We start from the raw sequence: 112,560 nt of genomic DNA, 5'->3' as shown, positions 1-112,560 counted from the left end.
GAAAGCACCTTCATGCCGAGCGACTTCGCCGTCTTCTCGAACTCGTTCGCGAGGCCCTGGCCATAGGCGGTCGAGTCGTCGACCACGGCCACGGTCTTCACGTTCAGGCTCTTCGCCGCATAATCGGCGAGCGCGGGGCCTTGCTGGGCGTCCGTCGCGACCACGCGGTAGGTGGTCTTGAAGCCCTGCTGCGTGTACGAAGGATTGGTCGACGACGGCGAGATCTGCACGATCCCGGCGTCGCTGTAGATCTTCGATGCCGGGATCGACGCGCCCGAGTTCAGATGGCCGATCACGGCCACGACCTTGTCGTCTACCAGCTTCTGCGCGACCTGGGTGGCCTGGCGCGGGTCCGCGGCGTCGTCCTGGGCGTCGAGCGCGAGCGTGATCTTCTGGCCGTCGATCGTCAGGCCCTTGGCGTTGATTTCCTCGATGGCGAGGCGCGCGCCGTTCTCGTTGTCCTTGCCGAGGTGGGCCGAACCGCCCGTGAGTGGCCCGACGTGGCCGATCTTGACGACCTGATCGGCCGCCGCCGTATTGCTAGCCGACAGCGCTGCGAGCGCCATGACCGCTGCGCTCACCGGCAGCAGCTTGTGAAGCTTGAACGTCATTGAACTTTCTCCTGCGTGTTTTTCTGGGAATACCCGTTCGTATCGCGACCCTGGGCACGCGGCCTCGCGCTTGTCATGCGCGCGCGTCCCTCTTCAACGCAGGGCCGGGCGTGGAGCCCGGTGGCCAGAGCACCCAAAGGTCGGACAAATGTTAGCAGGACGCTTAACTTTGTGGTTGGGCTTTGGAAAGAACCCGCAAGCGAGCGGAAAGGAAATCGATGGGGCCGCAACGTTGGCGAGGGACGGGAGCGGCGCAGGCAGGGGAAAGGCAGGAAGAACGAGACCGCGCGGCCAGGCACCGCGCTGCCTGAAAAGACAGGTTAGCGCCCCGCCTCGGGCGTGCGCTTGAAACCGTCGTCGGCGCTGACGCCGCCCAAGTGCGTCACGTCGCCCCATGCGACGACGCGCGCCTGCGTCACGTAGTCGCCGCGTTCGAAATCGACGACGTTTACGCTCGTGTTGAGGAGCGGCCACGCGCGCGGTGCGTCGAGCGCGAGGCCGTTCGCGAAACGGTACACGCAGTCGAGCACGCCGCCGTGTGCGACACACGCGATACGGCCGCCCGGATGCATGGCCAGGATCGGCTCGAGCGCGTGCAGGACACGGTGGTAGAACTCGCGCTGCGACTCGCCTTCGGGCGGAGCGAAGCCAGGATCGCGCGTTTGCCAGTGCGCGTACTCATCCGGAAAACGATCGGCGATTTCGTCGCTGTCGTGGCCCTGAAACGCGCCATAGTTGCGCTCGCGCAGGCCTTCGGTGAGTTGCACCGGCAGACCCAGGGCTTCGGCAATGGGCTGCGCCGTCTGTTGCGCACGCAACAAATCGCTCGACCAGATGGCGTCGAGCCGCGCGCCCGACTGCACTTCCTTCGCGAGCCGCGCGCCGAGTTGCTGCGCCTGCGCCACGCCGCTTTCCGCGAGTGGAATGTCGATATGTCCCTGGATGCGCTTGATGCGGTTCCAGTCCGTTTCGCCGTGGCGGATAAAGAGAATCTGCGTGTTCATGGTCAGAAGCGCATAGTCAAAAACACATGGTTCAGTTGCGCACTTGCAGCCAGAACGTGACGGGGCCGTCGTTGACGAGCGACACCTGCATGTCGGCGCCGAACTCGCCGATCTCGACGGTCGTATGCTTCTCGCGCGCGGCGGCGACGAAATAATCGAACAGACGCCGCCCCTCTTCGGGCGGCGCGGCCGGCGTGAAGCTCGGGCGCAGACCGCTGTTCGTGTCGGCCGCCAGCGTGAACTGCGAGACGAGCAGCAGGCCGCCGGGGGCGCCGTTGCCGTCGATGTTCTGCACGCTCAGGTTCATCTTGCCCGCCGCGTCGCTGAACACTCGATATCCGAGCAACTTCGCGAGCAGCTTGTCGGCGTTGGCCTCGGTGTCGCCGCGCTCCGCGCAAACCAGCGCGAGCAGCCCCTGGCCGATCGCGCCGGTCACGCGCTCGCTGCCGCCGTGCGCCACGCGCACCTCGGCGCGGCGCACGCGCTGGATCAGCGCAATCATGCCGTGAGCGTCACGCGCGCAAAGCGGCGCTTGCCCACCTGCACGACGAACTCGCCCGCTTCGACCTTGAGGCCCTTGTCGGAAACGGTGGCGCCGTCGATCTTCACGCCGCCCTGCTCGATGTTGCGCAGCGCTTCGCTCGTGGAGGGCACGAGCCCCGCCTGCTTAAGCAACTGGCCGATGGCGAGGGGCGCGCCCGCGAGCGTGATCGACGGAATGTCGTCCGGCACGCCGCCCTTGGCGCGATGGTTGAAGTCTTCGAGCGCGCGCTCGGCGTCGGCCTGCGAGTGAAAGCGCGCGACGATTTCCTGCGCGAGCAGCACCTTGAAGTCGCGCGGGTTGCGGCCCGCTTCGATTTCGCGCTTGAATCCCTCGATTTCGTCCATCGGCCGGAACGAGAGCAGCGTGAAGTAACGCCACATCAGCAAGTCGGAAATGCTCATGAGCTTGCCGAACATGTCGTTCGGCTTCTCGCTGATGCCAATGTAGTTGTTCTTCGACTTCGACATCTTCTCGACGCCGTCGAGGCCTTCGAGCAGCGGCATCGTGAGAATGCACTGCTGCTCCTGGCCATACTGCTTTTGCAGCTCGCGGCCAACGAGCAGGTTGAACTTCTGGTCCGTGCCGCCGAGCTCGAGGTCCGCATTGAGCGCGACCGAGTCGTAGCCCTGCATGAGCGGATACAGGAATTCGTGGATCGAAATGGGCACGCCGCTCTGGAAGCGCTTGGTGAAGTCTTCGCGCTCCAGAATGCGCGCAACCGTGTAGCGCGACGCGAGCTTGATCATGCCGTCGGCGCCGAGCGGCATCGACCATTCGCTGTTGTAGCGAATTTCGGTCTTTTCGCGGTCGAGCACGAGCGCGGCCTGCTCGAAATACGTTTTCGCGTTCGATTCGATCTGCTCGCGCGTGAGTGGCGGACGCGTGGCGTTGCGGCCCGACGGGTCGCCGATGAGCGAAGTGAAGTCGCCGATCAGGAAGATCACGTTGTGGCCGAGATCCTGCAGTTGGCGCATCTTGTTGAGCACGACCGTATGGCCGATGTGGATGTCGGGCGCGGTCGGGTCGAGGCCAAGCTTGATGCGCAGCGGCTTGCCGGTGGCCGCGCTGCGGGCGAGCTTTTGCTCGAATTCTTCTTCGATCAGCAGTTCGTCCACGCCGCGCTTCGTGACGGCGAGCGCGTGACGAACTTCGTCGGTGACCGGAAAGGCGTCTTTTGCGCCGGTGCTGGCGCCGTTGCTGGAGGTGGACTCGTTGCTCATGCTTCGATCGGTTCTGTCGTTAAGTCTGGGTCTAGAGCGCAATTTTACGTGATTCGACTCGCCGGGCCGAGATTTGGAACTGTTACGGGTCGCGCGCGCGACGTTTGCTCGCGGCGCGTGCCACGAACCCCGCGCTCAGGAACGGGCGGGGGCGCGCTCCACGCGCGGCACGCCTTTCGCGCGGGCCTGCCAAAGATCGTAGGCAACCTGCATGGCGAGCCACAGATCGGCGCGGCCGCCGTTTTCTTCGCCGAGCCATGCCTCGAGGCGCAGCGCCATCTCCGGGGAGATGCCCGCGCGGCCGTTGAGCACGCGCGAGAGCGCAGCGCGGGTGACGCCGAGCTGCGCCGCGGCCTCCGTCACGGTGAGCCCCAGCTCGGGGAGGATGTCGTCGCGCAGCGTTTCGCCAGGATGTGGCGGGTTGTGCATGCGTAGCGTGTCGTTCATCTTGCTCGTGCCTCAGTGGTAGTCGTGATAGTCGACCAGGACTGCGTGGCGACCTTCGAACGCGAAAGTCAGGCGCCAGTTGCCGTTGACGAGAATCGCGTGATGACCGTCGAGACGGCCTTCCAGCGCATGGCAGCGCCAGCCCGGCACGTTCATGTCCCGCGGCGACTCGGCCTCGTCGAGCCGCGCCAGCTGACGCCGCAGGCGCGGTATGTGATCGGGCCGGATGCCCGTCTTGCTACCGGTAAAAAAGAACGCCTTCAGCCCTTTGTGGTTCCACGACTTGATCATGATTCTCCAGACTAGGCAGATCCAGCATGGGTGGTCTGGAGCCACGGTCCGGCTTGGGGTCGGTGTGCGTCACCCGTATAGCGTATAGTCTCACTATACGAACGACATGTTGCGCAGTCAACATAGAGACTCCACAAGTTGACTTCGCGCAAGGCTCCAGCGCCGCCCGCGTTCGAGCAGCGCCGATGAGCGTCCCACGTCGCGCAGGCGGCCGACAGTCAGCCTTTCGGCTTACGCTCGAACGGCATTGCGCCGATAATTCCTTCGCAGGGCACTGAATTGCATTGATAAAGGAGCACAACGTGGCGCCACGCGACGCACGAAACGAGAGCGCACACGCCGCCGACGGCGTGTATTTCGGCCTGATGTCGGGCACGAGCATGGATGGTGTGGACGGCATTGCCGTGCGCTTCGAGGCGGGCCAGCGGCCAGTGGTGCTGGCCGAGGCGTTCGTCGGCTTCGCCCAGGGGCTGCGCGAGGCGCTCTTTTCGTTGCAGCAGCCAGGCGAGAACGAGATCGAGCGCGAAGCGCTCGCCGGCAACGCGCTGGCTGCCCGCTATGCGGTGTGCTGCCACGAGTTGCTGCGCGGGAGCAACGTGCCCCCCGCCGAGGTGCGCGCAATCGGCGCGCACGGCCAAACCGTGCGGCATCGGCCGGAGAAGGGCTACACCGTGCAGATCCAGAACCCGGCGCTGCTTGCGGAACTCACGCATATCGACGTAGTCGCCGATTTCCGCAGCCGCGACGTCGCCTCGGGCGGTCAGGGTGCGCCGCTCGTGCCCGCATTCCACGCGACGCTGTTCGGTTCGCAGGAAGAAACGCGCGTGGTCTGCAACCTCGGTGGCATCAGCAACATCACGGTGCTTTCGGCGACGGGCGCCGTGCGCGGCTTCGACTGCGGCCCGGCCAACGCCCTGCTCGACCTGTGGGCCGAACGGCACCTGGGCAAGCCCTACGACGAGAACGGCAAGTTCGCCACGAGCGGCAATCTGCACCAGCCGCTTCTGAATGCCCTGTTGGACGACCCGTTCTTCGAGCAGCAGCCGCCCAAGAGCACCGGCCGCGATCTTTTCAACGCCCAGTGGCTCGACGACAAGCTCAAGGGCTTCGAGTCGCTCACGCCCGCCGACGTGCAGGCCACGCTAGTCGCGCTGACCGCCGTGAGCGTGGCGCGCGAGATCGAGCGTCACGCGAGTGATTGCCGTGCCGTGTATGTCTGCGGCGGCGGCGCGCGCAATCCGGCATTGATGGCGGCGCTGCAAAAGGCGCTCGAAACGGGCGGTGTGGCGGGCGTACCGGTCATGACCACCGAAGCGCTCGGCGTTCCGCCGCATCAAGTGGAGCCGCTTGCCTTCGCGTGGCTCGCCATGCGCTGCGTGGCGCGCGAGCCAGGCAATCTCGCGGCGGTAACCGGGGCTGCCGGCGAGCGCGTGCTGGGCGCGATTTATCCGCGCTGAGCAAGCGCGCACCAATAAAAAACGGGGCCGAAGCCCCGTTTTTTATTGCAGCAAATCGATCAAACCGAGAACGACGAGCCGCAACCGCACGTAGTGCTCGCGTTCGGGTTCTTGATGACGAACTGCGCACCGTTCAGATCGTCCTTGTAGTCGATCTCGGCGCCGACGAGGTACTGATAGCTCATCGAGTCGATCAGAAGCTGGACGCCGTTGCGGTTCATCACGGTGTCGTCTTCGTTGACCGTTTCGTCAAACGTGAATCCGTACTGGAAGCCCGAGCAGCCGCCGCCCTGCACGAATACGCGCAGCTTCAGCTCCGGGTTGCCTTCCTCGTCGATCAGTTGCTTGACCTTGTCAGCCGCTGCTTCGGTGAAAACGAAGGGACCGGGCATTTCGGTCGCGGTAGTTTCGGTGACAGCGCTCATTCGAACTCTCCAAAAAAGCTTCTAGCCGCTATTGTAGGGCTCTTCCCGATATCGTGCTTAAGCCCGCGAAATCAAGGGGTTTCTCCAGATTGTCGCAGCTTGCGCGCCACACGTGCGACACGCCGACAAAAACGAAAAAAGCCGCCCGGCGCACGAAGCGCGGACGGCTTTTGCAGCAGCGCCGCGCCCCGCGAGGGGCACAGGCGCAAAGCGCCAATGTGAAATTAACGCTTCGAGAACTGCTTGCGGCGACGTGCCTTGTGGAAACCGACCTTCTTACGTTCCACTTCACGTGCGTCACGGGTGACGAAGCCAGCTTGCGACAGTGCCGGCTTGAGCGTTGCGTCGTAGTCCATCAGCGCGCGCGTGATGCCGTGGCGAACTGCGCCGGCCTGGCCGGTTTCGCCGCCACCCGTCACGTTCACCTTGATGTCGAACGTCGCGCCGTGGTTCGTGAGTTCCAGCGGCTGGCGCACGATCATGAGCGACGTTTCGCGCGAGAAGTAGTCGGCGATGGGCTTGCCGTTGACGACGATCTCGCCCTTGCCCGACTTGATGAAGACACGAGCGACGGCGCTCTTGCGGCGGCCCGTACCGTAATTCCAGTTACCGATCATATGGGCTCCCCTTAGATCTCGAGCGCCTTCGGCTGTTGCGCCGAGTGCGGGTGCGTTGCTTCTGCGTAGACCTTCAGCTTCTTGATCATCGCGTAACCGAGCGGGCCCTTCGGCAGCATGCCCTTCACGGCCTTCTCGAGCGCGCGGCCCGGGAAGCGTTCCTGCATCTTGCCGAACGTCGTTTCGTAGATACCGCCTGGGTAACCCGAGTGACGGTAGTACTTCTTGTCGGTGGTCTTGTTGCCCGTGACCTTCAGCTTGCCGGCGTTGATGATGATGATGAAATCACCAGTGTCGACGTGCGGGGTGAACTCAGGCTTGTGCTTGCCGCGAAGACGGCGTGCCACTTCGCTGGCGACACGGCCGAGAACCTTATCCGTCGCGTCAATCACGTACCATTCGCGCTGCACTTCATGTGCCTTGGCGGAAAAAGTCTTCATGATCGATCCAAAAAAAATACTGTGCCCTGTTTTGGTCCTGCTTGTATGGTGACGCTCGTTGACGTCGGCGCAGGCTCTCCCTGGTTCGAGTTTCCCCGTCTCCGCGCGGACATGGATGCGGAGAACCTACGATTATAAAGGGAAATTTGGCCGTGAGTCAAAAATTTGCTTGCGGCGGGGGCAGAGGCGGGGCAAAACGAGGCCGGCAGACGAAAAAAAGCCCGAACGCGTTTGTTCGGGCTTAATCCACTCTTTGGAGGAGGGTGGAGGAGACATGCTGAGGTGTCGTGGAGCACGACAACCAATGAGACCAATTATACGGATGCGCCTTGTGCGGCGCAAGGGGATTTGCATTGCGAAATCTAACACCACAATGTGAAATTCAATGAAATCAGCGCATCGGTAGAAAATTTCTTAAAAATCAGCGCATTGGAAATCCGAGACGCGAAGAGCGTGCAGGACAACTAGAGCGAAACCCCTAATTGCACAAGGGAAATCCGTCTTGTTCACAGGATGTCGCGACGCAACATTCAAGCACGTGGCATAAGGCGCGCGCCGCCGTGTCCCCCCGGACATACCAGTAAGGCGCGGGCTACAATGCCGTCTGAATCAAGAAACCGCGCAGGGGCATACGCATATGGAATGCAAAGTTAGCTGGATGGGTCAGGACGGCATGGCGTTCGCAGCCGAAACGGGCAGCGGCCATCTCGTCAACATGGACGGCGCACCGGAAGGCGGCGGCCACAACCTCGCGCCGCGGCCGATGGAAATGGTGCTGCTCGGCACGGGCGGCTGCACGGCCTACGACGTGGTGCTGATCCTCAAGAAGAGCCGCCAGGAAGTGAGCGGCTGCAGCGTGACGCTCAAGGCCGAGCGCGCGAGCGAAGACCCCAAGGTCTTCACGAAGATCCACTTCCACTTCACCGTGACCGGCAAGAACCTGAACCCGGCCACCGTGGAGCGCGCGATCAACCTCTCGCACGACAAGTACTGCTCGGCGTCGATCATGATCGGCAAGACTGCCGAGATCACGCATACGTTCGAGATCGTCGCCGCTTAAGGCCAGCGGCAAAAGAAAAAGCCGGCGCGTTTCTGCGAAGAAACGCGCCGGCTTTTTACATGAATGAGGCTGCAAAGCAGGCCGATAAGCCGGATTCTGTGCACGCGCCGCGTCCGAAGACGCGCCGCGCGTGGCAGCCATTCCTCTAGGCGCGCCATTGCTGACGCGCTCAAGCTTCCTACCCGCAGACGGAATGGGGGCCCCATCCTGCATCCCGAAGATGCGCGCCTGCCTACTTGGAATTGCTCCGGGTGGAGGTTACCGTGCCGTCTACGTCACCGCAGACGCGGTGCGCTCTTACCGCACCGTTTCACCCTTACCTGATCCCGACCGAAATCGGGCCATCGGCGGTCTGTTCTCTGTTGCCCTGTTCCGCGTGTCGCCACGGATGGCCGTTAGCCATCACCCTGCCCTGTGGAGTCCGGACTTTCCTCGCCTCTTTGGCCGAAACCTCGGAGCCGCGACTGCCTGGCCTGCTTTGCGAGGCGCGATCTTAGCACGTGCGGCCGCGCTGCGCCGGGGGCCGGATCGATTGCCGCCCGCCTGGCTTTTAGCGCGCTCGACGGCCAGTGCGAAAAACTGTGGCGTCGTCGTAGAACGACGGAATCTCGTTTTGCGCCCACCAGCCCGGAATGCCGAGCACCGGCAGCGGCGCGAAGCTGCGCCCGTTGAGCGCGTCAGGCGTGGCGTCGGCGGCGAGCGTGACGCTCACCGTCTCGTCCAGATACGCGTCGCGTTGCGCGCGCGGCCACGTGAAATATGCGTGCGGCACCTCGACCACCCATGCGTGCGCCGTGCACGCCGCATAAGGCGAGATCATCTTTTCGAGCAGCGCATGGCCGAATACGCGGACTTCGCAGCGCGCCTCGCCGATCGTCTCCCCGACAGCCGCTTCCCATCCCGCGCGCTGCGCCACGAACAGCGTGCGCCAGTCGAAGCCGCGCAACGCCGCTGCCAGCATCGCATCCGACGAGGCAAAGAGCACCGCGTTCTCGTCGAACAGCGTGAGCGCGTCGCGCACGCCGCCGCGCGTGCGGCCCACGCCCAGCACGTCGATCGCCGCGGCCTGGCGCGCGTTCAGCGTCGCCTTGATGCGCGGGAACGCGAACCAGGCGAGCGCGTTGAAAAAGTCGTGGAGGTTGTGGCGCGTCGGCACGCAGCCTGTCGCCGCGATATGCGCCTCGTAGGCAGAGCCCTCGGGCAGGTCGTCCTGGGCGATGAAGCGCAGCGGCTGGCCGCGGCCCGTGCTTTGGGCGGCAGCCAGCGCATCGGCGTTCAGTTCGGCCAGATACGCCGCGTATCCCGCCAGCGCGGCCTGCTGCCAGCGCCGGCCGCGCGTTTCGTGTTGCGCGAACCACGGGCGCGCCCAGTCGATGTCGATGAAACTGCCCAGCGGCATGGTCCGGCGCGGGGCGCGTGCGGGCATCGGTGCGGGCGCATCGACTGCGCCGGCCGCGCCGACCGTTGCGCCCGCAGCCACACCTGGCCCCGCCTCGTTCAAGCGAGTTTCCAGCCGATCGTCTCGCCGCCGCGCAGCGGCACGACGGGCGTGTCGCCGGCCTCGACTTCGGCGGGCAGCGTCCAGTTCTCGCGGCGCAGCGTGACCGTTTCGGTCGCGCGCGGCAGGCCGTAGAAGTCCGCGCCGTAAAAGCTCGCGAAGCCCTCGAGCTTGTCGAGCGCGCCAGCATTGTCGAACGCTTCGGCGTAGAGCTCGAGCGCATGCAGCGCCGTGTAGCAGCCCGCGCAGCCGCACGCGTGCTCCTTCAGGCCCTTCGGGTGCGGCGCGCTGTCGGTGCCGAGGAAGAAGCGATGATCGCCCGAGGTCGCCGCGTCCACGAGCGCCACGCGATGCGTCTCGCGCTTGAGCACGGGCAGGCAGTAGTAGTGCGGACGAATGCCGCCCTGGAAGATCGCGTTGCGGTTGTAGAGCAGGTGATGTGCGGTGATCGTCGCGCCGAGCAGGCCGGGCGCGGCGTGATCGGCGCAGATGTAGTCGACGGCGTCCTTCGTCGTGATGTGCTCGAACACCACCTTGAGACCCGGAAAATCGCGGCGCGTCGGAATCATCACGCGGTCGATGAAGACCTTCTCGCGGTCGAACAGGTCGATGTCGGCACTCGTTACTTCACCGTGCACGAGCAGCGGCATGCCCACTTCCTGCATGGCTTCGAGCGTCTTCGCACACTTGCGGATGTCGGTCACGCCGGCGTCCGAATTCGTCGTCGCGCCCGCCGGGTACAGCTTCACGCCATGCACGAAGCCGCTCGCCTTCGCGCGGCGGATTTCCTCGGGTGGCGTGTTGTCGGTGAGATAGAGCGTCATCAGCGGCTCGAACGTCGAGCCCGCCGGCAGCGCCGCGAGAATGCGCTCGCGGTAGGCGGCGGCCTGCTCGGTCGTCGTAACCGGCGGCTTGAGGTTCGGCATGATGATCGCGCGGCCGAACTGGCGCGCCGTATGCGGCAGCACGGCCGCGAGCATCGCGCCGTCGCGCACGTGCAGGTGCCAGTCGTCGGGACGGGCGAGCGTGAGAGTCGTGAGGGAAGAGGCGTTCATGGCAAGAGTCAGGCGCGGTAGTGAAGCAACAGCGGTATGAATGAACGGCGGCAAGTTCGCTTGGAACGCGCCCAGGCTGCCGGAAATTCCGGGCATATCACGGGAAAAACCGCGGCGTCGATCGATGCTGGTCGATGCTAGCCCAACGCGCGCGCGTTGCCCGCACCGTCGCGTGCGCACGACAATCCGCGCTGCATCGACGCCGGCACGCGCCCTTCTGCGCAGGCCTGCAATGCATCCGACAAATTTCGTATTGGCGACCCGCAGGCCGGTGATATGCTTGGGAAATCATTATTGTAACGGGTCGACGGCGGGTCCCGCCTACCACTGCAGCCGCCGTCCCAGTCGCATTACGCACCATCAGCACCATGTGCCAACTTCTCGGAATGAATTGCGCCGCGCCGACGGACGTCACGTTCTCCTTCACAGGATTCGCGGCGCGCGGCGGCGCCACCGATCACCACGCCGACGGCTGGGGTATCGCGTTCTTCGAGGACAAGGCCTGCCGCCTCTTCATCGACAACGAGGCCTCGGCGCGTTCGCCGATCGCCGAGATGGTCAAGCACTACCCCATCAAGTCGCGCAACACCATCGCCCACATCCGCAAGGCCACGCAAGGCAACTGCGCGCTCGAGAACAGTCATCCGTTCCAGCGCGAGCTGTGGGGCCGGCACTGGATCTTCGCGCACAACGGCGACCTTCAGGACTTCAATCCGGTGATGTCGGGCGTCTACCAGCCGGTTGGCACGACCGATAGCGAGCGCGCGTTCTGCCTGCTGCTACAAGGCTTGCGCAAGGCGTTCCCCGGTGCGCAGCCGCCGCTCGCCGAGCTGTTCGCCGCGCTGGAGTCGCTCACGCGCGAAGTCACGCAATTCGGCGTCTTCAACTTCCTGATGTCGAACGGCCAGGCGCTGTTCGCGCATTGCTCGACGCACCTCTACTATCTCGTGCGACGCTGGCCGTTTTCGACGGCCCATCTCGTCGACGCCGATGTCTCCATCGACTTCGCCAAATACACGACGCCCGAGGATCGCGTGGCCGTGATCGCCACCGCGCCGCTCACCGACAACGAGGTCTGGACGCGCTTCGCCCCCGGCGACCTGCTGATGTTCCAGCACGGCGACGTGATCGCCCAGGCGAGCGTGCCGGTGCCGCAGAAGGTGCTCGACAAGCTCGCCAACCCTTCGCTCGACGCTTCGGCCAGCTCACCGTGCGCCGCCCAGCCGGGCGAGATCGACCCGGAAGCCGTGGCCGCCCTGCAGACCTGGGGCGAGTAAGCCGGGCGACGCCCAAAACGAAAAAGCCGCGCATCGAGCGCGGCTTTTTTTCGACGCGTGCGAAGCCTCAGTGCAGGATCTTCGCCAGAAAGTCCTTCGCGCGATCCGATTTCGGGCTCGCAAAGAAGGCTTCCTTCTGGTCGTCTTCGACAATGGCGCCCTTGTCCATGAAGATCACGCGGTGCGCGACCTTCTTTGCGAAGCCCATTTCGTGCGTCACGCACATCATGGTCATGCCTTCCTGGGCAAGCTCAACCATCACGTCGAGCACCTCGTTGATCATCTCGGGGTCGAGCGCCGAGGTCGGCTCGTCGAACAGCATGGCGATGGGGTCCATCGACAGCGCGCGTGCAATCGCCACGCGCTGCTGCTGGCCGCCCGAGAGCTGACCCGGGAACTTGTCGGCATGCGCGCGCAGGCCCACGCGGTCGAGCAGTTTCAGGCCCTTTTGCGTGGCCTCGTCCTTGCTGCGGCCGAGCACCTTGATCTGCGCGAGCGTGAGATTCTCGGTAATCGACAGATGCGGGAACAGCTCGAAGTGCTGAAACACCATGCCCACCTTCGAGCGCAGCTTCGAGAGATTGGTGCGCTTGTCGCCCACCGACTCGCCGTTCACGAGAATCTCGCCCTGCTGGAACGGCTCGAGCCCGTTGACGGTCTTGATGAGCGTGGACTTGCCCGAGCCGGAAGGCCCGCACACCACCACCACCTCACCCTTCTTCACTTCCGTCGTGCAGTCGGACAGCACCTGGAACTGGCCGTACCACTTCGAAACGTTCTTAATTGAAATCATCTTGCGACCTTTTTCTGAAGACCTTTCACAAGGCTCGACGCGATCACACAAATCACGAAATAACACGCGCCCGCGAACAGTACCATTTCGACCATCGTCCCGTCACGGTCGCCGATATTGGTGGACGTGCGGAAGAAGTCGGCGAGGCTGATCACGTACACGAGCGAGGTGTCCTGAAACAGCACGATGGCCTGCGTAAGCAGGAGCGGCACCATCGCGCGGAACGCCTGCGGCAGCACCACGTATTGCATGGCCTGGCCGTAGCGCATGCCGAGCGCGAACGCCGCGTTCACCTGCCCGCGCGGCACCGCCTGAATGCCCGCACGAATGATCTCCGAATAATACGCGGCCTCGAACAGCGAGAACGCGATCATCGCGGAAGCGAGGCGAATGTCGATGTCGGGGGAGAGACCCAGCACGTTTTGCAGCACCTGCGGCACGATCAGGAAGAACCACAGCAGGACCATCACGAGCGGGATCGAGCGGAAGATCGTGACGTAGCCCTTGGCGAACCATTCGAGCGCCTTCACGCTGGAAAGCCGCATGAGCGCGAGCAGCGTGCCCCAGAGAATGCCGACCACGATCGCGCACAGCGTGATCTTGAACGTGATGATCGCGCCCGTCCACAGCGTGGGCAGCGCGCCCGGAATGCCGCTCCAGTCGAAGTGATGCATCACTTGCCTCCGATGTAGCCGGGCAGACGCGACTTCGCCTCGACCCAGCGCATGAGCGTCATGACGACGAGGTTGATGAGCACGTAAGCGAGCGTGACGGCGATGAACGACTCATAGGTCTGCGCCGTGTAGTCGACGAGCTGACGCGCCTGGGCCGACAAATCGAGCAGGCCGATCGTCGAAGCGACCGCCGAGTTCTTGAAGATGTTGAGGAACTCGGAGGTGAGCGGCGGCACGATGATGCGATACGCCACCGGCAGCAGCACATAGCGGTACGTCTGCCACTGCGTGAAGCCCATGGCGAGGCCGGCTGCGCGCTGGCCGCGCGGCAGCGCGTTGATGCCCGAGCGCACCTGCTCGCACACGCGCGCCGCGGTAAAGAGCCCGAGACACACCACCGACGCCGTGAAGAACTGCAGGCCCGGCGGCGACTGCTTGAACGCATTGCCGAGCGCTTGCGGCACGATTTCCGGCAGCACGAAATACCAGATGAAGAACTGCGCGATAAGCGGAATATTGCGGAAGATCGCCACATAAACTGTGCCGACGGCGGCGAGAAACCTGTTTGGCACCGTGCGCAGCACGCCGAAGAACGACCCGACGATGAGCGCGATTACCCACGCGCACAGCGACACCGAGACCGTCACCCAGAGGCCGGAGAGGATCCAGCCGAGGTACGTGGTGGGTTCGCCCGTCGAGACCGGGCTGAGCAGAATGCCCCAGTTCCAGTGATAGGACATCAGAGACTCCAAGAAAAAGAACGGAAGAAGCGGCGCTTCTTCCGTTCCGTGCTAAACGCTAAATGCGGGTCGACCGGCCGGGGCCGTGTTAATCGATCGCCTTGTCGTTCGGATTCTTGAACAGCGCTTTCATGTCTTCGCTCATCGGGAAGTTCAGGTTGAGACCCTTCGGCGGGATCGGCGATTCGAACCACTTCTTGTAGATCGTTTCGCCTTCGCCCGAGGTCTGGACCTTGGCGATGGCGTCGTCGGCGACCTTCTTGAACTCGGGGTCGTTCTTGCGCATCATGCAGCCGTACGCCTCACGCGACTGCGGCTGGCCGACGATCACGAAGTCGCCCGGATTGTTCGACTTGGCGCGCTCGCCCGCGAGCAGCGCATCGTCCATCATGAACGCCACTGCGCGGCCCGTGGAGAGCGTCATGAACGACTCGCCGTGATCCTTCGCGCTGATGATGTTCATGCCCATGCTCTTGTCCTGGTTCATCTTGCGCAGCAGGCGCTCGGACGTCGTGCCCGCCGTCGTCACGACGGTCTTGCCCTTGAGGTCGGCGAAGTCCTTGACGCCCGAATCCTTCTTCGTCATGAGGCGCGTGCCGATCACGAAGATCGTGTTCGTGAAGGCGGCCTGCTGCTGACGTTCGGCATTGTTCGTGGTCGAGCCGCATTCGATGTCCACCGTGCCGTTTTGCACGAGCGGAATGCGGTTCTGCGACGTGATGGGCACCATCTTGACCTTCAGGTTAGGCATGTTCAGCTTCTGCTTGACTGCCTCGACGATTTTCATCGCGTAGTCTTGCGAGTAGCCGATCACATTCTGCTTGTCGTCGTAGTACGAAAAAGGAATGGACGACTCGCGGTGCCCCAGCGAGATGACGCCCGTGTCCTTGATCTTCTTGAGGGTGCCCGCGTCCTGCGCGAAAGCGCTGGTGGCGACGAAACCAAGGAGTGCGAGCAGAGCGGCGGTCTTTTTGATTTGCATTGTTTTCTCCGGTACAAGAACCGCCGTCAGTTTATCAAAGTAATTTTTTTGAAAGAATCAAGAGTGACCCTGGCGCAACGCCTGAATGTGCGAAGGCGGACGCCCCCTTGTGGAGAACGTCCGCCTTCTATGCGCCTTGATGTGCGGCGCAAAAACCTGTCACGGCGCGGTCATGCTTTCGTCACTTCGCGGCGCGCCTTGCGTGGCAAGGCTTGCAGCGTCGCGACGCCTGCCAGCCGGGTGCAATCAGGGATACAGACCACGCATTTCGCGCGCCATCAGGATGCGCTTACATGCCACGATGAACGCCGCGGTACGCATCGAGACCTTCTGCTCGCTCGACACTTGCCACACCGCCGTAAAGGCTTCGCGCATCACGCGTTCGAGACGTTCGTTAATTTCGTGCTCGGTCCAGAAGAAGCTCGAGAAGTCCTGCACCCACTCGAAGTACGAAACGGTCACGCCGCCTGCGTTCGCCACCACGTCGGGGATCACGAGCACGCCCTTGTCGTGCAGGATGTCGTCGGCTGCCGTCGTGGTCGGGCCGTTCGCGCCTTCCACGATGATCTTCGTGCGGATCTTGCCCGCGTTCTTCTCGGTGATCTGGTTTTCCAGCGCGGCCGGAATGAGGATGTCGGTTTCGACGGTCCAGAATTCGTCGTTCTCCATCACCTCGGCGCCCGCAAAGCCCGCCACGCCGCCCGTCTTCGCAACGTGCTCGAGTAGCGCTTCCGCGTTCATGCCGCTCGAGTTGTAGAGCGAGCCGGAATGGTCTTGCACGGCGACGATTTTCGAGCCGGCTTCCTGGAAGAGGCGCGCGGCAATGCCGCCCACGTTGCCGAAGCCCTGCACCGCAATGCGTGCGCCGTCGATCGAAAGACCCGTGCGGCGCGCGGACTCGCAGCCGACGACGAACACGCCGCGGCCCGTGGCTTCGCGGCGGCCAAGCGAGCCGCCGAGCGAGATGGGTTTGCCCGTCACGACGCCCGTGGCCGTCTGGCCCTGGTTCATCGAGTAGGTGTCCATCATCCACGCCATGATCTGCTCGTTCGTGTTGACGTCCGGCGCGGGAATGTCGGTGTTCGGTCCGATGATGATGCCGATTTCGCTGGTGTAGCGACGCGTCACGCGCTCGAGCTCACCACGTGAAAGCGTGCGCGGATCGACGCGGATACCGCCCTTCGCGCCGCCGTACGGCACGTTCACTGCGGCGTTCTTCACGGACATCCACGCGGAAAGCGCCATTACTTCGGAGAGCGTAACGTCCTGGTGATAACGCACGCCGCCCTTGCCGGGACCACGCGAAACGTTGTGCTGGACACGATAGCCTTCGAAGTGTGCAACGGTGCCGTTATCGAGTTCGATGGGGCAGTCGACGATCAGGATGCGCTTCGGACGCTTGAGCGTTTCGAGCCAGCGCGAGAGCGAGCCGAGATACGGCGCCACGCGGTCGACCTGACGAAGATAGTTGCCCCAGGGGCCGAGATCATCGGCGTGGAGATAGGAAGGAACCGACTGCTGTTGGGATGACATGAACGCTCCGATCGAACAAGTGGTGCCATTGTCAGAAAACGCCCACGTGAAATCCAATGCCGTTTGATCATCCCGTTATGCTTTTCGTGCATAACGCCCACGAAGTCGAAAAAACGTGTCGCGGGCTCCGTGCCCCAGGCCTTACAGACTGAAATAGCCTGACTGTTTGCGCGGCTGTTGTGAGTCCAGCTTGCCGCTTCGTCAGCGCTTGCCCTGCGCAAGTTCCTCGCTGACCGCTTCCCACAGCTCGCGCACGAGCGCCTGGCGCGCATCGTCGCCCTGGGTCGCGAGCTTGTCGCGATAGAGGCGGATCTCCATATCGAGCGTGAACTGGCCCTCCGGCACGCCGCGCGTGCCGCGGTCGAGGCGGATCAGCTCGCCCTGGGCCACGGCGTCCTCCACCGCGCTGTGCGGCAAGAAGGCGATGCCGTGCCCGGCCAGCGTCATCGCCTTGAGCCCTTCTGCCATGTCCGTTTCGTACACGCGGTCCAGATAGAGCCGCGCCGGTGCATTGGCAACGATCACCTCGGTCATGCGGCCGAGATACGCGTTCGGCGTATACGAGAGATACGGTGTGGGCGCATCGGGCGTGCCGGGCAGCGTGTAACGCGCACGACCCGCGCGCTGCGGCGCCGAATACGGGCTGATCGACTCGATACCGAGCGTCAACGTGTCGTAACGCGCGGGGTCGAGCGTGACGGGGTGGCTCGGGTGGTGATAGCCCATCACGAGGTCGCAGCCGCCCTCCACCAGCGAGAGCACGGCGTCGTGCACGTTCAGCGCGCGCAGCCGCGTGTGGATGCGGCCGAGCTTTGCCTCGATGCGCTGCAGCCAGCGCGGAAAGTACGTGAGCGAAAGGGTGTGCGGCACCGCGAACTCGATCGTCGCGGCCGGCGTGGCCGTGTGGCCGCGCAACAGGGTGCGCGCCTCGTGAAACTGCGAAAGCATCGCGAGCGCCTGCTCGTAGAAGACCTGGCCCGCCGCCGTGAGGCGCGTCGGATAAACCGAACGATCGATCAGCTCGGTGCCGAGCCACGCCTCGAGCGCCTGGATGCGGCGCGAGAAAGCCGGCTGCGTCACGTGGCGCAGCTCGGCCGAGCGACTGAAACTATGCGTCTCTGCAAGCGAGACGAAGTCTTCGAGCCATTTGAGTTCCATGCGGGGCCAGCGAGCGGATGAGAAGTCCGCATTCTAGGCCCGCTGGCGCGCGCCTGGGCGCCGGTGCGGCGAATATCGCGCGGCGCGCCGGCCGGGTTCCTTAGCGGGAAGCCCCGGAAAGCGCGGCTTCCAGTTCGGCGACCACGCCGCGCCAGTCGCCGAGCGTCGATTGGCGGAACACGCGCGCCGACGGATACCAGACCGAATCGGCGCGATCCTTGCGCCAGCGCCAGTCGGGCTGCGCGGCGAGCAGCACCCACACGGGCTTGCCGAGCGCGCCGGCGAGGTGCGCCACCGAAGTATCGACCGTGATGACGAGGTCGAGCGCCTCGATGAGCGCCGCTGTGGCCGCGAAGTCGTGCAGATCGTCGCCGGGCGCGTCCATCGGCCAGCGGCCCGCGACCGCCGCAAGCTGCGCGGCCGCCGGGCCTTTCTGGAGCGCGAACCAGGCGTTGCCGGCGAGTGCGGACAGCGGCAGAAGCGACTTGAGCGGCACGGAACGGAAAGCGTCGAAATGGTGGCGCGGGTTGCCCGCCCAGACGAGCCCGATACGGCGCTGCGCGGCGCCGGCCAGCGCGTTCACGCGGGCACGCCAGGCGGCGGCCTGCACGGTATCGGCGCGCATATACGGCGTGTCGGCGTAGATCGGCCGGCCGGGAAATTTCAGCGGCAGGCTCATCACGTCGCACCAGTAGTCGTATTGCGAGGCGATGGCTTCGTCGCTCGGCGCGGCGTCGAGCACGCCTGCGACGCCCGGCACCGTCGCCGCGAGCGACGCCAGTTCCGGCGCGACCCACGCGTGAACCTGCGCGCCCATCTGCGCCAGCAGGCCCGCGTAGCGCACGAACTGGATCTGATCGCCCACGCCCTGCTCGCGGCAGATCAGGAAACGCTTGCCTTCCAGCGGCTCGCCCAGCCACTCGGGGCACGGCAGCTTGCGGTAGTTGGCTCTGGCGGTCGAGGTGAGCTTGCGGTTCTCGAAGAGCGGCCAGCCGCCGGTATAGTCGTCGCGCCGCAGCATCAGCATGCCGAGCTGAAAGCGCGATTCCGGCAAGTCGGGGTTCAGTTCCAGTGCGCGGCGATAGTCGATCTCCGCTTCGTCGTAGCGCGCCAGCGCGGTCAGCGCGAAGGCCAGATTGTTGACGATGCCCGCCGCATCGGGCTTGAGTGTCGCGGCACGCCGGTAGAGCGGGATCGCCGCTTCGTAGCGGTGCATCGCGTCATAGGCATAGCCGAGTTCGAAGAGCGCGAGCACGTTGTCGGGCTCGCGTGCAATCACAGCCTCGAAGCAGGCGGCCGCTTCGGCGTACTTCTCCATCGCGCGCAGTAGCCGGCCCATGTGGACCAACGTCTTCAGATCGCGGGGATCGAGCGCGGCGGCTGTGCGGAACTGCGCAAGTGCGGCGTCTTTTTCGCCGGTGGCTTCCAGTGCTCGCCCGAGATTGAACGCGAAGTGTGCGGATCGTGGCTCCAGCGAACGCGCACGCCGATAGTGCTGCGCCGCGCCGGCGAGATCGCCGAGTTCCATCAGCGCATTGCCGAGATTGTTGTGCGCGTTCGCGAAGCCGGGCGCGAGCGCCAGCGCCTTGCGCTGCCAGGCGGCGGCGCCAGCATGGTCGCCAAGGCGGTTCGCGACCACGCCGCGGTTGGCCAGATATTCGGCGTTGCCGGGCGCCTGCGCGAGCGCGCGGTCCATCAGCGCGGCGGCTTCCCGCAGTTGGTCGCGGCCGAGCGCGATCACGCCGAGGTAGTGCAGTGCGCCGGGATCGTCGGGCTGCGCCGCGAGCGCGGACTGATAGTAAGCGTGGGCGTCGTCGATCCGGCCCGCGCGGTGGCAAGCCAGGCCGGCTTCGATCAGGTCAGCGGCCTGGCCGGTAGCGAGAATGGGAGCATCGAGAGTCATGGCAGCAAGTATTTGATTAAGCTCAAACTTTTGACGTGATCGCACTCTATATCGGTCTCAAAACGCCCCATCTCGTTAACAGCCCGGTGCGACTGAACGCCTTGGGGTGCGTCACGGGCCTGCGCTCAGCCGTTGCTGACAGCGTCGGCCTCGGCCCCTGTCGGCAAGGTGATAAAATCTCGGGTTCCCGCCGTCTCGAATCTGACTGCGACCGACTGCCAACTGAGCGTAACGCGCCACGTTACGTCCCCATCATGTCCGACACTCGTCCCGATACCCTCTTCGCGCTCAACGCGCTCTCCCCGCTCGACGGCCGCTACGCCTCGAAAACCGAAGCGCTGCGCGACTGGCTCTCGGAAGCCGCGTTCATGCGCAACCGCGTGACCGTGGAAATCCACTGGCTGATCGCGCTCTCGCAGGCCGGTTTCGCGGAAGTGCCGCGCTTCTCGGCAGCCTCGGAGCAATTCCTGCTCAAGCTCGCCGAGAACTTTACGGCGCACGACGCCGCGCGCATCAAGGACATCGAGCGCGTGACGAACCACGACGTGAAGGCCGTGGAGTACTGGCTCAAGGAGTCGGTGAAAGGCCAGCCGGAACTGGAGCGCGCAAGCGAGTTCATCCACTTCGCCTGCACCTCGGAAGACATCAACAACACGTCGCACGGCCTGATGCTCGCGGGCGCACGCGAGCACGTGATCCTGCCGGCGCTGCGCTCGGTGCATCAACGTCTCGTCGCGCTCGCGCACACGCACGCCGAGCAGCCGATGCTCTCGCGCACGCACGGCCAGCCGGCCAGCCCCACTACGCTCGGCAAGGAAATCGCCAACGTCGCGGCGCGTCTCGCGCGTGCGATCCAGCGCATCGAGAAGGTCGAACTGCTCGGCAAGATGAATGGCGCAGTCGGCAACTTCAACGCGCATCTCTCGGCGTATCCGGAATTCGACTGGGAAGCCTTCTCGAAGGAAGTCGTCGAGCAGCGTCTGAAGCTCACGTTCAACCCGTACACGATCCAGATCGAGCCGCACGACTACATGGCGGAACTGTTCGACGCCGTCGCGCGCGCGAACACGATCCTGCTCGACCTCGACCGCGACGTCTGGGGCTATATCTCGCTCGGCTACTTCAAGCAGAAGACGAAGGCTGGCGAAATCGGCTCGTCGACCATGCCGCACAAGGTCAACCCGATCGACTTCGAAAACTCGGAAGGCAACCTGGGCCTCGCGAACGCCACGCTGCGCCACCTCGCCGACAAGCTGCCCGTCTCGCGCTGGCAGCGCGACCTCACCGATTCGACGGTGCTGCGCAACATCGGCGTCGCGTTCGGCTACTCGCTGCTCGCGTACGACGCGCTGATCCGCGGTCTGGACAAGCTCGAAGTGAACCCGCAACGCCTGAACGACGACCTCGACGCCACGTGGGAAGTGCTGGCCGAGCCGGTGCAGACGGTCATGCGCCGCTACGGCATCGAGAACCCGTACGAGCAGTTGAAGGAACTCACGCGCGGCAAGGGCATTACGCGCGAAGCGCTGCAGACGTTCGTGAGCGGCCTGGCGATTCCTGAAGACGCGAAGAAGCGTCTGCTGGAAATGACGCCTGCGTCGTACGTCGGCCTCGCGGTCGAGCTGGCGAAGCGGATTTCGTAATCGCGACACCGCAAGGCCATAAAAAAAGCGCTCGATCGAATCGAGCGCTTTTTCGTTTACCGCCGCACGATCGCGTGATCGTGCGTGGCCGCGAGATCAGGAGGCCTGATTGCGGCGCGTTTCCATCTGCTTCATCACCTCGTCGACGATCTGCTCGGGCGTAAGCTCGATGCTCACCTCGATCGCCTCGTCCGCGCCCGGCGCTTCGAGCGTGTCGAGCTGGCTTTGCAGCAGCGACGGGTCGAAGAAGTGGCCGGTGCGCGATGCGAGGCGCTCGTGCAGCACTTCGAACGAGCCCTTCAGGTAGACGAAGCACACGTCGCGATCGTTGCCGCGCAGGATGTCGCGATACGAGCGCTTGAGCGACGAGCAGGTGAACACGGCCGTTTCGTGGGCGCGCTGCTTCTCCTCGATCGCCGCGCGAATCGTACGCAGCCACGGCCAGCGGTCGTCGTCGGTGAGGGGAATGCCGTCGTGCATCTTCTTTTTGTTGGCTTCGCTGTGGAAGGCGTCGCCGTCGGTGAAGGTGCACTTGAGGCGCTCGGCGAGCAATTCGCCGATGCGTGTCTTGCCTGCGCCCGACACGCCCATCGCTATCAAAATCATTTACTGCTCCTGTCGAACGGAGTTAGCGATTTAGCGCTGACTCCGGTCCCATGCAACATGACTGCAACATAGTTGCGCGTTACACCACCGCTGCGAGGGCGAAGGTCAAACCAAGGCCCAGCAGCGAAATAATGGTCTCCAGCAATGACCATGTCTTGAACGTCTGCACGACGCTCATGCCGAAATACTCCTTGATCAGCCAGAAACCGCCGTCGTTGACGTGCGAGAAGATCAGCGAGCCCGAGCCCGTGGCGAGCACGAGCAGCTCCGGCTTCACGGTCATGGCGCTGGCCGATGCGATCGGCGCGACGATGCCGCAGGCCGTGGTCATGGCGACCGTGGCCGAGCCCGTTGCGAGACGGATCAGCGCGGCGACGAGCCAGCCGAGCAAGAGCGGCGACAGATGTTCGTTCTGTGCCAGCTCGACGATCTGCTTCGACACGCCGCTGTCCATCAGCACGCGGCCAAAGCCGCCGCCCGCGCCCACGATCAGCGTGATGCCCGCGATCGGCGCAAGACAGTCGCCGCAGAACTTCTGGATCTGCTCGCGCGTGAAGCCGCGTTGCGCGCCGAAGGTCCAGAAGCTTACCAGCACGGCGATCAGCAGCGCGACGTCCGAGGTGCCGATAAAGTGCAACAGATTGTTCGGCAGCGTCTTGGGCGCGAACACGAGATCGGCCCAGCTGCCGATCAGCATGAGGATCACGGGCAGCAGGATCGTGAAGAGCGTGACGCCGAAGCTCGGCAGTTCGCTATCGGGCTTGGGATCGGCCTTGCTCACGAACTGGTCGGCAAGCGGATTGCTCTCCGGCAGCTTGATGTAGCGGTGAATGAAGAGCGCGAAGAGCGGTCCGGCGATGATCGCCGTGGGCACGCCCACGATCAGGCCGTAAGCGATGGTCTTGCCGATGTCGGCGTGATACGCCTGCACGGCCAGAAGCGCGGCCGGGTGCGGCGGAATCAGCCCGTGCACGACCGAAAGGCCCGCCACCATCGGCAGGCCGATCAGCAGAAGCGACTTGCCGGTGCGCTTCGCGACGTTGAACGCGATCGGGATGAGCAGCACGAAGCCGACTTCGAAGAACACCGGCAAGCCGACGATGATCGCGACGACCATCATGGCCCAGTGAATGTTCTTCTCGCCGAACCAGCGAATGAGCGTCGTGGCAACGCGCTCGGCGCCGCCCGACTCCGCCATCATCTTGCCGAGCATCGTGCCGAGGCCCACCACGATGGCGATGTGCCCGAGCGTGTTGCCGTTGCCGGTCTCGAACGACTTGACGATCTGATCCATCGGCATGCCGACGGCGAGGCCGAGCAGCAGCGAAACGATGATCAGGACGAGAAATGGATAAACCTTGAAGCGCGTGATCAGCAGGATCAGCGCGGCGATCGCGACGAGCGCGTAAATCAGCAGCATGCTGCCGTGGGCCACTCCCATGAGGCTCTTCTCCAGGTAGTTGTTCGAAATCCTTTTGCCCTGTGCGGCGACGGATGAGCGCAGCAGCGGCCCACGGGACAAAAGTGCCGGCCGTCGCCGGGCCGGGGATTGTAGAGCTTATAACGACTTTTGGTGCAGCGTGCTTGAATGACACGCGAGCCGCGCAAAGCGCGCGCCTGAAAGGCGCCGTTTGCGCGGCTCGCTGCACGCCCTCCATACATGCGGGGCGCGGCATTCCGGTCTTCGTTGCGCCGCAACATGCGGCGCGCGCGTCAGAGCAACAAGCAGACGCGCTCGATTAGCGCACCGGGCGCGACAGCTCGCTCGCGGCGTGCGCAAGGCGCGTGACTTCGTCCCAGTTCTGCGCGGAGATGGCCGCCTTCGGCGTAAGCCACGAGCCGCCCACGCACACCACGTTGGGCAGCGCGAGGAAGGTCGGCGCGGATTCGGCGCTGATACCGCCCGTCGGGCAGAACTTGAGCGTCGGGAACGGGCCGTGGAAGGCCTGCAGCATGTTCAGGCCACCGGCCGGAACCGCCGGGAAGAACTTGACGATCTCGTAGCCCAGTTCCATCGCGACGATGATGTCGGTCGGCGTCATCACGCCCGGCAGCAGCGGCAGGCCCGCGTCGAGCGAAGCCTGATGAATCTCGCGCGTGAGGCCCGGCGAAACGCCGAACTGTGCGCCGGCCTGCTTCGCGAGCGCGCAGTGCTCGGGCTTCGTGATCGTGCCCACGCCCACGACGATATCCGGCGCGATCTTCGCGGCGCGCTCGATCGCTTCGAGGCCGGCCTTCGTGCGCAGTGTGATTTCGAGCACCTTCACGCCGCCCGCGTGGAGCGCGCGGGAAACGTGCTCGCCCTGCTCCGGCGTGTCGAATGCGAGCACCGGGATGACGGGACCGAGGCGAACGATGTCGGCGACTGTGCTATTTGCCATGTTCAGGCTCCTTGATGATGAATTTAGTTCGCGGCGTGGGCCGGCGCATGGGCGGCGGCCGCAGCCGCCGGTGCGGGCGCGGCCTGCTCGCCCACGAGCGGACCGAACACCGTGGCGCCCAGCTCCGCCGGCGCGGCGGTGGCACGGAACACGCCGAACAGCTCGCGGCCAAAGCCCACTTCATTGAGTTCCTGATGCGCAGGCTGCGCGACCGGACGCGCGTCCCACTCGGCGGCATCCACTTCGATGTCGAGCACGCCTTCCACCGCGTCGATCACGATCGTATCGCCGTCGCGCACCTTGCCGATCGGGCCGTGCAGCAGCGTTTCCGGCGAAACGTGGATGACCGCGGGCACCTTGCCCGACGCGCCCGACATGCGCCCGTCAGTCACGAGCGCCACGTGAAAGCCCTTGTCCTGCAGCACGCCGAGCAACGGCGTGAGGCGGTGCAGCTCCGGCATGCCATTCGCGCGCGCGCCCTGGAAGCGCACGACGGCCACGAAATCGCGCTCGAGTTCGCCGCGGTCGAACGCTTCCTGCACGGCTTCCTGCGAATCGAACACGATGGCGGGCGCACGCACCTTGCGGCGCTCCGGCGCGACAGCGGAAACCTTGATGACGCCGCGGCCCAGACGCCCCTGCATCAGGCGCAGGCCGCCGTCCGGCTGGAACGGCGTCGGCAGCGGACGCAGCACGGTTTCGTCGGCGCTCTTCTCGACCGCCGGCACCCAGGTGAGCTTGCCGTCGATGAGCTTCGGCTCCTCGGTGTAATGTCGCAGGCCACGGCCCGCGACGGTATTCACGTCTTCGTGCAGCAGCCCGCCGTCGAGCAGTTCGCGCACGAGGAAGGCGATGCCGCCCGCCGCGTGGAAATGATTCACGTCGGCCTTGCCGTTCGGATAGACGCGCGCGAGCAGCGGCACGGTGTCCGACAGCACGTCGAAGTCGTTCCAGTCGATGATGATGCCCGCCGCCCGCGCCATCGCCACGAGGTGCAGCGTGTGGTTGGTCGAGCCGCCCGTCGCCATCAGCGCGACGATGCCGTTGATCACGGCCTTCTCGTCGACCACATGGCCGATCGGCGTGTAGTTGCCGCGCTCGACCGTGAGCTCGAGCACGCGGCGCGCCGCAGCGGCGGTGAGTTCGTCGCGCAACGGCGTATGCGGATGGATGAAGGCCGAACCTGGCAGATGCAGGCCCATGATCTCCATGAGCATCTGGTTGCTGTTGGCCGTGCCGTAGAACGTGCAGGTGCCGTGGCCGTGATACGCGGCGGCCTCCGATTCGAGCAGCGCCGCGCGATCGCACTGGCCCGTGGCAAACTGCTGGCGCACCTTGGCCTTGTCGTCGTTCGTGATGCCGCTCGTCATCGGGCCGGCGGGCACGAAAATGGTCGGCAGGTGGCCGAATTGCAGCGCGCCGATCAACAGGCCCGGCACGATCTTGTCGCACACGCCGAGGCAGAGCGCCGCATCGAACATGTTGTGCGTGAGCGCGACGGCCGTGCTCATCGCGATCACTTCACGCGAAAAGAGCGACAGCTCCATGCCGGCGTTGCCTTGCGTCACGCCATCGCACATCGCCGGCACGCCACCCGCGAACTGCGCGACGCCGCCGCCTTCGCGGGCCGCCTTCTTGATGATGTCGGGGAAATCCTTGTAGGGCGCGTGCGCCGAGAGCATCTCGTTGTACGCCGAGACGATGCCGATATTCGGCTCGCGAATCGACTTGATCGAGATCTTGTCGCGGCCCTCGAGGCCGGCGAAGCCGTGGGCAAGATTCGCGCAGGAGAGCGCGCCGCGCGCCGGGAACCGGTCCTGAGCCGCCGCAATGCGCGCCAGATAGGCCTCGCGCGTGGGCTTGCTGCGCTCGATCACGCGCTGCGTGACCTTCATCAACTGAGAATGCGGGGAAACCATCGAATCTCCTTCCTTCTTGTCACGGCGGGGACGCTCGGGGCCAGATCGGGCGCGCTTTGGGCGCACCAGACAGCGATGGCGCGATGTTAGTAGAAAAACTACAAGACGACAATCCCGGTAAGACCCTGGGAGCGCAACGTTAAACGAACGCCTAGTCTCATTATTTACAGGCCTTGCGCGTTGATTCACGCCTGGACTGAAAAGAAGCAAACGGCGATCCTGTAGTTTTTGTACATAACGTCCGATCCGTTATAGTCCACGGATCTTTCAGCATAGTGCGAGTTTCCTGATGCTGCTGTCCCAGGTGAAAGCCATGCGCGAGCAATTGCGCCCTTCGGAGCGCAAGCTCGCCGATTACGTGATCCAGGCGCCACGCGAGGTGCTCGATCTGTCGATGACCGAGGTCGCCGAGCGGGCGGGCGTGAGCCAGCCGACCATCGCGCGGTTTTGCCATGCGTTGGGGTTCTCGGGATTCCGCGAGTTCAAGATTCGCCTCGCGCAGGCCGTTGCCGCCGATCTGCCGACCGAGCACCCGGCCGTCTATCGCGACGTGAGACCGGACGAGCCCGTGCCGGGCGTCGCGGCCAAGGTGCTCGACCGCACCATCGGCGCGCTCGTGCAGGTGCGCAACAACCTCTCGACGGACTCGCTCGCCGCGGCGATCGGCCTGCTCGCGCATGCGGCGCGTATCGAGTTCTATGGTGCGGGTGGCTCGGGCATCGCCGCGCAGGACATGCAGCACAAGTTCTTCCGGCTCGGCATGCCGAGCGTCGCGTATTCAGACCCGCATACGTTCCTGATGTCGGCGGCGTTGCTCGGCCCCGGCGATGTCGTGGTGGCGATCTCGAACACGGGGCGCACGCGCGACATCGTGGACGCCGCGCGCACGGCGCTCGATCGCGGCGCGAAGGTGATCGCGATCACGCATGGCACCTCGCCGCTCGCGCGCCTGGCGAGCGTCGGCCTGCACGCGAATGTCGACGAGGACACCGACGTCTTCTCGCCGATGACTTCGCGGACTTCGCACCTTGCGATCGGTGACATACTCGCGGTAGGTGTGGCGCTGCAGCGCGGTCCAGAGCTTGCGGAGAAACTCGCCGATGCGAAGGAGATCATCGCGCGACGACGTCTGGACCCTAACGGCTAACGACAGGCTAACGGCGGATCAGAACGCGCCCACAAAAAAACGGACTCCCGAGGGAGTCCGCTTTGCGTTTCGGCCTGAACTACGCGGCCGAACAACGGGGGAAAGCCAGGCTTACCACTGGTACGACATACCGCCGCCGACCGTGGCACCGCCACCCGATGCATAACCGCCGCCGACCTTCACCTTGAGGTTCTGCGTGATGCGCGCCGATGCGCCGAGCGCCACCGAGTTGACGTTGCTCTGAAGCGTATTCAGGCCGCTCTGCAGCTGCCCCATGTTCACCGCATCGGTAGTGTTGACGCCACTCGCGACGTTGGTGATACGACGCTCATTGACTTGCGAGCCCACGGACACAGCGTTGTCCTCGTCCGCCACTGAGTTTGCACCCAGCGCGACTGAGTTGTCCGTGGCCCTCGCCGAGTCTCCAATCGACGTCGAGTTCGCACCCGAAGCAATCGCACCGCCGCCGGCCGCCATCGAGTTGGTATGCACCGCGAGACGACGGGCACAATCTGACGGCGCTCGCGCAGGAAAGAAGCTGAATTGCGCGCCGCAGTGGCGGCGCCAGAGGTTCAGAACGGCTTGATGACAGCCAACGCCACGGCGGCCAGCATGCCCAGCACTGGCAACTCGTTGAACATGCGATACCACTTGTCGGAGCGGCGGTTTTCGCCGCGCTCGAAGGTCTTGAGCAAACGTCCGCAATACGCGTGATAGCCAATCAGCAGCAGCACCACGCCCACCTTCGCGTGAATCCAGCCCTGGCCGCGCCCGATGCCCACCACGAGCCACAGCCACAGCCCGCACAGCAGCGCGGGCACGGCGATCATTGTCATGAAGCGGTAGAGTTTGCGCGCCATGATGAGCAGTCGCTTGACGGCCGCAGGCTCGGTTTCCATCGCGAGATTCACGAAGATGCGCGGCAGGTAGAACAGGCCCGCGAACCACGAGGCGATCAGTACGATGTGAAACGTCTTGACCCAGAGCATCGACATTATTTTTTCTTCTTCGTGAGCGATCGTCCAACGAGGCGGGGCGCTACGCCGTGCTCCGCCTCGTGCGATGCGCGATTATTGACGGCCTTCGCCGTGGCCGAGCACCACGTACTTCAACGAGGTCAGCCCTTCCAGGCCGACCGGGCCGCGCGCATGCAGCTTGTCGTTCGAAATGCCGATCTCCGCACCGAGGCCGAACTCGAAACCGTCGGCAAAGCGCGTCGAGGCGTTCAGCATCACGCTCGCCGAGTCGACTTCGCGCAGGAAGCGCATGGCGCGGTCGTGATCTTCGGTGACGATTGCATCCGTGTGGTGCGAGCCGTAGGCGTTGACGTGCTCGATCGCGTCGTCGAGCGTATCCACCACCTTCACCGCCAGCACGGGCGCGAGGTACTCGGTACGCCAGTCTTCCTCGGTCGCATCCACCAGCGGACCAACGCCCGCGTCGGCGAGAATCGAGCGCGCCGCAGCATCCACGCGCAGCTCCACTTCCTTCTCGCGATACAGGCGCCCAAGCGGCGGCAGCACGTCGTGCGCAATGCCGCGCGCCACGAGCAGCGTCTCCATCGTGTTGCAGGTGCCGTAGCGGTGCGTCTTGGCGTTGTCGCACACGGTCAGGGCTTTGGCGAGATCGGCACGGTCGTCCACGTACACATGGCAGATGCCGTCCAGGTGCTTGATCATCGGCACGCGCGCCTCGGCCATCAGGCGCTCGATCAGGCTCTTGCCGCCGCGCGGCACGATCACGTCCACGAATTCCGTCATCGTGATGAGCTTGCCCACGGCCGCGCGGTCGGCAGTCTCGACCACCTGCACCGCGTCCTGCGGCAGGCCGGCCGCCGCGAGCCCTTCGCCAATCAGCTTCGCGAGCGCTGTATTGCATTCGAGCGCCTCGGAGCCGCCGCGCAGAATCGTGGCGTTGCCCGACTTCAGGCACAACGCCGCCGCGTCGATTGTCACGTTCGGCCGCGATTCGTAGATGATGCCGATCACGCCCAGCGGCACGCGCATCTGCCCTACCTGAATGCCGCTCGGGCGGAACTTGAGGTTGCTGATCTCGCCGATGGGGTCAGCCAGCGCCGCGACCTGGCGCAGCCCCTCGACCATCGTCTTGAGCGCCTGGTCCGAAAGCGTGAGGCGGTCGATGAACGCCGCGTCGTGGCCCTTCTCCTGCGCGCGCGCGAGGTCGCGTGCGTTCGCATCCTTCAAGTGCTGCGCGTCGCGCTCGATGGCTTGCGCCACCGCTTCGAGCGCCGCGTTCTTCGCGGCCGTCGAGGCCCGTGCCATCGCGCGCGAAGCGTTGCGGGCGCGGCGGCCGAGGTCGGTCATGTACTGGTCGATATCCATGGTGTCTTTCGTCATGCGGCGCGTGAGGCGCAGTCGGATGAGCGCCAAGCACGGTTTGATTCAAAGCGGTTCAGCCCGATTTTAAGGCCAGCCGCCAAGGTCTGCTGGACGTGGCCGGGCGGCGTGGCAGGTGCACCGGCCGCGCAGCGGGCGTAAAGCAGGCGCCGAAGTGCCGGTTCAGGCAAGCGCGGAACGCTTTAGCCTTGCCGGCGCGACGGCCCTGCGGTGCGCGGTCGGGCCGCGGCCGCTGCGGCGGCTGCCGCCGCGGCTGGGCCAGTTGGCTGACCGCCCGGCTGCGCGCGCCCTGGCGCCGCAGCACCACGCGCACCGGCGGCGGCGCGCGCCTGCGGTGCACCGTCGCGCGGCGAGGCCACGGTCATGGCGAGTTCGAACAGGCCATCCCAGGCATCGGGCGGCAGCGCATTGCGCCAGTCGGCGCGCGATTGACCCGAAAGCCCCTTGACCTGGCGGTCGAGGCGCGCCGCGAGCGCGAGACCGCGCTCAAGCGTCGCTTCGCTCAGGCGCGACAGCGCCGGCCCGATGAGCCGCTCGCGCGGCCCCCACACGCGGTTCTCGCGCAGCAGCATGGCGAGCGGCTTGCCCGCCGCCACGCCGCGCTTGATGCGCAGCAGCGTGCGGATTTCTTCGACCACGGCCCACAGCACCAGCACCGAAGCCTCGCCTTCGCCCTGCAGCCCGTCGAGCATGCGCGCAAGGCGGCCAACGTCGCCTGTGAGCATCGCTTCGTTGAGCTTGAATACGTCGTAGCGCGCGACGTTGAGCACGGCGTCGTGAATCTGCTCGAAGCTCAGCACGCCTTGCGGGTAAAGCAAACCAAGCTTCTGAATTTCCTGATGCGCCGCCAGCAGGTTGCCTTCCACACGCTCCGCCACGAATTGCAGCGCGCGCCGGCCGTCCTCGCCGGACGCCACGCGCTGGCCTTGCAGCGCCAGACGCTGGCCGATCCAGTTCGGCAGCGCCGCGCGTTCGACGGGGTCGATCTTCAGCGCGACGCCACTCTCAGCCAGCGCCGTGAACCAGGCAGACTTCTGCGTGGCGGCGTCGAGGCGCGGCAGCGTGACGAGCATCAGCACGTCGGGATTCGAGGCGGCGGCGAGCGTCTTGAGCGCGTCCGCGCCTTCCTTGCCGGGCTTGCCCGACGGAATGCGCAACTCCACCAGCTGGCGATCGCCGAACAGCGACATCGACTGGCTCGCGCCGAGCAGCGAGCTCCAGTCGAAGCCGCGCTCGACGGTAAACACCGAGCGGTCGGTAAAGCCCGCCGCGCGCGCAGCCGCGCGGATGCGGTCGCACGCCTCCTGGGCGAGCAGGTGTTCGTCGCCGTAGACGACGTACAGGCCGGCGAGGCCTCTGGCGAGGTGCGGTTCGAGTGCGTCGGGTCGCAGTTGCATGGCGCTCGGTCGAAGATCGCTCAGTAGAGGGAAACCGCGCGCATCACAGCGGCGGCGGCGGCAGCGGTGCGCGCGGCGCGACACCCGGCACGACCTGATCGGGCGTCGGGCTGATCGATTTCAGCACGGCAAGGCGCCGCATGAGCTGGTCGACAGCGTCGTTCTGCATGTCGGTGAATAGCAGATCGGCTTCCTGAGTCTTGGCGGTCGCGAACTGATCGCTGTAGGTCATCGCGCGGTTCAGCGAAATCACGCTCGGCTGGATCAGCACGGTGCCGTCCGGTTTCATTAGCACATAGTTCAGCGAGTAGTTGACCTGATATTCCACGACCGCGCCGAGCGAATTGAGCGTGAGCGTGCTGAAGCCACGCCCTTCGGAAACGCGCAGCACGGCGTCGGCATTGGCCACCGAGTCGACCACCACCGAATCGCTGCCGCCTTCGACCATACGCGAGAGGCGCCCGGCGAGCGGCGGCGGCGCGCCGACGACGGCGAGGCGCTTGAAGGCGAAGTTCTCCTCGCCGCGCAGCTGGAAGCCGCACGCCGAGAGGGCCAGCGCGCTGCCCGCCACGAGCGGGAACAACCTGAGAAACGATCTGCGAATCACATGGACTCCCTGGGTTCGCGACAGAGTCGCCGGTGTCGGCTGAGCGGTGCCGCGCGGTGCTTCGCGCACTAAGCCGCTCAACATGGCCTGGGTTTGCCTCGTTAGACCACGACGTTCACGAGGCGGCCCGGCACAACGATGATCTTCTTCGGTGCACGGCCTTCCGCGAACTTGACGAACATCTCGTGCGCGAGTGCGGCCGCCTCGATCGCATCCTTCGGTGCGTCCTTGGCCACCGTCACGGCGCCGCGCACCTTGCCGTTCACCTGCAGCACGAGTTCGATCTCGGCCTGCTCCAGCGCCTTTTCGTCGACCTTCGGCCACGGTGCGTCGAGCAGCGTGCCGTATTCGTCGCCGTAGCCGAGCGCCTTCCAGAGTTCGAACGCGATGTGCGGCACGACCGGGTACAGCACGCGCAGCAGCACGCCGAACGTTTCGCGCTGCACGCGCGCACCGGCACCCTTGGCGCCGTCGATGGCGTTGAGCATCTTCATCGCCGCCGAAACGACGGTGTTGTACTGCAGGCGCTGATAGTCGAAGTCGGCCTGCTTGAGCACGCTATAGACTTCGCGGCGCAGCGCCTTTTCGACGTCCGTGAGCGCCGCCGCGTCGAACGAGGCGCGCGACTGGATCGCTTCGGCGTTCGCGTGGCCAAAGGCCCACACGCGGCGCAGGAATCGGCTCGCGCCTTCCACACCGGCACCCGACCATTCGAGCTGCTGCTCGGGGGGCGCCGCGAACATCGTGAACAGACGCGCGGTGTCCGCGCCGTACAGGTCGATCAGCACCTGCGGGTCGACGCCGTTGTTCTTCGACTTCGACATCTTCTCCACGCCGCCCAGCACCACGTTCTGGCCGTCGCTGTTGAGCGTCGCGCCAATCGGGCGGCCCTTGTCGTCGTGCGTGACGGTGACGTCGGCCGGGTTGTACCAGGTCTTCTTGCCTGCAGCGTCTTCGCGATAGAACGTTTCGTTGAGCACCATGCCCTGCGTGAGCAGGTTTTTGGCCGGCTCGCCGAACTTCACGAGGCCGAGGTCGCGCGAGACCTTCGCCCAGAAGCGCGAGTACAAGAGGTGAAGAATGGCGTGCTCGATACCGCCGATGTACTGGTCCATCGGCATCCAGTAGTCGGTGCGCTCGTCGACCATGTTCACCGCATCCGGCGCGGCGTAGCGGTAGAAGTACCACGACGAGTCGACGAAGGTGTCCATCGTGTCGGTTTCGCGCTTCGCGTCGGCGCCGCACGTCGGGCACTTGCAGTTCAGGAAGGCTTCCGACTTCGCGAGCGGGTTGCCCGTGCCGTCCGGCACGAGGTCTTCCGGCAGCACGACCGGCAGATCCTTTTCGGGCACCGGCACGTCGCCGCAACTCGGGCAGTGGATGATCGGGATCGGCGTGCCCCAGTAGCGCTGGCGCGAAATGCCCCAGTCGCGCAGGCGCCACGTGACCTGCTTGTCGCCGAGATCGAGGGCCTTGAGGTCGGCCGCGACGGCATCCACGGCCGCCGCGTAGGCGAGGCCGTCGTACCTGCCGCTGTTCACGCACACGGCGCGTTCCTTGTCGCCGTACCATTCCTGCCAGCCGTCGAGCGAGTACGTCTCGCCTTCTGCGGCGATGACCTGCTTGATCGGCAGGCTGTACTTCTGCGCGAACGCGAAATCGCGCTCGTCGTGGCCCGGCACGCCCATCACGGCGCCTTCGCCATAGCTCATCAGCACGTAGTTGCCGATCCACACCGGCACCTGCTCGTGCGTGAGCGGGTGCGTGACGGTGAAGCCCGTGGGCAAGCCCTTCTTTTCCATCGTCGCGACGTCGGCTTCCGCCACGCCGCCGCGCTTGCATTCGTCGATGAACGCCTGCAGCTCCGGCTTGCCTTGCGCGAGACGCGTGGCGAGCGGATGCTCGGCCGCGATCGCCGCAAAGGTCACGCCCATGATCGTGTCGGCGCGCGTGGTGAACACGCGCAGCAGCTTCTTCTCGCCATCGAGCTCGTACGGAAAGCCGAAGTTCACGCCGAAGCTCTTGCCGATCCAGTTCTGCTGCATGATCTTCACGCGCTCGGGCCAGCCGAGGCCGTCGAGGTCGTTCAGCAGTTCATCGGCGTACTGCGTGATGCGCAGGTAGTACATCGGGATTTCGCGCTTTTCCACCAGCGCGCCCGAGCGCCAGCCGCGCCCGTCGATCACCTGCTCGTTGGCGAGCACGGTCTGATCGACCGGGTCCCAGTTCACCGTGCCGGTCTTCTTGTAGGCGATGCCCTTCTCGAGCATCTTCAGGAAGAACCACTGGTTCCACTTGTAGTAGTCGGGCTTGCAGGTGGCGATTTCACGCGACCAGTCGATGGCGAGACCCATCGACTGCATCTGGCCCTTCATGTACTCGATGTTGTCGTACGTCCACTTGGCCGGCGGCACGTTATTGGCCATCGCGGCGTTTTCGGCGGGCATGCCGAACGCGTCCCAGCCCATCGGCATCAACGTGTTGTAGCCGTTCATGCGCAGGTAACGGTACATCACGTCGTTGATCGTGTAGTTCCGCACGTGGCCCATGTGCAGCTTGCCCGACGGATACGGCAGCATCGAGACGCAGTAGAACTTGGGCTTGTCGGCCTTCTCGGCCGTCCGGTAAGCGTCGGTGGCGCGCCATTCGCCTTGCGCGGCGGATTCGACGTCGGAGGGAACGTATTTTTCGAGCATGGTGTGGGTGGTGAACGCTGGAAACGGGCGGTTTCGGTGCCGGATGCACCGGGCCGGCCGTTCACGATACCGGCAGATTGCGGCGGTTTCGCTGGGCCCGTTTTTTAAAGGAAACGTTGATTATACCGTTGACTGGCGCGCGCTCAGTGAGCGCCGGCGGGCGGCTCGGTCACGAAGCCGAGGCGCGTGAGACCGGCCTGCTGTGCGGCGCCCATCACCTGGGCGATCACGTCGTAGCGCGTCTCGCGCGCGGCGCGCAGCTGCAGCTCGGGCTGCTGCGACTCGGGCTGTTTGCCCGCTGCCGTAAAGCGCGCGCGCAGTTCGTCCAGCGTGATGGGCTGGGCGTTCCAGTAGAGCTTGCCGGCGGCGTCGATGGAAAGCGTGACGGTCTGCGCCGTTTGCTGCGCGGGCTCGGCGGCGACCTTCGGCAAATCGAGCCGGATCGCGTGCGTGAAGAGCGGCGCCGTGATGATGAAAATGACGAGCAGCACGAGCATGACGTCGATGAGCGGCGTCATGTTGATCTCCGACATCGGTGCCGCATCGCGCTTCTTTTCGAGTCCGCCGAATGCCATTGGCGTTGCCTCCTACGACTCGGCGCGCGCGCCTTCGCGCATCGCGCCCTGCGCACCTTCGCGGCGCAGCGGCGCGCCTTCGGGCGCGCAGGCATAGGCGTGCAGGTCGTGGGCGAAGCCGTCGAGATCGTCGCAAAGCTGGCGCACGAGGCGGCCCAGCACGTTGTAGGCGAGCACCGCCGGAATCGCGACGACGAGACCGAAGGCCGTCATGATGAGCGCCTCGCCTACCGGGCCGGCCACGTTCTCGATCATCGCATGGCCACTCGCGGCGATGCTGCCGAGCGCGTGGTAGATGCCCCAGACGGTGCCGAGCAGACCGACGAACGGCGCCGTGCTGCCCACCGAGGCGAGCAGGACCTGCCCGAACTCGAGGCGCCGCTGCGACGCCTGAAGCGCGCCGCGCAGCGCCCGCAGCACGCGCTCGCCGCGATCCACGCGCGCGAGCATCATGCCGGGCGCGTCGGCTTCCTCGGCGGCGAGCGCCGCCTGCGCCAGCGGCAGGAATACGCGCTCGCGGTCGACCGGACGCATGGCGGCAACGCCATCTGCGAGCGTGCGCGCCTGCCAGAAGCGCGCAATGGCGCGCGGCCCCTGGCGCTTCGCGCGCAGGAGGATCCAGCTCTTGATCATGAGGAAACACCAGCTCGCGACCGACATGGCGAGCAAAACCCACGCAACCGCGTGGGTCACCGCGTCGCCCGTCTGCAGATAGTGAATGACTCCGGAACTCGCTGCCATCGGACCTCGCTCACTGTCGGTCCGGCGCAGGCGCCGGACCGTAGGGGAAACGCTCAGCGCAGGCCGAGCACGTCCTGCATATCGTACAGGCCATGGGCCTTGTCCTGCAGAAAGCGCGCGGCGCGTACGCTGCCCTGCGCATAGGAAAGGCGGCTCGAGGACTTGTGCGTGATCTCGATGCGTTCGCCAATACCCGCGAACAGCACCGTATGATCGCCGACGATATCGCCGCCGCGAATCGCCGAAAACCCGATCGTCGAGGGGTCGCGCTCGCCCGTCACGCCTTCGCGGCCATACACGGCGCATTCGTCGAGATTGCGGCCGAGCGCGTGCGCCACGGCCTCGCCCATCGCAAGCGCGGTGCCCGAGGGCGCGTCGACCTTATGGCGATGGTGCGCCTCGATGATCTCGATGTCGTAGCCGGTCTCGAAAAAGCGCGCCGCGTATTCGAGCAGCTTGAGCGTGACGTTCACGCCCACGCTCATGTTGGCCGCAAACACGACGCCGACCTTCTGCGCGGCCGCGCCGAGCTGCGCCTTTTGCTGGGCGTCGAAGCCGGTCGTGCCGATCACCATCTTCACGCCGTGGCGCTGCGCGGCCTCGAGGTGCACAAGCGTGCCTTCGGGGCGCGTGAAGTCGATCAGGCAGTCGCTCTGCGCGAAGACCTGCTCGATGTCGTCAGTGATGCGCACGCCGGTGTCCTTGCCGAGGAACGCGCCGGCGTCCTGGCCGACGGCGGCCGAGCCCTTGCGCACGAGCGCGCCCGAGAGCGTGACGTCGGGCGAATTCAGGACGGTTTCGATGAGCATGCGGCCCATGCGGCCCGATGCCCCGGCGATTGCGATGTTCATGAGTCTTCCTGGCAATGTGTCGCTGGCCGCGGTGCCGGATGCCACCAGGCGCCACGCAGCGCCGCAGCCAAAAAACGCGGCGGCCGGTGGTAGTGACACCCCGGCCGCCGGATCGAAGCGTGGCGCGCCTCGCGCACCACGCCCTGCTTGTGTTACCGGCTGGGTCAGCCGGATCAGTTGCTCGGAGCCGCAGCAGCTCCCGAGGCCGGCACCGTGGGCGGCGCGGCGAGCGACGAATCCCGTGCGGGGCCGGACGGCGCCGCATTGGTGTCGCCGGTGCCTTGCGCGCCGGCGGTCGGGCCAACCGGGTTGGTCGGCGGCACGCCCTGGATTTGCGGCTGCGGCTGACGATGCAGCTGAACCTGCGAGGGCATCGTGCCGACGTTCTGCGGCAGCGCCGACGACTGCGGATTACCCGCGCGCACCGACGGCGTGAAGCCCGACGGGGTTTGCACGGCTTCCGTGGCGCGGTTCGCGGCGGCGGCCGCCTGCGCGTTGGCGTCCTGGGGCAGCGCATTGGTCGCGGTGCCGAGTTCGGACGACGGCGTGCGCGCCGTGTCGCCAACCGTCGGGCCGGTCGCGCTCGAAGCCTGCGCAGGCGCGCCTGCTGCAGCCGCCACCGGCGCCGAAGCGCCCGACGCCGGCGCAGCCGCGACGGCCCGCTTCTTGCCGGAGCGGTCGCCGTCGATTTCGGCGAGCAGTTCCAGGTTCGAAGGCAGGTCTTCACCGCCTGACCAGCTCGCGACGCGGTCGCCTTCGAACAGCACGACAAAGTCACGCTGCTGGACCACGGCGGTCGAGCCCCGCTTGAAATAGAAGATGTAGTCCCAGCGGTTCGCATGGAACATGTCGGTGAGGAGCGGCGTGCCGAGCAGCTGCTTGACCTCGGCGCGCGACATGCCCACCTTCATCTGCGCCGCGGCTTCCGCCGAGACGAAGTTGCCTTGCACGATGGTAATGCGGTAAGGCGTAATGCTCTGGGCGACGCGCTGCGTCACGCTGTCGTACGTTTTACAGCCGGCGAGCGCGGCGAACGCGGCCGCAGCCAGCAGGGTGCACGCCAGGCGGCCGCCATGCATGCGCCGGCCGATCGTTGTGAATTCTGGAATCATTTCCCTCACCGTGCGGGCTTTTCGCGAAGCCGCGCGTATTCTGTAGAAGATCGTTCGAAGTTCTGGCGAAAATGCCCGGAACGGCAAAAACGCATTAACATAACAACCTAGCATTGTACTCCAGGGACTTATCGTCATGACCAATCCAACCGATCTCAAGAACATCGGCCTCAAGGCGACACTGCCTCGCCTCAAGATCCTGGAGATTTTTCAGCATAGCCCAGTGCGCCATCTGACCGCCGAAGATGTCTACCGCAACCTGCTGAACGAGGAGCTCGACATCGGCCTCGCCACGGTCTACCGGGTCCTCACGCAGTTCGAGCAGGCCGGGTTGCTCACGCGCAGCAACTTCGAATCGGGCAAGGCGGTGTTCGAGCTGAACGAGGGTAGCCACCACGACCACCTCGTGTGCCTCGACTGCGGCGTCGTTGAAGAATTCTTCGACCCCGAAATCGAAAAGCGCCAGCAGATGATCGCCACGGAGCGCGGCTTCAAGCTCCAGGAGCACGCCCTCGCCCTGTACGGTGCCTGTACGAAGGAAAACTGCCCGCACCGCAAGCACTGACCGCTTGCGGCTTGCAGGCTGCAGAAAAGGAAACGCCACGGCAGATCTGCCGTGGCGTTTTCGCTTGGGTGAGCCAGTCTTCGCGAAACACTGGCCGGACTTCAGGCGGGCACGAGCGCCGGGTCGGCTTGCGCGAGCCGCCAGGGCCGCGCGAGCGCGATCTCGTCGCAGTTCGGCTGCGTGCCGCCGCGGTCGATCACCACGAAGTCGCTCACGCGCCCGAACGCGAGCAACGGGTGATGCCAGACGCCTTTGGCGTAGTTGACGCCCTGCCCGCACCCGGCCCAGAACGCCCGCAGCCCGGCCGGATCGAACTCGCCCGCGGGCGCGACCACCACCGCGTAGCCCGCGTCGCCGAGCGGCACGAACGCCTGGCTGCCTAGCGGATGCCGCTCCATCATCGCGATCTCGACGGGCCACGCACGCGGCTGGGCACGAAACACGCTGACGATGGGCCGCCCGCCCGCCTCGTTCACGTCGATGGCGGCGAGATCGTGAAAGCGCTCGGTCGTGCCGCCGTTGATCGGAAAATGGCGCGCGCCTTCGAGTTCGATGACGTCGCCGAACGGCGCGAACGCCTTGCGCGTCAAGGGTTCCATGTGCAGGATCTGCATCGCGGCTCCTCGCTCAGACCGGTTCGCCCCACAGGCGCAGGCGCGAGACGCCGCCGTCCGGGAAAATGTTGAAACGCACGTGGGTGACCAGGCCGAGCGCCGCGATTCCGCTCTCGAACACGTGCTGCTTGTCCATTTCGAGCTTCTGCTCGCCGAGCAGTTCCGGCCAGAACATCGCCTGGGTGACGAGCGAATCGTCGGTGCCACCCGTCACGCTCGCCGCCTGCAGCGAGCAGCGGTCCGGGTAGTTGCCCTTGAAGTGCGCCGTGTCGACTTCGATCTTGTGGATGATGCCGGGCCGCGCGAGCGCCACGATCGCCCAGTCGTTGCCAGGTTCGCGGCGGCGGCGCGTCTCCCAGCCGTCGCCCATGTTCACGCCGCGGCCCGGCATGAGGATCGTGGCAGCGAGCCCGAAGTGCTGGTTGTTGGCCGCGACGAGATACGCGCCGTTTTCGATCGCCGCGAGATCGACGAGGCTGCCGCGCTCCACCGTGCTCCAGTCGCGCCGGGGCTGACCGTACACGCGCAGACGCGCGAGGCCCCCGTCGGGATAGAGATTCACGCGCAAATGCGTGAACGCGCGCGTATCGCTCACTTCGACGTAGTGGTGCTGGTTGCCCTGCAAGGTCGTCGCCGGGACGATGGTCTGCCAGTCGGCGTTGTCACCGGGCGTTGCGTCGTCGCCCAACTGCGCGTAGCACGCCTCGATCGAAGCCGCCGGCGGGAAGTTGCCCGTGAAGTGGCTCGTGTCGAGGTCCAGGCCGTAAATCACGCCCGGGCGCGCGAGGCGCACGATGCAGAAGTCGTGGCCCGTCGTGCGCTTGCGGCGCGTTTCCCAGCCGTCCATCCACTTGCCGTGGTCGTCGTACTTGCCGGGGATGAAGACCGCGGGCTGCGGATCGAGCATGCGCTCCTTCGGCGCGAAGAACTCGTCGCTCGCGTGGAGCGCGCGGGCGCCCAGACGCGGATCGGCGAGGTTCATGTAGCGGCGCGTGAAGGCGGGGGCGTTGGGGTCGAGAGTCGGAATGGCCATGATGGTGTCGTTCGCTGGGGTTGCTCAGTTGATCGAAGGAAATGTCAGCAGATGCGGTGTGAAAGATCAGGCGTGCGCGTGCTTGCCGCCGAGCGCACCCTCTTCGCCATGCGCCGTGTCTGCATCGGAGTCGCCTGCCGGCACGTAAAGAAAGCCTTCGTCGAGGTTCAGCACGCGCCTGGCGCGCGCCTTGTCGATGTCGTGCTCCCACACCGCGACCACCACCGTCGCGACGCAGTTGCCGATCAGGTTGGTGAGCGCGCGGGCGATGCCGACGAACCAGTCCACCGGCAGGATCAGCACGAGGCCGAGCACGGGAATCGCAGGAATGGCGGAAAGCGTGGCGGCGAGGATCACGATCGCCGAGCCGGGAATGCCGTGCGCGCCCTTCGAGGTGATGAGCGACACCAGCACGACCACGATGAGATCGTGCATCGACAGCGGCGTGTTGGTCGCCTGCGCGATGAAGATCACCGCGAGCGTGAGGTAGATCGAGAAGCCGTCGAGGTTGAACGAGTAGCCCGTCGGGATCACGAGACCCACCGTGGAATCCTTCACACCCATCCATTCGAGCTTGCGCATGATCTGCGGCAACACGGCGTCGGAGGAAGCGGTGCCGAGCACGATCGAGAGTTCTTCGCGCAGGTAGCGGATCAGCTTGAACACGTTGAAGCCCGCCAGCCGCATGACGATGCCGAGCACCACCGCGACGAACACGATGCAACTGGCGTAGAACACGATCACGAGCAGCCCGAGCTGCTTGAGCGAAGCGACGCCGTACGTACCGGTCGTGAACGCGATCGCGCCGAGCACGCCGAGCGGCGCAAGCTTGATGATGAAGCCCATCACCCGGAAGAACACCTGCGCGAGTTCGTCGATCAGGCTGTTCACGCGCTGCGCCTTCGGGCCGAGCAGCGAGAGCGCGCTGCCGAACAACACCGAGAACACGAGGATCTGCAGGATGTCGCCCTTCGCGAAGGCATCGAAGGCGGTGTCGGGAATGATCTTCAGCAGGAAGCCCGCGGTGTCCTTCAGGCTCTTGGCGTGCTCGGTGTAGGCCGCGAGCGAGGCGGCGTCGAGCGAGTGCAGATCGACGTTCATGCCGGCGCCCGGTCGCGTGACGTATGCGAGCACGGCGCCGATCACGAGCGCGACGGTCGTCATGGCCTCGAAGTACACCACCGACTTCAGGCCGACGCGGCCCACCTTCTTCAGGTCGCCCGCGTGCGCCATGCCGCTCACGACCACGCAGAACACGATAGGCCCGATCACCATCTTGATGAGCTTGAGAAAGCCGTCGCCGAGCGGGCGCAGCGACTGGGCGAAATGGGGAAACACCGCGCCTACCACGATGCCCAGTACGAGGGCGATCACTACGCGGCCAAACAGCGAATTGAAGAACTTCGTCACGACTGTCTCCTACTGAGCAGGGGGGAGCAAGCAACTGTTCTGACTGGTCTGACCAGCACTGTTATGGCGGATAGTAGGAAGCCGATATACCGGAGTCAAGGTTGGGAAGCGCGGTGTTTACCCTTGCGCGGTCTGACCAGTTTGCGGGCCTGAGCGCGACGCCTTATCCCGCGGCGCGCGGGCGTTGACGCGATGCACCATGGGTGTGCGCCGGACGGGGCTACAATACCGGTCAGACCACGCGAATGCCGCCCGCGCCATCCGATGAAGAACGTTCCACACACCGTCACCGACGCCGCCGTCGCCACGATCCGCGAACGGATCGAGGGCGGCCTGTATCCGGTCGGCAGCCTGCTGCCCGCGCAGCGGCAGCTTTCCGAGGAACTGGCGATCAGCCGCGCGTCGCTGCGCGAAGCGCTCTCGACGCTCGAAGCGCTCGGCATGCTCTCGATCCGCGCGGGCAAGGGTGTGTACGTGACGAGCGCGCAGGCCACGACCGCTCACCCATGGCGTTTCGCCGATCAGTCGTCGCTGCCCGACACCTACCAGATGCGCTACGCGCTAGAAGGCTTCGCCGCGCGCATGGCGGCGCTCGCCATCGGCGACGCCGACGTCGCGTGGCTCGAAGCGAACACCGAGGCGCTGCACGAGGCCCTCGCCTGCGAAGAACTCGACGAAGCCGCGCAGCTCGACTTCGAGTTCCACATGCGTATCGTGAATCTCGCGGGCAATGCGGCGATCGAATCGATCCTGCGCAGCAGCGCCGACATCATGAAAGAGAGCCAGCGCATGCCGTTCTACCGGCGCGAGCGCGTGCTCTCCACGCATCGCGAGCACGGCCTGATCGTGGTGGCGCTGAAGGCGCGCGACTCGGCGGCGGCCGGCGAGGCGATCGAGGCGCACATCGCCAACGCGGCACAGCGCGCGGGCGTGTACTTCCCTACGCCGCCCGCATTCGCCGCCGCCTCCCCAAGCGCCATCGAAAAATAAGGACGAAAAAAAACCGCCCGATGGGCGGTTTTTTCAAGCAGCGCAGAGCGTGCTTACTTCGCGTTCGCGAAAGCCACAGCCGTGTCCAGCATGCGGTTCGAGAAGCCCCACTCGTTGTCGTACCAGCTCGACACCTTCACGAGACGGCCCGAGACCTTCGTGAGCGTGGCGTCGAAGGTCGACGATGCCGGGTTGTGGTTGAAGTCGATCGACACCAGCGGTGCGTCGTTGTAGCCCAGGATGCCCTTGAGCGCGCCTTCCGAAGCTTCCTTCATGATGGCGTTGACTTCTTCGACCGTCGTGTCGCGCTTGGCGATGAACGACAGGTCGACGATCGACACGTTGATGGTCGGGACGCGGATCGCGTAGCCGTCCAGCTTGCCGTTCAGTTCCGGCAGCACGAGGCCGACAGCCGAAGCCGCGCCCGTCTTCGTCGGGATCTGGCTGTGCGTGGCCGAGCGCGCGCGGCGCAGGTCTTCGTGGTACACGTCGGTCAGAACCTGGTCGTTCGTGTACGCGTGGATCGTCGTCATCAGGCCGGTTTCGAGGCCGATCTTGTCGTTCAGCGGCTTGACGAGCGGTGCCAGGCAGTTGGTCGTGCACGATGCGTTCGAGATGACCGTGTGTTCGGCCTTCAGCACGTTGTGGTTCACGCCGTAGACGATGGTCGCGTCGACGTCCTTACCGCCCGGCGCCGAGATGATCACCTTCTTTGCGCCGCCCTTCAGGTGCGCGCTCGCCTTTTCCTTGGTCGTGAAGAAGCCCGTGCACTCCATCACGACGTCGACGCCCAGCTCGCCCCACGGCAGTTCGGCCGGGTTGCGGTTGGCCAGCACGCGGATCTTGTCGCCGTTCACGACGAGGTAGTCGCCGTCCACCGTCACTTCACCGGGGAACTTGCCGTGTGCCGTGTCGTATTGCGTCAGATGCGCGTTGGTCTTCGCGTCACCCAGGTCGTTGATCGCAACGATCTGGATGTCGTGCTTCTTGCCGTTCTCGTAGAAGGCGCGAAGCGTGTTACGGCCGATGCGGCCATAGCCATTGATAGCGACGCGAATCGTCATGGTTTATCTCCTAAGGGCTGAAAAATTCTGAAACCAGTGCTGCGCTGGCGTCGACGCCTGGCTGGGGCGGCCTGGTGGAGCGCTCAAGGCAGCGGGCCCGCCAGATCTTGCCGATCAGGCGGGCCCGTTACGCATGCTTAGTTGTCGAGCGCGGCCTTGGCCGTCGCGACGACATGATCGACCGTGAAGCCGAAGTGCTTGAACAGCACGCCAGCCGGGGCCGATTCGCCGAACGTGTCGATGCCGACCACGGCGCCTTCGAGGCCCACGTACTTGCGCCAGAAGTCGGTCACACCGGCTTCGATCGCGACGCGGCGCACGCCCTTGGGCAGTACGCGCTCGCGGTATTCGGCGTCCTGCCTGTCGAACACGTTGGTCGACGGCATGGACACCACGCGGGCGCCGATGCCTTCGCGCTGCAGCGCTTCGACGGCCTTCATCGCCAGTTCGACTTCAGAGCCCGTGGCGATCAGGATGATCTTGCGGCTCGGGATGTCGTCGTTCCAGTCCTTGAGCACGTAACCGCCCTTGGCGATGTTCGCGATCTGGGCGTCCGTGCGCTCGTTGAACTGCAGGTTCTGGCGGCTGAAAATGAGGCTCGACGGACCGTGATGCGAAATCGACTCGGTCCAGGCCACCGCGGTTTCCACGGTGTCGGCCGGACGCCAGAGCGTCATGTTCGGGATCAGGCGCAGGCTTGCGACCTGTTCGATCGACTGGTGCGTCGGGCCGTCTTCGCCGAGGCCGATCGAGTCGTGCGTGAACACGAAGATCGACGGGCACTTCATCAGCGCGGCCACGCGCAGCGCGTTGCGGCTGTAGTCCGAGAACGTGAGGAACGTGCCGCCGAACGCCTTGTAGCCGCCGTGCAGGTTAAGGCCGTTGAGCGCCGCGCTCATGCCGAACTCGCGCACGCCGTAGTTGATGTGGTTGCCCCACTGGATGCCGGTCTCGCCGGCCTTGGCGGCGCGCACCGGCTTCGAAGCCTTCCAGTTGGTGAGGTTCGAGCCGGTCAGGTCGGCCGAGCCGCCGAGCAGTTCGGGCAGTGCCGCGGCGAGGCCTTCGATGGCCTGCTGCGAAGCCTTGCGCGTGGCGACCGTTTCCTTGCGCGAATCCGCGCCGGTGACGATCGCGGCGGCCTTCTGAGCCCAGTCGGCGGGCAGCTCGTGGGCCATGCGGCGCTCGAACTCGGCGGCTTCGCTCGGGTACTTCGACTTGTACGCGGCGAACTGCTCGTTCCATGCGGCTTCGAACTTCGCACCGGCGTCCTTCGCGTCCCAGTCTGCGTAGACTTCTTGCGGCAGCGTGAACGGCTCCCACTTCCAGCCCGCGGCTTCGCGCCACTTGGCAATTTCTTCCGCGCCGAGCGCCGCGCCGTGCACGTCGTGGCCGCCCTGCTTGGTGGGCGCGCCCTTGCCGATGATGGTCTTGCAGCAGATCAGCGTGGGCTTGTCCGAGGCCTTGGCCTTCTGGATAGCCGCGTCGACCGCGTCCACGTCATGGCCGTCCACGTGCGGGATCACGTTCCAGCCATAGGCTTCGAAGCGCTCCGGCGTGTTGTCGTGGAACCAGTTGACCACGTCGCCGTCGATCGAGATGCCGTTGTCGTCGTACAGCGCGATCAGCTTGTTCAGCTTGAGCGTGCCGGCGAGCGAGCAGGCTTCGTGCGAGATGCCTTCCATCAGGCAGCCGTCGCCGAGGAACACATACGTGTGGTGATCGACGATCTTCGCGTCGGCCTTGTTGAACTCCGCTGCGAGCAGCGCTTCGGCCAGCGCCATGCCGACCGAGTTCGCCAGACCCTGGCCGAGCGGGCCCGTGGTCGTCTCGACACCCGGCGTGATGCCGAACTCGGGGTGACCCGGCGTCTTCGAGTGCAGTTGACGGAAGTTCTTCAGTTCCGCCATCGGCAGGTCATAGCCCGTGAGGTGCAGCAGCGAGTACAGCAGCATCGAGCCGTGGCCGTTCGACAGCACGAAGCGATCGCGGTCGCTCCAGAGCGGGTTCGTCGGGTTATGGCGCAGATGGCGCGACCAGAGCGCAACGGCGATCTCGGCCATGCCCATGGGCATGCCGGGGTGACCGGAGTTCGCTTGCTGAACGGCGTCCATGGACAGCGCACGAATGGCGTTGGCCATCAATTGGGTGGTAGCGGGGGAGGCGGAGGACGAGGTCGTCATGTCGAGTCCGGAAGTGTGCAAAAAGCGGCGTGGGCGGCGCAGGTCGCGAACAGCGCAAACGGCGGGCGCACACAGCAGCGCGGGAGTCCGGAAGCTCGGCAAATCGCCCGCTCAGGCGCACATGCGGCGCCAGGAGACGCGAAACGGCCGGAGCAAACGGAGAGGGCTGCAAAGCGGAATATTCTAGCAGATCGTGGGGATGAACCCTGGCCATAGGGCGAGGGGTATGCGCCGTACGCGCCGTCACCCTCGCGTTGGCCTTTGCCGCGTTCGAGGTACGGTTCACACCCCCTATAATGTCTCTGTTGGCCCTATTTCTGGGCGATTCTCGCGCGCTCCGGCGCACCGGCAGCGCCTCTCGACCTCCGTGACCGACTCCCTCCTCTTCCATCCTGTGGCAGACGTGCTCTACGGCTTTCCTGGCGCGCGCCGCCTCGCCGCGGCCGATACGCCGTGGCAGCGCATCGAGGTCTGGGACACGCCGCAACTGGGCTGCCTGTTCACGCTGGACGGCCGCCCGATGACCTCCGCCGGCGACGAGTTCATCTATCACGAGTGCATGACGCACCCGGCCGCGCTCACGCATCCCGCGCCGCGCGCGGCGCTCGTGCTGGGCGGCGGCGACGGCGGCGCGGCGCGCCAGTTGTTGCGCCACCCGGACATCGAGCGCATCGTCGTGGCCGAACTGGACCCGGACGTGGTGCGCCTGACGGGCGACTATCTGCCCCAAGTCCGCGGCAACGCCTTCGAGGATCCGCGCGTGGAACTCGTGATCGGCGACGCGGCCGCGTTTGTCGCCTCCGCGCAGGAACGTTTCGACCTTGTCGTATTCGATCTGACCCCGCCGGATTCACCGGCTGCCGGGCTCTACACGCCGGCGTTCTATGCCGCGCTCAAGCGCGTGATGAGCGCCGACGCACTCGTCTCGCTCCATCTGGGCTCGCCGTTCCATCATGCGCAGCGCGTGGGCGCGCTGCTCGGCGGACTGCGCTCGGCCTTCGCCGTCGTGCGACCGCTTGCCGCCTACGTGCCGCTCTACGGATCACTCTGGCTCATGGCGATCGCGAGCGACGCGCTCGACCCCGCCGGCATCGACGAGAGCACGTTGCGGGCGCGCGCAGCCGGGCGGCAGCTCGAGGGCCTGCGCTACTACGACCCGCGACTGCACGCGGCGCTCTTAAAAAGTTCGTGCACAGCCCGCGATAAACTAGGCGAAGTCCTGCAGCTTTAGGGTCCTGCCCGTGGAAAACGGCCGGTCCCAAGCGCTTTTTCATGCGCGCCTTCGCCCGGAGCGGCACGGCGCTTCATCCGAACCGCGAATCTGGAGAGACTCGATGACCGCACCCCGCCCCGCCGGCGTGCCGTGGCTGACCCCGTATCTGACGGTGCGCGACGCACGCGCGTCGATGGACTTCTATCGGGCAGCGCTCGGTTTTGCGGTACGCGACAGCGTGGAGGACGACGGCGCGATCATGCACGTGGAAATGACGTACCACGATCAGCTGATCGTCATGTTTGCGCCGGAGGGCGCATTCGGTTCGACCGCGCGCACGCCCCAAAGCGCACAGACCGTCGCACCGCAATCTTTTTATCTGTATGTCGACGATGTCGACGCGGTTTATGCGCGGGCGCTCGAAGCCGGCGCGAAATCGCTGAGCGAGCCACAGGACCAGTTCTGGGGGGACCGTTTCGCGCAGGTCGAAGACCTCGACGGTTACCGGTGGGCGCTTGCTCGGCACTTGTCCTGATTCAATGAGAAATAGTTCTATGCCCCGCTTTTTCGTCGGCAGCGCCCTGCAATCCGACGCGGTTGTCACCCTTCCCGACGAAGTCACGCGCCATGTCCAGGTGCTGCGCCTGCGGCCCGGCGACACCATCGTGCTGTTCAACGGTCTTGGCGGCGAGTACAGCGCCGAGATTCTTGGCATGGAGCGCCGCGACACGCAGGTGCGCGTTGGCCCTTACCGCGAATTCGAAGCCGAGCCGCCTTACCGTGTCACGCTCGCCCAGGGCGTTGCCGGCAACGACAAGATGGACTGGCTGATCGAAAAGGCCGTCGAACTGGGCGCGACGAACTTCGTGCCGCTCACCGCCTCGCGCAGCGTCGTGCGGCTTTCAGGCGAGCGCGCCGTGCGCCGCCAGGCGCACTGGCAGCGCATCGTGCAGGCCTCGTGCGAACAATGCGGCCGCAACCGCCTGCCCGACGTCGCGCCCACGCGTGACATCGCCGCGTGGCTCGGCTCCCTGCCCGAGCACCCCGGCGACGGCGAACTGCGCCTGCTGCTCTCACCGCGCGCCGACGTCGCGTTCTCGAGCTTGCCGGTCGAGCCGCCTTCGGGTGAAGTGACGGTGCTGATTGGGCCTGAGGGGGGATTCTCGGAGCAGGAAGAGGAGGCGGCGCTCGGCCACGGCTTCATCGCCGTCGGGCTCGGGTCGCGCGTGCTGCGCACCGAAACGGCGGGCATCGCCGTGCTCGCTGCGCTCGCCGCGCGCTGGGGTGGCTGGTAAGAGGAGCGGATCGAGCGGCGGGTAAAAATGACAAAGCCCGCCGGAAGGCGGGCTTTGTCATTTTCTGTCGCATGCGCGCGACGGAACGTGAGCCGAAGGTCAGGCGAACGAATAAAAAACGCGGAACGGCACCTTGCGCTCGGCCCAGTATTCCGAAGCCTCGCGAAATACGTCGAGCAGCGTCTCCCGCCCGTCCTTGTCGAACTTCTGGGCAATCGGCAGCCCTTCCAGCACGATCACGAAACCCGGCTGCTCGCCGGCCTTCTGCACCAGATCGGTCAGGCAGTCGTACAAGCCGTCGTAGTTCTTGCCGAAATGCTTCGGAAACAGAAACGACGTGGCAATGGTCTCGAGCACTTCCTGCTTGGTTTGCGCATTCGCACAGAACGCATAGAGGAAATGCTCCTGCAGCCGCTGGGCTTCGTCCGAGAGATCCTGAATGCGAAACGCCCGGATCGACTGGACAATATTCGGCTGCACGGTCGAAAACAGGCTCATGGCCCCCTCGTTCGATGAAAGCCCCGCCTCATCCTGGCGCGCCTCGCTGTCTTGCTTCAACTGCATGACGCGCTGGAACAGGTTGCCCTCCCCGGACGCGAACAGATCGCTCGCGACCCGGGGGTCGTGCGCGTAAACGTTATCGCTCATGCCGCTCATCCCGGTGTCAATCAATAATTCGCCTGAAACTGGCGTAGTGGTCGTCGGAGTAGTAACAGTTGTCGGTCCGCTTGCGTGGGCCGCCGCAAACGATGCGCTTGGCACCGCGGTTGTGCGCGCCCGGCGTCGGGACCGTGTACTCGTGATAGTAGCCCCGCCGCTGCGGTGGCAATATCCGCTCAAAATTCCCGAATACGACGCCGTCCTTCTCGTAAGGGAACGGGCCGCCTGCCGCAATCAGGCTCAACGTGCCCACCGCTTCACGCGGAAGTTCGTTGACCGAAATGCTGCTGGGCGAATTACCCGTATCTTCCGGCTGACTCGTGCGCGCCTGAGCGCCACCTGCCGCGAGCGCTACGGTTGCGACCAGCGCCACCGCCGCGGCGCGCCGCAAGCCAGACAAACTGCCGCCGAAACAATGAGTTAGACGAGGCGCCATCCCCTGGTTCCCGCTTCCCTGGTTACGCGTTCGACGACCATGAAAGGTGTAAGGGTATCGCTAATGATGCCTGGAAGCAACGTTAGTCAGGCGAGGACAACCATCGCTTGACTCCGCACAAGGGCCAGACTGGTAAATTTTACAAGCTCATTTTGCGCGATTTTGCTCGATCGAGCCGGGTTACGCGGGCAAAAAAATCGGCGCGCTCGCAGAGCACGCCGATTTCTGGAACCACGCCGGCGCCGCCGGCAACCTGCGCGAGCGAGCTTAACGTGCCGCGTTCACGTCTGCGACGAGCAGCGCCGCCATATTGACGATGCGGCGCACCGTGGCGGAAGCCGTCAGCACGTGCACCGGCTTGGCCGCGCCCAGCAGGATTGGCCCGATGGCGATGTTGTTGCCGGCCGCCGTCTTGAGCAGGTTGTAGGAAATGTTCGCCGCGTCGATATTCGGCATGACGAGCAGATTCGCTTCGCCTTCGAGCGTCGACTCGGGCAGGATCTCCTTGCGCAGGTTCGCGTCGATCGCCACGTCGCCGTGCATTTCGCCGTCCACGTGCAGGTCCGGTGCGCGCTCCTGGAGGATTTCGAGCAGGTCCCGCATCTTCTGCGCGCTAGGCGCGTTGCTCGAACCGAAGTTCGAGTGCGAGCACAGCGCGATCTTCGGCTCGATGCCGAAGCGGCGCACTTCCTCGGCCGCCATGATGGTGATTTCCGCGAGCTGCTCCGGCGTCGGGTCGACGTTGACGTGCGTGTCGACGATGAAAATCTGCCGGTTCGGCAGCACGAGCGCGTTCATCGCCGCGTAGACGTTGCAGCCGGCCTTCTTGCCGATCACCTGATCGATGAAGTGCAGGTGGCGGTGCGTCGTGCTGACCGTACCGCAGATCATGCCGTCGGCTTCGCCCTTTTCCACGAGCATCGAGCCGATCAGCGTGGTGCGGCGGCGCATTTCGAGCTTCGCCATTTGCTGCGTGATGCCCTTGCGGGCCATGAGCTTCGCGTAGCTCTGCCAGAACTCGCGGTAGCGCTCGTCGTGGTCGGTGTTCACGACCGTGTAGTCCTGGCCGGCATGCAGGCGCAGGCCGTAGCGCGCGATGCGCTGCTCGATCACCGAGGGGCGGCCAATCAGGATGGGCTTCGCGAGCTTTTCGTCGACCACGATCTGCACCGCACGCAGGATGCGCTCCTCTTCGCCCTCGGCGAACACGATGCGCTTCTTCTCCGGCTCCACGGCGCGCGCGAGCTGGAAGATCGGCTTCATGGTCGTGCCGCTGTGGTAGACGAACTGCTGGAGGTGCTGCTCGTAGGCGTCCATGTCCTCGATCGGACGGGTCGCGACGCCCGAGTCCATTGCCGCCTTGGCCACAGCCGGTGCGATCTTGACGATCAGGCGCGGGTCGAAGGGCTTCGGAATCAGATACTCAGGCCCGAACTGTAGATCCTGGATGCCGTAAGCCGTGGCCACGACATCGCTTTGCTCCTGGCGCGCCAGTTCCGCAATCGCGTTCACCGCGGCGACTTCCATTTCGCGCGTGATGGTGGTCGCGCCCGCGTCGAGCGCGCCACGGAAGATGAACGGGAAGCACAGGACGTTGTTCACCTGGTTCGGGTAGTCCGTGCGGCCCGTGGCGAGCACGGCGTCCGGACGCACTTCGAGCGCGAGCTCCGGCAGGATTTCCGGGGTCGGGTTGGCGAGCGCGAGAATGAGCGGCCTGGCCGCCATCTGCTTGACCATGTCCTGCTTGAGCACGCCGCCCGCGGAGAGGCCGAGGAAAATATCGGCGCCTTCGATCACTTCGGCAAGCGTGCGCGCGTGGGTTTCGCGCGCGAATCGCTCCTTGTCCGGGTCCATCAGCTCGGTGCGGCCCTTGTAGACCACGCCCGCCAGGTCAGTTACGACGATGTTTTCGAGCGGGAGGCCCAGGTCGACGAGCAGGTCCAGACACGCCAGTGCGGCCGCGCCCGCACCCGACGCAACCAGCTTCACGTCCTTGATGTCCTTGCCCACGACCTTCAGGCCGTTCGTGAAGGCGGCTGCCACCACGATGGCCGTGCCGTGCTGGTCGTCGTGGAAGACCGGAATCTTCATGCGCTTGCGCGCTTCGCGCTCGACGATGAAGCACTCGGGCGCCTTGATGTCTTCGAGGTTGATGCCGCCGAACGTGGGTTCGAGCGCGGCAATCACGTCGACGAGCTTGTGCGGGTCCGTCTCGTTGAGTTCGATGTCGAACACGTCGATGCCCGCGAACTTCTTGAAGAGCACCGCCTTGCCTTCCATCACCGGCTTCGAAGCGAGCGGCCCGATGTTGCCGAGGCCGAGCACGGCCGTGCCGTTCGACACGACGCCCACGAGGTTGCTGCGCGCCGTGAAGCGCGCGGCGTTGAGCGGATTCTCGACAATTGCCTCGCACGCGAACGCGACGCCCGGCGAGTACGCGAGCGAGAGATCACGCTGATTGATCATCTGCTTGGTCGGCGCGATCGCGATTTTCCCGGGGGTGGGGAACTCGTGATAATCGAGGGCGGCTTCGCGAAGCTTGTTCGTAGCGGGATTCGACATGGGAGGCAGGACGTTGGTGCGGATTAGAATGACAACTCGAACGCTAAGTTGACCGATTGTAGCGCCAATCCTTGACAGCATTCCTTTCAGTTCGGGCGCAAGTGCCGCGACCGCGATGGGGGGGAAAGCCATGCCAGGGCGCCCTATGCGGCGACGGCCATTCCCCAACTGTCATAACCCTTTCGTCATGCTTTCCGAGTTCTCCCTGATCGACCGATATTTTGCGCGGCGAGCGCGCACGAATACGCAACGCGCCACGCTGGGCATTGGCGACGACTGCGCGCTCATCGCGCCCGCCGCGGGCGAAATGCTGGCCATCTCGACCGACATGCTGGTGGAAGGCCGCCACTTCTTCCCCGACATTGCTCCGCACGCGCTCGGCCACAAGGCGCTCGCCGTGAATCTCTCCGACCTCGCCGCGATGGGTGCGCAGCCGCTCGGCTTCACGCTTGCGTTCGCGCTCCCCAGGGCGGACGAGGACTGGCTAGCTGCGTTCAGTGCGGGACTCTTCGAGCTGGCCGACCGCTTCGACTGCGAGTTGATCGGCGGCGATACCACGGCAGGGCCGCTGAACCTGTGCCTGACGGTATTCGGCTCAGTGCGTCAGGATGCCGCACTTCGGCGCGATGCCGCCCAGGCGGGCGACGACATCTGGGTCTCCGGCACGCCCGGCGACGCGCGCGCGGGCCTCGGCATGATGCGCGGCGAATGGCAGGTGAGCGAGCCCGACGCCGCGCATTTGCGCCGGGCGCTCGAATACCCTGAACCGCGCGTGGCGCTGGGCCTCGCGCTGCGCGGCGTGGCGCGCGCGGCGCTCGACGTATCGGACGGCCTGGCCGGCGACCTGCGCCACATTCTGGAACGCTCGAGCCTCGCCGCGACGATCGACGTCGACGCCCTGCCGCTCTCGCCTGCGCTTGCGCGCCTGCCGCGCGATGTGCAGCTGCAATGCGCGCTTGCGGGAGGCGACGATTACGAACTGTGTTTCTCGGCGGCGCCCGCGCAGCGCGACGCGGTCGAGGCGGCGGCGCAACAGGCGGGTGTGCGCGTCACGCGCATCGGTACAATGACTTCCCGCACTTCGCCGCAAGCCGCCCCCGAGATCGCCTGGCGCGACGCGGGTGGCACGCCGCTCAATCTGACGTTGCAAGGTTTCGATCACTTCCATGCAGACTGACCCCACGCCCTCGCCCGCCGGTCAGCCGGCTCCTCCGGCAGGCCCGGCACGCAACGCCGCCACACCCGGCACGGGCGGTCAGCCCGCTGGCCCGCGCCGCGCCGACGCGCCGTTCATGCTCACCCATCCGCTGCACATCGTTTCGCTCGGCTTCGGCTCGGGGCTCTCGCGCCTCGCGCCCGGTACGGCCGGCACGCTGTTCGCCTGGGCGGCCTTCGAGGTGCTCAACCGCTATCTCACGGTGACCGAGTGGGGATTGCTGATCTTCTTTGGCTTCTTTGCGGGCATCTGGATCACGGGGTTCACGGCGAAGAAGCTGCGCACGGAGGATCCCTCGGCCATCGTCTGGGACGAGATCGTCGCGTTCTGGCTCGTGCTGCTCATGATCACGCCCGTCGGTTTCGAGGGTCGGCTGTGGGCCTTCGTCGTCTTCCGGTTTTTCGACATGGTGAAGCCGCCGCCCATCCGCTATTTCGACCGGCGCTTCAAGGGCGGCCTCGGCATCATGCTCGACGACATCGTCGCCGCTTTCTTCACGCTGCTCGTCATCGCGCTCTGGCGCATGTCGGTGTAACCCCACCTCGCCGCCGCCAACCCAACGGATTGCTGCAATGTCTACCGATTCCGTCGTTCACCAACTCGCCATCCGCGTCGGCAACAAGCTGCGCGACGGGCGGCTCATGCTCGCGACCGCCGAGTCCTGCACGGGCGGCATGGTCGCCACTGCCGTCACCGACATTTCCGGCAGCAGCGTCTGGTTCGAACGCGGTTTCGTCACCTACTCGAATCAGGCGAAGACCGAGATGATCGGCGTGCCGCCCGAACTCATCGAAAAGCACGGCGCCGTGAGCGAGCCGGTCGCGCGCGCGATGGCCGAAGGCGCGCTCAGCAACAGCCGGGCACAAGTTTCGCTCGCCATCACCGGCGTCGCTGGACCGGGCGGCGGCACGCCGGAAAAGCCGGTCGGCATGGTGTCGTTCGGCTGGAGCAACCGGCTGCATACGAGCGTCGAGACGCTGGTCTTCAAGGGCGACCGCGAGCAGATCCGCGTGCAGGCAGCCGCGCACGCGTTGCGCGGGCTGCTCGCGTTCATCGACGAACAGGAACGCTAAAACCGGCCCGCGCCTCGCTGGCGCGCCGGCCGGGCCCACCAAGGAGGCGCACGCCATGGCAGCCGCGATTACCGCAGTCGAAGAATTGATCCGCCGTTTCGGGCTTGAACCGCACCCCGAAGGCGGCTACTACAGCGAGACCTATCGAGCCGACAAGCTCGTGCGGCGCGACGGCGCAGCCGCAGCAGAGGGCACGCGCGCAGCCTCGACGGCCATCTACTTCCTGCTCGCGGAAGGCGCCTATTCGGCATGGCACCGCATCTGCTCCGACGAGCTCTGGCACTTCTACGCGGGCTCGCCCCTCGAGATTCATTCGATCGACGAACGTGGCGTGCTCTCCACGCGCAAGCTGGGCCACGCGCTCGACCATCCGGGCACCGTGTTCCAGGCGGTCGTGCCGGCCGGACACTGGTTCGCGGCGCGCTGCTGCGATCCTTCGACCTATGCGCTCGTGGGCTGCACGGTGGCGCCGGGGTTCGAGTTCAGCGAGTTCGAGATCGCCGATGCGAACGCGCTGGCCGAAAAATACCCGCTGCATCGATCGATCATCGAGCTGTTGGGCAAGCCGGCGTCCGTGGCCGCCATGAAGAAAGACTGAGCGACGCGACGCATCTAAACAATTGCGTAACAGGCTGCGTTTCCGAAAACACGCAGCGAACGCCCTACCACCATCCATCAGGCAAAACGGCACGGGTCACGGCCCGCCTATAACGCCCGAATGTTACGCAGGAGGAGCGGCAAAACGTATCGGAGGACGCTTAGTTTCTCGGTATTGCACCGAGAGAGCCTCTGATAGCCGCAAAGAATGTTGGGGAAAGTTTAAGAATCGGCCGGCAATCGCAGACGCGCGCACCGGCCAGACAACGTTGGGGTTCAGCGATATGCGTTGATGCGGTCGCGCGTCTCTTTGGCTACGGTTGCAGCCGCCAGCGCGTAGTCCTCACCCTTGCTCGCGTAGATGATCGCGCGCGACGAGTTGATGAGCATGCCCGTGCCATTCGCGGAGCGGCCGGCCTTCACGGTGGCCTCGACATCGCCGCCCTGCGCGCCGATACCCGGGATCAGCAGCGGCATGTCGCCCACGATCGCACGCACCATCTCGATTTCCTTCGGGAACGTCGCGCCGACCACGAGTCCCAGCTCACCACTCGCGTTCCATTTGTTCGCGGCAAGATCCGCAACGGTCTGATAAAGCGGCTTGCCGTCAACGCTCAAGAACTGCAGGTCGGAGCCGCCAGGGTTCGACGTGCGGCACAACACGATCACGCCCTTACCCTCATGCGCAAGCCACGGCTCGATCGAATCGAAGCCCATATACGGATTGACCGTGACGGCGTCGGCCTTGAAACGCTCGAAGGCTTCGCGCGCGTACTGCTCGGCGGTGCTGCCGATGTCGCCGCGCTTGGCGTCCAGGATCACGGGCAGGCCCGGGTGCTTCTCGTGGATGTGCGCGATCAGCGCTTCGAGCTGGTCTTCGGCGCGGTGTGCGGCGAAGTAGGCGATCTGCGGCTTGAACGAGCACGCGTACGCCGCGGTGGCGTCGACGATCTCGCGGCAAAACTCGAAGATCGCGTCGCTGCGGCCGGCCAGCGCGGCGGGAAACTTCGTGGGCTCGGGGTCGAGGCCCACGCACAACAGCGAGCCGGCGCGCTGCCAGGCGGCGCCGAGGGTCTGGATGAAGGAAGTCATGGTGGTTGCTCGCGGCGAGCCAATAAGGGAAAACGGCGCGTATTTTACCCGCCCCGGAAGATGAGGCCGCGTCGCGGCTCCGGAATCGGCCTGCGCCCGGCGCTCCCGCGAGATGAATCGTCGGAAAAACTGAGCGCGCGTGGCCGACGCGCGCTACGCCCAGCTCGCGACCGCCTTACGTCCGTGCGCGTGCGCCCTTGCCGCCTCTCGCGCCCGTGCGGCCGCGCGCGCCGGCCCGGTGCGGGCTGGCTGGCGCGCGCATGTCCATGCGCTCCACGGTGAAGGAAAAGCGCCGCACGAGCCGCTCGCCATGCGCGAGCACGGTCATGCCGTTCGCATCGCCGCCGCCGCGCAGGTTCACCGCGTTGATCGGATGATCGACGGGTTCGAAGCAGAAGAAGTCTGCGCCGGGAGGCGTGTAGAGCACGTAGTAGTCGGTGTTCGCGCAAATCGAAAGCGAGAGCCTGCGACGCTCCCACACCACTGCCGCGCGCCCGCTCCAGCCGCTGAACGCGTGATTGACGAGTTGCGCAGGCAGCGGATAGGCCACGCCGAACTGCCAGGCGGGCGGCGCGGGCACGTGGCGCACCGGCAGCCAGTCCTGGCCCGAGAGCCACAGGCCGCTCGCGGGCGCCGAAAGCTCGGTGCTCGTGTCGCGCGCAAGAAACGGATGCACGCCAAGGCCGAACGGCAGCGCCTCGCGGCCCGTATTCTCCACTTCCAGCGTCATCGCGAGCGTCGCGCCGTCGAGCGCATAGGTGAGCGCCGCGCGGTACGAATACGGTTCGCCGTCGCTGCGATCGAGCACGAGGCGCACGTTCTCGCGATCGGCGCTTTCGATGCTCCAGGGCGCGAGCCAGCCGTCGCCGTGAATCGGCAGCGGTTCGCTTGCGCGATTGCGCGGCACTTCGATATCGCGGCCGCCAAAGTGAAAACGCCCTGCGCCGATGCGGTTCGAGTACGGCAGCAGCGGGTAGCACGCGAGTTCGTTCGGGTCCATGCGCGCGCTCACGCGCTCGCACCGGCGAAACACGGGCTCGAACGCGCCTTCGCTGCGCCAGTCGAAACGCGTGATTCCGCCGCCCAGTTGGGGCGCGACGTCGAGCCTCAGATACGCGTTCGCGAGCGTCACGCACGCCACGTCGCTCGAACCCGCCGCGCCGATCGCGACCGCCGAAGTGCTCGGCCCCGGCAATACCGGATGCGTGGCGGCTTCGAGCCGCGCGCGGCGCGCGGCGGCAGCTGGTGACACGACCGGTGACACAACCGGTGAGACAGACGGAGCGGATGTAGCGGTGGGCGGCACGCTTGCAGCAGCGGCGCCTGCAGAAACGGTGGAACGGGTAGGTCGACGCACAGCGGAATTCGCGACGCTCATAAGATGCTCCTCGAGAGGCATGTTTGATTGCCGCCGCAAAAGGCGGCTCACCGGAGGCCTGTCGACACCGCGCTTGCGCACGGGCCTGTGGCCGCTTCTTGTGTTCGCCCTTCTAGTGGTACTGGCAAAGCCAACTGCACACTATCGATCGACTGCATCTGTTGCCGAACTGCAACGACTGTCCGTCTCTTCATGCCGCCTGCCGCCAGCGGCGAGTTGCACGGTTCGCGCGCGCGTATCGTCTGATGAAAATCCACGCGCGCCCTTGTGCAAGCGCCTGATACGCCGGACTCAGGCGCGCCTGCGCCCCTGAAACCGCGGTTCTTCAAGGCCCTGACGGCCAATTCGAACCGAAAACACGCCGCCTGCATGCGGCTCGCGCGCGAGGGCCTCCTCCTCCATTTCCTCGCGCGCGCTCGTGACATAAAGCGTGTCCAGAAGCGCACCGCCGAGCGTAACGCAGCTTGGCTGCGCTGTGGGAATCTTTACGCGCTCGGTTTCGACGCCGTCGGCGCCATAACGCACCACGCGCTCGCCGCCCCACTGCGCGTTCCAGAGGCCGCCTTCCGCGTCGACGGTCGAGCCATCCGGCACGCCGGTGTCGTCGGTGAGCGTGACGAAGGTACGCTCGTTTGCAATCATTCCGTCTGCGCCGTAGTCGCAGGCGCGAATCTCGCGAGTGAGCGTATCGGTGTAGTACATCGTCGATCCGTCCGGGCTGAACGCGATGCTGTTCGAGATCGCGGGTGCGGGCAGCGGCAGACGTTCGAGCGTGAGATCGTGGTTCAGACGATAGAAACCGCCGATGGCTTGCCTCGGCGTTCCCTCATACTTCGTGCCGAACACGAAGCGGCCCTGGCGGTCGCAGCGTCCGTCGTTCAGGCGCGTCGGCACGCCGGGTTCGACTTCGACGATGGTTTCGATCGCGCCCGTCTCGAGGTCGAAGAACGCCAGTTGCGAGGCGAGGCCGAGGAGCAGCGTGCGCTCGTCTTCGCACAGCGCGAAGCACGCGAGGCGCTCGGGCATCTCCCACGTGACGTGTTTGGCGCCGGACGCATTGGCGTCGTAGCGTTGCAGGCGTTTGCCCGAAATATCGACCCAATAGAGCCGGCCGCTGCGCGCGCACCAGGTCGCGCCTTCGCCCAGCTCGCATTTCGCGTGGACGAGCAGTTCCGCCACCACGTCGTCCGCGCTCATGCCCAGCCTCCGTCAACGACGATGTTCTGCGACGTGATCATGCGGCTGTCGGCGGCGGCAAGAAAAAGCGCCATGCGCGCGAGGTCTGCGGGCAGCAGTTCCGCGTCGATGCACTGGCCGCGCTTGATGGACTCGCGGCCTTCGTCGGTGAGCCACAGGCGGCGCTGCTTCTCGGTCATCACCCAGCCCGGCACGAGCGAATTCACGCGTACGCCGTACGGGCCAAGGTCTCTCGCGAGACCGCGCGTGAGACCCTGCACCGCCGACTTGCTCATCGTGTAGACCGGCATTTCCGACTGCTTGAGCATCCAGCTGATCGAGCCCAGATTGATGATCGAGCCCGCGCGTGCGGCCTTCATGTCCTCCGCCACGGCCTGCGCGGCGAACAGCTGATGCCGCAGGTTCACGGCCACGCCCGCGTCGAACGACTCGGGCGTGACTTCGGCCAGCGTGTGGCGTTTGTCGTTGGCCGCGTTGTTCACGAGCACTTCGATCGGCCCGAGCGCCGCCTTCACATCGGCAATGGCGGCGCGCAGCGCTGAAATATCGGTGAGATCGACATTGGCGAAGAGCGGCTTGTGCCGCGAATCGCCGAGTTCGTCGGCGAGCCCCTGGCCCGCGCTTGCGTCGATGTCGAAGAACGCCACGCGCGCGCCCTGCGCGGCGAAGTGCTCGACAAACGAGGCGCCGATGCCGGTCGCGCCGCCCGTGATCAGCACCACGCGGTCGGCCAGGCTCGGATAGCGCGCGTAGTTTTCGTGCGCATGGCGCGTGAGCGCATTGGCGGGCGAATTTGCGTTGAGCGACATCGTTTTGGTTTCCTTATGAAACTGTCAGCGTACTCAATCGCGTGCGCCGCGGTTCTTGAGCTGGTCGAGCAGCACCGCCGCGAGCAGGATCGCGCCGCGCACGAGGTACTGGTAGAACGCGTCGATGTTGAGCAGGTTCATGACGTTCTCGACCGTGCCCATGATCAGCACGCCGATCACCACGCCCGAGATCGTCGCGCGGCCGCCCAGCAGCGAGACGCCGCCCAGCACGCACGCCGAGATCACGTTCAGCTCGAAGCCTTCGGCCGCATTCGGCTGGCCCGACGTGATACGCGAGGCAAGAATCACGCCCGCGAGCGCCGTGACCGCGCCCTGGATCAGGAAGATCCATACACGCGTGCGCTCGACCTTGATACCGGCGAGACGCGACGCTTCCGGATTGCCGCCGATGGCGAGCGTATTGCGCCCGTACACCGTCTGATTGAGCATCACGCCGAACACGATGAAGCAGATGAGCGTGACCCAGATCGGCAGTTGCACGCCGAAAAGCGAGGCCGTGCCCATGGCGATGAACGTGTCCGACGACACACCCACGGCCTGGCCGTGCGAGACGATGAAGCCGAGGCCGCGCACGATTTCCATCGTGGCGAGCGTGGTGATCAGCGCGTTGATGCGCAGATACGCGATCACCGCGCCGTTCACGAAGCCGATCGTGGCACCCGCCGCAACGGCCGCGACGATAGCGATGAACGTGTTGTTCGTCGCGTTGAGCACCATCGCACAGAGCACGCCCGCGAACGCGACAATCGAGCCCACGGAAAGGTCGAAGTCGCGCGAGGCGAGACAGAACATCATCGTGCAGGCCACCATGCCGATCTGCGAGACCGACAGTGCGAGGCCGAGCATGTTCTCGATCGAGAAGAAGTGATCGACGGTCAGCGACATCACGATGAACATGATCGCGAAGATCACGATCAGGCTGTACTCGGTGATCTGCTGCCACCACTTCTGCTTGTCGGTGGGACTCGGAATCAGCGCGTCGGCGACGCTCTTGGCGGTTTCGGCCGCCAGGTTTTCTCTTGCTTGCATTTCAGTCACTCCTCCCCGTCCACTCATGCGGCCCTGGCCTGCGTGCGCTTGGGCAGCGCGAGGTCAAGCACCGCGTGTTCGCTCGCCGCGCTGCGCGGCAACTCGCCCGATATACGGCCTTCGCGCATCACCACGATGCGATCCGACACGCCGAGCACTTCCGGCAACTCCGACGACACCATCACGATCGCGCAGCCGCGCGCGGCGAGCTGATAGATCACGTTGTAGATTTCATGCTTCGCACCGACGTCGATGCCGCGCGTCGGTTCGTCGAGAATCACGACCTTCAGGTCGGGCTCGGCGAGCCAGCGCGAAAGAATCGCTTTCTGCTGGTTGCCACCCGAGAGAAAGCGGATTTTCTGGCGGCGGCTCGGCGTCTTGATCTTCAGCAGCTTGATGAAGCGGTCCGCCGTTTCCGCTTCCTTCTTGCGGTCGAGGAACATGCCCGCGCGCAGAAAGTGCCGACGGCAACTGATGTTGATGTTCTCCGAAACCGTCGCCATCGCGACGATGCCCTGCTCCTTCCGATCTTCCGGGCACAGCACGATGCCGTGGCGAATCGCGTCGCTCGCGCTTTTCACGCGAATGGTCTTGCCGTCCAGCTCGATCTCGCCCGCGCGCCGCTTGTGCGTACCATAGATGAGCTGCATCAGCTCGCTGCGCCCCGCGCCCACGAGCCCGAAAAAGCCGACGATCTCGCCCGACTTCACCTCGAAGCTCGCCGCTTCGTTGAGCGGATGCCCTTCCACGCCGCGCACGGCGAAGCGCACGCTGCCGTGCTCGCGCGGCGAATAGTTGTAGATGTCGCTGATCTCGCGGCCCACCATTTCGGCCACGAGCGTTTCGCGCTTCACCTCTTCGAGCTTCTCGTGCGAGGCGACCTTGCGGCCGTCGCGGAAGATCGTGCAGGCATTGCACAGCTCGTAGATCTCGTCCATGCGGTGCGAGATGTAGATGAGCGCGCGATTGTCGGCGCGCAGCTCGCGCACGAGCTTGAACAGCACTTCGGTCTCGCGGTGTGAGAGCGAGCTGGTCGGCTCGTCGAGCGCGATCACGCGCGCGTTGCGCAGCAGCGCCTTGCAGATTTCCACCATCTGGCGCTGCGCGATGGAGAGCTTGCGCAGTTTCGCGGCCGGATCGAGATCCACGCCCATCGCAGCGAGACGTTCGCGCACGAACTTGCGCGCCTCGCCGCGCTTCACCCAGCCGAGCGCATTGGGCAACGCGCCGAGCAGCAGGTTTTCCGCGACGGTCAGGTCAGGCACGTATTGCAGTTCCTGGTGAATCACGGCGATGCCCGCGCCAATCGAGGCCGCCGCATCGGAGAAGTGCACTTCGTTGCCGTCCATCAGGATGCGGCCGGAATCGGGCTGATACTCGCCGCCGAGAATCTTGAGGAGCGTGGACTTGCCCGCTCCGTTCTCGCCCATGAGGCCATGGACTTCGCCTGCGTTCACCTCGAACGACACGCCGTCGAGCGCACGCACGCCTGGGAACACCTTGCCGATATTGTCAAAACGCAGTGTCGCTGACACTTCGGTTTCCTCTCATTCGATACGCTGCGGGCGCGGCCTTCACGCCCTTCACAGCCTTCGGCCTTGCAGGCCGCCCCGCAGCGGGAAACACCCCAAACCACTTCTACCCAGCGCTTACTTCGAAGCGAGACCCATCTGCTGACGCACGCTCTCCACGTTGTCGCGCGTGGCCAGCATGCCGGTCGTCAGCGTGAGCAACGGCGGTTCCTTGCCTTGCGTGATCCACGTGTACATCAGGTCCGAGGTTTCCTCGCCGTGACGCTTCGGGCTGATGATGACCGTGCCGTAGAAGCCCGTCGGCTGCGGCTTCTTGAACTCGTTGAGCGCGGAGTCCGAGCCGCCGATGCCGATGCCGATCATGTTGTCGGCCTTGAAGCCGCGGCCTTCCGCTGCGCGCACGGCGCCGAGCACGCCTTCGTCGTTCAGCGCGTAGGCCACCCAGTGCTTGTACTGCGGGTTCTTGGTGAGCGCGATATTGGCGGCGTTGAAGGCGTTTTCCGTGTCGGTCTTCGCTTGCGGCGCCTGGACGATGTTCGCCTTCGGGAAGCCCGCGGCCACGAGTGCGTCGGTTGCGCCGCTCGTGCGGTCATGCGCCGTCGGCAGCTGCTCGTAGGTCACGTCGATGGCGCCGACGTCCTTCATGTCCCAACCGCGCTTCTTGATTTCGGCGGCGATGCCGTCACCCACCTGCTTGCCGATGTTGTACGCCGAGATGCCCATGTGCGGCACCGACTCGATCGGCTTGCCCGCGCCATCGACGAGGCGGTCGTCCACCGTCATCATCTTGAGGTTGTCGGCCTTGGCCTTGGCAACGATGCCCGGTCCGAGCTTCACGTCAGGCGTGCAGATGATGAACCCCTGCGCCTTTTGTGCGGCCAGGTTGTCGATCGCGCTCATGACCTTCTCACCCGAGGGCGCGCCGATCTTTACCAGCGTGAAGCCCTTTTCCTTCGCGGCCGTTTCCGCGAACTTCCATTCGTCCTGGAACCACGGCTCTTCGGGCTGCTTCACGAGGAAGCCGATCTTCACCTGGTCGGCGGCCTGCGCGACGGGCGCTTGCGCGAACATGGCAGTGGCGGCTGCAGCCACCAGCGTCAGAAAGATGCGTCGTTGCATGTTGCTAGTCTCCTGTCTTCTTCAGTCACGGGAAGGGTATCGGCCGCCTCTTCTTTTACCCGCCACGGCGCGCGGCCAGCGCTGCGGCGGATTCCTGCGTATTCGTTCTAACCTCGCGTTCCTTCGTGCTGCGAATTACTTTTTCAACGCCCTCATTCGTGATGGAGCGCCGTGCGGCCGCCATCTATCGTGATACAGCTCGCGTTGATGAACGGCGCTTCGTCCGAGGCGAGGAACACCGCCGTCATCGCGACTTCCTCCGGGCGGCCGATGCGTTTCATCGGCGGCAACTCGAGCGTGGCCTTGCGCGCCGCTTCCGGGTCGGGCTGCGCGTTCCACCAGTCGTGCGTGAGCTGCGTTTCGATGTAACCCGGCGCGATGGCGTTCACGCGCACGTTCTTCGGCGCGTACTCGATGCCGAGCGCACGCGTGAGCCCGATCACGCCGTGCTTCGCCACCGGGTACGGGAAGCAGCCCGGAATGATCTGGAATGCGTGCGTCGAGGCGATGTTGATGATGCTGCCCGCGCGGCGCTCCACCATGCCCGGCAGCACGGCGCGGCAGCCGTTCCACACGCCGTCCAGATCGACGGCGAAGCAGCGGCGCCAGTCGTCGTCGGTCATCGTGAGCGGGTCGGCGAACACGTTGATGCCGGCATTGTTCACGAGCACGTCGACCGGGCCGAAGGCACGTTGCGCTTCTTCCACGGCGGCGCGCAGCGAGGCGGACTGCGTCACGTCGGTTTGCACGGCGAGGGTTCGCGCGCCTTCGCATCCGTTCGCAATCTCGCGCGCCGTCGCAACGGCCGTCGCGCCATCCAGTTCCGCGAGCACGACGGCGGCGCCCTCGGCCGCGAACGCGCGCGCGATCGCCGCGCCGATGCCGCGTCCGGCGCCGGTTACGAGCGCGACCTTGCCCGCGAGGCGATTCACTTCTGCGCTCCTTGCACAGCTTTCCAGCCTTCGATGAAGGCCAGCGCGTTCGCACGCGTGGCCGCCGCGTCCTGGCCCGGCTTGTAGAGCGCGGAGCCGAGGCCGAAGCCGCTCGCGCCCGCGGCCAGCTGCGGGCCCATGTTGTCCGGCTTCACACCGCCCACGGGCAGCAGGGGCACGATCGGCGGAATCACGGCGCGCCATGCCTTCGTTACGGCCGGGCCGAGCTGCTCGGCGGGGAACATCTTGAGCGCGTCGGCGCCGTGCTTGAGCGCCGCGAACGCTTCGGTCGGCGTGGCGACGCCGGGCACGCACGCGAGGCCCTGGAGCTTGGCGGCGAGGATCACGTCGGTGTCGGCGTGCGGCATCACGATCAGTTCGCCACCCGCTTCGCGCACGTCGCGCACGCGCTCAGTGGTGAGTACGGTGCCCGCGCCGATCAGCGCGTCGTCGGGCAGCGCCTGGCGCAATGCCGCGATGCTGTCGAGCGGCTGCGGCGAATTGAGCGGCACCTCGATCATCCGGAAGCCCGCGTCGTAGAGCGCGCGGCCATGCTCGGCGGCCTCGGCGGGCTTGATGCCGCGCACGATCGCGACCATGCCGCACGCGCCGAACGCGGCGACGAAGCCGGCGTGTGGCGTGTACGGGGCGGGCAGATTCAGTTCGGGTTCCATGTCGGCTTCCTGTTGCTTGGCTTCGTGTCAGGTTCGGTTCAGCGCATTTGCAGCGCATTTGCAGCGCATTTGCAGCGGGTTCGCGGCGGGTTCGATTCATCGGCACGCGTTTAGCGCGGCGTGACGAGCCCGGCCTGCACGGCGATGCGCCAAAGCCCGTGTTCGGTCGCCTGACGCACGAGATGCGCGCCGCTGCATCCGAATGCGGCAAGCGCCATGCGGTAACGCTCGCATAACGCCTCGGCGCCGATCAGCTGCGGCGCGCAGCCGGCGAGCGCCACGTCGCGCCGCGACAGCGCCGCTTCGAGGCCCGCCAGCTCGTGCCCGATCACGAGGCCCGAGAGATAGTCGGGCTGCTCGTCGGCGGCGAGCTGGGCCGTGAGGCCGAGTGTGCGCGTGCTGAACGCGGTGGCCAGCAGTCCCACGCAGCCCTGCTCGCGCGCCACGCCCACGCCGCGCAGGAACGCTGCGGTGTCTGGCTCGACGGGATGCTTCATCGTGCGGCCGAGGATCGTATGCGCGCACAGCGCCGCGTAGACCTCGCCCGTCATGAAGGTATAGAAGCGCGCAATGCGCTCGCCCTCCACCACCACCCATTTCGCGTGCGTGCCGGGCAGTCCGACGAGCGCCGTTTGGGGCTCGGCTTCGTCGCCCGATGCCCCAAGCGCGCCAAAAATTTGCGTTTCCTCGCCACGCATCACGTTAGGCAACGCACCCGGCTCGAGCACGCCCGGCACCACGGCGACTTCGGCGCCGCACGCGGCGCGCACGCGCACGATGCCGGCCACCAGCGCCTGGGCGCTCGCGGGCGTTTCGACGTAAGGCGCCTGCACCCAGCCCTGGGCGCTGCCGACCATCCCCGCGGCCAGCACCGGTAGCGAGGGCGTTTGCGCGAGCCACACGCCGCACGCTTCGTCGAAGGCGGCGTCGAACCCGCCTTCTTCGGCGGGCACGGGCAGGTTCATGATCCCCGCCGTCGAAACACGCGTGGCGATCACCTTGCCCGCCGCGTCGAACAGATACGCGCGCAGCGAAGTCGTGCCCCAGTCGAGCGCGATGAGCGCGGCTTCGCGAGCGGTCGCAGCGTCGGTGGCCGCGCCGCTTACAGGCTTCTCGCGTGCTTTCATCGACGAATCCTGCGCGTGGTGGGCTGCGGCGCACGCCAGCCCAGTTCCTGCGAAATTGCGCGCGCCTCACGCTGCACGACTGGAATCAGTTCGTCCATGCGCTCGAGCGGCATGTAGGGAATCGTGCTCGCCACCGAAAGCGCCGCCACGATCGCGCCGGAAGCGTCGCGCACCGGCGCCGCCACGCAGCGGATCGAAATTTCGTTCTCCTCCAGATCGAACGTGTACCCGCCCGCCGAGTAAGTCGCCATGCGCTTGAGGAAGGTATCGGGTTCGAGGCTGTGATCGGGACGAAAGCTCACGCCCGCGAGCGTTCGGCGCGACGCGTCGAACAGGTCGCGCCACGATTGCGGCGCGAGGTCGAGCATCATCGCCTTGCCGATGCCCGTGGACGCGAGCGGCATGCGGTGCCCCACGCGCGAGCGCATTTCGAGGCCTCGCTGGCCGGGAATCTTGTCGATGTACAGCACGTCGTCGCCGTCGCGCACGCCGAGGTGGATCGTGTCGAGCGTTTCGTCGGCGAGCGCCTGCAGATGCGGCCGCGCAACGGCCGTGAGCGGCATCTGCTCGAGCGCGATGGTGCCGAGTTCGATGAGCTTCGGCCCGAGCAGGTAGCCGCCCTGCACCTGGCGCAGGTAGCGCGCCTGCACGAGGCTCGAAACGAGACGGTGCGTGGTGCTGCGCGTCGTGCCGAGCACCGCGCCGAACGAGCGCAGGTCGCGCACGCCGGCGGCGGCCGCTTCGAGGATCGCGAGGCCGCGCAGGAGCGTCTGGGTGCCGGCCTGCTGCATCGAGCCGTCGAGCAACGTGCTCGCGACGCCGATTTCATCGGCGGCGGGGCGGGCTTTGGGCTGCGCTTGCGCGGAGGTTGCCGCGGCGTTTTGCACGGGCGCGGCCTCGTCGGGGAGATTCGCGGCGAGTGTGGAGGACATCGCTTTGTTCATGGCGAGGGCGACGAAAGGAGACGATCGAAAGGCGCGTGCCGTCAGGCGGCGCGCGAACCGTGCTTCGGGAGACGGCCCGGCGCGTGGGCGGCCGGAACTCGGACAGGTAGCGGCGGGCGGCGCGTGGCCGCGCAAAGCGCTGGCTGAAGCATGGCGAACGTCTCCTTTGCGGTCCGGTTCGCTCCGCGTCTTGCGCGTGCGCCGGATTTATCTGGGTCTGCCGACGATGTTTGCCGAGCGATGCAGTCGCGGCTTATCGGATGGACTGGATTGTAGGCAGGTTTTTTCGAGTTCTCCAATATGTGATTGGGTCGCTCATATATTGGGAAAATCGACGAACATGGGTGCCGTCTGCCGAATGGCTAATGAGGGACAGAAATGGACGCAGTGATGCCCCGCCGGCATGAAGGTCAAGCTTCGCATTACCGCCGCCACCCAGTGCGACGGCAGCACGCAAGAAAAAACGGCTGCCGGATGACTCCGACAACCGTTTTGCGCCACACTCTATGAGGCTTTCGCGTATCGCCAGAGGGCGCGCCCTTACTTCCCGGCCGGCGCCTTGTAAGCCACGCAGTCGACTTCAACCTTGCAGTCCACCACCATGCTCGACTGCACGCAGGCGCGTGCCGGCGGATGCTCGCCGAAGTACTCGCGGAACACCTTGTTGAACGAGGTGAAGTCGCGCGCGTCGTCGAGCCACACGCCGCAGCGCACCACGTGCTCCGCGCCATAGCCCGCTTCCTTCAGGATCGCGAAAAGATTCTGGATGGCCTTGTGCGACTGCTCGACGATACCGCCGTTGATCACCTCCCCGCCTTCCATCGGCGTTTGGCCCGAGACGTACAGCCAGCCGTCGGCTTCCACGGCGCGCGCGAACGGCAGATGTTGTCCGCCCTGGCCCTTGCCGCCTTCCGCTCCAATTCGTTTCATCGTTTGCTCCTTTGAGATCGTGCGGCGCGCGCGGCTTTTTGGGCCACACGCGCCGGGGGTCAGAATTCGATAGATAAAGCCTGCTTAAAAGGCCGTCGCCTCGGCCTGCGCCTCGCGTTTGCCGCGCGCGACGAAATGGCCCGCGCGCTCGCCCGTGGGCTGCCCGTCGCGGTACGAAAGCACGCCGTTCACCCACACCGCGTCGATGCCCTCCGCCACCTGCTGCGGCTTCTCGAACGTCGCCGCGTCGCGCACGCGGGCGGGGTCGAACAGCACGAGGTCGGCGTGCCAGCCCACATGCACCTCACCGCGCTGCGAAAGACCGAAGCGCCGCGCCGACAGGCCCGTCATCTTGCGCACCGCTTCTTCGAGCGGCAGCAACGCCGCGTCGCGTGCGTAGTGCCCGAGCACGCGCGGAAACGCGCCCCACAGGCGCGGATGCGGCAGCGGATCGTTGGGCAGTCCATCCGAACCGACCATGGTGGCCGGATGCGAAAGAATGCGGCGCACGTCGTCTTCGGACATGTTGTGGTACACGGCGCCCGCCGGTTGCAGACGCATGCCCGCTTCCTGCTGCGACACGCCCCACTCGGCCGCGATGTCCTTGATGAGCTTGCCTGCCTGCTCCGGGTGCGGCGTGGACCACGTGATCGTGATGTCGATGTCGCCCGTCACCTGCTTGAGATCCAGCGTCGAAGAGCTGCGGCTATACGGATAGCAGTCGCAACCGACCGGCTGATACTTGCGCGCGCTTTCGAGCGACGCGAGCACCTCCGTGCTGCGCCCCCAGTTGGAGGGGCCCGCGCACTTCAGATGCGAAATCACCACCGGCACGCGCGCATGCTGGCCGATGTGGTACGCCTCGTTCATCGCTTCGAGAATCGCGTCGAACTCCGTGCGCATGTGCGTCGTGTAGAGCGCGCCGGCGGCGGCAAGCGGCTGGGCAAGCGAGGCGACCTCTTCGGTCGATGCCTCGAACGCCGAACCGTACGCGAGGCCCGTGGAAAGGCCGAGCGCGCCGTGCGCGAGCGCGTCTTCGAGTTGCGCGCGCATGGCCGCGATCTCGTCGCCGGTGGCGGCGCGCTTCAGGTCGTTCATGTGATTGTTGCGCAGCGCCGTATGGCCGATCAGCGCGCCCACGTTCACGGCGGGCCGCGCCGCGTTGACCGCGTCGACGTACGCAGAGAAAGTCGGGTAGCTGAACGCGTCGCGCTCGCCGAGCAGGTTCATCGGGTCCGGCGGATCGCCCTTGAGCGTCACCGGCGACGCGCTGATCCCGCAGTTGCCGACCACCACCGTCGTCACGCCCTGGCTGATCTTGGGCAGCATTTGCGGCGCGCGGATCACGTGCGTATCGTCGTGCGTATGGACGTCGATGAAACCCGGCGCGAGTGCGCGCCCATTGGCCTCGATCACCTCTTCCGCGAGCCAGTTCGACAGGTTGCCGATTGCGACGATGTGTCCGTCGCGCAGCGCCACGTCGCGTTCGACGGGCGGCGCGCCAGTGCCGTCGTAAAGCATGGCGCCGACGATCAGCGTGTCGGCGGCTTCGGGGTGCGAATGCATACGCGTCTCCTCAGGATGGCTCTTAGTCACCGAGCGGCTGACGTTCGCCGCCGCCGCGATGCGCGTCCAGCGTGTGCTTCATGCGGCGCAGCAACTCGCGGCTTTCTTCGGGTTGCGCGAGCGCCAGTTCGGTCACGAGCACGTCGAGTGCCATCATCATCGCGTAACGCGACGACGACGGCTTGTAGATGAAATCGGTCTCGCTCGCGACGATCGGCACGAGCCAGTCGGCGAGCGCGGCGAGCGGCGAAGCCGGCGCGGTGAGCGCGACGAGCTTCGCGCCGTAATCGCGCGCGATGCGGCACGCGTCGACGAGTTCGGGCACGCGCCCAGTTACGGAAAGCGCGACGACCACGTCTTCGGGCGAGAGCGTGCTCGCCACCATGCGCTGCAGCAAGCTGTCCTGGTACGAAGCCACCGGACGGCCCAGGCGCACGAGGCGAAAGCGCGTTTCGTCGGCGAGCGCGCTCGAGCCGCCGCCCATGCCGAACACGTAGATCATGCGGGCCTGCGCCAGCGTCGCGGCGGCCTGCGCTAACGGCGCCTGGCAAAGCAGCTCGTGGTTGCGCGCGAGCGCCGTGTGAATTTCGTCGTAGACGCGCGTGGCGAGCGGTTCGGCTTCGCCATTGGCGTCAGCGGCGCGCGGCTTGCCCGCGCCTTCGGAAGCGCCGGCTGCCCCGCCGCGCAGGAAGCGGTCGCCCACGGCGGCCGCCTGGGCGAGCCTCAGCTTGAGTTCGCGCACGTCGTGGCAGCCCACCGCCTTCGCAAAGCGCGTAACGGAGGCAACGCTCACGCCCGCGCGCTGCGCCAGCTCGCCGATGCTCGCGCGCGCGGCGCGGGCAAGGTCGTCGAGAATCAGCGCGGCCACGTCGCGCTCGGCCGGACGCAATTCGGGCACGCTTTGCGCAATACGCGCGACGATGTCGAAGCGGGCCGGATCGGCGGCGGTGTTCATTGCAGGAAGTCTGTTAATAAATAACAATTCACGAAGCGATGTTACTTTGTGTACTATCTCCGAGTCAACGCTGGTTCGTAGAACTCCGGCGCAGCTGGGACGCATGAAGCATATGGAGCGAAGGGAAATGAAAGTTACAAACTATCAGAGTGCAACGATCGACCCGAACAGCAAGGGCCTTGGCAACGTACCGGGCGCGAGCGTGCCGCTCGGGGACGCCGGGCGCCTCGAATGGAATTTACTCGAAGAGGACGTGAGCCTGCCCGCTGCGGTGCTTTATGCCGACCGCGTCGAGCACAACCTCAAGTGGATGCAGGACTTCGTCACGCGCTATGGCGTGAAGCTCGCGCCGCACGGCAAGACGACGATGGCGCCGCAGCTCTTTCGCCGCCAGATCGAAACAGGCGCGTGGGGCATCACGCTCGCCACGGCGCACCAGACGCGCGCCGCCTACCGCGGCGGCATCTCGCGCGTGCTGATGGCGAACCAGCTCGTGGGCCGCCGCAACATGGCGATCATCGCCGAGTTGCTCAGCGATGCGAGCTTCGAGTTCTTCTGCCTCGTCGATTCGGTGGAGGGCGTGGGGCACCTGGGCGAGTTCTTCCGCGCGTCGGGCCGCACGCTGCAAGTGCTGCTCGAACTGGGCGTGCCGCGCGGCCGCACGGGCGTGCGCGACACCGACACGCGCAACGCCGTGCTCGCGGCGATCGCGCGCTATCCCGATTCGCTCAAGCTGGCGGGCGTGGAAATCTACGAGGGCATCCTCAAGGAAGAAAGCGAAGTGCGCACCTTCCTGCGCGACGCGCTGAACGTCACCCAGGAACTGGCCGCCGCCGGCCGCTTCGCGCGCACGCCCGCCCTGCTTTCGGGCGCGGGCTCGGCCTGGTACGACATCGTCGCGGAAGAATTCGCGCCCGCCACGCAGGCAGGCACGATCGACGTGGTGCTGCGCCCCGGCTGCTACGTGACGCACGACGTGGGCGTCTACAAGCAGGCTCAGTCGCAGATCCTCACGCGCAACCCCGTGGCGCGCGAAATGGGCGTGGCGCTCCTGCCCGCGCTGCAGCTCTGGGCCTACGTGCAGTCGATTCCGGAGCCTGGCCGCGCCATCATCGGCTTCGGCAAGCGCGACGCCGCGTTCGACGCGGGCTTTCCCGAGCCGTCGCGCCACTATCGCCCCGCGAACGGCGGCGCGCCGCGCGAAGTGGCGGCAAGCGAAGGCTGGGAAGTGTTCCAGATGATGGATCAGCACGCCTACCTGAAGATTCCGGCGGGCGCGGACCTCGAGGTCGGCGACATGATCGCGTTCGACATCTCGCACCCCTGCCTCACGTTCGACAAGTGGCGCCAGGTGCTGATGGTCGATGCGAAATATCGCGTGACGGAAGTGATCGAGACGTTCTTCTGAGCGCGGCGTGCGTCGGTGCAGGCTCAGCCCGCTTCGGGCTCGGCCTCCCGAGCCTGCGCGAGCGCAGCGGCCGCCGTGGCCGCCTCGCCGATGCGCGCCTCCATCATCCCCAGCGCGCCTGATAGCGCCGCGAGCGCGTCGTCGGGCAGCGACATCGTCACGTTCAGGAACGCGTTGCGGCGCGGCAGGCCCTCTTCGGTCACGGCACGGCCTGCGCCGGTCAGCGTCACGTTGGTGATGCGGTTGTCGCGCTCGTCGGCGCGGCGCGCGATCCAGCCGAGCGCCTCCAGCGCCTTCAATTGGCGCGTGAGCGCGCCCGGGTCCACGCGCAGCCGCTCGACGAGCCGCTTTTGCGACGACTCGCCGTCCTGCTCGTAAAGTGCGAGCAGAATGCGCCAGCGCGGCAGCGGATGCCCGACCTGCGCCTCGAACGCCGACATGAACGTCCGGTAGGTCCGTCCGAACTGCTGCACGATGGCGATGCGATCCTGAATTTCCATGCTTTGTTTTCCTGCCGGCTTGATTGCCGGGCGTTTGCCGGTGTCCGTGCCGGTACCCGCCAGGGGCGGAACGTCTCAATCCGCGTGAATCACGGGCTCCACCTTGCGCTGCAGCTTGACCGGCGGCACGCGCCGGGTTTGCCAGATCGACACCACCGCGATCGCCGCCGCCACGGCAATGCCCAGGTGAATCGCGCCCACTAGCGCCTCGCGCGCGGCTTCGAGCAGCGGCGCGCCATTATGCCCGGCGTGTGCCAGATCGGCGATCAGCGAAGCCTGCGCGTCTCGATTGATGAGGATCTGCGGGTCGGCGAGCTGCGGCAGCCAGTGCGTGGCGTGATCGGCGTCCAGTGCGCGTTGCACGCCGCTCGAATAAAGCTGCGTGACCATCGTGCCGGTGAGCGCCGTGCCGATCATGCCGCCGATCATCCGCAGCGACTGCAACAGCGCTGTGGCGATGCCCAGATGCTCGCGCCCCGCAGTCTGCTGCGCGAACACGGTGAGGTTCGGCATGACGAAGCCAAGGCCGATGCCAGCCACGATCATGAACGCCATGAGCAGGCCGCGCGGCGTGCTGCGCGTGGCGAGCGCCACGGCGAAGCAGGCCACCGCGAGCATCGCGAAGCCGATGTAGAGCATCAGGTTCGGATTGCGGATGCGCGAGACGATGCGCCCGTTCGCGATACTGCCGATCGTGATGAACACCACGAGCGGGGTGATGACGACGCCCGCTTCCTTCGGCGTCATGCCGAAGCCGCCCTGGAACAGGAGCGGCGCGTAAAACAGCAGCGAAAACATCGTGAAACCGCCCAGCACGGCGAGCGTGAAAAGCGCATTCAGGCTCGCGTTGCGGAACATGTCGACGGGCAGGATGGCCTGCGGGCAGCGCCGCTCCCATTGCCAGAGCGCCCAGCCGGCCGCCAGCGCGAGGGCGAGCAGTCCGATGGCGGAAGCGCTGAGACCGTGGCCCGGCAGACGCTCCACGAAAAGCTGCAGGCTGCCGAGCGCGACCGCGATGAGGAGCGCGCCTGGCCAGTCGAGCCGCATGCGCGCCTCGTGCGCGACGTGTCGCAGATGCGGCAGATACTTCCAGACGAAAAACAGCGAAAGCAGGCCGACGGGCAGATTCACGTAAAACACGGAACGCCAGCCGTAGTACTGCGTGAGAAAGCCGCCGAGCGACGGCCCGACCGCATTGGCGATACCGAACGCAGAACTCATGAGCACCTGCCAGCGCAGGCGCACGACCGAATCGGGGAAGAGGTCGGGAATGCAGGCGAACGCCGTGCCGACCAGCATGCCGCCGCCGATGCCTTGCAGCCCGCGCGCAATCACGAGGAACAGCATGCTGTTGGCCGCGCCGCACAGCACGGAAGCGGCGGTGAAGACGACGATCGACGCGATCACGAACGGCTTGCGCCCGTAATAGTCGCCGAGCCGCCCGAAAATGGGGACGGTGATGACCGAAGTGAGCAGATAAGACGTGGCGACCCACGCGTAAAGCTCGAAGCCGCGTAGTTCGGCGACGATGGTCGGCAGCGCGGTGCCCACGACGGTCTGGTCGAGCGCGACGAGCATCGTCACGAACGAGACGCCGAGCATCGCGAGCAGCGACTCCCGGAACGGCAGAACCTGCCCGCTCGAATGTTGGGCAGCGGTATGAACGGCCATTTTTTGATCCAGCAACGATTGACGCGTCAAAGATTGATCATCATAGCACGGCGCGATCCACTACACTGGGGCGTCGAACGGCGGCGATGCCCCGCCGTCGTTGCTGAAAATCCGGGAGCGCAATGGAACCCACGACCGAACCCCCAGCCGCACATCCGGCCCGAGCGGTCGCCGCCGCTGCCTTCACCGAGACCGATCTCGACGCGCTGCGGCACGCCAAACATCAGCTCGAAACGCCGCCGCTCGGCATGAAGCTTGCGGCGATCGTGGGTGCGCCAGTAGAAAAGCTGATCGCGCGGCTGCCCGGCCTGGCCAACGACAAAGTGACCGATGCGACGCAAGCCGCGCTGCGCAAGTGCCTGCAGCTCGCATTGAAGACGCTCGGCAAGCCCGGTGCGCTTACCGCGGCCGACGGCGCGCAGGGAGCAGATGGGACACGCAGCGTACCGCGCGAGCGAGCAAGGCCGAGCAACCTGCTGCACAAGTTCGCGGTGGCGACCACGGGCGCGGCGGGCGGCGCGTTCGGCCTGTTCGCGCTGCCGGTCGAACTGCCCGTCACGACCACGCTGATGTTTCGCTCGATTTGCGACATCGCACGCAGCGAAGGCGAGAATCTGGCCAGCACCGACACGCAGCTGCAATGTCTGACCGTGTTCGGCATGGGCGGCCGCTCGGCCGCCGACGACGAAGCCGACTTCGGCTATTTCATCGTGCGCGGCGCACTCGCGAAGGTGGTATCGACGGCGTCGTCGGAAATGGCGACGAAGGGCTTCGCCGCCCACGGCTCAACTGCGCTCCTCAAGCTCATGCAGACCGTGGCCGCGCGCTTCTCCGTGCAGGTGAGCGAGCAGGTCGCGGCGAAATCGATACCGGCCATCGGCGCGGTGCTCGGCGCCATGGTGAACACCGTGTTCATCGACCATTTCCAGCAAGTGGCGCATGGGCACTTCACCGTGCGCCGGCTCGAGCGCCGCTACGGCGAAGCTGCCGTGCACGCGGCCTATGACGCGATCGACGTCTCGCTCGATTGAGGCGGCTGCGGTTTCTCGTCGCCGCGTACTGGCACAGGGGTCACGCGGCGCACGAAGCTCGCGGCGACGTCGAGCGTGCGACGCGCTTCGGGCATGAACGGCGCATAGATCGGCCAGATGTGCGGCATGCCGCTGGCAATCTCGCACTCCACCGCCACGCCGGCGGCGCGCGCGCGCTCGGCGACGCGGCGCGTATCGTCGAGTAGCGTTTCGGAGCTGCCCACGAAGAGGCTGAGCGGCGGCAAGCCGCGAAAGTCGGCATAGAGCGGCGACACGTAGGGATCGGTCGCACTGGCCGAGCCGAGGTAGAACGGCGCTATGCGCGTGAATACCTCGCCGCTGAACATGGGATCGCGCCCGTCGTTCTCGCGTATCGAAGCGCCCGTCGCCGCCAGATCGGTCCACGGTGAAAAGAGCACGGCGCCAGCGGGGAGCGCGTCGCCTGCGTCGCGCAAGGCGACGAGCGTCGCAAGCGCCAGCCCGCCGCCCGCCGAATCGCCGCCAATCACGATCGAGCCGGGCTGCGTTCCTTTCGCCAGCAAATGGCGATAGGCGGCCAATGCGTCCTCGAGCGCGGCGGGAAACGGATGCTCGGGCGCGAGGCGATAGTCGAGCGAGAAGACGTCGGCGCCAGCGCGCTTGCCCAGACCAAACGAAATCGCGCGCTGCGAGCGCGGCGAACAGAAGTAATACCCGCCGCCGTGCAGATAAAGGAGCGTGCGCTGCGCGGGCGAGCGCTCGCGGATGAGCCACTCACCGCGCATCGGGATATCGGCGGCGTCGTACTGTTCGCGCAAGCGCCAGCCGTTCGGCACGCCCGGCGTCCAGATGCGTCTCGCCGTCAGCATGCGCACGCGTGCGACGTTGATCGACCTGCGCGTTTGCGGCAGAAAAGTGCGGCGCAAGAACCTGCAGATCAGCCTGCTTTGCCAGCTCATCGGCTCAGCCCTCCGCAGCACTCAACCCGGCCTCAACCAGCACTCGGCGGCGGTCGATCGGCGTCCCGCAATCAGACGTCGATCGCGGGAACGCGCGGCGCGCACAGGACGGCGGGGGAGGCGAACGATCGAACGCCGGTCAATTGGCGGGCAGCACCTGGCCGCGAATCTCGCCTGACGGGTTCTGCGCCGTATGAATGTTGAAATACCACTGGCCGCCCATCAACTGGGTGACCTGCTGCTCGTTGAGCGTGGCGGAACCCTTGATCGGACTCGCCAGTTCGCCCTTCGGAATCGGTACCTGCACGCCAGCGTTCTGTCCGACCGGCGCGGGGCCGTGGAAGTGCGCGGCCGCCGCCGGGCCGGAGAGGCCTTCGTAGGTGATCGTCCAGTTCAGCGTTTTCGTGGACGTGTCGAACGTGGCGTTGAGCATGCCGTGGCCCTGGCTCACGCGCGGCGGGACTTCGCTGGACGGTTCGAGATCGGCCTTGAGCGCGACGGTGTCGGCATACGCGGCACTGGAGGCGAGGACGCACAGAGCGAGAGCGAGCTGCAGCGGACGAAGCAAATTCATGGAATTTCTCCTGTTTTTTGTGGCGCGCTGCACCAGAAGGCGCAAAACCGCGCTCTCACATGCTAGAGCAAATCCGCTGGGCGCGTCCGCTGCACCGATGTCGGCCCAGCGTAAGCAGCACGCAATAAAAAGAAGGCGCAGCAAGCGGCACCTTTCAACCCAGGTACTACCTTTTTGCCATCCGGTGTTCCACGTTCCCGTTGCGATGTTTGTGACAATCGCCACCGGGAACGACGCCACCGAGTTCCTGGAACCGGTGACGAAAGCCCGTCGTGGCGATCCGCTGGTTCTTGCTCGATAAGAACCGCCGTCCGACGTGTAGCCGACTTGCGTCAGGCCCACGGCGTTCTGGCCTGCGCCCCACATGCCGACGCCTTCGAGGTGCGTGAATGCAACACTGCCTTGATTGGCATAGCGAAGTTTATCGGCGCCACCTTTTGACGAACCACCCGCTATCTCGACAAAAGCCTTTGCGAATTAATGGGATGCTACCAACGGTAGACCCTCAAACGCTTGTGACTCAATGCTCACGACTTATCTGGACTTTTTCTCTATCGATGATTCCATTCGGTATCCCGTTAGCACTTTGCAGTCAGACAACACCACCGATTCGGCATAAAGCATCCTTCGGACGATTCCCATTCCGCTCGCTCGACGTGCATTGGTAATTCTCGTCCCGGCATGCGCCAGTACATCTCGTCCAGCTTCATGGTTTTCATCGCAGCGCCCATCCCCCTCGTGTCCACACCGCCCAAACTCTCGCTCGTCTACCCCGGCGGCAAAAACACGCTCGCTCGTAGATTTCACCATCGAATGGTTTCGCCGACACGACACCGCAACAGCAAGCGCGATTACCCGCACTTCCTGTAATAGTTAATTGATTGAAATTATCTCGATTTCTCGTCCCACGGCGACTAAGCTACCAACTGCGAGAAGTGACTCTTCATCGAAGGGTCTCCAAGCTTGAACGCGGCTTCGGCCGCGTTTTTTTTCGCCCGCTTTTTGCCCTCTATCCCCCTGCGCCCGTCGATTTCCTGATGTACATCATTCAAGCGAGCAGCGGCGCCTGCTGCTCGATTCCGACCAGCATCGCCTGACAAGTGCGGATGAGCGCATAACCCTCCTCACGCAGTTGCCCGGCAATGTGACTGTTCATGTGACCTCGAAACGTCTCGAGCCCGGCGAGCAACGCAGGGTACTGCAGCACGCCCACAGCACCGGCAAGCCGGTGATGTCATTCCGTTCGGCATATGGCAACCGGTCATCAGGCAGGCCGTATTCGTATTCGGCCAGCGCTTCGAGCGCCTCTGCACCGTCGTCGTCAACGTCGTACATGAACCCGATCAACGCGAGTCGAAAGCGCATAAGCTCCTGACTCACTGGGTGGTCGTCCGCAGCAAGGATGAGACCGCGTCCGACAGCGCATTGCGGCTCGCGATCCGGCGCCGCAAGTGTCGTCGCAGTCGGTCATATCAAGCTGCGTGGCAAGCACGAGCGTCTTGCCGGCTTCGCCGACGAGGAGGGCTCGTTCTGTTACGAGCAGCCGGTTGGCCGCGCCGGGCCGGATGCACGCGTGGTCGGCGGCAATGATCACCCGAAGCGGCTTGCCCGTGCGAAGCGCGTCTTCTCGACCGACGCGGATAGTGTGCATGCGAGACCTCGCGTGCGAAGAACCGCTCAGGTTTGCTCGCCTGCGTCACGCCGCATTCGACCGCTAAGCGATCGAGCTCGACATCGTTGCTGAGCACGAGCTTCTTCATCGCCGCGCACTTTTGCGCGCTGTGCTGGTCGTCTTGACGCTGCGCCCCAAGCAGACTTGCGATTTCCGTCACACCGAGTCCCGTTGCATCGGGCGTGTTCACCTCGAATTTTCTTCGCGCGAGAATGCGGTGCACCTCTTCACGCCGCTCGACGTGCGCCGCTTCCGTGAGCAGGTCGGGCACGACCGGCCCGACGTATCGCTCGGGCGCCATCGCCGACATGATCGCAACCGGGATCAGGTCGATACGGTCACGCGTGCTGAGCATCGCATCCACCTCCATCTCGACGGTGTTGCGCAGCACGGAGGCCTCGCTTTCCATGGTGACCACGACCAGCGCCTTTGCGGGAACCCGCCGCGAAAGGCGCGGATGGCCTCTGGTCCGTCCGACTCGCCGGGAAACACCATGTAGAGGTCCATCAGAACGAGATCGAGCGCGCGATGCGCCGCACACTGTCAAGCCGTGACACGCGCGCGAGCGCGTTGTCGACTCCCGCCGGTGCGCCCGGCGTCGCTGCGCTCGCGCGGCGCCGCGAATGCGGGCCATGCCAGCGCGGCGCAAAGCGCGGCCGCCGCCCACACCGCCGGCCACCCGAACCACGACAACAGCAGGGGGATCGCCGAAGGCGCGACGAAGAACGCAACGAATGCGCCGGTGTTGCCCATGGCGAGTGCAGTTCCCACCCGACCGTTGCCCGCGAGCGTCGCGAGTTCCGTGAAGGCAACGCCGTGCCAGGCGGAAGCGGCGATACCGCCAAGCACGATTACCGCGGCGAGTAGCGTGACGAACGCTGCGCTTGCGCGATGCGCTGGCGAGGCAAAAGCCGTCAACGCGGCAAGCACAACGAACAGCGCGACGGTGAGCGCCGCGCAACCGCGCAGCCAGATGCGCCGGTCGCCGTGCCGGTCTGTCCAACGCCCGCCGTACACACGCATGAAGGCCGCGCCGCCCTGCACCGCCGCAAGCGTCGCGCTGACTGCCGCCGTACCCGCATGGCCGACGTCATGCAGGAAAATGCTCGCGAACGAGAGCACGGCCACTTGCGGAATGCACAGCACGCCAATGCCCGTCACCATGCGCCACACGGTGACGCTGCGCAGCGGCGAGACGGCGCGGTGTGCCTGCGCGAGCGCTTCGTGAGCGACAAGAGGGGCATGCGCGGCGTCCTGTTCGTGCGCGGGTTCGTGCAACCAGACGATCGTGAGCACGGTGGAGACCACGCACATCGCAGCGAGTGCACCGTACACGGCCGCGAATCCTACATGCTCGGCGAGCGCGGGCAGCACGAGTGCGCCAAGGCCGCCGCCGGCCGGCACGGCGGTTTGCCGGATGCTCATCGCAAGGCCGCGCTCGTGGCTGGCGAACCACGCCATCACCGCGCGCCCGCTCGAGCCGTTCACGCTTCCCCCAAGCAGGCCGAGCGCGAGCAGGCCAACCGCGAGCGTCGTCGCGCTGGGCGTGTGCGCGCCCGCCGGTGCGCCCCAGAGCGCCATCGCAACGAGAGCGAGCGCTGTGGTGGAGAGCCCCGTGAGCAGCACGCGCCGGTCGCCCCAGCGATCCGTCAGGAGGCCCCAGGGAAGCTCGCTCAGCACGATGCCAAGTCCCAGCATGCCGAGCACGACGCCCAGTTCGCCCGTGCCGATGCGGTAATCCGAGCGGATCAACACGCCCGTTGCGGGAATGCCGCCGAGCGCTGCCGCAAAACTGGCGTTGGCCGCCACGCCCACCGCAAGCACTTTCCAGCGGTGTGCCGCGCCCCGCGTCGTACTGCGTCCCATGATGAGCTCCAGAAAAGCGGTTGACTGAGGGCATCGTAGAGGCGCAACATCTATCGGAAAAGCGGGAAATTCCAATTCGTATGTTCGGAATTTCCGAATCATGAAATTGCATGAAGCGCACCGGATCAAGCTGAATCAATGAATGCACGCGGTTTCGATCTCGCGCAGCTGCGCACGTTTATCGCCGTGACAGAGGCGGGCAGTGTCTCCGCGGGTGCGGAGCGGGTGTTCCTCTCGCAGTCGTCGGTGAGCGAGCAGCTCAAGAAGCTCGAGGAGCGCGTCGGCCAGCCGCTTTTCGTGCGCAGCAAGCAGGGCATGACCGCCACGCCCGCGGGCGCGAAGCTGCTCGACCATGCGCGCCGCATCGTCGCGCTTTGCGACGCCGCCTTCGACGACATGCTCGGCCGCACGCTCGACGGCGAAGTGCGCATTGCGATCACGGACTATTACCGGCCGCACGACGTCGCCGAAATCATCCGGCGCTTCGCGAACCAGCATCCGCGCCTGCGTCTGCACGTGACCGTGCTGCCGAGCGCCGTGATCGACAACAGCGCCGACGATAACGCCTACGACATCGGCTTGTCGCTGCGGCTGATGGAGGAAGGCCGCGGCACGCACAAGAGCACGTCGATACGGCGCGAAAAACTGGTGTGGGTCGGCGCGACGCAAACGCTGCGCGAGCGGCCCGCGCTCACCCCGCCCTGGCCCCTCGTGCTGCTGCCGGCGACCTGCCAGTTGCAGCGCCGCGTCGTGAGGTTGCTCGACGAAGCGCGCATGCCTTACCTGATTTCGCATTCGGCTTCGGGCGTGGCCGGGCTGCAGCTCGCGCTCAAGGCGGGGCTGGGGATCTCGTGTCTGAACGAGTCGTCGATCGGCGAAGGACTGATGCCCTGCCCGACCTCATTCGGCTTGCCCGCTCTGCCTGCGGCCGAATTTCATCTGCTGCCGGGCCGGCCAGGCGAGTCCGCGCACGTGACGAACGCGCGCGCGGCGCTCGCGGAACTGCTCGTTTGAGGCGCTTTAGCCGGCGGCCTGAACCAGCTCGGCAAAGCGCAGCAGATCGACGTTGCCCCCGGAGATGAGCACGCCCACGCGCTTGCCGCGCACGTCCACCTTGCCGTGCAGCACGGCCGCCGCCGCGAGGCAGCCGGTGGGTTCGACCACGAGCTTCATGCGGCTCGCGAAGAACTTCATCGTATCGACGAGTTCCGCGTCGCTCACCGTGACGATCTCGCTCACGCGCTCGCGAATCACCGCGAAGGTCAGGTTGCCGAGATGCTGGGTTTGCGCGCCGTCGGCAAGGGTTTTCGGCGTGTCAATGTGGACGATCTCACCCGTGCGCAGGCTGCGCTGACCGTCGTTGCCGGCCTCGGGCTCGACGCCGATCACCGTGCACGCGGAAGAGAGTGCATGCGCGGCAGTCGCACAGCCCGAGAGCAGCCCGCCGCCGCCAAGCGGCGTGAGCAGCAGGTCGAGCTCGCCCGTTTCCTCGAACAACTCCTTGGCGGCGGTTCCCTGTCCGGCCATCACGTGCGCGTGGTCGTACGGCGGAATGAGCGTGAGGCCGCGCTCGGCCGCAAGCCGTTTGCCGAGCGCCTCGCGGTCCTCGGTATAGCGATCGTAAAAGACGACCTCGCCGCCATAGCCGCGCGTGGCTTCCACCTTCACGGCGGGCGCGTCGTGCGGCATGACGATCACGGCCTTCACGCCGAGCAGACGCGCCGACAGCGCGATCGCCTGCGCGTGGTTGCCCGACGAAAACGTGATCACGCCGCCCGCCTTCTGCTCCGGCGTGAACTGCGCGATCGCGTTATAGGCGCCGCGGAACTTGAACGCGCCCATGCGCTGCAGGTTCTCGCATTTGAAGAAAAGCTGCGCGCCTGTGCGTTCGTTCGCGGTACGCGAAGTCAGAACCGGCGTGCGGTGCGCGACGCCACGCAGGCGTTCGTGGGCGGCGGCGACGTCTTCGAAGGTAATAGGCAGAGTGCTCATGGTCGTTCTTCGGCTGGCAGGTAGGTGTAGACGGTCGAGCGCGCCACGCCGAGCGTGGTGGCCACGTCGGCGAGCGCATGACGCAGGTTCAGCATTCCGTTTGCCGCGAGTTCGCGCACGGCCTCACGGCGCTGCGCGAGCGTCATGCCGATGGGCGTGGTGTTGCGCGTGGCGGCGAATCGTTCGAGCGCCTCGCGCACGCAGCCCACGCCGCGCGGCGCGAGCGTTTCGGCGACAGGCGCAGCCGCGCTGGTCTGGATCAGCTGGCCGAGGCCCGCCGTCACCGCGCCGATCAGCGACACATCCATGTTCAGGCAGAGGGCCGCGACATACTCGCCCGCGCTGTTCTTGAGGCCGATGGATGTGCTTTTGGCCGGACGCCCGTCGGGAAAACGGTTCGGATAGTTGGCCACGACTTCGGGAAAGCCGGAGTCGGTGATGCGCGCGAGACCCATTTCGGTGGCGGCGTCGCCAACCTGCCGTCCTGACAAATTGTTCGCGATCGCCACGACGGAGTGCTCGGGCCGCGTGAGGTCGTGCAGCACCACCTCGACGAGCGGCGCGAGCGTCTGGCCGAGCGCCGCGACGATCTTCCCGCCTTCGCGCAGGAGCAGCGCGTTTTCGTCAGTGGATTGGCCGGAACGGGTTTTGCGGGTGGGCATCATGATGTTGGACATTTTGACAGTTAATGACTGAATGTCAATCGCTTGAATTGATCGCTGAGAGAGTTGCCGTGCCTGGCCGCCCGATGCGCGAAAAAAAACCCCGCCCGAAGGCGAGGTCAATCAGACACGAAGAAACACTACACACTGCATTGCTACTCAGACCGTGAAGCGCTCGCTGACGAACTGCGTGGACGGCACGCGCGCGCGCGCCGCCACCGCCTGCGCGGCGCCCACCATCGCGGGCGGGCCGCAAACATAGAGGTCGGGCGCCGCGCCACCCTCAGCGAGCGCGGCGGCGAGCGCGTCGACGGGAGTGCTGTGCGAGCCTTGCCAGCCATCACCCGCTTCGCGCACGCAAAGCTCGACGTGCAGTTGCGGCAGCGCCGCCCGAAGCGCGTCCAGTTCGTCGAGCAGGAAAAGCTCGCTCTCGCGATTTACGCCGTAAAAGAGCCGCGCGTCGTTCATTTCCCCGAATTCGGCCATGCGGCGCAGCATCGAGAGCACGGGCGCGAGACCCGTGCCGCCCGCCACGAACCAGCGCGGGCGCAGACTGTCGGCGATCAAACCGAAGCCGCCCTGCGGGCCGTGAACGGTGAGCACGTCGCCCGGCTGCGCCCGCTCGCGCAGATACGCCGAAAACTCGCCTTGCGGCCGCAGGCGGATGAGGAATTCGAGGCGCCCTTCCCAGTTGCTCGTGTTGGAAAGCGAGAACGGGCGCTTCACATCGCCTTCCGGCAACTCAAGCTCCGCGAACTGGCCCGCCTCGAACTCGGCGGCGCTGCCGCTCGTGTCGTCGGCATCGAGCAGCAGTTCGAGACGGCGCGTGTCGTCGGCGATCGTTTCCAGCGCGGCGATGCGCGCCGTGCGCGCGGCAACCGGCTGCAGCAGCACCTTCGTGCCGTCGTACGGCGCGGCGACGCGCAAGTCCGCCGAAGGTCTCGTGCGGCACAGCAGAACCACCTGCGGATCGCCGGACGGCAACGCGTCCGCACTGTGGTCGCCGAGCGTGTACGCCCCTTCGGTCACGGTGGCGTGGCACGCGCCGCAGCTGCCGCGCCGGCACTGCGAGGGCAACGTGATATCCGCCGCCGCCGCCGCGCTCAGCACGTCCTGCCCCGGCTCGCACGCGAAGCCGAACGCCTGGCCGTCGCGCGTGGTGAGCTCGATTTGATAACTCATGACGTTTTCACCCGCGCTCAAGCGGCCTTGCGCGAGAGGGCCGCGGCGAGGTCCGCTTGCGCCTCGCCGATCGGCGAGATGCCGAACTGCTTGACGAGAATGTCGAGGACGTTCGGCGTGAGGAAGGCGGGCAACGTCGGTCCGAGATGGATGTTGCGCAGGCCGAGCGCGAGCAGCGTGAGCAGCACCGCGGCGGCCTTCTGCTCGAACCACGACACCACGAGCGTGAGCGGCAGATCGTTCACACCGCAGTCGAAGGCCTTCGAGAGCGCGATGGCGATCTGGATCGCCGAGTAGCTGTCGTTGCACTGGCCCAGATCGAGCAGGCGCGGAATGCCGCCGATGTCGCCGAACCCGTGGCGGTTGAAGCGGTACTTGTTGCAGCCGAGCGTCATGACGACGGTGTCGTCGGGCGCGCCCTGGGCGAACTCGGTGTAGTAGTTGCGGCCGGGCGCAGCGCCGTCGCAGCCGCCGATCAGGAAGAAGTGGCGGATCTGGCCGGCCTTCACCGCGTCGATCACCTTGTCGGCCAAGCCGAGCACCGTGTTGCGCGCAAAGCCGATGGTGATGGTTTCCTCCGGCGCCGTTTCGCGGAAGCCCGGCAGCGCGAGCGCAGCCTGCACGACGGGTGCGAACGCGTGATGCTCGAGATGGCGCACGCCGGCCCAACCGACCGGCCCCGTCGTGAAGATGCGCTGACGGTACTGCGGCAGCGGCTCGATCAGGCAGTTGGAGGTCATCAGGATCGGGCCGGGGAAGTTCGCGAAGTCCGATTGCTGGTCCTGCCATGCGCCGCCGTAGTTGCCGGCCAGATGCGGATACGCCTTGAGCTTCGGGTAGGCATGCGCGGGCAGCATCTCGCCGTGCGTGTAGATCTGCACGCCGGTGCCCTGGGTGGCTTCGAGCAGCGCCTCCAGATCGCCGAGATCGTGGCCCGAAACCAGCACGGCTTTACCCGCCGCCGGCGTCACGCGCACGGCAGTGGGTTCGGGCATGCCGAAGCGACCCGTGTTCGCCGCATCGAGCAGTTCCATCACCTTGAGGTTCAGGTTGCCGAGCGCGAGCGCATGTTCGAGGATATCGCCGGCCTGCGTGGGTTCGCTCGCGAGAAACACAAGCGCCGCCTCCACGCCCGCGTAGACCTCTTCGCTCTCGTAACCGAGCACGCGCGCGTGATGGGCGTAAGCACACACGCCTTTGAGACCGTAGAGCACGAGGGCGCGCAAGCCCACGACATCCTCGCCCACCTTCGGGAGTCCGGCCCTGATGCCGACGAGCGCGGCCTGCGCCTGCAGTTCGGCGAGATCGTTGCCCGGTTGCCAGAGCGCAGCGCCGCCCGGCTGCGCAGCGGCAACGCCTTGCGCGAGCGCGAGCGCCTCGTACGTCGACTTCACGCGGTCGCGGTGTTGCGCGGCCTCGCGCAGCATTGCCACAAAACGGCTGGCGTTGAAATTGACGTTGGTCAGCGTTGTGAACAGCGCGTAGAGCATGAAGCGGTCGGCTTCGCGATCGGGGCTGCCGAGGCCGCGCGCGAGCGCGCCATACTGTGCGATGCCCTTGGCCGCGTAGATCAGCAGGTCCTGCAGATCCGCAGTCGTGGCGTCCTTGCCGCAGTTGCCCTTGGCCGAGGCGCACCCCGGTGTGGCCTGGGTGCGGTCGGTCTGTTCACATTGATAGCAAAACACGGCTTTCTCCTTTTCCTTGTGGGGCGACGGCGCGAGCAGTCTCGTAAGATGCAGAACTAATGCATCTTTTAAATGGTGACGCGCCGGCGGGAGTTTTGCCGTGACAAAAATCAGAAAACGTGTCGCTCGAGGCGGAGAAGCGACTGTGTGTGCGAAAACGTCGCAGCGGGACGGCGCTCGACTCGCTCAGTTTGCTACGTTCGCTCAGTTCGCCCGGTCCGCACGCACAAATGAAAAGCCCCGGCTCGACCGCAAGGTCGAGCCGGGGCTTCAGGTCCTGCAGATGCGTTCGGACGCCGTTAGAACGGAATATCGTCGTCCATTTCGTCGAAGCCGCCGCCAGCCGGCGCGCTCGAACGGCCGCCACCTGCGCCGCCGCCAGTACCGCCACCGCTCGAACGCGGCGCGCCGCCGCCGCTGTTGCCACCTGCGGCACGGCCGCCGCCACGCGGTGCGGACTGCTCACGGCTGCTATAGCCACCGTCGTCGCCCATGTCGCTGCCCGTCGAGGCGCCGCCGCTGCGGCCACCCAGCATCTGCATCTGGTCGGCGACGATTTCCGTCGAGTAACGGTCGGTGCCGTCCTGCGCTTGCCACTTGCGCGTGCGGATGCGGCCTTCGATATACACCGACGAGCCCTTCTTCAGGTACTCCGAGACGATCTCGGCCAGGCGCCCGAAGAACGACACGCGGTGCCATTCGGTCATTTCCTTGAACTCGCCGGACGCCTTGTCCTTGTAGCGGTCGGTCGTGGCGAGGCGAATGTTCGCCACGGCGTCGCCGCTCGGCAGATAGCGCACTTCCGGTTCGGCGCCGAGGTTGCCGACGAGGATCACCTTGTTCACGGATGCCATGAATTTCTCCTGTTTGATTCCGTTGCGAGGAGCGGCCGCGCGGTGCGCGCCGGCGAGCGCCTGATGTGTCTCATGCGCCTGCACCGGTCGCGGACCGCCTCCGCGAATTGCGTTGCTGTGAACCGTTGGTTCTAACTCAGGCCCGCCTGGGTCAAGCCCGCCTGGCTTCTGCCCGCTTGGGCGGCGCCTTCATATTGGCCGCGATTATAAGCCAGCACAAGACGAGCCCCGAGCACGTGTAAAACACGGCGCTCGCGCCTTCGTGCTTGAGCATCCATCCGCCCACCACGCCGCCGAGCGCGAGCCCGATCGACTGCGTGGTGTTGTACACGCCCGTGGCCGCGCCCTTGCGGTTGCCCGGCGCGAGCTTCGACACGAGCGAAGGCTGCGAAGCCTCCAGGATGTTGAAGCCCAGGAAGTACACGAACAGCACGGCCGACACGATGACAAGTGTATGCGCGAGGGAGCCAAGCAAAAGCTGGCCGATCAGAATAAGACCGATCGCAGAAACGAGCACGGCCTTCATCTTGCCCCGTTTCTCCGCGACGATGATGGCCGGCACCATCATGACGAACGCGAGGCCCATGACCGGCAGATAGATCATCCAGTGCGACGCGACCGGCAGGCCCGCGTCCACGAGCAGGCGCGGCACGACGAGAAACAGCGCCGTTTGCGTGGCGTGCAGCACGAGCACGCCGAAGTTCAGGCGCAGCAGCTCCACGTTGTGCAGCACCTCGGCGAACGGGGCGCGCACGTGCACGGGCTTGCTGGGCGCGTCGGGCACGACCCAGATCACCACGCCCACCGCGAGAATCGAGAACACGCCAACCAGGGCGAACAGGCCGCTCATGCCGACCCAGTGGAACACGATGGGCGCACCGACGATGGCCACGGCGAACGACATGCCGATCGAGCCGCCCACCATCGCCATAGCCTTGGTACGGTGCTCCTCGGCGGTCAGGTCGGCGATGAACGCCAGCACGGCCGACGATACCGCGCCCATGCCCTGGATCACCCGCCCGACGATGATCCACGTCATGTCGTGCGCGCCCGCCGCGACAAAGCTGCCGATCGCGAAGATGACGAGGCCGGTCGCGATGACGGGCTTTCTGCCCACCCTATCGGAAACCCAGCCGTAGAAAATATAGAGAAGCGACTGCGTGACGCCGTACGCGCCGAGCGCGATGCCGACCAGCAGAAGGTTGTCACCGCCGGGAATGGTTTTCGCGTAGACGGAAAACACCGGCATGATCATGAAGAGACCGAGCATGCGCAGCGCGAAGATCGCCGCAAGCGAGACGGTCGCGCGCAACTCGGGCGCGCTCATGCGTGAGGAGGTAGCGGGTGAATTGGAGGACATCGGAGCGTGGTGTGTTTGGGCTGCAGCTGTAGGCCGCAACGGCCCGCACGTTGGTAACTGGACTCAGCGCGGACTAAGCGGACGCTCCCTGACGCGCCTCTTTCGAGGCCCTTGCACTTGCCGCTCCGGGCCCTTTCAAAGACCGTCAGCAAGCCGTAACGGCGGTCTGGAAAAGTCGTTATAGTAGCAGGTTTGGTCTCCCTTTCTCCCGCAGGTTCATGGAACAGATCCGTATCCGTGGGGCCCGAACCCACAACCTGAAGAACGTCAATCTGGACCTGCCGCGCCACAAGCTCGTGGTGATCACCGGGCTTTCGGGCTCGGGCAAGTCGTCGCTGGCGTTCGACACGCTCTACGCGGAAGGCCAGCGCCGCTACGTGGAAAGCCTCTCGGCCTACGCGCGCCAGTTTCTGCAGCTCATGGAGAAGCCCGACGTCGACCTGATCGAGGGTCTGTCGCCGGCTATTTCCATCGAGCAGAAGGCCACGTCGCACAACCCGCGCTCCACCGTCGGCACCGTCACCGAGATCCACGACTACCTGCGGCTGCTTTACGCACGCATCGGCACGCCCTACTGCCCGGACCACGAGATTCCGCTGGAGTCGCAAAGCGTCTCGCAGATGGTGGACGCCGCGCTCGCCCTGCCCGAAGAAACGAAGCTGATGATCCTCGCGCCCGTGATCGTGGACCGCAAGGGCGAGCACGCCGAGCTTTTCGACGACATGCAGGCGCAGGGTTTCGTGCGCTTTCGGGTGCGCTCGGGCGGCGGCACGGCCAACGAAGGGGAAGCGAAGATCTACGAGGTGGAGTCGCTGCCCAAGCTCAAGAAGAGCGAGCGCCACACCATCGACGTGGTGGTGGACCGCCTGAAGGTGCGCCCCGACATGAAGCAGCGCCTCGCGGAGTCGTTCGAAACCGCACTGCGTCTGGCCGACGGCCGCGCCATCGCGCTCGAAATGGACACGAACCGCGAGCACCTGTTCAGCTCGAAGTTCGCCTGCCCGATCTGCTCGTATTCGCTGCCGGAGCTGGAGCCGCGCCTCTTCTCGTTCAACAACCCGATGGGCGCGTGCCCCGAATGCGACGGTTTGGGCCAGATCACGTTCTTCGATCCGAAGCGCGTGGTCGCGCACCCGTCGCTGTCGCTCGCGGCGGGCGCCGTGAAGGGCTGGGACCGGCGCAACCAGTTCTACTTCCAGATGCTGCAGAGCCTGGCCGCGTTCTACGACTTCGACATCGACACCGCGTTCGAGGACCTGCCGGAGAAAGTGCGCAAGATCCTGCTCTACGGCTCCGGCAAGCAGGAGATTCCGTTCTCGTACATCAACGAGCGCGGCCGCACGTCAGTGCGCGAGCATGTCTTCGAAGGGATCATCCCGAACCTGGAGCGCCGCTACCGCGAGACCGACTCGGCCGCCGTGCGCGAGGAGCTTTCGAAGTACCAGAACAACCAGGCCTGCCCGCACTGCGAAGGCACCCGTCTGCGCCGCGAGGCGCGCTTCGTGCGCATCGGCGCGGGCGAAGAGGCGCGTGCCATTTATGAAGTGAGCGGCTGGCCGCTGCGCGACACGCTCGGCTACTTCCAGACGCTGCACCTCGAAGGTGCAAAGCGCGAGATCGCCGACAAGGTGGTCAAGGAAATCGTCGCGCGCCTCATGTTCCTCAATAACGTCGGTCTCGACTATCTCTCGCTCGAACGCAGCGCCGAGACGCTTTCCGGCGGCGAGGCGCAGCGCATCCGGCTCGCCTCGCAGATCGGCTCGGGCCTGACGGGCGTGATGTACGTGCTCGACGAGCCGTCCATCGGCCTGCACCAGCGCGACAACGACCGCCTCATCTCCACGCTCAAGCATCTGCGCGACCTGGGCAATTCGGTGATCGTCGTCGAGCACGACGAGGACATGATCCGTATGGCCGACTACGTGGTCGACATGGGCCCGGGCGCGGGCGAGCACGGCGGCATGGTAATTTCGCAAGGCACGCCGGCGGAAGTCGAGCACGATCCGGCCTCGATGACGGGCCAGTACCTCTCGGGCGCGCGCCAGATCGACTATCCCGACGAGCGCATCGAGCCCGGCGAGCGCCGCCTGCGCATCGTCGAGGCCTCCGGCAACAACCTCAAGCACGTGACGCTCGACCTGCCCGTCGGTCTTTTGACCTGTGTGACGGGCGTCTCGGGCTCGGGCAAGTCCACGCTCATCAACGACACGCTTTATCACGCCGTGTCGCAGCATCTGTACGGATCGTCGGCGGAACCGGCGCCGTTCGAGGCGATCGAGGGTTTGGATCACTTCGACAAGGTCATCAACGTCGACCAGTCGCCGATCGGGCGCACGCCGCGCTCGAACCCGGCCACCTACACGGGCCTCTTCACGCCCATCCGCGAACTGTTCGCGGGCGTGCCGGCCGCCAAGGAACGCGGCTACGAGTCGGGCCGCTTCTCGTTCAACGTGAAGGGCGGGCGCTGCGAAAGCTGCCAGGGCGACGGCGTGCTCAAGGTGGAAATGCACTTCCTGCCCGACGTGTACGTGCCCTGTGACGTCTGCCACGGCAAGCGCTACAACCGCGAAACGCTGGAGATTCAATACAAGGGCCGGAACATCAGCGAAGTGCTCGACATGACGGTGGAAGCCGCCTACGAGTTCTTCAAGGCGGTGCCGGTGGTGGCGCGCAAGCTCAAGACGCTGCTGGATGTGGGCCTCGGCTATATCCGCCTCGGCCAGTCGGCCACCACGCTCTCGGGCGGCGAGGCGCAGCGCGTGAAGCTTTCGCTCGAACTTTCCAAGCGGGACACGGGCCGCACGCTGTATATACTCGACGAGCCGACCACGGGCCTGCACTTCCACGACATCGCGCTTTTGCTGGAAGTGATTCACCGGCTTCGAGATCAGGGCAACACGGTGGTCATCATCGAGCATAATCTCGATGTAATCAAAACCGCCGACTGGGTCGTAGACATGGGACCGGAAGGCGGCGCGGGCGGTGGGCAGATCGTGGCCCAGGGGACGCCCGAACAGGTGGCGAAGTCGAAGGCAAGCTTCACGGGCCGCTATCTCGCGCCGCTGCTCAAGCGCCAGATCGCCGCGCTGGACACGGCCTCGGGAAAATGACCCGCCAGGCGGGCTGACAACCGGGCCGGAAATTTAGCAGTAGAAATAGCTGCAGCAACAACGGGTCGGGGGCGCTAGCGCCCCCGTAGTTTGGAGACGGAATACACCCAACATGGTCAAGCGCAACGAAGCGACCGAAGATAAACAGGTGCGCGACCTGCGGCCACGGCCGGTCAGGCTCACGAGCGACATGAGCCTGCCGAAGCTTTCGGCAGTGGAAATCGGCAGCTATGTGGCCGCGCTCGCCGGCATGCTGGCAATCCTGCACCTGAACCTGCTCGGCGCGCTGCTCGCGGGCATGCTCGTGTTCCAGCTCGTTCATACCATTTCGCCGCTCATCGAGCGGCGCATGTCGAGCAGCCGCGCACGCTGGCTCTCCGTGGTGCTGGTTTCCATCGTGATCGTGGGCGTGCTCACGGGGCTCACCGTGGGCGTCATCGAGCAGTTCGAAAGCGACGTACCGAGCGTGCAGAAGGTCATGGCGCAGATGATGACGTTCGTCGACCAGGCGCGCGGACGCATTCCCGAGTCCATCGCCGCCTATCTGCCCGTGGACGTCGCCCAGATGAAGCTCAAGGCGCTCGCGCTCATGCACGAGCACGCCACCCAGCTCGGCCAGGGCGGCAAGAACGCCGCGCGCATCTTCGGGCATATCGTGATCGGCATGATCATCGGCGCGATCATCGCCATTGGCGCGCAGAAGAACGCCACGCGGCTGCCGCTTTCCACGGCGTTCGTCGCGCGCGTGTCGCGTTTCGCCGACGCGTTCCGCCGCATCGTGTTCGCGCAGGTGAAGATTTCGGCGATCAACACGGTGTTCACCGGCCTCTTCCTCCTGCTCGCGCTGCCGTTGTTTCACGCGCCGTTGCCGCTCGCGAAGATGCTGGTCGTGGTGACCTTCGTGGTGGGCCTGTTGCCCGTGATCGGCAACCTGATCTCGAACACGCTGATCGTCGCCATCGCGCTCACCGTGAGCCTGCCCGCGGCGGTCACGGCGCTCGTGTTCCTCATCCTGATCCACAAGCTCGAATACTTCCTGAACGCGCGCATCGTGGGCGGCCAGATCGAGGCGCGCACGTGGGAGCTGCTCGTCGCGATGCTCGTGATGGAAGCCGCGTTCGGCATTCAAGGCGTGATCGCCGCGCCGATTTTCTACGCGTATATCAAGCGCGAACTGATCTATCTGCGGCTCGTCTGAGCCGCTTTCTCCCAGGCCCGTGCGCGGCCTTCAGCGCCCGCGCGGCTCGCCGGGCACGTCGGTCATGCCGTCGTGCCCCATGGCGTAGATCGCCACCTGCACGCGGCTCGTGAGATTGAGCTTGCGCAGAATGTTGCGCACGTGAATCTTCACCGTGCTCTCCGCCAGGTCGAGCGTACGCGCAATCTCCTTGTTGCTCGCGCCGCGCGCCAGCTCGCGCACGATGTCGCGCTCGCGCGCCGTGAGCGTCTCTGCACTCGCTCGCGCGGCGCCAGCCGTGCCGGTCGCGCCGGTCGGATGCGCAGGCTTGCGCATCTGCTCCACGAGTTTCGCCGTCATGTGCTCGGTAATGACCGGCTGGCCGCTCGCGGCCTTGCGGATCGCCGCCACCAGCGCGTCGGCGTCGATGCTCTTGAGCAGGAAGCCACGCGCGCCCTCGCGCATCGCGGCGGTGAGTTCGTCGGCTTCCTCGGAGACGGTGAGCATTACGACCGCTGTGTCCGGCAGGTCTTCCACCAGCAGTTGCAGCGTTTCGAGCCCCGAGAGGCCCGGCATGTTCAGGTCGAGCAGGACGACGTCGGGCAGGTGCTGCTTCGCGCGCTTGACGCCTTCCACGCCGTCCGACGCCTCGCCGACCACTTCCAGGTCAGGCTGGCGCTGCAGGAGCGCGCTCACGCCCGAGCGAAAGAGCGTGTGGTCGTCGATGAGCAGGATGCGTATGGTCATGGGGATCGTTGTCTTGTCGCGATGTCTTCCGATTCTGATCGTAACGCCGTCGGCCAGGTTCATTGGCCGCATTCACGCGGCCATGCGGCTCGCGGCGGGCAGCACCAGTTCGACGCGCGCGCCGCGCCCCGGCGCGCTCTGCAGCGTGAGCACGGCGGCTAGACGTCTCGCGCGCTCATGCATGATGTGAAAGCCCACGTGCGATTCGCCGCGCGAGGCGATATCGGCGGGATCGTAGCCCACGCCGTCGTCTTCGATCGTCAGGCGGAAGTCGCGCGCGTTCACGACGCTCACCTGTACGTGCAGCGCCTCCGCATGCTTGCGCGCATTCGAGAGCGCCTCCTGCAGCACGAAGAGTACCTGCAGCTGCTGGTCGGGCGGCAGCGGCGGCCCGTCTTCGTCGCGATAGTCGAGCGTCAGCTCGGCGTCCGACTGGCGGCGAAAGCGCGCCACGGTGTCCTCCACGGCGAGGCGCAACTTGCCCGGGCCGAGCTTCGTGCGGAAATTCAGCAGCAGTTCGCGCACGTCGTCGTAGCTTTCCTCTACGCCGCCCGCGAGCAGCGGCACGATCTCGCGGATCTCGTCGAGGTCGCCCCGCCCGGCCGCCCCGTCGAGCAGGTGTACCTGCATCTTCAGGAAGCTCAGGCCTTGCGCGATGCTGTCGTGCAGCCCCTGAGCGACGAGATTGCGCTCCTCGGACACGGCGAGCTGGCGCCCGAGCGCCACGAGCCGCCGGTTCATGAGCGCGACGCCCAGGTGGCGGCCGAGCGTCTGGAGCAGCTGAACGCCCGACGGCGCAATCTCCCGCTCGCGCCGGAAGTGCAGCGAGAACGTGCCGAGCGTCTCGTTCTGCGCGACGATGGCCGACACCGCGACGCTCACGAAGCCTGCCTTCAGGCAGCGCTGCGTGAAAGCCCCGCTCAGGCCGCTTTCTCCGCCGGCTGCGCGCGCGCCTGGCTGCGCCATCAGGCCGAATACGACTGGCGCCTCGGCCGTGGCGCCCCCGCACGCACAGTCCGCCGCCGGCATGCACTGCTCCGCGCGCGTGATCGATTCGGGCATGCCTTCCGAGACGAGCAGATGCAGATTGCCGTCGTCAGGCGAAACGACGCGCACCGTGCCGCCATCGGCGTCGAATTCGCGCATCACGCGCGTGAGGAAATCGTGGCACAGGCTTTCCGCCGGGCCCGGCGTGTTGAGAAACGCCGCCATCTCGTAGAGCGTCGCGAGTTCGCGGTTTTGCGCCGCCAGTTGCGCGGTCTTGGCGTCCACGCGCCCGGCAAGGTCCTGATACAGCGCCTGCAGCTCCGCGACCATGCGGTTGAAGCCTTGTGTGAGATGGCCGAACTCGTCGTACGTTTCGACCGGCAACCGTGTGTCGAACTCCCGCGCCTCGATGCGCGCGAGCCCGTCCTGCAAGCGCTGCACGGGCGCCACGAACCACTGGTAAAGCAGATAGACGATTGCCATCGTGCCTACACACGACAGCGCCGCGAGCGCGACCTGTGAAATGCGCAGCCACGCGGTCTTGCGCGCGTTCTCGCGCTCGATCAGGCTGACGAGCCGGTTCGCGTCGTCGACGAAGCCGGACAGCAGGCCGATGTACGTCGAGGGCTCGCCCCCGCTGGCGGCGAGGTCGCTCAGCGCAGCGGGTTTGAGCGTGTGGTTCCAGGCAGCCGCGACGCGTTCGAACTGCGCGTGGATGCCGGCATCGGTGGGAAGAAAGAGCGGCCGCGCCGGATCGCCGTCGCGCAATTCGCGCAGCGTCTCGTCGAGCTGGCGCATCTGGGCGTCGACTTGCGAAGGCTTGCCGGTGCGGGCTTCCCACAGTGCGATCGCCACCGCGTTCGCGCGCATGCGCAGGCTGCCCGCGTCGTTGATCGCGGCGCCGCCGCCCTCGAGCTGCCAGGAAAGCCAGAGCGTGCCGCTGATCATCGCGAGCACGAGCGCGAGCGCGACCGTGGAAAGCACAACGATGCGCGTGGAGAGCCGATTCGGGAACGGCGCTTCCTGCGCGGCGGCAGAAGCGGCAGATGCGGCAGATGCGGTTGCGGAATCGGAAGACGGAGTCATGGCCGGGACCGGGAATCGGCTGCGCCGAAACGGCGGCGCCTATACCGACATTATCTGACGGAGTGAGGCCGATCGCGCGCTATGTCGCGGTCTGCACGGCCAACTGCGACACTATGCGTCAGATCGCCTGCCTCCCGGGCGAGTCCCGGCGAACCGCGTTGCGCGCCCCCGGCGTGTACACATCGTGAAAAAAGCGGGGAATGCGAGTGGGCTCGCTCCCCGCGAAGAACGGCCATCCCCACGGCCGTCCAGAGGCAAACGTTGGCCGCTAGCGGCTGCGTACGAGCTGCCAGGCGCGCGAGAGATAGGTGATCGAGGCGAACCCGCTCCACACGTGCACGAGCCGCGTGAACGGGAAGATCACGAACAGCGTCATGCCCATGAAGAGGTGCATGCGGAAGATGAGCGGCGCGTCTGCCACGAAGCTCGCGGCGTCGCCGCGGAACGTGACGATGTGCTGCGCCCAGGTCATGAGCCGCACCATCATCGCGCCGTCCATGTGGCTCGCCGATTCGCCGATGGTGCTCAGCCCGAGCAGCAGCGTGACGAGCAGCCACAACAGCAGCACCTTGTCGCCCACGCGCGTCACGGCCGAAACGCGCGCGTTCGAAAGCCGCCGGTGCAGCAGGATCGCGAGGCCCACCAGACACATCGAGCCCATCACGCCGCCGGCGACCATCGCCACGAGCTGCTTGACCGCGTGCGGCACGCCGAGCCAGTCCCACACAGCGACGGGCGTGAGCAGACCGAACAGATGCCCGAAGAAAAGCCCGAGCACGCCGACGTGGAAGAGGATATTGCCAAGCCGCAAATGCCCGCGATAGAGCAACTGCGAGCTGTCCGCCTTCCACGTGTACTGCTCGCGCTCGAAGCGCGCGAGGCTGCCGAACAGGAAGATGGCGGCGGCAATATACGGATAGATGCCGAACAAAAACTGACTGAACGTGTTCATGGCGATTCCTTTGCGCAGGCAGCCGCAGTGGTCGCGGCAAACTGCGCTCGCGGGTGGAATTGAACGACCTGCGGCGCGTTGCTCGCGCCGAACGCGTGCATGAGTGGCTCCACGCCGTCCGCGCCGGTGCCGAAGCGTTCGAGCGCCTCGTCCATGTCGCGCACGGGCGCGCCCACGAGCGGCAGCGGCTCGACATCGGTCAGCTCGCACAGCACCGTGAAGATGCCCGCGTAGGGGCTTTCACTCTTCTCGAGCTGATTGCCGAGCGCAGCGAGCACGTGAATCGCCTCGCCGAGCAGCGCGCGCGCCTCGTCCTCGCCGATCAGGCCGAGCACTTCGAGAAAGAGCGGCACGTAGTCGGGCAGTTCGCTCGTCGCGACGTCGAGGCCATGGTTGCGGTATTCGTCGAGCAGATCGACCATCGCCTGGCCGCGCGCGCGGCTCTCGCCGTGCACGTGCTCGAACAGATGCAGCGAGTGGCGCGGATTGCGGTCGAAGGTAGCCACGTACGCTTCCTGCGACTCGACGAGCGAGCGCTCGCGCAGCGCCGCGATGAGCGGCGTCAGTTCGCGCGCGGCGAATGCGCCGTTCGGCAGGGCTTCGAGCGCGGCTTCGATCTCGTCGAGCGCGTCGAGCAAGGGCTGCTCGGGATAGTCGAGCAGCGCGGAGAGAACCGGATAAATCGACATGATTGTGTCCTCCCGCTCAAGCTTCAGACGGCGTCTTGCGACGCGACTTCGGCATATCGACATACACCACGCTGCCTTCGACCTTCGAGCCGAACAGCGAGCCCTCGGAAACACCGCCCGAACACCCGTTGCCGAACGAGAAGCCGCAACTGCCCTTTTCGTTGAACGAGTCCTCGACCATTTCCTTGTGCGACGACGGCACGACGAAGCGGTCCTCGTAGTTCGCGATCGCCATGGTGCGGTACATGTCCTCGACCTGCTCGGGCGTGAGGCCCGCGCGCGCGAGAACCGCGTTGTCGTTCACGCCGTCCACGGCCTGGGTGCGCTTGTAGGCGCGCATCGCCAGCATGCGGTTGAGCGCCGAAATCACGGGCTTTTCGTCGCCGGCGGTGAGCAGGTTGGCGAGATAGCGCATGGGAATGCGCAGGCTCGCCACGTCGGGAATCACGCCGTCCATGCCGATATGGCCCGCGTCCGCAGCCGACTGGATCGGCGAAAGCGGCGGCACGTACCAGACCATCGGCAGCGTGCGGTACTCGGGGTGCAGCGGGAACGCGATCTTCCACTCGACCGCCATACGATATACGGGCGAGCGCACTGCGGCGTCGAGCCAGCTCTGCGGCACGCCCTGGCGGCGCGCCTCGGCCTGGATGGCGGGATCGTGCGGATCGAGGAATACGTCGAGCTGCGACTGATACAGATCCTGCGTCGATTCGACCGATGCCGCCTCGCTGATGCGGTCCGCGTCGTAAAGCATCACGCCCAGATAACGGATGCGGCCCACGCACGTTTCCGAGCAGACGGTAGGCTGCCCCGCCTCGATGCGCGGATAGCAGAAGATGCACTTCTCGGCCTTGCCGCTCTTCCAGTTGAAGTACATCTTCTTGTACGGGCAACCCGAGATGCACATGCGCCAGCCGCGGCACTTATCCTGGTCAACGAGCACGATGCCGTCGTCTTCGCGCTTGTACACCGAGCCCGAGGGGCACGACGCCACGCACGCGGGATTCAGGCAGTGCTCGCACAGACGCGGCAGATACATCATGAAGGTGTTCTCGAAGGTCGAGTACATCTCCTTCTGCACGTTCTCGAACAGCTTGTCGCGGCTGCGCGAGGCGAACTCGCCGCCCAGGTCGTCTTCCCAGTTGGGACCCCAATGGATCTTGTCCATCTTCTTGCCGGTGATGACCGACACGGGGCGCGCGGTGGGTGGCGTCTGCGAGAGGCGCGCCTTCTGCAAATGCTCGTAGTCGTACGTGAACGGCTCGTAGTAGTCGTCGATGCCAGGCAGGTTCGGGTTGGCGAACAGGTTGGCCAGCACCTTGAGCTTCGGGCCCTGGCGCGGCTCGATCTTGCCGTTCGGGTTGCGAACCCAGCCGCCGTTCCACTTCTCCTGGTTCTCCCATTCCTTCGGATAGCCGATGCCGGGCTTCGTCTCGACGTTGTTGAACCACGCGTACTCGACGCCATCGCGCGACGTCCACACGTTTTTGCACGTGACGGAGCACGTATGGCAGCCGATGCACTTGTCGAGGTTCAGGACCATCGCCACCTGGGCGCGGATTTTCATGATGCTGCTCCTTCCTTCATCGGGCCTTCCAGCCACTCGACCTTCTTCATCTTGCGCACGATCACGTACTCGTCGCGATTGCTGCCGACGGTGCCGTAGTAGTTGAAGCCATACGCCAGTTGCGCGTAGCCGCCGATCATGTGCGTGGGCTTGAGCACCGTGCGCGTGACCGAGTTGTGAATGCCGCCGCGCATGCCGCTCGTTTCCGCGCCCGGAACGTTGATGATCTTTTCCTGCGCGTGATACATGAGGCACATGCCGCGCGGCACGCGCTGGCTCACCACGACGCGCGCAGTGAGCGTGCCGTTCACGTTGAACACCTCGACCCAGTCGTTATCGACGAGACCCGCGTCCTTCGCTTCGGCTTCCGAGACCCAGACGTGCGGGCCGCCACGCGACAGCGTGAGCATGCGCAGGTTGTCCGTGTACGTGGAGTGGATGCCCCACTTCTGGTGCGGCGTGATCCAGTTCAGGACGAGTTCGTGCTCGCCGTTGGGTTTCGCGCCGAGCATCGGCGAGGTCGTCTTCGTGTCGATGGCGGGCTTGTAGTTACAGAGGCCTTCGCCGAAATCGAGCATCCAGCGGTGATCCTGATAGAACTGCTGGCGGCCCGTGAGCGTGCGCCAGGGAATCAGCTCGTGCACGTTCGTATAACCCGCGTTGTAGCTCACCTCTTCCGATTCGAGCCCCGACCACGTAGGCGCGGAGATGATCTTGCGCGGTTGCGCCTGCACGTCGCGAAAGCGGATCTTGTCGTGCTCGCGGCCTTCGGCCAGATGCGTGTGATCGCGGCCCGTGATCTTCGAGAGCGCGTCCCACGCCTTCACCGCTACGTGGCCGTTGGTTTCCGGCGCGAAGGTGAGGATCATTTCGGCGGCGTCGATGGCCGTTTCCAGACGCGGGCGTCCCTCGGCCGCGCCGCGGTTCTGCTGGATGCCCGTGAGCTGTGCGAACTCGCCCACCTCGTGCACGGTGTTCCAGTTGATGCCCTTGCCGCCGTTACCGAGCTTTTCGAGCAGCGGCCCAACGGAGGTGAACTTGTTGTAGATCTCGCGATAGTCGCGCTCCACCAGCGTCATCGAAGGCGCGGTCTTGCCCGGGATCAGATCGCATTCGCCAAGACGCCAGTCCTTCGGCTCGAACGCCTGACCGAGTTCGCCCGGCGTGTCATGCATGAGCGGCGTGCACACGAGGTCCGTGCGCTTGCCCAGATGCGCGCCGCCGATCTCCGAAAACTTCTTCGCGATGACCTTGTAGATCTCCCAGTCGGTCTTGCTCTCCCACAACGGCTGCACCGCCTCCGAAAGCGGATGGATGAACGGGTGCATGTCCGACGTGTTGAGATCGTCCTTCTCGTACCACGTGGCAGAAGGCAGCACGATATCGCCGTACAGGCACGTCGTGCTCATGCGGAAGTCGAGCACCGTGAGCAGGTCGAGCTTGCCTTCGGCCGCTTCGCGCACCTTCACTTCGGCGGGCTTGATCGCATCGGCTTCGTCGCCGAACAGCGCGTTCTGCGTGCCGAGCAGGTACTTGAGGAAATACTCGTGCCCCTTGCCCGAGCTGCCCATGATGTTCGAGCGCCACACGAACATGTTGCGCGGAAAGTTCGCGGGATTGTCGGGGTCGTCGCAGGCGAAGTTCAGGGCGCCCGACTTCAGCTGATCGACGGTGTAGTGCACCGGCGGCACGCCTGCGCGCTGCGCGGCATCCACCACGTCGAGCGGATTGGCGCCCAGTTGCGGCGCCGAAGGCAGCCAGCCCATGCGCTCGGACTTCGCGTTGAGGTCGAGCATCGACAGGTTCTTGTAGCGTTCGCGGTCCGCGCCCGGGCCAAGAATCTCGTCCAGGCTCACCTTCTCGTGACGCCACTGGCTCGTGTGGTTGTAGAAGAACGACGTGCCGTTCATCTGGCGCGGCGGGCGCGACCAGTCGAGCGCGAACGCGAGCGGCGCCCAGCCGAACTGCGGACGCAGCTTTTCCTGGCCCACGTAGTGCGCCCAGCCGCCGCCGCTCTGGCCGATACAGCCGCACATCATCAGCAGATTGATGATGCCGCGGTAGATCATGTCGTTGTGGTACCAGTGATTGAGCGCCGCGCCGACGATCACCATGCTCTTGCCGCGCGTGCGGTCGGCGTTGTCGGCAAACTCGCGCGCCACCTGGATCACGAGCTTGCGCGGCACCGTGGTGTGCTTCTCCTGCCATGCGGGCGTGCAGGGCACGTCGTCGTCATACGAGGACGCGACGTTCGGGCCGCCGAGCCCCTGGTCGACGCCGTAGTTGGCCATCTGCAGGTCGTAGACGGTGGCGACCAGTACGCTCGTGCCGTCCGCCAGCGCCACGCGCTTCACGGGCACGCGGCGCGCGAGCAGCGCGCCATGTTCGCCGCCGAAGTACGGGAAGCCCACCTCGACCACTTCGTCATGCTGATCGACGAGCGAAAGGCGCGGATCGATTTCGCGGCCGCTGCCGCCGTCCTTCATTTCGAGGTTCCAGCGGCCCACCTTCTTGCCGCCGTCGTGCTCGCCTTCTCCCCAGCGGAAGCCGATCGAGCCGTTCGGCGCGACGATGTCGCCCGTGGTCGAATCGATGGCGAGCGTCTTCCACTGCGGATTGTTCGCTTCGTCGAGATTCGCGGCGAGTTGCGACGCGCGCAGGAACTGGTCTGGCACGAGCGCGCCATCGCGCTTCGCGAGCGTGACGAGCATCGGCATGTCGGTGTACTGCTTCACGTAATCGCGGAAGTACGCGGACTTCGCCGTTGCGTGAAACTCCTTGAGCACCACGTGGCCCATCGCGAGCGCGAGCGCCGCGTCGGTGCCCTGCTTCGGCGCGAGCCAGATATCGCCGAACTTCACCATCTCGCCGAAGTCGGACGACACTGCGACCGTCTTCGTGCCCTTGTAGCGGACCTCGGTGTAGAAGTGGGCGTCGGGCGTGCGCGTTTGCGGCACGTTCGAGCCCCACACCATGAGATACGTGGAGTTGTACCAGTCGGCCGATTCGGGCACGTCGGTCTGCTCGCCCCATACCTGCGGCGAGGAAGGCGGCAAGTCGCAATACCAGTCGTAGAACGACAGACACGCCCCGCCGATCAGGCTCAGATAACGCGCGCCCGCGGCGTACGAGACCATCGACATTGCCGGAATGGGCGAGAAACCCACCACGCGATCGGGACCGTACTTGCCGATGGTGTAGGCGTTGGCCGCCGCGATCATCTCGGTGGCCGTGTCCCACCCGGCGCGCACGAAGCCGCCCTGGCCGCGCGCGCTCTTGTAGTGAGCCGCCTTCTTCGGGTCCTCGACGATCGAAGCCCATGCCTTGACCGGGTCGAGCGTCTTGCGCGCCTCGCGCCACATTTCGATCAGGCGCCCGCGGATCATCGGGTACTTCACGCGCTGCGCCGAATACACGTACCAGCTATACGATGCGCCACGCGGGCAGCCGCGCGGTTCGTGATTGGGCAGGTCAGCGCGCGTGCGCGGATAGTCGGTCTGCTGCGTTTCCCACGTGATCAGGCCGTTCTTCACGTAAACCTTCCACGAGCACGAGCCCGTGCAGTTCACGCCGTGGGTCGAGCGTACGATCTTGTCGTGCTGCCAGCGGCTGCGATAGCCGTCTTCCCACTTGCGGTCCTCGTTCACCACCGCGCCGTGGCCCTTCGAAAACGTCGACTTCACGCGCGACATGAACTTCAACCGGTCCAGAAAATAACTCATCAGGTTCTCCGGGACTGCTGCTGGAATCGATCGATCGTGCCTGTCGCCGTCCGCTTGCGTTGCAAGCGTGGCGACGGGCAGCTGTATCGTTCCAAGTATGGCGAGCAGGCGCGTGCCTGCCCATTCATCAACGGGAGAGTTCGCGCTACTCCCAAAGGACTAATCCGAATCAGCAAGGCATGGACGCGTTGCGGCGTGCATAGAACAACCACGTCACCACCGCGCACACCACATAGAAGCCGATGAAGCACACAAGCGCGCCGACCGGTGAGCCGGTCATGTCGAGCGACGTGCCAAAGCTCTTCGGAATGAAGAAGCCGCCGTATGCACCCATTGCGCCCGCGAAGCCGAGCACTGCCGCTGATTCCTTGCCCGCTTCGGCGAGCGCGCTGCGCTTCGCCTCATCGCCCTTGCCCTTCGCGGCGCGTTGATGCTGCGTGAGGAAGATCACGGGAATCATGCGGAAGGTCGAGCCGTTGCCGATGCCCGTGAGTGCGAACAGCACGACGAACATCGCGAGGAAGCCGGCGAAGCTGCCCTGTGCGCCGCCCAGCGCGCCGCCCGGCAGGAACACGATTACGCCCATCACCGCGACGATCATCGCGAGGAAGGTCCAGAGCGTGACGCGCGCGCCGCCGAGCTTGTCCGAGATCCAGCCGCCAACGGGGCGCGTGAGCGCGCCAGCGAGCGGCCCGAGGAAGGCCCATGCAGTCGGGTTGATGGCGGGAAACTCGGCCTTCGTGAGAAGCGCGAGGCCGGCCGAGAAACCGATGAACGAGCCGAACGTGCCGACATAGAGAAAGCACATGATCCAGTTGTGCGCGCGGCGGAAGATCACGGCCTGCTCACGGAACGAGGCCTTTGCATCGGCGATGTCGTTCATGCCGAACCACGCGGCGAACGAAGAAACAACGATGAGCGGAATCCACACGAAGCCCGCGTTCTGTAGCCAGATGCTGTGCTCGACGCCGTCCTTCACGTAGGTCTGCCCGTCGCCAAGCAGGCCCGCGAACACGGCCGTCGAGATGACGATCGGCGTGACGAACTGCACGAGCGAGACACCGAGGTTGCCGATGCCCGCGTTGAGGCCGGTGGCAAAACCCTTGCGCGCCTTCGGGAAGAAGAAGCTGATGTTCGCCATCGACGAGCTGAAGTTCGCGCCGCCAAGACCGCACAGCAGGGCAAGCACGAGCAGCGTCGAATACGAGGTGGACGGATCGCGCAGCGCGAAGCCCATGCCGAAGGCCGGGATCAGGAGACTCGCCGTGGAGATCGCCGTGAAGCGGCGGCCGCCGAAAATCGGCACGAGAAACGAATAGAAGATGCGCAGCGTGGCGCCCGAAAGCGCGGGCAGCGCCGTGAGCCAGAAGAGTTCGTTCTTCGTGAAGTGAAAGCCGCCCTTGTCGAGATTGACGACCGTGACGCTCCACAGCGACCACACCACGAACGCCAGCATCAGCGCGGGAATCGAAATCCACAGGTTACGGGTGGCGATCTGCTCGCCGGAAGCCTGCCAGAACCGGGTGTTCTCGGGCTCCCATTGGGTCAGGAGATACTTGGACATGATTGTGCTCGTTCGGTAGGCGCCGCACGCGCGGCGCAGGTTGGATCATTCGGAGTACGTGGTTTCCTTCGGCGCCGGCGTCGCGGCGCTAACCTTGCGCGCGAGCTTCGCGCTGCCGTGGGCGAGCGCTTCGGGGCGGAACGAGAAGTGCATGAACAGCAGGCTCACCACGGTGGCGCCGAACATCAGCATGAAGCAGGTGGTACGCACGCCCGTGAGGTCGACGAGCAGGCCGAACAGGATCGGCAGCACGAAGCCCGCGAGACCGCCCGCCAGCCCCACGACGCCGGAGACGGCGCCGATGTTGTCGGTGTACTCGTCGCCGATGAACTTGAAGACCGAGGCCTTGCCCACCGCCATCGCAATGCCGACGACGAACATCAGCACCGTGTAGAACACCGGTCCCGTGCTGATATGCAGAGCGAGCGGGCCATGCGCGCCGTGGATCGTGAAGTCGGTCGGCGGATAGCTCAACAGGAAGAAGCACGCGAGCGCGACCCACATCACGGCCCACGTCGTGCGATAGGCGCCATAGCGGTCGGAGAGCCAGCCGCCTAGCGCACGCAGCACGCCGCCGGGCAGCGAGAAGCACGCAGCGAGAAACGCGGCCTGCTCGATGCCGAAGCCGTACTGGTTCACGTAGTACTGCGGCATCCACAGCGCGAGGCCGACATAGCCGCCGAACACCACCGAGTAATACTGCGCATAGCGCAGCACGCGCGGGTCAGCAAGCACGCGCATCTGGCTCGCAACGCTCTGCGTGCCGGGTACGCGGTGCGCCGGGTTGCTCGCGGAGAACATCCAGAACAGCAGCGCCGTCGCGAGCATCGCAACGGCATAGACCTTCGGCACGATGGTCCACGTGCCGGCCGCGACGATCAGCACCGGCGCCACGAACTTGTTGAGCGCGGCGCCCGAATTGCCTGCGCCGAAGATGCCCATGGCAAGACCCTGGCGCGACTTCGGGAACCAGCGCGCGACATAGGGCGTGCCGACTGAGAACGATGCGCCGGCGAACCCCGCGAACAGGCCGAGCGTGAGGAATTGCCACAGTTGCGTCGCGTACGTGACGAGCCAGATCGGCACGACGGTCACGAGCATGGTGATGAAGAAGACGATGCGCCCGCCGAAGCGGTCGGTCCAGATGCCGAGCGGCACGCGGGCGAGCGAGCCGGTGAGCACGGGCATCGCGGCAATCAGGCCGAATTCGGTATCGGTGAGGTGAAGCTGTTTTTTGAGCGGAATGCCGAGGATCGCGAACATCATCCAGACGGCAAAGCAGATCGTGAACGCGAAGGTGCTCGAACCCAGCACGCGCCAGGCTCGGCTATCGGCTACAGGTTCCGCCTGCGGGGATGGGGCGGCTTTCATGAATTTCCCTCTTGTCGTTTAGTTGACGTGACAAGAGTAGGAAAGACGAAAGGTGCGGACTATTCTCCGCAGGGAGTGCGCGACGATGCGCCACTAGAACTTAAGGAGTAATACCGAGGGAACGAGTTGGCGCGGAAGAAAAATCGCATGCATGCGAACGCGCCGGAGAGCAATAAGAATAGTTCGAAAAGCCGTAGCGCGTCATGGAACACGCTACGGCATGGTGTCGCACGCGATCAACGAAAGATCAGCGGAACACGACCGTCTTGTGCCCGTTGAGCACGATGCGATGCTCCACGTGCCACTTCACCGCGCGCGCGAGCGTCACGCATTCCACGTCGCGGCCAATGGCGGTGAGCTGGTCCGGCGTCATGTTGTGATCCACGCGCTCGACTTCCTGCTCGATGATCGGGCCTTCGTCGAGATCGGACGTCACATAGTGCGCCGTCGCGCCGATCAGCTTCACGCCACGGTCGAACGCCTGGTAGTACGGCTTCGCGCCCTTGAAGCTCGGCAGGAACGAATGATGGATATTGATCGCGTGGCCTTCGAGCGCATTGCAAAGCTGCGGCGAGAGGATCTGCATGTAGCGCGCGAGCACCACGAGATCGGCGCCTTCGCGGTTCACCACTTCGAGCACGCGCGCTTCCTGCGCTGCCTTGTCGGCCTCAGTGCCGCCGAGCAGCGGGAAGTGATGGAACGGAATGTTGTAGCTCGCGGCGAGCTGATAGAAGTCCTTGTGATTCGAGATGATCGCCGGAATCTCGATAGGCAGCTGGCCGGTGCGATAGCGGAACAACAGGTCGTTCAGGCAATGGCCGATCTTCGAGACCATGATGACGACGCGCGGCTTCACGTTCGCGTCATGCAGCTCCCAGCGCATGCCGAATTCCTGTGCGAGCGGCTCGAACGCACTGCGCAGGCCGTCGAGGCCCGGGTCGCCGCCCACTTGCTGGAAGTGCACGCGCATGAAGAACTCGCCCGTGTGGCTGTCGCCGAACTGGGCCGAGTCGAGAATATTGCTGCCGCGCTCGAACAGAAAGCCCGACACGGCATGCACGATGCCAGGCCGGTCGGCGCACGACAGTTTGAGGATGAAGCTGTGATCGGTCGACATGACCTTGGTAACTCCCGTCAATACTTTGGTGTTGCTAAAAGGGCTTTGGGCTTTGCTAAGAGAACCGGCGCCCTTTCACAGCGTCGGCGGTTCGAAGATCGCGGCAATGCCCTCGCACGCGTCTTCGTCTATCCATTGGCGGCGCAGCAGGCAGTCGAGTGTCGCGAGGCTCGCGTCCACCGTCATCGCGCCCTCCTCGATCCAGCGCGCGGCTTCGTCGATGCGCGCGAGGCGATGCTCGCCCACTTCGCCGTCCTGGTTGTGCGGCACGAAATCGGCCGGGAGCACGAGATCGTAGATGAAGATCTGCTCGGCCTGCGTGCCTTCCGGCAGCGACTGCAGCACGTGCACGGTGCGGCCCGCGCGCGCCTCGCGCGCCAGCTCCTCGGCAATGCCCGCCTCTTCCCAGCATTCCTTCACAAGCGTGGCTTCGATGCCGAAGCCCCAGCCGATGCCGCCCGCCACGACGTTATCCAGCATGCCGGGGTCGGTGGCCTTGGTGTCGCTGCGCCGCGCGATCCACAGTTGCGGCGCGCCGCGCGACCCTGAGCCGGCGGCACCTAAGCCGGCCACACCGGAATCACCGTATTCTACGACGCCGTTTAGATGCACCGCGTACGTCATCGTGCCGAAAAAGCGCGAGGCCGCGCGTTCGATAAAGGCGAGCGGCGGCGCGTCGAAGGCATTGCGGATCGCGTAGGTTTCGTTGCGCCAGCCCGGAATGTGTCCTTCCGCCGCGAGTGCGCCGATCACCGAGCCAAGCGCCGCACTGCGTGCTTCGACACTATCGAAGTGCGGGGCGAGCGTCACGCGCGCGCTATGCGCATCGCCGTCGATTTCGAACACGTCGGGCCAGCGCGCGAGCCGCGCCACGTCGTTCTCGCGTATCCAGCCCACGCGCTCGTCGCCGATATGAAACGGCAGATGCGCGCCAGCATCGAAGCGCCGCGCGTCGGTAATGCAAGGCAAGGTCATCGATCAGGACTCCGTAGATCAGTCGCGCAGGGCGACGCGAACGCCGATGGCGATGAAGGTGACGCCGGCGAGTCGGTCGAGCCACACGCCCGCGCGCGGGCGTCGTTTCAACCAGCCGCCGATCGTGCCCGCGCACAGCCCGAAGACGGAGAACACCACGACCGTCTGCGCCATGAACACGAGGCCGAGCTCGAGCATCTGCAGCGTGACGTGCTGCGCGCCATGCGGGTCGACGAACTGCGGCAGGAACACGACGAAGAACAGCGTCACCTTCGGATTCATGATGTTGCCGAGCACGCTCTGGCGAAAGATCGCGGAGAGCGGCTGGCGCGGCCTGTCGCCGGCGGCGGCGAGACCCTGGCTGCGCAGCGCCTTCACGCCGATCCACACGAGATACGCGGCGCCGGCGAGCTTGAGGATCTGGAACGCGAGCGGCGAAGAACGCAGCACGGCGGCCACGCCGAGTGCGGCGAGCGTGGTGTGGAACGTCACGCCCGCGGCGAAGCCGAGCGCGGCCACGAGACCGGCGGCGCGGCCCTGCGAAATGCCGCGTGCGAGCACCTGGAGATTGTCGGGACCGGGCGCGAACGTGATGGCGATGGAGGTGGCGAGAAAGAGCGCGAAATTCGGCATGAGTCGACTCGTGGCGGTGTGCGTTCGGGTTTCAGTGCCCGCCGAAGGCGGTCACGGTGAAGAGCGGCAGGCCTGCATCGGTGAGCAGCTTCGAGCCGCCCAGGTCCGGGAGATCGATGATCGCGGCGCCCTCCACCACGCTCGCGCCGAGGCGTTCGAGCAGCAGCTTGCCGGCCATCATGGTGCCGCCAGTGGCGATCAGGTCGTCGACGATCACGACGCGGTCGCCCTTGCCGCAGGCGTCCTCGTGAATCTCGACGGTCGCTTCGCCGTATTCGAGCTTGTAGGTCTCGGAAACGGTCTTGTACGGCAGCTTGCCGATCTTGCGGATCGGAATGAAGCCCACGTTCAGCTCATACGCGACGATCGGCCCGATGATGAAACCGCGCGCGTCGAGCCCTGCCACGTAGTCAAGCTTCGCATCGACATAGCGCTCGACGAACAGGTCGATCAGCACGCGCAGGCCCTTCGGATGGCCGATGAGCGGCGTGATATCGCGGAACTGCACTCCCGGCTGAGGCCAGTCGGGCACCGTGCGGATCAGGCTGTTCACGAACTGGGCGGCTTCAGCGCTCGGGTTCGCAGGTGCGTTGGACATGATTTCTCCGGGTAGTGGCTGGATAAAGAACGGTGGAGCTATTTAAACGGGGCAGAACCCCTTGGCGCAGTCTCGCGATTGCGGCAGCGAAGGTGACAACGACGGCGTATCAGGCCGCCGCCGCGCCCGCGCCGGCAGCCCCCGGCTTGCGATGCCGCGAAAGCCGCTCCTCGGCCTGCGCGAGCTGCTCGGGCAGACCGCGCAGCACGACGATGTCGGCCTCGCGCAGCTTGGTCGATGGGTCCGGTTCCACGCCGCGAATGCCGTGGCGGCGGATCGCCGTCACCTCGACGCCGAGCTCGTACAGGCCCAGTTCCGCGAGCGTGCGGCCCACGGCGTCGGCGCGCTCGTCGACCGGTACGGATTGTAGCCGCACCTGCTCGTGACCGTCCTCGCCCACATCGTCGGTGCCGTGGAAGTAGCCGCGCAGGAGGCTGTAGCGCTCGTCGCGCAACTCTTCCACGCGACGCACCACGCGCCGCATCGGCACGCCCATCAGCACCAGCATGTGCGAGGCAAGCATCAGGCTGCCTTCCACGATCTCCGGAATCACCTCGGTCGCGCCCGCGGCGAGCAGGCGTTCGAGATCGGCGTCGTCCACCGTGCGCACGATCACGGGCAAGGTCGGCTCCAGCTCGTGAATGTGATGGAGCACGCGAAACGCCGATTGCGTGTTGGCATAGGTGATCGCCACGGCGGCCGCACGGTGGATGCCCGCGGCGACGAGCGATTCGCGCCGCGCCGCGTCGCCGAACACCACCGACTCGCCCGCCGCCGCGGCCGCGGCCACGCGGTCGGGGTCGAGGTCGAGCGCGACGTACGAAAGGCCTTCGTATTCGAGCATGCGCGCGAGATTCTGCCCCGCGCGGCCGTAGCCGCACACGATCACATGGCCGCTTTGCTTGATGCTTTGCGTGGCGATGCGCGTCATCATCAGCGACTGCTGCATCCATTCCGTCGAGGACAGGCGCAGCACGATGCGATCGGCGTTCTGGATGAGGAACGGCGCGGCGAGCATCGACAGCAGCATGGCCGCGAGGATCGCCTGGAGCAGCGTGGCGTCGACCAGATGCTTGTCGAGAATGAGGTTCAGCAGCACGAAGCCGAATTCGCCGGCCTGCGCGAGGCCAAGACCCGTGCGCATGGCCACGCCCGGCGAGGCGCCGAAAATACGCGTGAGCGCCGTGATGAGCACGGCCTTGAGCACGACCGGCCCGAGGAAGAACGCCGCCACCATGATGGGGTGCTGCCAGATGACGTGCGGGTTGAGCAGCATCCCCGTAGTCACGAAGAACAGGCCGAGCAGCACGTCGCGAAACGGCTTGATGTCCTCTTCCACCTGGTGCCGGTAAGGCGTTTCGGCGATCAGCATGCCCGCAATGAAGGCGCCGAGCGCGAGCGAGAGGCCGAACTTGTCGGTGATGAACGCGGCGCCCAGCGTGACGAGCAGCACGTTGAGCACGAACAGCTCCTGCGAGCGGCGGCGCGCGACCACGTTGAACCAGCGCGTCATGAACTTCTGCCCGACGAAGAGCAGAATGCCGAGCGCGAGCACGATCTTCACGGCGGCGGTGCCGAGCGACTCGACGAGCGACGCCGACGAGCCGCCGAACGCCGCGATCACGATCAGAAGCGGCACCACGGCCAGATCCTGGAACAGCAGCACGCCCATAATGTTGCGGCCATGCTCCGATTCGATCTCGAGCCGCTCGGACAGCATCTTGCTGACAATGGCCGTGGACGACATGGCGAGCGCGCCGCCCAGCGCCACGCAGGCCTGCCACGTGATATGCACCCACGGCTCCAGCGCGAGCCCGAGCAGGAGCGCCACCACGATCGTGCCGAGCACCTGCGAAAGCCCGAGGCCGAACACGGCGTAGCGCATGGCGCGCAGCTTCGAGAGCGAGAACTCGAGGCCGATGGAGAACATCAGGAACACGACGCCGAACTCAGCCAGGTTCTGCGCGCCATGCGTGTCCGGCACGATGCCGAGCGAGCGCGGGCCCACGAGAATGCCCACCGTGAGGTAGCCGAGCATCGGCGGCAGATTCAGATAACGAAACAGCACGACGCCAACCACCGAGGCGAGCAGCAGGAACAGCGTCATTTCCAGCGGGGAGATCATCGTGTGAAGCGTCCTCGTTCGTCTGCGTTGTTACCGGCGATGCAAATTCTGCCCCGCGCCGGGTCAATCATCGACGCAAGGGCGGCTAGGGCCTGTTTACATTAATAACGGGCTAAATGGGAAGGGCTACGGAGAAACGACTGGGCAAGCCCGGCGGCTCGCGCACGGGGTTTTGGCGCTGGGGGGCGCTGGCGCGGCGCGCAGACGCCTTTGCTATACTCCGCGGATGATAGCGAAAATCAATGGCGACCGGGCGCTGAAGCTCGCTCGCAACGTGCTCGACATCGAAGCGGACGCCGTGCGCGGGCTTCGCGACCGGCTCGACGACAACTTCGTAGGCGCGGTCGACCTTATCCTCAGCTGCCGCGGACGCGTGGTCGTGTCCGGCATCGGCAAATCGGGCCACATTGCCCGCAAGCTCGCGGCCACGCTGGCCTCCACGGGCACCCCGGCGTTCTTCGTGCATCCGGCGGAAGCGAGCCACGGCGACCTCGGCATGGTCACCGCCGACGACGTCTTCATCGGCCTGTCGAACTCCGGCGAATCCGAAGAACTCGTGGCGATCCTGCCGCTCGTCAAGCGCATTGGCGCGAAGCTCATCGGCATGACGGGCAATCGCCCGCAGTCGACGCTTGGCCAGCTCTCCGATGTGCATCTGGACGCCGGCGTGGAGAAAGAAGCCTGCCCGCTGAACCTCGCGCCCACCGCCAGCACGACGGCGGCGCTCGCGCTCTCCGACGCGCTCGCGGTCGCGGTGCTCGACGCACGCGGCTTCGGCGCCGACGACTTCGCGCGCTCGCATCCGGGCGGCGCGCTCGGCCGGCGCCTGCTCACCTACGTGCGCGACGTGATGCGCACGGGCGACGAAATCCCGAAGGTGCGCGACGACGTGACCGTGCGCGACGCCCTCTTCCAGCTCACGGCCAAGCGCATGGGCATGACGGCGGTCGTCAACGCCGACGGCCACGTGCAAGGCATTTTCACCGACGGAGACCTGCGCCGCGTGCTCGAGCGCGTGGGCGATTTCCGCGACCTGCCGATCGCGCAGGTCATGACGAAAGGCCCGCGCACCATCGGCCCGGACCAACTTGCCGTCGAAGCCGTGGAACTGATGGAGCGCCATCGCATCAATCAGATGCTGGTCGTCGATGCCGAGGGCACGCTGATCGGCGCCCTCAACATGCACGACCTGTTCTCCAAGAAGGTGATCTGATGGCTACCCCACTCGACGCAACCGCGCGCGCCGCGCGTGTGCGCCTCATGATTTTCGACGTCGACGGTGTGCTCACCGACGGCGGCCTGCTCTTCACCGGCGCGGGCGACACGATGAAGGCGTTCAACTCGCTCGACGGCCACGGCGCGAAGCTCCTGCGCGAAGCCGGCGTCGACACGGCCATCATCACGGGGCGCCGCTCGGAGATCGTCGCCGTGCGCGCGAAGGAACTGAAGATCACACACCTGTGGCAAGGCGCGGAAGACAAGCGCGTCGCGTTCGCCGAGCTGCTCTCGCAGACGGGCATTGCGCCCGAAGCGTGCGGCTACATGGGCGACGACTGGCCCGACCTCGGCGTGATGCTCCAGTGCGGCTTCGCGGCCGCGCCCGCGAACGCCCATCCGGACGTGCTCTCGCGCGCCCACTGGGTGTCCGACAAGGTGGGCGGCCACGGCGCCGTGCGCGAAGTCACCGACCTGATCCTGCGCGCGCAGAACCGTTACGACGCCCTGCTCGCCGAGGCCTGCGCGCCGCTCGCCGGGATGCCGCGATGAACCCGAAGTTCCGCCTCACTTCGCTCGTGCCGCTCGTGTGCGTCGCCGCGCTCGCCGGTTTCACGTGGTGGCTGCTGCAGGCCGTCCAGCCGCGCGAGAAGGAGGCGGCGCCGCGTGCGCCCACGCATACGCCCGACTATTTCGCCGACAACTTCTCGGTGTCCGAGCTCGACCAGTCGGGCGCCACGCAGTACCGGCTCACGGCCACGCACATGGTTCACTACGAGGACGACGAGAACAGCGACCTCACGAACCCGGCCGTACGCGCATTCCAGCCCGGCAAGCCGATTGTCACGGCCACCGGGCTGCGCGGCACGGTCAACGCCGACGCCTCGATCGTCAACCTGTACGACAACGCGCGCATTCTGCGCGCGGCTGGCGCTGGCGATCCCGAAATGCAGGCTGATTCCGAGCATTTCAAAGTGCTCGTGAACGACGATGTGATCCTGACCGAAAAGCCGGTTAAACTTCGACGCGGCCAGTCGGTCATGACGGCCACCAGCGGCATGAACTACAACAATGTCTCCCGGGTCATCCAGCTCTTCGGCAACGTCCGTGGAGCCATCGCCCCGGCTGACTCCGGCGGCTCGTCCTGAACGCCGGGCCGTCCACGCAAGGCACGATTGCATGAACGATTCGCTTCCCCGTCCAATGAACGGCCGTTCGCCCGACGCGCGCCGCGCACGCTTCGCGGCGCTGATGGCGCTCGCCAGCGCGCTGCTGTTCGCCGGCCTCGCGCCCGCGGCCCACGCCGAACGCGCCGACAAGGACAAGCCGCTCAATATCGAAGCGGACAACATGACGTATGACGATCTGAAGCAGCAGACCGTCTTCACGGGCCACGTGGTCGCCACCAAGGGCACGATCCTCATCAAGGCCGACAAGCTCGTCGTCACGCAGGACCCGCAGGGCTACCAGTTCGCGACCGGCACCGTCGCGCCGGGCACGCCCGCCGAGAAGCTCGCCTACTTCCGCCAGAAGCGCGAAGGCCTCGACGAATA

General features: G+C 65.7%; 104 protein-coding genes and 1 other RNA gene (2 of these 105 cut by a window edge). 24 read left to right on the top strand and 81 right to left on the bottom strand.

Translation table 11 applies throughout. From position 1 onward, the window contains the following. The 6 genes from A3CW_RS0101340 to A3CW_RS0101315 form a co-directional block, all read right to left on the bottom strand. A protein-coding gene (locus A3CW_RS0101340) for a branched-chain amino acid ABC transporter substrate-binding protein (protein WP_028201958.1) crosses the window boundary here: on the bottom strand, positions 1–611 show its 5' portion. 541 nt of this gene lie to the left of the window's left edge; only the first 611 of its 1,152 coding nucleotides appear in the window; its start codon is at positions 609–611; its stop codon lies beyond the left edge, outside the window. A 320-nt stretch (positions 612–931) separates the two neighbouring features. Next, the gene (locus A3CW_RS0101335; protein WP_028201957.1) at positions 932–1,615 is read right to left on the bottom strand and encodes a histidine phosphatase family protein; all 684 of its coding nucleotides are present in this window, start codon (positions 1,613–1,615) and stop codon (positions 932–934) included. 31 nt (positions 1,616–1,646) lie between these two features. Then, positions 1,647–2,117: a D-aminoacyl-tRNA deacylase gene (gene dtd, locus A3CW_RS0101330; protein WP_028201956.1), complete on the bottom strand. Its 471-nt coding sequence runs from the start codon at positions 2,115–2,117 to the stop codon at positions 1,647–1,649. After that, complete coding sequence (gene tyrS / locus A3CW_RS0101325; RefSeq protein ID WP_028201955.1) at positions 2,114–3,379, bottom strand: tyrosine--tRNA ligase; 1,266 nt, start codon at positions 3,377–3,379, stop codon at positions 2,114–2,116. Before tyrS ends, dtd begins: the two co-directional genes overlap by 4 nt. A gap of 135 nt (positions 3,380–3,514) precedes the next feature. Next, entirely contained in the window at positions 3,515–3,826 is a 312-nt protein-coding gene (locus A3CW_RS0101320) for a HigA family addiction module antitoxin (protein ID WP_028201954.1), read from the bottom strand. 12 nt (positions 3,827–3,838) lie between these two features. Continuing rightward, positions 3,839–4,117 carry a type II toxin-antitoxin system RelE/ParE family toxin gene (locus A3CW_RS0101315; protein ID WP_028201953.1) on the bottom strand — a complete coding sequence of 93 codons (279 nt, stop codon included), beginning with the start codon at positions 4,115–4,117 and terminating at the stop codon, positions 3,839–3,841. 302 nt (positions 4,118–4,419) lie between these two features. Here A3CW_RS0101315 and A3CW_RS0101310 point away from each other — a divergent pair, with 302 nt between their 5' ends. After that, the gene (locus tag A3CW_RS0101310; RefSeq protein WP_081771476.1) at positions 4,420–5,574 is read left to right on the top strand and encodes an anhydro-N-acetylmuramic acid kinase; all 1,155 of its coding nucleotides are present in this window, start codon (positions 4,420–4,422) and stop codon (positions 5,572–5,574) included. 59 nt (positions 5,575–5,633) lie between these two features. Here the strand turns inward: A3CW_RS0101310 and erpA are convergent, their stop codons facing one another. The 3 genes from erpA to rplM form a co-directional block, all read right to left on the bottom strand. After that, complete coding sequence (gene erpA, locus A3CW_RS0101305) at positions 5,634–5,999, bottom strand: iron-sulfur cluster insertion protein ErpA (RefSeq protein WP_028201951.1); 366 nt, start codon at positions 5,997–5,999, stop codon at positions 5,634–5,636. 224 nt (positions 6,000–6,223) lie between these two features. Next, positions 6,224–6,616, bottom strand: coding sequence for a 30S ribosomal protein S9 (rpsI, locus tag A3CW_RS0101300; RefSeq protein ID WP_028201950.1), 393 nt, complete (start codon positions 6,614–6,616; stop codon positions 6,224–6,226). 11 nt (positions 6,617–6,627) lie between these two features. Further along, positions 6,628–7,056 (bottom strand): 50S ribosomal protein L13, encoded by a 429-nt coding sequence (rplM, locus tag A3CW_RS0101295; protein ID WP_028201949.1) that lies wholly within the window; start codon positions 7,054–7,056, stop codon positions 6,628–6,630. A gap of 637 nt (positions 7,057–7,693) precedes the next feature. On the opposite strand from rplM, the gene A3CW_RS0101290 reads away from it, so the two are divergent. Further along, a complete protein-coding gene (locus A3CW_RS0101290) occupies positions 7,694–8,116 on the top strand; it encodes an OsmC family protein (protein WP_027795839.1) in 423 nt (140 codons plus the stop codon). A gap of 69 nt (positions 8,117–8,185) precedes the next feature. Here the strand turns inward: A3CW_RS0101290 and rnpB are convergent. From rnpB to pyrC, 3 genes are all read right to left on the bottom strand, one after another. After that, an RNA gene (rnpB, locus tag A3CW_RS50050) (RNase P RNA component class A) lies at positions 8,186–8,596 on the bottom strand. A gap of 70 nt (positions 8,597–8,666) precedes the next feature. After that, positions 8,667–9,617, bottom strand: a complete 951-nt coding sequence (locus tag A3CW_RS44800; RefSeq protein WP_407669674.1) for a DUF3025 domain-containing protein — start codon at positions 9,615–9,617, stop codon at positions 8,667–8,669. Further along, complete coding sequence (gene pyrC, locus A3CW_RS0101280) at positions 9,614–10,669, bottom strand: dihydroorotase (protein ID WP_028201948.1); 1,056 nt, start codon at positions 10,667–10,669, stop codon at positions 9,614–9,616. Before pyrC ends, A3CW_RS44800 begins: the two co-directional genes overlap by 4 nt. Positions 10,670–11,037: 368 nt before the next feature. Between pyrC and A3CW_RS0101275 the strand changes: the two genes are divergently transcribed. Then, entirely contained in the window at positions 11,038–11,946 is a 909-nt protein-coding gene (locus A3CW_RS0101275) for a class II glutamine amidotransferase (protein ID WP_081771475.1), read from the top strand. Between the two features lie 67 nt (positions 11,947–12,013). Here A3CW_RS0101275 and A3CW_RS0101270 read toward each other — a convergent pair whose 3' ends face one another. The 7 genes from A3CW_RS0101270 to A3CW_RS0101240 form a co-directional block, all read right to left on the bottom strand. Further along, positions 12,014–12,739, bottom strand: a complete 726-nt coding sequence (locus A3CW_RS0101270; RefSeq protein ID WP_028201946.1) for an amino acid ABC transporter ATP-binding protein — start codon at positions 12,737–12,739, stop codon at positions 12,014–12,016. Beyond that, complete coding sequence (gltK, locus tag A3CW_RS0101265) at positions 12,736–13,413, bottom strand: glutamate/aspartate ABC transporter permease GltK (protein WP_028201945.1); 678 nt, start codon at positions 13,411–13,413, stop codon at positions 12,736–12,738. The genes A3CW_RS0101270 and gltK overlap by 4 nt, the downstream gene beginning before the upstream one ends. Continuing rightward, positions 13,413–14,153: an amino acid ABC transporter permease gene (locus A3CW_RS0101260; protein ID WP_028201944.1), complete on the bottom strand. Its 741-nt coding sequence runs from the start codon at positions 14,151–14,153 to the stop codon at positions 13,413–13,415. Before A3CW_RS0101260 ends, gltK begins: the two co-directional genes overlap by 1 nt. Positions 14,154–14,241: 88 nt before the next feature. After that, positions 14,242–15,135 carry a glutamate/aspartate ABC transporter substrate-binding protein gene (locus tag A3CW_RS0101255; protein ID WP_028201943.1) on the bottom strand — a complete coding sequence of 298 codons (894 nt, stop codon included), beginning with the start codon at positions 15,133–15,135 and terminating at the stop codon, positions 14,242–14,244. Positions 15,136–15,381: 246 nt separating this feature from the next. After that, complete coding sequence (locus A3CW_RS0101250) at positions 15,382–16,668, bottom strand: Glu/Leu/Phe/Val family dehydrogenase (RefSeq protein ID WP_028201942.1); 1,287 nt, start codon at positions 16,666–16,668, stop codon at positions 15,382–15,384. A 201-nt stretch (positions 16,669–16,869) separates the two neighbouring features. Beyond that, on the bottom strand, positions 16,870–17,826 hold the full coding sequence (locus A3CW_RS0101245) for a LysR family transcriptional regulator (protein WP_028201941.1): 957 nt from the start codon (positions 17,824–17,826) through the stop codon (positions 16,870–16,872). 100 nt (positions 17,827–17,926) lie between these two features. Then, positions 17,927–19,729, bottom strand: coding sequence for a tetratricopeptide repeat protein (locus tag A3CW_RS0101240; protein WP_028201940.1), 1,803 nt, complete (start codon positions 19,727–19,729; stop codon positions 17,927–17,929). 254 nt (positions 19,730–19,983) lie between these two features. Between A3CW_RS0101240 and purB the strand changes: the two genes are divergently transcribed. Then, a complete protein-coding gene (gene purB, locus A3CW_RS0101235; protein WP_028201939.1) occupies positions 19,984–21,372 on the top strand; it encodes an adenylosuccinate lyase in 1,389 nt (462 codons plus the stop codon). A gap of 96 nt (positions 21,373–21,468) precedes the next feature. On the opposite strand, the gene A3CW_RS0101230 is transcribed toward purB, so the two are convergent. From A3CW_RS0101230 to edd, 4 genes are all read right to left on the bottom strand, one after another. Further along, positions 21,469–21,978, bottom strand: coding sequence for a gluconokinase (locus tag A3CW_RS0101230; RefSeq protein ID WP_028201938.1), 510 nt, complete (start codon positions 21,976–21,978; stop codon positions 21,469–21,471). Between the two features lie 79 nt (positions 21,979–22,057). Continuing rightward, positions 22,058–23,419, bottom strand: coding sequence for a GntP family permease (locus A3CW_RS0101225; protein WP_028201937.1), 1,362 nt, complete (start codon positions 23,417–23,419; stop codon positions 22,058–22,060). A gap of 298 nt (positions 23,420–23,717) precedes the next feature. Then, positions 23,718–24,359, bottom strand: a complete 642-nt coding sequence (eda, locus tag A3CW_RS0101220; RefSeq protein WP_028201936.1) for a bifunctional 4-hydroxy-2-oxoglutarate aldolase/2-dehydro-3-deoxy-phosphogluconate aldolase — start codon at positions 24,357–24,359, stop codon at positions 23,718–23,720. A gap of 23 nt (positions 24,360–24,382) precedes the next feature. Beyond that, positions 24,383–26,278 carry a phosphogluconate dehydratase gene (gene edd / locus A3CW_RS0101215; protein ID WP_028201935.1) on the bottom strand — a complete coding sequence of 632 codons (1,896 nt, stop codon included), beginning with the start codon at positions 26,276–26,278 and terminating at the stop codon, positions 24,383–24,385. Positions 26,279–26,567: 289 nt separating this feature from the next. On the opposite strand from edd, the gene A3CW_RS0101210 reads away from it, so the two are divergent. Next, positions 26,568–27,425: a MurR/RpiR family transcriptional regulator gene (locus A3CW_RS0101210; protein ID WP_028201934.1), complete on the top strand. Its 858-nt coding sequence runs from the start codon at positions 26,568–26,570 to the stop codon at positions 27,423–27,425. Positions 27,426–27,536: 111 nt separating this feature from the next. Here the strand turns inward: A3CW_RS0101210 and A3CW_RS0101205 are convergent, their stop codons facing one another. From A3CW_RS0101205 to A3CW_RS0101160, 10 genes are all read right to left on the bottom strand, one after another. Continuing rightward, entirely contained in the window at positions 27,537–27,917 is a 381-nt protein-coding gene (locus A3CW_RS0101205; RefSeq protein ID WP_028201933.1) for a YadA-like family protein, read from the bottom strand. 80 nt (positions 27,918–27,997) lie between these two features. Continuing rightward, positions 27,998–28,420, bottom strand: coding sequence for a CopD family protein (locus tag A3CW_RS0101200; protein WP_028201932.1), 423 nt, complete (start codon positions 28,418–28,420; stop codon positions 27,998–28,000). Between the two features lie 75 nt (positions 28,421–28,495). Next, complete coding sequence (locus A3CW_RS0101195; protein ID WP_028201931.1) at positions 28,496–29,767, bottom strand: glutamate-5-semialdehyde dehydrogenase; 1,272 nt, start codon at positions 29,765–29,767, stop codon at positions 28,496–28,498. 197 nt (positions 29,768–29,964) lie between these two features. Further along, positions 29,965–31,179 (bottom strand): DNA polymerase III subunit delta, encoded by a 1,215-nt coding sequence (holA, locus tag A3CW_RS0101190; protein WP_028201930.1) that lies wholly within the window; start codon positions 31,177–31,179, stop codon positions 29,965–29,967. 43 nt (positions 31,180–31,222) lie between these two features. After that, complete coding sequence (locus A3CW_RS0101185; protein WP_028201929.1) at positions 31,223–31,786, bottom strand: LPS-assembly lipoprotein LptE; 564 nt, start codon at positions 31,784–31,786, stop codon at positions 31,223–31,225. A 101-nt stretch (positions 31,787–31,887) separates the two neighbouring features. Beyond that, positions 31,888–34,482, bottom strand: a complete 2,595-nt coding sequence (leuS, locus tag A3CW_RS0101180) for a leucine--tRNA ligase (protein ID WP_028201928.1) — start codon at positions 34,480–34,482, stop codon at positions 31,888–31,890. A 143-nt stretch (positions 34,483–34,625) separates the two neighbouring features. Next, positions 34,626–35,057, bottom strand: coding sequence for an ExbD/TolR family protein (locus A3CW_RS0101175; protein ID WP_028201927.1), 432 nt, complete (start codon positions 35,055–35,057; stop codon positions 34,626–34,628). A 12-nt stretch (positions 35,058–35,069) separates the two neighbouring features. Further along, positions 35,070–35,798 carry a MotA/TolQ/ExbB proton channel family protein gene (locus tag A3CW_RS0101170; protein WP_028201926.1) on the bottom strand — a complete coding sequence of 243 codons (729 nt, stop codon included), beginning with the start codon at positions 35,796–35,798 and terminating at the stop codon, positions 35,070–35,072. 53 nt (positions 35,799–35,851) lie between these two features. Next, complete coding sequence (gene dapB, locus A3CW_RS0101165) at positions 35,852–36,649, bottom strand: 4-hydroxy-tetrahydrodipicolinate reductase (RefSeq protein ID WP_028201925.1); 798 nt, start codon at positions 36,647–36,649, stop codon at positions 35,852–35,854. Positions 36,650–36,822: 173 nt separating this feature from the next. Next, a complete protein-coding gene (locus A3CW_RS0101160) occupies positions 36,823–37,761 on the bottom strand; it encodes an outer membrane protein assembly factor BamE (RefSeq protein ID WP_028201924.1) in 939 nt (312 codons plus the stop codon). Positions 37,762–37,897: 136 nt separating this feature from the next. Here A3CW_RS0101160 and fur point away from each other — a divergent pair, with 136 nt between their 5' ends. Next, the gene (gene fur, locus A3CW_RS0101155) at positions 37,898–38,326 is read left to right on the top strand and encodes a ferric iron uptake transcriptional regulator (protein WP_028201923.1); all 429 of its coding nucleotides are present in this window, start codon (positions 37,898–37,900) and stop codon (positions 38,324–38,326) included. Positions 38,327–38,427: 101 nt separating this feature from the next. Here fur and A3CW_RS0101150 read toward each other — a convergent pair whose 3' ends face one another. From A3CW_RS0101150 to A3CW_RS0101140, 3 genes are all read right to left on the bottom strand, one after another. After that, the gene (locus tag A3CW_RS0101150; protein ID WP_028201922.1) at positions 38,428–38,940 is read right to left on the bottom strand and encodes an ureidoglycolate lyase; all 513 of its coding nucleotides are present in this window, start codon (positions 38,938–38,940) and stop codon (positions 38,428–38,430) included. Between the two features lie 13 nt (positions 38,941–38,953). Further along, positions 38,954–39,973 (bottom strand): allantoicase, encoded by a 1,020-nt coding sequence (gene alc, locus A3CW_RS0101145; RefSeq protein ID WP_028201921.1) that lies wholly within the window; start codon positions 39,971–39,973, stop codon positions 38,954–38,956. Positions 39,974–40,039: 66 nt separating this feature from the next. Next, a complete protein-coding gene (locus A3CW_RS0101140) occupies positions 40,040–41,383 on the bottom strand; it encodes a C4-dicarboxylate transporter DctA (RefSeq protein ID WP_028201920.1) in 1,344 nt (447 codons plus the stop codon). Between the two features lie 264 nt (positions 41,384–41,647). Between A3CW_RS0101140 and A3CW_RS44795 the strand changes: the two genes are divergently transcribed. Then, on the top strand, positions 41,648–42,373 hold the full coding sequence (locus A3CW_RS44795; RefSeq protein ID WP_051481087.1) for a FadR/GntR family transcriptional regulator: 726 nt from the start codon (positions 41,648–41,650) through the stop codon (positions 42,371–42,373). Between the two features lie 53 nt (positions 42,374–42,426). Here the strand turns inward: A3CW_RS44795 and gap are convergent, their stop codons facing one another. Further along, positions 42,427–43,437, bottom strand: coding sequence for a type I glyceraldehyde-3-phosphate dehydrogenase (gene gap, locus A3CW_RS0101130; RefSeq protein ID WP_028201919.1), 1,011 nt, complete (start codon positions 43,435–43,437; stop codon positions 42,427–42,429). 137 nt (positions 43,438–43,574) lie between these two features. Further along, the gene (gene tkt, locus A3CW_RS0101125; protein WP_051481086.1) at positions 43,575–45,617 is read right to left on the bottom strand and encodes a transketolase; all 2,043 of its coding nucleotides are present in this window, start codon (positions 45,615–45,617) and stop codon (positions 43,575–43,577) included. A 367-nt stretch (positions 45,618–45,984) separates the two neighbouring features. Here tkt and speE point away from each other — a divergent pair, with 367 nt between their 5' ends. The 3 genes from speE to A3CW_RS0101110 all read left to right on the top strand — a co-directional run bounded on the left by speE (position 45,985) and on the right by A3CW_RS0101110 (position 48,125). Beyond that, complete coding sequence (gene speE, locus A3CW_RS0101120; protein ID WP_028201917.1) at positions 45,985–46,848, top strand: polyamine aminopropyltransferase; 864 nt, start codon at positions 45,985–45,987, stop codon at positions 46,846–46,848. A 103-nt stretch (positions 46,849–46,951) separates the two neighbouring features. Continuing rightward, entirely contained in the window at positions 46,952–47,365 is a 414-nt protein-coding gene (locus A3CW_RS0101115; protein ID WP_028201916.1) for a VOC family protein, read from the top strand. 19 nt (positions 47,366–47,384) lie between these two features. After that, positions 47,385–48,125, top strand: coding sequence for a 16S rRNA (uracil(1498)-N(3))-methyltransferase (locus A3CW_RS0101110; protein ID WP_028201915.1), 741 nt, complete (start codon positions 47,385–47,387; stop codon positions 48,123–48,125). A 99-nt stretch (positions 48,126–48,224) separates the two neighbouring features. Here A3CW_RS0101110 and A3CW_RS0101105 read toward each other — a convergent pair whose 3' ends face one another. From A3CW_RS0101105 to A3CW_RS0101095, 3 genes are all read right to left on the bottom strand, one after another. Continuing rightward, a complete protein-coding gene (locus A3CW_RS0101105; protein ID WP_028201914.1) occupies positions 48,225–48,782 on the bottom strand; it encodes a barstar family protein in 558 nt (185 codons plus the stop codon). A 7-nt stretch (positions 48,783–48,789) separates the two neighbouring features. Continuing rightward, positions 48,790–49,221 (bottom strand): ribonuclease domain-containing protein, encoded by a 432-nt coding sequence (locus A3CW_RS44790; protein WP_081771473.1) that lies wholly within the window; start codon positions 49,219–49,221, stop codon positions 48,790–48,792. Between the two features lie 267 nt (positions 49,222–49,488). Further along, positions 49,489–51,783 carry an NADP-dependent malic enzyme gene (locus A3CW_RS0101095; protein ID WP_051481085.1) on the bottom strand — a complete coding sequence of 765 codons (2,295 nt, stop codon included), beginning with the start codon at positions 51,781–51,783 and terminating at the stop codon, positions 49,489–49,491. 187 nt (positions 51,784–51,970) lie between these two features. On the opposite strand from A3CW_RS0101095, the gene thiL reads away from it, so the two are divergent. From thiL to A3CW_RS0101075, 4 genes are read left to right on the top strand one after another with little or no spacing between them, the layout of a single operon-like run. After that, positions 51,971–52,960 carry a thiamine-phosphate kinase gene (gene thiL / locus A3CW_RS0101090; protein ID WP_028201912.1) on the top strand — a complete coding sequence of 330 codons (990 nt, stop codon included), beginning with the start codon at positions 51,971–51,973 and terminating at the stop codon, positions 52,958–52,960. Then, positions 52,950–53,534 carry a phosphatidylglycerophosphatase A family protein gene (locus A3CW_RS0101085; RefSeq protein WP_028201911.1) on the top strand — a complete coding sequence of 195 codons (585 nt, stop codon included), beginning with the start codon at positions 52,950–52,952 and terminating at the stop codon, positions 53,532–53,534. The genes thiL and A3CW_RS0101085 overlap by 11 nt, the downstream gene beginning before the upstream one ends. A gap of 37 nt (positions 53,535–53,571) precedes the next feature. Then, positions 53,572–54,072 carry a CinA family protein gene (locus A3CW_RS0101080; protein ID WP_028201910.1) on the top strand — a complete coding sequence of 167 codons (501 nt, stop codon included), beginning with the start codon at positions 53,572–53,574 and terminating at the stop codon, positions 54,070–54,072. 55 nt (positions 54,073–54,127) lie between these two features. Beyond that, on the top strand, positions 54,128–54,670 hold the full coding sequence (locus tag A3CW_RS0101075; RefSeq protein ID WP_028201909.1) for a cupin domain-containing protein: 543 nt from the start codon (positions 54,128–54,130) through the stop codon (positions 54,668–54,670). Between the two features lie 275 nt (positions 54,671–54,945). Here A3CW_RS0101075 and pyrF read toward each other — a convergent pair whose 3' ends face one another. The 14 genes from pyrF to A3CW_RS0101005 all read right to left on the bottom strand — a co-directional run bounded on the left by pyrF (position 54,946) and on the right by A3CW_RS0101005 (position 69,974). Beyond that, on the bottom strand, positions 54,946–55,761 hold the full coding sequence (gene pyrF / locus A3CW_RS0101070) for an orotidine-5'-phosphate decarboxylase (RefSeq protein WP_028201908.1): 816 nt from the start codon (positions 55,759–55,761) through the stop codon (positions 54,946–54,948). A 175-nt stretch (positions 55,762–55,936) separates the two neighbouring features. Beyond that, positions 55,937–57,013, bottom strand: a complete 1,077-nt coding sequence (locus A3CW_RS0101065; protein ID WP_051481161.1) for an aldose 1-epimerase — start codon at positions 57,011–57,013, stop codon at positions 55,937–55,939. A 417-nt stretch (positions 57,014–57,430) separates the two neighbouring features. After that, complete coding sequence (locus A3CW_RS0101060; protein ID WP_028201906.1) at positions 57,431–58,336, bottom strand: SMP-30/gluconolactonase/LRE family protein; 906 nt, start codon at positions 58,334–58,336, stop codon at positions 57,431–57,433. Next, entirely contained in the window at positions 58,333–59,145 is an 813-nt protein-coding gene (locus A3CW_RS0101055; RefSeq protein WP_028201905.1) for an SDR family NAD(P)-dependent oxidoreductase, read from the bottom strand. The genes A3CW_RS0101060 and A3CW_RS0101055 overlap by 4 nt, the downstream gene beginning before the upstream one ends. A gap of 33 nt (positions 59,146–59,178) precedes the next feature. Then, a complete protein-coding gene (gene araH / locus A3CW_RS0101050; RefSeq protein ID WP_028201904.1) occupies positions 59,179–60,195 on the bottom strand; it encodes an L-arabinose ABC transporter permease AraH in 1,017 nt (338 codons plus the stop codon). A 23-nt stretch (positions 60,196–60,218) separates the two neighbouring features. Beyond that, complete coding sequence (gene araG, locus A3CW_RS0101045) at positions 60,219–61,730, bottom strand: L-arabinose ABC transporter ATP-binding protein AraG (protein WP_028201903.1); 1,512 nt, start codon at positions 61,728–61,730, stop codon at positions 60,219–60,221. 114 nt (positions 61,731–61,844) lie between these two features. Further along, positions 61,845–62,846 carry an arabinose ABC transporter substrate-binding protein gene (locus A3CW_RS0101040; protein ID WP_028201902.1) on the bottom strand — a complete coding sequence of 334 codons (1,002 nt, stop codon included), beginning with the start codon at positions 62,844–62,846 and terminating at the stop codon, positions 61,845–61,847. A 152-nt stretch (positions 62,847–62,998) separates the two neighbouring features. Next, positions 62,999–63,778 (bottom strand): SDR family oxidoreductase, encoded by a 780-nt coding sequence (locus tag A3CW_RS0101035; protein ID WP_028201901.1) that lies wholly within the window; start codon positions 63,776–63,778, stop codon positions 62,999–63,001. Next, positions 63,775–64,452, bottom strand: coding sequence for a 2-dehydro-3-deoxy-6-phosphogalactonate aldolase (locus A3CW_RS0101030; protein WP_028201900.1), 678 nt, complete (start codon positions 64,450–64,452; stop codon positions 63,775–63,777). The genes A3CW_RS0101035 and A3CW_RS0101030 overlap by 4 nt, the downstream gene beginning before the upstream one ends. A gap of 110 nt (positions 64,453–64,562) precedes the next feature. Beyond that, positions 64,563–65,579 carry a 2-dehydro-3-deoxygalactonokinase gene (locus A3CW_RS0101025; RefSeq protein ID WP_051481084.1) on the bottom strand — a complete coding sequence of 339 codons (1,017 nt, stop codon included), beginning with the start codon at positions 65,577–65,579 and terminating at the stop codon, positions 64,563–64,565. Beyond that, a complete protein-coding gene (locus A3CW_RS0101020; RefSeq protein ID WP_028201898.1) occupies positions 65,576–66,523 on the bottom strand; it encodes an IclR family transcriptional regulator in 948 nt (315 codons plus the stop codon). The genes A3CW_RS0101025 and A3CW_RS0101020 overlap by 4 nt, the downstream gene beginning before the upstream one ends. Positions 66,524–67,063: 540 nt before the next feature. Beyond that, complete coding sequence (locus A3CW_RS0101015; protein ID WP_028201897.1) at positions 67,064–67,453, bottom strand: RidA family protein; 390 nt, start codon at positions 67,451–67,453, stop codon at positions 67,064–67,066. 84 nt (positions 67,454–67,537) lie between these two features. After that, positions 67,538–69,019, bottom strand: coding sequence for an N-acyl-D-amino-acid deacylase family protein (locus tag A3CW_RS0101010; protein WP_028201896.1), 1,482 nt, complete (start codon positions 69,017–69,019; stop codon positions 67,538–67,540). Between the two features lie 22 nt (positions 69,020–69,041). After that, a complete protein-coding gene (locus A3CW_RS0101005) occupies positions 69,042–69,974 on the bottom strand; it encodes a MurR/RpiR family transcriptional regulator (RefSeq protein WP_028201895.1) in 933 nt (310 codons plus the stop codon). A gap of 127 nt (positions 69,975–70,101) precedes the next feature. Here A3CW_RS0101005 and A3CW_RS0101000 point away from each other — a divergent pair, with 127 nt between their 5' ends. Then, positions 70,102–71,382: an amino acid deaminase gene (locus tag A3CW_RS0101000; RefSeq protein WP_028201894.1), complete on the top strand. Its 1,281-nt coding sequence runs from the start codon at positions 70,102–70,104 to the stop codon at positions 71,380–71,382. Positions 71,383–71,405: 23 nt separating this feature from the next. On the opposite strand, the gene A3CW_RS0100995 is transcribed toward A3CW_RS0101000, so the two are convergent. Together A3CW_RS0100995 and A3CW_RS0100990 are read right to left on the bottom strand one after the other, a co-directional pair. Next, on the bottom strand, positions 71,406–71,882 hold the full coding sequence (locus tag A3CW_RS0100995; RefSeq protein ID WP_028201893.1) for a MarR family winged helix-turn-helix transcriptional regulator: 477 nt from the start codon (positions 71,880–71,882) through the stop codon (positions 71,406–71,408). A gap of 75 nt (positions 71,883–71,957) precedes the next feature. Further along, positions 71,958–73,553, bottom strand: a complete 1,596-nt coding sequence (locus A3CW_RS0100990) for an MDR family MFS transporter (RefSeq protein ID WP_028201892.1) — start codon at positions 73,551–73,553, stop codon at positions 71,958–71,960. 122 nt (positions 73,554–73,675) lie between these two features. On the opposite strand from A3CW_RS0100990, the gene A3CW_RS0100985 reads away from it, so the two are divergent. Further along, a complete protein-coding gene (locus A3CW_RS0100985) occupies positions 73,676–74,584 on the top strand; it encodes an EcsC family protein (protein WP_028201891.1) in 909 nt (302 codons plus the stop codon). Here the strand turns inward: A3CW_RS0100985 and A3CW_RS0100980 are convergent. Both A3CW_RS0100980 and A3CW_RS44785 read right to left on the bottom strand, forming a co-directional pair. Next, entirely contained in the window at positions 74,554–75,522 is a 969-nt protein-coding gene (locus A3CW_RS0100980; RefSeq protein ID WP_028201890.1) for an alpha/beta hydrolase, read from the bottom strand. The two genes, A3CW_RS0100985 and A3CW_RS0100980, sit on opposite strands and share 31 nt — an antisense overlap. A 139-nt stretch (positions 75,523–75,661) precedes the next feature. Next, complete coding sequence (locus A3CW_RS44785) at positions 75,662–76,096, bottom strand: CHRD domain-containing protein (protein WP_035512124.1); 435 nt, start codon at positions 76,094–76,096, stop codon at positions 75,662–75,664. Between A3CW_RS44785 and A3CW_RS52170 the strand changes: the two genes are divergently transcribed. After that, positions 76,095–76,397 carry a hypothetical protein gene (locus tag A3CW_RS52170; RefSeq protein WP_154677826.1) on the top strand — a complete coding sequence of 101 codons (303 nt, stop codon included), beginning with the start codon at positions 76,095–76,097 and terminating at the stop codon, positions 76,395–76,397. The genes A3CW_RS44785 and A3CW_RS52170 overlap by 2 nt on opposite strands. 851 nt (positions 76,398–77,248) lie before the next feature. Here the strand turns inward: A3CW_RS52170 and A3CW_RS54405 are convergent. The 3 genes from A3CW_RS54405 to A3CW_RS0100955 all read right to left on the bottom strand — a co-directional run bounded on the left by A3CW_RS54405 (position 77,249) and on the right by A3CW_RS0100955 (position 79,634). Continuing rightward, positions 77,249–77,431 carry a hypothetical protein gene (locus A3CW_RS54405; protein ID WP_154677825.1) on the bottom strand — a complete coding sequence of 61 codons (183 nt, stop codon included), beginning with the start codon at positions 77,429–77,431 and terminating at the stop codon, positions 77,249–77,251. Between the two features lie 137 nt (positions 77,432–77,568). Beyond that, positions 77,569–78,186, bottom strand: coding sequence for a response regulator transcription factor (locus A3CW_RS50030; RefSeq protein WP_154677824.1), 618 nt, complete (start codon positions 78,184–78,186; stop codon positions 77,569–77,571). A 125-nt stretch (positions 78,187–78,311) separates the two neighbouring features. Then, on the bottom strand, positions 78,312–79,634 hold the full coding sequence (locus A3CW_RS0100955; protein ID WP_035512123.1) for an MFS transporter: 1,323 nt from the start codon (positions 79,632–79,634) through the stop codon (positions 78,312–78,314). A 138-nt stretch (positions 79,635–79,772) separates the two neighbouring features. On the opposite strand from A3CW_RS0100955, the gene A3CW_RS0100950 reads away from it, so the two are divergent. After that, positions 79,773–80,648 (top strand): LysR family transcriptional regulator, encoded by an 876-nt coding sequence (locus A3CW_RS0100950; RefSeq protein ID WP_028201887.1) that lies wholly within the window; start codon positions 79,773–79,775, stop codon positions 80,646–80,648. Positions 80,649–80,654: 6 nt separating this feature from the next. Here the strand turns inward: A3CW_RS0100950 and A3CW_RS0100945 are convergent, their stop codons facing one another. From A3CW_RS0100945 to A3CW_RS0100920, 6 genes are all read right to left on the bottom strand, one after another. Next, positions 80,655–81,626 (bottom strand): threo-3-hydroxy-L-aspartate ammonia-lyase, encoded by a 972-nt coding sequence (locus A3CW_RS0100945; protein ID WP_028201886.1) that lies wholly within the window; start codon positions 81,624–81,626, stop codon positions 80,655–80,657. Further along, complete coding sequence (locus tag A3CW_RS0100940) at positions 81,623–82,303, bottom strand: helix-turn-helix transcriptional regulator (protein ID WP_245623507.1); 681 nt, start codon at positions 82,301–82,303, stop codon at positions 81,623–81,625. The genes A3CW_RS0100945 and A3CW_RS0100940 overlap by 4 nt, the downstream gene beginning before the upstream one ends. Before the next feature lie 144 nt (positions 82,304–82,447). Continuing rightward, positions 82,448–83,470, bottom strand: a complete 1,023-nt coding sequence (locus A3CW_RS0100935) for an FAD-binding oxidoreductase (protein WP_028201884.1) — start codon at positions 83,468–83,470, stop codon at positions 82,448–82,450. Between the two features lie 17 nt (positions 83,471–83,487). Beyond that, positions 83,488–85,155, bottom strand: a complete 1,668-nt coding sequence (gene hcp / locus A3CW_RS0100930; RefSeq protein WP_028201883.1) for a hydroxylamine reductase — start codon at positions 85,153–85,155, stop codon at positions 83,488–83,490. A gap of 299 nt (positions 85,156–85,454) precedes the next feature. Continuing rightward, positions 85,455–86,009 (bottom strand): single-stranded DNA-binding protein, encoded by a 555-nt coding sequence (locus A3CW_RS0100925; RefSeq protein WP_028201882.1) that lies wholly within the window; start codon positions 86,007–86,009, stop codon positions 85,455–85,457. Positions 86,010–86,160: 151 nt separating this feature from the next. Then, positions 86,161–87,369: an MFS transporter gene (locus tag A3CW_RS0100920; protein WP_322787933.1), complete on the bottom strand. Its 1,209-nt coding sequence runs from the start codon at positions 87,367–87,369 to the stop codon at positions 86,161–86,163. Between the two features lie 218 nt (positions 87,370–87,587). Between A3CW_RS0100920 and uvrA the strand changes: the two genes are divergently transcribed. Both uvrA and A3CW_RS0100910 read left to right on the top strand, forming a co-directional pair. Then, on the top strand, positions 87,588–90,479 hold the full coding sequence (uvrA, locus tag A3CW_RS0100915; RefSeq protein WP_028201880.1) for an excinuclease ABC subunit UvrA: 2,892 nt from the start codon (positions 87,588–87,590) through the stop codon (positions 90,477–90,479). Positions 90,480–90,591: 112 nt separating this feature from the next. Beyond that, on the top strand, positions 90,592–91,677 hold the full coding sequence (locus tag A3CW_RS0100910) for an AI-2E family transporter (RefSeq protein ID WP_028201879.1): 1,086 nt from the start codon (positions 90,592–90,594) through the stop codon (positions 91,675–91,677). A 30-nt stretch (positions 91,678–91,707) separates the two neighbouring features. On the opposite strand, the gene A3CW_RS0100905 is transcribed toward A3CW_RS0100910, so the two are convergent. The 13 genes from A3CW_RS0100905 to A3CW_RS0100845 form a co-directional block, all read right to left on the bottom strand. Continuing rightward, on the bottom strand, positions 91,708–92,403 hold the full coding sequence (locus A3CW_RS0100905; protein WP_028201878.1) for a response regulator: 696 nt from the start codon (positions 92,401–92,403) through the stop codon (positions 91,708–91,710). A 72-nt stretch (positions 92,404–92,475) separates the two neighbouring features. Beyond that, entirely contained in the window at positions 92,476–94,476 is a 2,001-nt protein-coding gene (locus tag A3CW_RS0100900; RefSeq protein WP_081771472.1) for a type IV pili methyl-accepting chemotaxis transducer N-terminal domain-containing protein, read from the bottom strand. A 268-nt stretch (positions 94,477–94,744) separates the two neighbouring features. Next, a complete protein-coding gene (gene narI, locus A3CW_RS0100895; RefSeq protein WP_028201876.1) occupies positions 94,745–95,428 on the bottom strand; it encodes a respiratory nitrate reductase subunit gamma in 684 nt (227 codons plus the stop codon). Beyond that, entirely contained in the window at positions 95,425–96,144 is a 720-nt protein-coding gene (narJ, locus tag A3CW_RS0100890) for a nitrate reductase molybdenum cofactor assembly chaperone (RefSeq protein ID WP_407669684.1), read from the bottom strand. Before narJ ends, narI begins: the two co-directional genes overlap by 4 nt. Continuing rightward, entirely contained in the window at positions 96,134–97,687 is a 1,554-nt protein-coding gene (narH, locus tag A3CW_RS0100885) for a nitrate reductase subunit beta (RefSeq protein WP_028201874.1), read from the bottom strand. Before narH ends, narJ begins: the two co-directional genes overlap by 11 nt. Continuing rightward, positions 97,684–101,409, bottom strand: coding sequence for a nitrate reductase subunit alpha (locus A3CW_RS0100880; RefSeq protein ID WP_028201873.1), 3,726 nt, complete (start codon positions 101,407–101,409; stop codon positions 97,684–97,686). Before A3CW_RS0100880 ends, narH begins: the two co-directional genes overlap by 4 nt. Positions 101,410–101,578: 169 nt before the next feature. Continuing rightward, positions 101,579–102,973 carry a NarK family nitrate/nitrite MFS transporter gene (locus A3CW_RS0100875; RefSeq protein ID WP_028201872.1) on the bottom strand — a complete coding sequence of 465 codons (1,395 nt, stop codon included), beginning with the start codon at positions 102,971–102,973 and terminating at the stop codon, positions 101,579–101,581. 45 nt (positions 102,974–103,018) lie between these two features. Continuing rightward, positions 103,019–104,344, bottom strand: a complete 1,326-nt coding sequence (locus A3CW_RS44775) for an MFS transporter (RefSeq protein ID WP_051481082.1) — start codon at positions 104,342–104,344, stop codon at positions 103,019–103,021. Between the two features lie 247 nt (positions 104,345–104,591). Then, positions 104,592–105,461 (bottom strand): formyltetrahydrofolate deformylase, encoded by an 870-nt coding sequence (gene purU, locus A3CW_RS0100865; RefSeq protein WP_028201871.1) that lies wholly within the window; start codon positions 105,459–105,461, stop codon positions 104,592–104,594. A gap of 75 nt (positions 105,462–105,536) precedes the next feature. Continuing rightward, positions 105,537–106,436: an NUDIX hydrolase gene (locus A3CW_RS0100860; RefSeq protein WP_028201870.1), complete on the bottom strand. Its 900-nt coding sequence runs from the start codon at positions 106,434–106,436 to the stop codon at positions 105,537–105,539. Positions 106,437–106,454: 18 nt separating this feature from the next. Continuing rightward, positions 106,455–107,069, bottom strand: coding sequence for a LysE family translocator (locus tag A3CW_RS0100855; RefSeq protein WP_028201869.1), 615 nt, complete (start codon positions 107,067–107,069; stop codon positions 106,455–106,457). Between the two features lie 31 nt (positions 107,070–107,100). Next, positions 107,101–107,667, bottom strand: coding sequence for an adenine phosphoribosyltransferase (locus A3CW_RS0100850; RefSeq protein WP_028201868.1), 567 nt, complete (start codon positions 107,665–107,667; stop codon positions 107,101–107,103). Between the two features lie 109 nt (positions 107,668–107,776). Next, positions 107,777–109,792 carry a cation:proton antiporter domain-containing protein gene (locus tag A3CW_RS0100845; protein WP_028201867.1) on the bottom strand — a complete coding sequence of 672 codons (2,016 nt, stop codon included), beginning with the start codon at positions 109,790–109,792 and terminating at the stop codon, positions 107,777–107,779. Positions 109,793–110,018: 226 nt separating this feature from the next. Here A3CW_RS0100845 and kdsD point away from each other — a divergent pair, with 226 nt between their 5' ends. The 4 genes in view from kdsD to lptA are tightly spaced (at most 31 nt apart) and all read left to right on the top strand, a layout consistent with a single transcriptional unit that may run on beyond the window. After that, complete coding sequence (gene kdsD, locus A3CW_RS0100840; protein ID WP_028201866.1) at positions 110,019–111,005, top strand: arabinose 5-phosphate isomerase KdsD; 987 nt, start codon at positions 110,019–110,021, stop codon at positions 111,003–111,005. After that, positions 111,005–111,559, top strand: a complete 555-nt coding sequence (locus A3CW_RS0100835) for a KdsC family phosphatase (RefSeq protein ID WP_035512122.1) — start codon at positions 111,005–111,007, stop codon at positions 111,557–111,559. The genes kdsD and A3CW_RS0100835 overlap by 1 nt, the downstream gene beginning before the upstream one ends. Continuing rightward, positions 111,556–112,155 carry an LPS export ABC transporter periplasmic protein LptC gene (gene lptC, locus A3CW_RS0100830; RefSeq protein ID WP_028201865.1) on the top strand — a complete coding sequence of 200 codons (600 nt, stop codon included), beginning with the start codon at positions 111,556–111,558 and terminating at the stop codon, positions 112,153–112,155. Before A3CW_RS0100835 ends, lptC begins: the two co-directional genes overlap by 4 nt. Positions 112,156–112,186: 31 nt before the next feature. Next, positions 112,187–112,560: the 5' portion of a lipopolysaccharide transport periplasmic protein LptA gene (gene lptA, locus A3CW_RS0100825; protein WP_028201864.1), read on the top strand. It continues 319 nt past the right edge of the window; the window shows 374 of its 693 coding nt (coding positions 1–374); it begins with the start codon at positions 112,187–112,189; its stop codon lies off the right edge, out of view.

This window comes from Paraburkholderia nodosa DSM 21604 (assembly GCF_000519185.1).
Classification (GTDB): Bacteria; Pseudomonadota; Gammaproteobacteria; order Burkholderiales; family Burkholderiaceae; genus Paraburkholderia; species Paraburkholderia nodosa.
This window is presented reverse-complemented; position numbering and strand designations above follow the sequence as displayed.

What these genes read in the sequence shown, in the direction of transcription:
- A3CW_RS0101335 (WP_028201957.1), bottom strand. Translation starts at nt 1,615, where the DNA reads ATGAACACGCAGATTCTCTTTATCCGCCACGGCGAAACGGACTGGAAC.
- dtd (WP_028201956.1), bottom strand. Translation starts at nt 2,117, where the DNA reads ATGATTGCGCTGATCCAGCGCGTGCGCCGCGCCGAGGTGCGCGTGGCG.
- tyrS (WP_028201955.1), bottom strand. Translation starts at nt 3,379, where the DNA reads ATGAGCAACGAGTCCACCTCCAGCAACGGCGCCAGCACCGGCGCAAAA.
- A3CW_RS0101320 (WP_028201954.1), bottom strand. Translation starts at nt 3,826, where the DNA reads ATGAACGACACGCTACGCATGCACAACCCGCCACATCCTGGCGAAACG.
- A3CW_RS0101315 (WP_028201953.1), bottom strand. Translation starts at nt 4,117, where the DNA reads ATGATCAAGTCGTGGAACCACAAAGGGCTGAAGGCGTTCTTTTTTACC.
- erpA (WP_028201951.1), bottom strand. Translation starts at nt 5,999, where the DNA reads ATGAGCGCTGTCACCGAAACTACCGCGACCGAAATGCCCGGTCCCTTC.
- rpsI (WP_028201950.1), bottom strand. Translation starts at nt 6,616, where the DNA reads ATGATCGGTAACTGGAATTACGGTACGGGCCGCCGCAAGAGCGCCGTC.
- rplM (WP_028201949.1), bottom strand. Translation starts at nt 7,056, where the DNA reads ATGAAGACTTTTTCCGCCAAGGCACATGAAGTGCAGCGCGAATGGTAC.
- A3CW_RS0101290 (WP_027795839.1), top strand. Translation starts at nt 7,694, where the DNA reads ATGGAATGCAAAGTTAGCTGGATGGGTCAGGACGGCATGGCGTTCGCA.
- pyrC (WP_028201948.1), bottom strand. Translation starts at nt 10,669, where the DNA reads ATGAACGCCTCTTCCCTCACGACTCTCACGCTCGCCCGTCCCGACGAC.
- A3CW_RS0101275 (WP_081771475.1), top strand. Translation starts at nt 11,038, where the DNA reads ATGTGCCAACTTCTCGGAATGAATTGCGCCGCGCCGACGGACGTCACG.
- A3CW_RS0101270 (WP_028201946.1), bottom strand. Translation starts at nt 12,739, where the DNA reads ATGATTTCAATTAAGAACGTTTCGAAGTGGTACGGCCAGTTCCAGGTG.
- gltK (WP_028201945.1), bottom strand. Translation starts at nt 13,413, where the DNA reads ATGCATCACTTCGACTGGAGCGGCATTCCGGGCGCGCTGCCCACGCTG.
- A3CW_RS0101260 (WP_028201944.1), bottom strand. Translation starts at nt 14,153, where the DNA reads ATGTCCTATCACTGGAACTGGGGCATTCTGCTCAGCCCGGTCTCGACG.
- A3CW_RS0101255 (WP_028201943.1), bottom strand. Translation starts at nt 15,135, where the DNA reads ATGCAAATCAAAAAGACCGCCGCTCTGCTCGCACTCCTTGGTTTCGTC.
- A3CW_RS0101250 (WP_028201942.1), bottom strand. Translation starts at nt 16,668, where the DNA reads ATGTCATCCCAACAGCAGTCGGTTCCTTCCTATCTCCACGCCGATGAT.
- A3CW_RS0101245 (WP_028201941.1), bottom strand. Translation starts at nt 17,826, where the DNA reads ATGGAACTCAAATGGCTCGAAGACTTCGTCTCGCTTGCAGAGACGCAT.
- A3CW_RS0101240 (WP_028201940.1), bottom strand. Translation starts at nt 19,729, where the DNA reads ATGACTCTCGATGCTCCCATTCTCGCTACCGGCCAGGCCGCTGACCTG.
- purB (WP_028201939.1), top strand. Translation starts at nt 19,984, where the DNA reads ATGTCCGACACTCGTCCCGATACCCTCTTCGCGCTCAACGCGCTCTCC.
- A3CW_RS0101230 (WP_028201938.1), bottom strand. Translation starts at nt 21,978, where the DNA reads ATGATTTTGATAGCGATGGGCGTGTCGGGCGCAGGCAAGACACGCATC.
- A3CW_RS0101225 (WP_028201937.1), bottom strand. Translation starts at nt 23,419, where the DNA reads ATGGGAGTGGCCCACGGCAGCATGCTGCTGATTTACGCGCTCGTCGCG.
- eda (WP_028201936.1), bottom strand. Translation starts at nt 24,359, where the DNA reads ATGGCAAATAGCACAGTCGCCGACATCGTTCGCCTCGGTCCCGTCATC.
- edd (WP_028201935.1), bottom strand. Translation starts at nt 26,278, where the DNA reads ATGGTTTCCCCGCATTCTCAGTTGATGAAGGTCACGCAGCGCGTGATC.
- A3CW_RS0101210 (WP_028201934.1), top strand. Translation starts at nt 26,568, where the DNA reads ATGCTGCTGTCCCAGGTGAAAGCCATGCGCGAGCAATTGCGCCCTTCG.
- A3CW_RS0101200 (WP_028201932.1), bottom strand. Translation starts at nt 28,420, where the DNA reads ATGTCGATGCTCTGGGTCAAGACGTTTCACATCGTACTGATCGCCTCG.
- A3CW_RS0101195 (WP_028201931.1), bottom strand. Translation starts at nt 29,767, where the DNA reads ATGGATATCGACCAGTACATGACCGACCTCGGCCGCCGCGCCCGCAAC.
- holA (WP_028201930.1), bottom strand. Translation starts at nt 31,179, where the DNA reads ATGCAACTGCGACCCGACGCACTCGAACCGCACCTCGCCAGAGGCCTC.
- leuS (WP_028201928.1), bottom strand. Translation starts at nt 34,482, where the DNA reads ATGCTCGAAAAATACGTTCCCTCCGACGTCGAATCCGCCGCGCAAGGC.
- A3CW_RS0101175 (WP_028201927.1), bottom strand. Translation starts at nt 35,057, where the DNA reads ATGGCATTCGGCGGACTCGAAAAGAAGCGCGATGCGGCACCGATGTCG.
- A3CW_RS0101170 (WP_028201926.1), bottom strand. Translation starts at nt 35,798, where the DNA reads ATGGCAGCGAGTTCCGGAGTCATTCACTATCTGCAGACGGGCGACGCG.
- dapB (WP_028201925.1), bottom strand. Translation starts at nt 36,649, where the DNA reads ATGAACATCGCAATCGCCGGGGCATCGGGCCGCATGGGCCGCATGCTC.
- A3CW_RS0101160 (WP_028201924.1), bottom strand. Translation starts at nt 37,761, where the DNA reads ATGATTCCAGAATTCACAACGATCGGCCGGCGCATGCATGGCGGCCGC.
- fur (WP_028201923.1), top strand. Translation starts at nt 37,898, where the DNA reads ATGACCAATCCAACCGATCTCAAGAACATCGGCCTCAAGGCGACACTG.
- A3CW_RS0101150 (WP_028201922.1), bottom strand. Translation starts at nt 38,940, where the DNA reads ATGCAGATCCTGCACATGGAACCCTTGACGCGCAAGGCGTTCGCGCCG.
- alc (WP_028201921.1), bottom strand. Translation starts at nt 39,973, where the DNA reads ATGGCCATTCCGACTCTCGACCCCAACGCCCCCGCCTTCACGCGCCGC.
- A3CW_RS44795 (WP_051481087.1), top strand. Translation starts at nt 41,648, where the DNA reads ATGAAGAACGTTCCACACACCGTCACCGACGCCGCCGTCGCCACGATC.
- gap (WP_028201919.1), bottom strand. Translation starts at nt 43,437, where the DNA reads ATGACGATTCGCGTCGCTATCAATGGCTATGGCCGCATCGGCCGTAAC.
- tkt (WP_051481086.1), bottom strand. Translation starts at nt 45,617, where the DNA reads ATGACGACCTCGTCCTCCGCCTCCCCCGCTACCACCCAATTGATGGCC.
- A3CW_RS0101115 (WP_028201916.1), top strand. Translation starts at nt 46,952, where the DNA reads ATGACCGCACCCCGCCCCGCCGGCGTGCCGTGGCTGACCCCGTATCTG.
- A3CW_RS0101110 (WP_028201915.1), top strand. Translation starts at nt 47,385, where the DNA reads ATGCCCCGCTTTTTCGTCGGCAGCGCCCTGCAATCCGACGCGGTTGTC.
- A3CW_RS0101105 (WP_028201914.1), bottom strand. Translation starts at nt 48,782, where the DNA reads ATGAGCGGCATGAGCGATAACGTTTACGCGCACGACCCCCGGGTCGCG.
- A3CW_RS44790 (WP_081771473.1), bottom strand. Translation starts at nt 49,221, where the DNA reads ATGGCGCCTCGTCTAACTCATTGTTTCGGCGGCAGTTTGTCTGGCTTG.
- A3CW_RS0101095 (WP_051481085.1), bottom strand. Translation starts at nt 51,783, where the DNA reads ATGTCGAATCCCGCTACGAACAAGCTTCGCGAAGCCGCCCTCGATTAT.
- thiL (WP_028201912.1), top strand. Translation starts at nt 51,971, where the DNA reads ATGCTTTCCGAGTTCTCCCTGATCGACCGATATTTTGCGCGGCGAGCG.
- A3CW_RS0101085 (WP_028201911.1), top strand. Translation starts at nt 52,950, where the DNA reads ATGCAGACTGACCCCACGCCCTCGCCCGCCGGTCAGCCGGCTCCTCCG.
- A3CW_RS0101080 (WP_028201910.1), top strand. Translation starts at nt 53,572, where the DNA reads ATGTCTACCGATTCCGTCGTTCACCAACTCGCCATCCGCGTCGGCAAC.
- A3CW_RS0101075 (WP_028201909.1), top strand. Translation starts at nt 54,128, where the DNA reads ATGGCAGCCGCGATTACCGCAGTCGAAGAATTGATCCGCCGTTTCGGG.
- pyrF (WP_028201908.1), bottom strand. Translation starts at nt 55,761, where the DNA reads ATGACTTCCTTCATCCAGACCCTCGGCGCCGCCTGGCAGCGCGCCGGC.
- A3CW_RS0101060 (WP_028201906.1), bottom strand. Translation starts at nt 58,336, where the DNA reads ATGAGCGCGGACGACGTGGTGGCGGAACTGCTCGTCCACGCGAAATGC.
- A3CW_RS0101055 (WP_028201905.1), bottom strand. Translation starts at nt 59,145, where the DNA reads ATGTCGCTCAACGCAAATTCGCCCGCCAATGCGCTCACGCGCCATGCG.
- araH (WP_028201904.1), bottom strand. Translation starts at nt 60,195, where the DNA reads ATGCAAGCAAGAGAAAACCTGGCGGCCGAAACCGCCAAGAGCGTCGCC.
- A3CW_RS0101040 (WP_028201902.1), bottom strand. Translation starts at nt 62,846, where the DNA reads ATGCAACGACGCATCTTTCTGACGCTGGTGGCTGCAGCCGCCACTGCC.
- A3CW_RS0101030 (WP_028201900.1), bottom strand. Translation starts at nt 64,452, where the DNA reads ATGGAACCCGAACTGAATCTGCCCGCCCCGTACACGCCACACGCCGGC.
- A3CW_RS0101025 (WP_051481084.1), bottom strand. Translation starts at nt 65,579, where the DNA reads ATGAAAGCACGCGAGAAGCCTGTAAGCGGCGCGGCCACCGACGCTGCG.
- A3CW_RS0101020 (WP_028201898.1), bottom strand. Translation starts at nt 66,523, where the DNA reads ATGAACAAAGCGATGTCCTCCACACTCGCCGCGAATCTCCCCGACGAG.
- A3CW_RS0101015 (WP_028201897.1), bottom strand. Translation starts at nt 67,453, where the DNA reads ATGAAACGAATTGGAGCGGAAGGCGGCAAGGGCCAGGGCGGACAACAT.
- A3CW_RS0101010 (WP_028201896.1), bottom strand. Translation starts at nt 69,019, where the DNA reads ATGCATTCGCACCCCGAAGCCGCCGACACGCTGATCGTCGGCGCCATG.
- A3CW_RS0101005 (WP_028201895.1), bottom strand. Translation starts at nt 69,974, where the DNA reads ATGAACACCGCCGCCGATCCGGCCCGCTTCGACATCGTCGCGCGTATT.
- A3CW_RS0101000 (WP_028201894.1), top strand. Translation starts at nt 70,102, where the DNA reads ATGAAAGTTACAAACTATCAGAGTGCAACGATCGACCCGAACAGCAAG.
- A3CW_RS0100995 (WP_028201893.1), bottom strand. Translation starts at nt 71,882, where the DNA reads ATGGAAATTCAGGATCGCATCGCCATCGTGCAGCAGTTCGGACGGACC.
- A3CW_RS0100990 (WP_028201892.1), bottom strand. Translation starts at nt 73,553, where the DNA reads ATGGCCGTTCATACCGCTGCCCAACATTCGAGCGGGCAGGTTCTGCCG.
- A3CW_RS0100985 (WP_028201891.1), top strand. Translation starts at nt 73,676, where the DNA reads ATGGAACCCACGACCGAACCCCCAGCCGCACATCCGGCCCGAGCGGTC.
- A3CW_RS0100980 (WP_028201890.1), bottom strand. Translation starts at nt 75,522, where the DNA reads ATGAGCTGGCAAAGCAGGCTGATCTGCAGGTTCTTGCGCCGCACTTTT.
- A3CW_RS52170 (WP_154677826.1), top strand. Translation starts at nt 76,095, where the DNA reads ATGGAATTTCTCCTGTTTTTTGTGGCGCGCTGCACCAGAAGGCGCAAA.
- A3CW_RS44785 (WP_035512124.1), bottom strand. Translation starts at nt 76,096, where the DNA reads ATGAATTTGCTTCGTCCGCTGCAGCTCGCTCTCGCTCTGTGCGTCCTC.
- A3CW_RS54405 (WP_154677825.1), bottom strand. Translation starts at nt 77,431, where the DNA reads ATGTACGACGTTGACGACGACGGTGCAGAGGCGCTCGAAGCGCTGGCC.
- A3CW_RS0100955 (WP_035512123.1), bottom strand. Translation starts at nt 79,634, where the DNA reads ATGGGACGCAGTACGACGCGGGGCGCGGCACACCGCTGGAAAGTGCTT.
- A3CW_RS0100950 (WP_028201887.1), top strand. Translation starts at nt 79,773, where the DNA reads ATGAATGCACGCGGTTTCGATCTCGCGCAGCTGCGCACGTTTATCGCC.
- A3CW_RS0100945 (WP_028201886.1), bottom strand. Translation starts at nt 81,626, where the DNA reads ATGAGCACTCTGCCTATTACCTTCGAAGACGTCGCCGCCGCCCACGAA.
- A3CW_RS0100940 (WP_245623507.1), bottom strand. Translation starts at nt 82,303, where the DNA reads ATGTCCAACATCATGATGCCCACCCGCAAAACCCGTTCCGGCCAATCC.
- A3CW_RS0100935 (WP_028201884.1), bottom strand. Translation starts at nt 83,470, where the DNA reads ATGAGTTATCAAATCGAGCTCACCACGCGCGACGGCCAGGCGTTCGGC.
- A3CW_RS0100925 (WP_028201882.1), bottom strand. Translation starts at nt 86,009, where the DNA reads ATGGCATCCGTGAACAAGGTGATCCTCGTCGGCAACCTCGGCGCCGAA.
- A3CW_RS0100920 (WP_322787933.1), bottom strand. Translation starts at nt 87,369, where the DNA reads ATGTCCTCCAATTCACCCGCTACCTCCTCACGCATGAGCGCGCCCGAG.
- uvrA (WP_028201880.1), top strand. Translation starts at nt 87,588, where the DNA reads ATGGAACAGATCCGTATCCGTGGGGCCCGAACCCACAACCTGAAGAAC.
- A3CW_RS0100910 (WP_028201879.1), top strand. Translation starts at nt 90,592, where the DNA reads ATGGTCAAGCGCAACGAAGCGACCGAAGATAAACAGGTGCGCGACCTG.
- A3CW_RS0100905 (WP_028201878.1), bottom strand. Translation starts at nt 92,403, where the DNA reads ATGACCATACGCATCCTGCTCATCGACGACCACACGCTCTTTCGCTCG.
- A3CW_RS0100900 (WP_081771472.1), bottom strand. Translation starts at nt 94,476, where the DNA reads ATGACTCCGTCTTCCGATTCCGCAACCGCATCTGCCGCATCTGCCGCT.
- narI (WP_028201876.1), bottom strand. Translation starts at nt 95,428, where the DNA reads ATGAACACGTTCAGTCAGTTTTTGTTCGGCATCTATCCGTATATTGCC.
- narH (WP_028201874.1), bottom strand. Translation starts at nt 97,687, where the DNA reads ATGAAAATCCGCGCCCAGGTGGCGATGGTCCTGAACCTCGACAAGTGC.
- A3CW_RS0100880 (WP_028201873.1), bottom strand. Translation starts at nt 101,409, where the DNA reads ATGAGTTATTTTCTGGACCGGTTGAAGTTCATGTCGCGCGTGAAGTCG.
- A3CW_RS0100875 (WP_028201872.1), bottom strand. Translation starts at nt 102,973, where the DNA reads ATGTCCAAGTATCTCCTGACCCAATGGGAGCCCGAGAACACCCGGTTC.
- A3CW_RS44775 (WP_051481082.1), bottom strand. Translation starts at nt 104,344, where the DNA reads ATGAAAGCCGCCCCATCCCCGCAGGCGGAACCTGTAGCCGATAGCCGA.
- purU (WP_028201871.1), bottom strand. Translation starts at nt 105,461, where the DNA reads ATGTCGACCGATCACAGCTTCATCCTCAAACTGTCGTGCGCCGACCGG.
- A3CW_RS0100860 (WP_028201870.1), bottom strand. Translation starts at nt 106,436, where the DNA reads ATGACCTTGCCTTGCATTACCGACGCGCGGCGCTTCGATGCTGGCGCG.
- A3CW_RS0100855 (WP_028201869.1), bottom strand. Translation starts at nt 107,069, where the DNA reads ATGCCGAATTTCGCGCTCTTTCTCGCCACCTCCATCGCCATCACGTTC.
- A3CW_RS0100850 (WP_028201868.1), bottom strand. Translation starts at nt 107,667, where the DNA reads ATGTCCAACGCACCTGCGAACCCGAGCGCTGAAGCCGCCCAGTTCGTG.
- A3CW_RS0100845 (WP_028201867.1), bottom strand. Translation starts at nt 109,792, where the DNA reads ATGATCTCCCCGCTGGAAATGACGCTGTTCCTGCTGCTCGCCTCGGTG.
- kdsD (WP_028201866.1), top strand. Translation starts at nt 110,019, where the DNA reads ATGATAGCGAAAATCAATGGCGACCGGGCGCTGAAGCTCGCTCGCAAC.
- A3CW_RS0100835 (WP_035512122.1), top strand. Translation starts at nt 111,005, where the DNA reads ATGGCTACCCCACTCGACGCAACCGCGCGCGCCGCGCGTGTGCGCCTC.
- lptC (WP_028201865.1), top strand. Translation starts at nt 111,556, where the DNA reads ATGAACCCGAAGTTCCGCCTCACTTCGCTCGTGCCGCTCGTGTGCGTC.